This is a genomic window from Citreicoccus inhibens, assembly GCF_019039035.1.
GTDB lineage: Bacteria > Myxococcota > Myxococcia > Myxococcales > Myxococcaceae > Citreicoccus > Citreicoccus inhibens.
Genome location: NZ_JAHNZT010000001.1, coordinates 566839 through 658649, shown reverse-complemented (window position 1 = coordinate 658649; position 91811 = coordinate 566839). Strand labels below are relative to the sequence as shown.

The window sequence follows — 91811 nt, the reverse complement described above, 5'->3', positions numbered from 1 at the left end:
TTTATTTTTAGGTGGGTTGTGGGGTGGTGTAGGTGGTGGATTTTGTTATGTTGTGTGATTGGGACCTCGCGGTGCGGCGCACGCAGTGGCGCACCAATGGCGGCGCCAGCGGCCCGGGGTTCGGGGGCGCGCGGGTGGCGGACGCGGCGGAGGTCTCGGCGGTGCAGCGTGCGCCCACCGTGGGCTACGTGCAGGACGTGGTGGTGACGTCGCCGGGGCCCACGGGGGACACGTCTCCGGGCAACGCGGTGTTGGGGGACTGGTACGACTACGACGTGAATACGCATGCGGTGTCGCCCAAGGCGCGCGTGTTCCTGGTGCGCACGGCTTCGGGCGGCTACGCGCGGCTGCTCATCACCGCGTATGCCTCGGGCCGTTACGCGGTGCAGCTCGCGGCGGTGCCCGTGGAGGTGGCGGTGACGAAGCTCACCGTGGACGCCTCCGATGCGCAGCGGGTGGTGGGCGTGCGGTTCGGGCTGGGGGCGGTGGCCGCGTTGACGGCGGACGCGCCGGGCTCGGATTGGGACATCTCCTTCAGCCGCACGTGGGTGCGCACCAACAGCGGCACGAGCGGCACGGGGAGCGCGGGCGCGGTCGTCACCGAGGTCACCTCCCTGGGTGAAGTGACGGTGGCTCCCGAGGGGCCCTACACGCAGGACAGCATGATGCCCGTGGCGGGGCCTCCGGGCAGCGGCGAGGCCTCGGGCAATGCCGTGTTGGGCGCCTGGTACGACTACGACATGACGACGCACGTGGTGACTCCCAAGTCCCAGGTGTTCGTGGTGCGCACCGTCGACGGCGGCTTCGCGAAGCTGCGCTTCCTCACCTACGCGTCGGGCGCGTTCACGCTCGAGTACGCGTGGACCGGTCCTGGCTCGACCCACTTCTGATTCTTCCTTTTCGACGAGGTGACACCATGCAGTCCGTTTCCCTTTCGGGAGAGCACCGAGACCCTGTCCAGTTGCGCCAGCGCTGGCGCGCCCTGCGCGAGGAGCAGCCCCGCCTGCGCGTGCGCGACGCCGCCGAGCATCTGGGCGTCAGCGAGGCCGAGCTCATCGCCACCGGCATCGGAGAAGACGTCATCGTCCTCCAGCCGCGCCTGGATGTGATTCTGCCGCGCCTCGAATCGCTGGGGCCGGTCATGGCCCTCACGCGCAACGCGCACGCGGTCCATGAGAAGCGTGGCGTGTATCGCAACGTGGAGCTGAGCGGCGCGCGCGCGCTGGTGTTGGACCCCGACATTGACCTGCGCCTGTTCCTGTCGCATTGGCGCTTCGCCTTCGCGGTGCGCGAGAGCGGTGCGGGCGCGGTGAAGCGGAGCCTCCAGTTCTTCGACGCGGCTGGGACGGCCGTGCACAAGGTGCACCTCCAGGAGGGCAGCGACGTGGGGGCCTTCGAGGCGCTCGTGTCGGAGCTGGCCGCGGGCTCGGGATACACGCTGCCGCCCGTGGAGGCTCGGAAGGCCGCGCCAACGCCGCGCCCCGACGCGGAGGTGGATGCGGAGGGGCTGCGCGCCGCGTGGCGAGCGCTCCAGGACACGCATGAGTTCTTCGGCATGCTCCAGCGGTTCAACGCGGGCCGCGTGCAAGCGCTGCGGCTGGCGGGGCCGGAGCTGGCGCAGCCCGTGAGCACCGAGGCCCTGGGGTGGACGCTGACGCGGGCCGCCACGTCGGGACAGTCCATCATGGTGTTCGTGGGCAACCCGGGGGCCATCCAGATTCACACCGGGCCGGTGCACACGGTGCGACCGCTGGGGCCCTGGATGAACGTCATGGACCCGGGCTTCAACCTGCACGTGCGTGCCGACCACGTCCACAGCGCTTGGGTGGTGCGCAAGCCCACGCGCGACGGCGTGGTGACGTCCGTGGAGCTGTTCGACGCGGAGGGCGAGAACATCGCGCTGCTCTTCGGCGCGCGGAAGCCGGGCATTCCCGAGGATGCGTCGTGGCGCGCGCTCGCGGAGGAACTGGCGCGGACGCAGCCCATCGCGGGAGGGGTGTCGTGAGCCGCGCGACGTTGGGGCGGGGGTTGGCGCTGTGTCTCGTCGCAATGGCTCCGCTGGCGCTGGGCGCGGAGCCTGCCGAACAGCGTTGGGTGGCGGTGGGGCCCGCCATCACGGAGACCGTCATCGCGTTGGGGCAGGGGGCGCGGCTCGTGGGCGTGGATGACACGAGCATGGCGGTCCCGGGCGCCGCGAGCGCTCGGCGCGTGGGCTATCAGCGCGCGCTGTCGGCCGAGGGGCTGCTGTCGCTGCGTCCGACGAAGGTGGTGGCCACCGAGGAGGCGGGGCCTCCGGCGGTGCTCGAACAACTGCGCGGTGCGGGCGTGGACGTGGTCATCGTGCCCAACACGCCGACCGTGGAGGCGGCGCGTCGGCGCATCCGCGAGGTGGCTCGGCTGTTGGGGCGCGTCGAGCAGGGCGAGGCGCTCGTCACCGCGATGAACCGTGAGCTGGAGCAGGCCGCGACGCGGAGCAAGAGCGCGGCTCCGCGTCCGCGCGTGCTGGCGCTCTATGCACGCGGTGCCGGCAACTGGATGGTCGCCGGTGCTGGAACCGCGGCGGATCAGCTCATCCAACTGGCGGGCGGCGTGAACACTGTCGCCGCGTGGACGGGGACTCGGCCGCTGACGCAAGAGGCGGTGATCGAGGCCGCGCCCGACTTCATCCTGTTGCCCGAAGGTTCGTTGCCTCTCGCGGGTGGAGTCGAAGGTCTGTCGCGCGTGCCGGGCCTGGCGCTGGTGAAGGGCTGGCGCGTGGTGACGGTGGAGGACGTTCACTTCATGGGCCTGGGGCCTCGGCTGGGCACGGCGGTGAACCAGTTGGGTGAGCGGCTGCACGCTCCGGCTCCCGCTCGGCGCGCGCCATGAGTGTTCCGGACGTGGCACCCGCCCCGTCCTGGGGGCGCCGTGCGCGAGGCACCCTCGGGCCAGGTCTCTCATGGGCTGTGCTCGGGGGACTGCTGGTCGGTGTGTTCCTTCTGGCCATCGCGGTGGGCGCGGTGCCCGTGCCCCCTGCGTCGCTGGGAGGCTCGGTGTTGGCGGCGTTGGGCGTGGACACCGCGCATCGCTTGGAGCCCGTGCAGGAGGCGGTGCTGCTCTCCATCCGGCTGCCCCGCGCGCTGCTGGGGATGTTGGTGGGGGCGGTCCTGGCGCTCAGCGGGGCCGCTCTTCAGGCGCTGTTCCGCAACCCGCTGGTCGACGCGGGGCTCTTGGGGACGACGGGTGGCGCGGCGGTCGGCGCGGTGTCCGCCATCCTCCTGGACGTGGCCCTGGCCTCGCGCTTGGGGCCGCTGCGCGCGCTGGCCGTCCCCGGGGTGGCATTCCTGGGGGCGCTGGTCGCCACCCTGCTCGCGTACCGGCTCGGGGTGCGAGGGGGGCGCGCCGAGGGGCCGCGCGTGCTGCTCGCGGGCATCGCCATCTCGGCGGGCGCCAGTGCGTGCGTGGGGTTGCTCATCTCCGTGGCGAGCGACGCGCAGCTGCGCTCCATCACCTTCTGGAACCTGGGCAGTCTGGGCGGGGCCTCGTGGGAGGCGGTGCGCGTGGCGGTGGTTCCCCTCGGCATCGCGCTCGTCCTGCTTCTGCGCGAGGGCTCGCGCCTCAACCTGTTGATGCTGGGCGAGCGCGAAGCGCGTCATCTGGGCGTGGATGTGGAGCGGCTTCAGCGCCGACTCATTCTCGGGACGGCCCTGGGCGTGGGGGCGGCGGTGGCCTTCACGGGCACCATCGGGTTCGTGGGGCTCGTGGTGCCGTCGCTGCTGCGACTCGTGTTGGGACCGGACAACCGACGACTCCTCGGCGCCACGGCCTTGATGGGCGCCGCGCTGCTCGTGGGCGCGGACGTGGTGTCCCGCACGGTGGTGGCGCCGTTGGAGCTGCCCATCGGGGCGCTGACGTCGGCGCTGGGCGCTCCGGCCTTCATCGCGCTGCTCGCGCGGGGCCGAGGTCGCGCATGAGCCTCGTTGCGAAAGACGTGGATGTCCGCCGAGGCGCCCGTGTCACCTTGCGCCGCGTATCGCTGGCGCTGCACCCCGGTGAACTCGTCGCGGTGGTGGGCCCCAACGGCGCGGGCAAGTCCACGCTGTTGTCGGTGCTGGCCGGAGAGCAGGCCACGTCGTTGGGCGAGGTGCTGATGGACGGTCGCCCCCTGGCGTCGTGGCTCCCTCGCGAGCGCGCGCGGCGACTGGCGGTCCTGCCCCAAGAGGCATCGCTGGGCTTCGGCTTCCTCGCGCGCGAGGTCGTGCTGCTCGGCCGCAGTCCGCACCTCGGCGGCGGCACGAGCGGGGAGGACACGCGCGTGGCGCTGGCCGCGCTGGATGCCACGGGCACTCGCCACCTCGCGGAGCGCTCGTACCTCACGCTGTCGGGAGGCGAGCGCCAGCGCGTGCAGTTGGCCCGCGTGCTGGCCCAGCTCTGGGACGCGCCCGCGCGAGGCCCGTGCTACCTCTTGTTGGACGAGCCGACGGCGAGCCTGGACCTGGCGCACCAGCACCTGGTGTTGGAAGAGGCGCTGCGCTTCGCTCAGTCGGGAGGCTCGGTGCTGGCCATCCTCCATGACTTGAACCTCGCCGCTCGCTACGCGCACCGGCTGGCGGTCCTGGCCGGGGGGCGGCTCGTCGCCTCGGGGTCGCCGGCCGAGGTGCTCCAGCCCGCGCTCATCGCCGAGACCTTCGGTGTCCGAGTCGAGGTCCTCGACCGCCCCGGCGCTCCCGGGCCGCTCGTCGTGCCCGCTGCTGCCGCCGTCCGCAGCCCTCGCTGACGGGGGCAACCGCTGTCTTCCCCGGGCCGCTCGGTCCTCCAAGGCGAGAGGCCCGGGGAGGGACGCGGGATTGTCTGCGCCCGAGTCGCTCGCGGGCTACAAAGGCGCATCGTCTCGCGAGGAGTGGCGGTGGAGCCCGTTGCGCTGGTGCTGGTGCTGTCGTCCGCGTTCTTCCATGCCGCGTGGAACGCGATGCTCAAGCGTCATCCGAACCCCGAAGTGGGCGTGGTGAGCGTCATCACCGTGTCCCTGGTGGGCGGCGCGGTGTGGGCGCTCGGGCTGCACGGGCCCGCGTTCGCGTCCTCGCGCGGCGTGGCCTGGACGCTGGCCGCGGGAGTCTTCGAGACCGTCTACCTCGCGTCGCTCGCGCGAGCGCTGCGCCACGCGCCGCTGGGCATCGCGTACACGGTGTCTCGCGGTGGGGCCATGTTGTGGGTGTGGCCCGTGTCCGTGCTGTGGCTGGGGGAAGCCGTCTCGGTGTGGACGGTGTCGGGCGCCGTCACCATTGGCCTGGGGTTGTTGCTCATGCACCTCGCCCGGCCCACGGGGCCCGTGGGCCGGGGCGTGGCGTGGGCCGCGGTGGCCGCGGTGTGCATCGCCAGCTATCACCTGTCCTACAAGCTGGCGTTGGGCGAAGGCACGCAGCCGCCCGCGCTCTTCACCCTCTCCATGTGCGTGGCCCTACCGATGCTCGTGGCCGAGCGCGTCCACCGGCTGGGCTGGCGTGTCTTCCGTCAAGAAGCGCTGGAGCGCCCCGTGCGCGTGGTGAGCGCCGGGCTCGTGTGCACGCTGTCCTTCGCCTTCATGTTGATGGCGCTCGCGCGCACGGGGGCGGGCGCGGTGATGACCCTGCGCAACACCTCCATCGCCTTCGCGTTGGGGCTCGCGGCGTTGCAGGGCGAGCGCCTCGGGCGCCGGCAGCTGGCCGGCGCGGGGCTCGTCGCGGCGGGCACGGTGCTGCTCGGCTGGCCCGGGTGAGGCGTGGTCTCAGGGCGGCGTGGCCGCGCCCAGCTTCTTGAGCGCCAGCTTCGCGTCGGCGTGGTTCGCTTGGATGAGCAGGGTGGCCTCGTACTCCTTGCGCGCCTCGTCCGTCTTGCCAGTGGCCTCCAGGAGCTGGCCCAGCGCGAAGTGCGCCTCGCCCAGTCCCGGGTCCACCTGCACGGCGCCCCGGAAGGACTTCTCCGCGTCCTTGGCTTTGCCCTGCCGGTACAGCGCGTGGCCCAGGTACAAGAGGCCCAGCGCGTTGCGAGGCTCCACGGCCAGCACGTCGCTCAGCACGCGCACGGCCTTCTGCTCATCGCCGCCGCGGAAGTAGAGGAAGCCCAGCTCCGCGCGCGCCTCCAACTGCGCGGGGTCCTTGGCCACCACGGCCTCCAGCTCGGGCAGCGCGAGGTCGGGACGCTGGCGCCGAGAGTGCAAGATGCCCAGCCGCGAGAGCGCCGCGGTGTCCGGCTCCTCGCCGTCCTTGACCTTCAGCAGCGTCTCGACGGCGTTGTAGTCGCCCATGGCCAGCAGCAGGTCCGCCAGCCCCAGCTTCGCCGCGCGCTGGTTTGGATCTTCCGCGAGCAGCGCCTCGTAGAGCGGCCGTGCCTTGGCCGCCACGTGCTTGCGCGAGTACGCCTCCGCCAGCGCCAGCCGATTCTCCGGGGTGGGGGACAGCTTCACGCCCGCCTCGTACTGCGCGATGGCGCCGTCCAGGTCGCCCTTGGCCTTCAGCGCGTCGCCGTAGGCGGAGTGCGCCCCGGCCTCGTTCGGGAAGGCATCCACGGCCGTCTTGAGCGTGGCCACCGCGTCATCCACCTTGCCCAGCGACAAGTAGGAGCGCGCCAGGCCCTGGTACGCCTCGGGCGTCTTCTTCCCGTCCTCGGTGCTCTTCTCGATGGCCTTCTTGAAGGCCTCCACGGCCTGCGTCTTCTTGCCCTGCGCGAGATAGAGCTGGCCGAGCTGCGTGTACGGGCCGCTGGAGCGCCGGGGCTCCAAGAGCAGCGCCTTCTCGAACGCCTTGGTGGCGCGCGCGTTCTCTCCCAACTGGAAGTACGCGAGCCCCAGGTTGAAGTGCGCCTCGGCGTACTTGGGGTCCAGCGCGATGGCGCGCGAGAACGACTCGGTGGCCTTGCGGTGGTTGCCTTGCTCGTCCAGCACCACGCCCAGGTTGTTGTGGGCGCGCGCGTGCTTGGGGTCGGCCGCGAGCGCGGCCTGGTACTCGGCCACCGCGCCCGCGAGGTCGTTGTCCCGCATGAGCAGCGTGCCCAGGTTGTAGTGGGCCTCGGCGTCCGTGGCCTTCTGGCGCAGGGCCTCGCGCAGCACCTCCTTGGCCTCCCCTGTCAGGCCCTTGTCGGCCAGGGCCTTGCCCAGGTTGATGCGCGCCACGTTGAGCGCGCCGTCCAGCTTGAGGGCCTCGCGGTACGCCTCGATGGCGTCGTCGGTGCGGCCCGCGCTCTCCAGGGACTCGCCCAGGTTGAATCTCAGCTCGGCGTCCTTGGGGGACAGCTCGGTGGCCACCGCGTACTGCGCGATGGCCACGTCCTTCTCGTCCAGCAGTCGGGCCAAGAGGCCGCGCTCGGCGCGCAGCGTGGCTTCCTCGGGGAAGGTCGCGATGGCCGAGTCCAGCACCGCGCGAGACCTCTCCGCGTCGCCCGACAAGCGCAGCGCGCGCGCGAGCGCCACGCGCGCGGGCACGCCGTCCGGCGTCAGTCCCACCAGCTTGGTGAAGGGCGCCACCGCGCGGCGCGGCTGGTTCTGCGCCAGGAACGCCGTGCCCAGCTTGTAGAGCGCGTCCGGGTCATCCGGCAGCTTGTCCGGACGAGCGGGCTCCGCCGCGGGACGCTCCGGCGGAGGAGCCTCGGGGGCAGGGGCCTGGGCGGTGAGCAGCTGGAGGACTAGGACGCCGGCTCTCGTCATCACAGGTTCTCCACGTAGGGACTTGCTCGTGCGTCGAAGGTCTTCTTCGCCAGTGCGGCCTTCTTCGTCTCCCACGCCCCCCGCGCCGTCTGCTCTTCCTTGGTGTCCTCGGCGAGGTCGGCGCGCTTGGACTTCACGGCGCCGTCGCACTCGGTCACCTGCTGCTCGAACTCCTTCGGGTCCAGCTTCTCGCTGCCCGGCACCTTCGCCTTGCGCGCGGCGGTGAGGCGCGCCAGCTCGAACTTCGCGAAGGCGCACTGCCGCGCCAGCTTCTCCACGTCGCGCAGGCCCACGTTGAGGCGCTGGTGCGCGCGCAGGAACGTCACGCGGGCCTCGGCCTCCTCGATGGCGAGCTTCGCCACCTCGCGAGACACCTCGTCCGTGGCGCGGTCGACCTCGTCCTCGGCGGCGGCCTGGCGGGACTTGGCGCGGCGGATGTTGTCCCGCGCGCGGCTGATTTCGTTGTCTGCCTCGTCCACGCGGTCGATGGCCAGGGCCAGGTCGTTCTCCGCCTCCAGCAGCTCGATGCGGGACTCGTACGGCAGCTTCTTCACCAGCCCGTCCGGCACGCGCATGCCGTAGCGGGGGCCGCACGCGACGGCCAGGAGGGACAGGGTGAGCAGGAAGGAGAACTTCATGGAACGGTCGCCTCGAAGCGGCCGAAGATGGTGCGGCCGGAGTAGACGTCGGTGCCGTTGACGAAGGTGACGTTGAACTCGCCGGACACGCGACTGCCCGGCTGGGGAATGGTGCGCACGAAGAGGTTGCCGCGCGCGAGCTTCGGGAAGGCGCGCACCGGCTCGTCCAGCACGCTGCGGCCCACCGTGCCTCGCTGGGCGCCGTTGTCCAACACCTGCGCCAGGTCGATGTCGAGCGAGTCGGTGTAGCCCTCGGGGAGCATGTCGTCCACGCGGGCGCTCACCTTGAGCACGGTGTCGGCGCCCGCGCCCTGGTCCTGGAGGAAGCTGACGGACAGCTCGCCCTCGCCCACCCGCGCCTCGCTGCGCTGGTAGCGCAGGTCGAGCAGCGGGGTGACGCTGCCCTCCAGCGCGCCGCTGTCCTTGTCGCCGCACGCGGTGAGGCCCAGGAGCGCTCCCAGGGCCGCCGCGATGTGAGAGGGGCTCACTTGCACGCCTTCCACCCCGCGTCCACGTCCGGACCGTTGAGGTTGGCCACGTCCTTGAGGACGGCCAGCTCGCGGCGCGCGCCGTCCGTGTCGCCGAAGCGGCAGCGCAGGGCCGCCAGGTTGATGCGGGCCTTGTCGTAGGTGGGGTCCGCCTCCAGCGCCTTGGCGTACGCGGCGCGAGCGCCCATGGCGTCGCCCGTGTTGAGCAGCGCCCAGCCCAGCGCGCTGTGCGCCGAGGCCCGCGTGTCCTGCAGCTCCGTCACCCGACCGAGCGTGAGCTGAGCCATGCCGTACTGACGCGCGTCCAGGTAGCCCATGCCCAGGGCCTCCAGCGCCTCGGCGGACAGCACCTTCTCCGCCTTCTTGCGCAGGTCCTCCAGCGCCGCGGGCTGCGTGGGCGTGCCCGGCTGCGGCAGCGGCAGCGAGGCCACGTCCGTGTGGTTGCGGCAGCCCAGCACCGCGGTGCTGTAGACCTCGAGCGACTCCGCGCGAGACAGACACGCCTTGAACGCCTCCTCGGAGCGCGTCTTCAGCGGGCCCACCTGCTGCTTCACTGCGTCCTGGAACTGGCGCGCCTCGGCGGCGGACAAGCCCCCGGGCACCGGCGTCTGCTCGACGACGTCCGCGATGTGGCCGTACGCCAGCGCCAGCTTCCACAACGAGGCCACCGCCCACTCGGGATACCCGAGCGACGCGGCCTGGGTGTACACGCCCTCCATGGCCTGGAGCGCGGAGACCTTCTCCTCCACCTTGTCCGCCGGCAGGTCCTTGAACTGGCGGTAGAGAATCTCGCCCAGGAACCACAGGCCCTTGGCGGCCTCCTCCGTCTGGCCGTTGGGGCCCTGCACCGCGGTGGTGAGGGTGGAGATGAGCGCGTCCGGAGCCGCGCTCGCCGCCGTGGTGGCCTGCACCTCGGCGAGCACCGCCGCCGCGGCCACGTTGCCCTTGTCGAGCTTCAGCGCGGCCTCGGCCGCCGTCTTCGCGCGGCCCATGTCCTTCTGCTTCAGGCGCGTGTCGGCCAAGAGCGCCAGCACCTCGCCCTTGCGCGCGCCGGCCACCTCGGCCGCCATCTCCAGGTTGCGAGCGGCGTCCTTGTAGTCCCCCAGCCCCATGCGCAGCCGCGCCGCGGCCAGCCAGCCATCCACCGCCGCGAAGTCCGCGCCGAGCTTCTGGCCCACCTGCTCGAACCAGCCCGCGGCCTCCGGGAAGGCCGCGGCCTCGGCGGCGTGGCGGCCCAGCGTGAGCAGCACGTCCGAGAGGTACTGGCTCTTGGGGTAGTCCTGCACCAGCTTGGCGCCCAGCTCGCGCTCGCGCGACATGTCGCGCTTCTCGCGCGCCGCGGTGAACGCGCCGTACAGCGCCTTCTCGCCGATGTCCGAGTTCTTGTTCTCGTCCGCCACCTTGACGAGTCCCTCGACCACGTCGCCCGTCTCCTGGGCGCTCTGCAAGGCCAGCTCGTCCAGCGCCTCGGCCTTGCTCTGGTTGAGGATCTTCTGCACCTCGCCGCGGAAGTTGGAGGGCAGGGCGGACGCGAGGAACTTGCGGCCCGTCTCGTCCAGCTTCTTGAAGTCGTTCACCTGCCGCAGGCTGTCCAGGGCCAGGTTGCCGGCCACCGGCGCGTCCTTGTAGGCCGGGTGCGCCAGCGCGAACGCGGTGAACAGCTCCGCCGCCTTCGGGTACTCGCCGTCCTCGTAGTAGGCGCGCGCGATGTTGAACTTCACGTCCAACACGTTGGGGCTCTGCGGGTAGCGCGCCACGTAGTCGGCGCCCAGGAGCTTCAGGGCCTGCCGCGCGTCCGCCACCTCGAAGGCGCTGCGCTTGAGGGCCTCCTCGGGCTTGAGCGTGGAGAAGTGGGCGAGCAGCGCGCCGTACATGGCCGCCTCCACCGCCTTGCCGTCCTTGGCCTTCTCCTCGTAGCGGGCCAGCTCCTCGAACTGGCGGGCCGCCTCGGGGAACTCCTTGGCCGCGAAGAGCGCGTCCGCGCGGTTCTTCATGATGGGCCGCACGTACTGGTCCGGCCGGAACAGGCCCAGGTACTCGCGGTAGGCGGCGGCCGCCTTCACGTAGAGGTCCTTCTCGTCCTTCTTCTGCGCGGCCAGGTGCACCTGGGTGGCGAGGTCGCGGCCCATCTCCTCCAGTTCGGCGAGCTGCTTCTTGCGCTCACCCTCGGCCAGCTCGGGGTCCGTCTTGCTCTGCACCGCGGCGCGCACGAGGAAGCGGATGTCCTCGGGGTCGGGCAGCACCTTGCCCTTGGCGGCCTTGAGCGAGTCATACAGCTTCTGGCTGCGCTCCAGGTCCAGCTCGGGGTCCGGTTGGATCTCCATCAGCTTGCGCAGCGCGGGGATGGCCCACTCGTACTGCTGCTTGATGAAGTAGCGGTTGCTGAGCTTGTCGAGCGCGAGCGAGTACGTGGCGCGGCTCTCGCTGAGCTTCTCGAAGTAGTTGAGCGCGCCCTTGGGCGGACGGGCCTCGGTGTAGCTGTACACGAGGTCCAGCAGCGCCTCGCGCTTCACGTTGAGGGCCTTCTTCACGTCCACGCCGGGCAAAGGCGCGCTGGCGGCGGCGGCCTCGAAGAACGTCACGGCCTCGGCGTGCTTGGCCTGGTTCACGCGGATCCAGCCCATCTTGTAGCGGGCCAGGTCGTGCACCGGCGAGGGCGGCGCCTCCAGGATGGCCTGGTAGTGCTTCTCCGCCTCGACGAGGTCCGCCTTGTCGAAGAAGTGGTCGCCGAGGATCTGCTCGGCCTCCAGGCGCAGCGGGCTGTTGGGGAACTTGTGCGTCAGGTCCCCGAGCGTCTTGAGCATCTCGTCGAACTGACCGAGCTCTCGCTGCTCGTGCGCCAGATAGAACGTCACCTGGTCGCCGTCCTTGAAGTCCGGGTACTCGCGCAGCAGGCGGAAGTAGAGCTGCACCGCCTTCTGCTTGAGCAGGCGCGTCTCCGGAGAGACGAGCGCGCCGCTGGCACCCTCGGGCCGGGACTCGGCCTGGAGGTAATAGACGTAGCGGCTCTTCTCCACGTACAGCTCGGCCAGCCGGAACTGCAGGTCCGGCAGGTACGGCGCGTTGCGGCTCTTGGAGATGAGCTTCTCCGTCTCGCCGAGCGCGCGGTCCACCTTGAAGATGTCGCGCTTGAGCTTGGCGATGAGCTCCTCGCGCTCCTTCGCCTTGGAGACGATGGGGTTGAGGTTGGGGCCGGGGCGGGCAGCGCCGCTGGGGGGCGTGGCGGTCAGCAGCGCGGCGGCGATGAGGCCGGTGAGCGTGCCGGTCATGGGTTTTCCTCGATGCAGCGGCTCTCGATGCGGACCCGGTACGACTTGAGCTCGTCGTTCCAGTACTCCCCGTCGAAGTGGAAGGCGACCTGAGCGGGCGACAGGAGTTCTTCGTCTTGTGGCGACACGACCTTCGCGCCTTTCTTCACGCGCTCGTACAGCTTGAGGCCCACCTCGTACTCCATGAGGCGCACCTGCTCGGACGCACGCAGGAGCGTGTCCGCCTCCTGGCGCACGGCCTCGGCCAGTCGCGCTTCGTACACGCGCACGCCCTCGGCGTGGGCCAGGTCATACAGCTTGGTGAGGTGCGCGAAGAGCCGGTCGCCGAAGCTGCCGGCGTAGCGGCCCAGTCGCTCGCCCTCCAGGTCCAGCACCTCCACGAAGCGCGCGGCGCGGCGCGTGCCGCCGTGGGCGTTGGCGGCGCGGCGCAGGCGCACGTCCTGCGTCAGGTCCTCGCGCCCGCGCACGGACTCCAGCGAGTCCGCGTAGCGCCGCGTCAGCTCCTTGGCGGCGCGCTTGGCGGGCAGGTACTGGCACAGGTCGCGGAAGATGAGCGCGCGCAGGAGGTACTTGTCCGGGAGGAACTCGTCGCGGAAGGACGGCGCGTCCAGCGTGGTGAGGATGCCCAGCGCGGCGCGCACCTCGCCCAGCTTGTAGCGGGTCCACGCCTCTTCCAGGTAGAGGCTGGCGCGGCCGGGATCCAACTCCGGCAGCTTCACCTTGCCGTAGGCCTCCAGCGCGCCGGGGTAGTCCTTGCGCTCATAGCGCAGGCGCGCCACGGCGAGCGCCGCTTCGTTGCGCGCGTCGCGGGTGAGCTTGTCGTCCTCGGACAGTCCGAGGAAGTCCTTCACCATCTCGTCCGAGGGCTCCTTCACCTGCTTGAGCCGGGTCACGAGCAGCGCGAACTTGGCGCGGCTGGCCTCGGACGAGGACTCGGGCAGCTTGGAGAAGTGCGTGTTGGCCCAGCGCTCGTTGCCCACGCGCAGGTCCACCATGCCCTGTTGATAGTGGGCGTAGGCGCCGGTCTCGTCCGGGAGGAAGCCCAGGTCGAGCGCGCCGAACACCTGCTCGTCGATCATCACCTCGTCGTGCGGCCGGTCGGTGAGGTCCTTGAGCGCGTCGAGCGCGCGGGGCAGCACGTTGGGGTTGGTGCGCTCGCGCGCGATGCGCGCCAGATAGGACGCGCCCGCGTGGGTGAGGCCCAGGTCGATGAGGCTCTTGGCGAGGAAGTACTGGCCCCAGGCGTAGTTCTCGTCCGTGCGAGGCGTGGCCTGGAGCCACGCGTACAGCGGGCCCGCGGCGGCGCGCGGCTTGCCGGCGAAGTAGTCCTGCAGCGCCTGGTCAAAGACGCCGGCCTCCACCTTCTTGGGCGGAGGGGGAGGCGGCTCGGCGGCGGCCGCGGTGGTGCCGCCATCGGCGGGCAGGGGCGTGCCTGCGTCCGCGGGGGAGGCGTTGGCGCGCGTGGTGGTGCCCGTCGGGGGCGGGGGCATGGCCAGCCCCCCGTCCGGGACAGCGGCGGAGGCGGCCGGTGGGAACACGAGCAGCGCGGCGCTCGCAAGCGCGGCGGCGATGAAGGGGCGGGGTGTCATTCCGTGGCGCCGAAGTTGAACGCGGTGCCCAGCTGAACAGTGGGGACGTTGATGATGCGGGAGGTGCCCGCGAACACGACGTTGTTGGTCACGTCGAGCCGGAACGAGACCGTCTTGCCGGAGAACATGCGCAGGCCCACGCCCAGGTTGATGGCGGGGCGGAAGCCATCCGAGCGGTGCACCTTCACCACGGTGCCGCCGCCCAGGAGGAACGCCTCGAAGTGCACCACGCTGCTGTTGAGGATGGACGTCTTGCCGTACAGCGGGCTCCACACGAGGTCCGAACCCACCATCCACTGCACCTGGTCCTCGAACGCGGTCGCGGTGGGCGCCACGTCGAAGTCGCGCTCCAACTGGCGGCGCAGCCCCGTCTGCACGTTGTAGCTGTACATGCCACGGCCCACCTGCCACGCGAACGTGTCGCTGAAGTGGTACGTGTAGCCGAGCGCGCCGACGAAGCCCTTGTAGAAGGCGTCAGCGGGCAGCACGCCCACGCCGAGCGTCAGCTCGTGGTGCATGCGGTAGAGCCGGTCCTGCACCGCGGAGACGGTGCCGGGATTCTCGAGCGCCTCGGCCTGCGCGCGCGCGAAGCCGGGCACCAGGCACAGGAGGATGAGCAGAACGGATCGCACGGTGGGGTGTTTCCTGGCGGGTGGCGGGCCGTGGCGAGGGGAGGGGGACCCCGCGTCAGTAGCCAACCGAGTTGAAGAGGAAGGGATACGTGATGATGACAATGCCGCCCTTCGGGGCGGGGAAGGTCCACGTCTTCAAGCTGCTGAGGATGCAGGCCTCGACGGAGGCATTGCGGAGGGTGGAGGACTTGGTCTTCGCGGACGTCACGCTGCCGTTGAGGCCAATGCTCCACTCCAGGACGACCTTGCCGGCCAGCCCCGGGTCCTTGAGCAGCGCGCGCTCGTAGCAGGAGTGCACGTCCTGCAGGTGGCTGTTGATGACCTTGGCCACGGCCTCGCGATCCACGGTGCCCTGGGTGGACGAGATGCTGCGCGCGGTGGCGCGCGTGACGGTGCCGCCCACCGCGCCCTTGCCCACGCTGCCCGCGCCGAGCGCGCCGATTCCGCCGCCACCCTTGCCGCGCAGCAGCTCCGCGCCGAGCGTGGCGCCGCCGCCCTTGCCGCCACCGCCGAGCCCGAAGATGCCGGTGCCGGCGTTGGCGATGGGCGCCTTCCCGATGAGTCCGGACAGCTTGTAGTTGGAGGTCTTGACGTTCTTGCTGCCCGGGCCGCTGCCCAGCTTGTCCACCGCGGCGAGCAGGTCATTGGCGGGAGGTCCCGCGGCGGACAGCTTCGCCAGCGCCTTGAGGGCCTTGTTCTCCACCTGCGGGGGAGGCTTCACCGGCGGAGCCACTTCCTTGACCGGCTTGGGCGGCGCCTTCTCGACGACCTTCTCCTTGACGGGCTCGGCCTTCTTCTTGATGGCCTCCAGCTTCTTCTTCGCCTCTTCCTTCTTCTTGGGCTCGGGAGCGATGAGGCGCAGCGCCACGGGCGGCAGGTTCTTCTGCGTGAAGTCCGCGGTGTCCGAGCGCTTGGGGCGCGTGACGATGAATGCGCCGAGCCCTCCGCCGAAGAGGGCGAGGAGCGCGAGCGTCAGCCACGGCAGGCCCTTGAGCGGGTTGACGAAGACGCGCTCGGGCACGAGGGCGGAGTAGGCCACCAGCGACATCTGGCCCTGGGTGAGTCGCGCGGCGGCGCCCTGGCGCAGGGTGATGAAGCGTCGGCTGCCATCGGACTCGAGGGCCGCGGTGGTGATGGGCGCGAAGCGACCATCCGAGCTGGCCTTCTCGATGTCCGTTCCGGGCGGGACGTAGAGGCGGAAGGCGCCGTTGCGCGACTCGGCGAGGACGAAGGCGGCGTCCTGCTGGGGCAGGGTGAAGCCCCACAGCGGCATGGGCGCGGTCTCGTCCTGCGAGGCCAGCACGGGCTTCTTCGCGTCCGGCGCGAAGCGGCGCGCGTCGCGACGCACGGCGCCCCAGTACAGATCCAGGTAGAGCTGCGGCGCGCCCTTGCCGCCCTCGATGCGAGGCGCATGCGTGGGCCGAGTGGGGAGCGCGGTCTCGCGCAGCAGCGGCCCGTCATCCTGGGCCACCGGCATGGGCGGCATGTCCGCCAGCAGATCGTCCGCGAGGAGCAGCCCCGACTCGGTGGCCTCGGGCTCCGGCGACGAGCGCCGGCGCACGGACGGCACGGTGTTGGGAGGAACCGGAGCGATGGGCTGCTGCGCGTGCATCGGCTGCGCATGCGCGGGCTGCTGCGCGTGCATCGCCTGCTGCTGTGCGTGCATCGCCTGCTGCGGATGCATGGGCTGCTGTGCATGCATCGCCTGCTGCTGCGCGTGCATGGGCTGCTGCGGATGCATGGGCTGCTGCGCGTGCATCGGCTGCTGCGGGGGGACTGGCTGCGGCGCGGCGCGCACGGGCGCCATGGCGGGCGGTGCGGCGACGGGCGCTTGGGGCGCCTCCGTGGGCGGGCGAATCGAAAGGGGCACGCGCGCGGCGGGAACGGTGGCGGCCAGCGGCTGCGAAGTGGGCGGCACCGGGCTTGGCGTGGGGCGAATCTGCCGCGCAGCAGCGGGCGGCTGGGGTGCACCGGGCGCGGGCGCGGGACTGCCGAGGAGCGCGGCGACCTCGGGCGGCGGCTGGGGCTTCGCTTCGGGCGGGCGCTGCGCGAGCACGCGCGTCTTCAGCACGAAGGGGCCGCACAGCACCTCGTCCACGGAGCGGATCTCACACGCGGACACCCGGTGGCCGTTGACGAAGACGCCCGTGGCGGAGCCCGCGTCCTGGATGGCGGTGCGCCCGTTCTGGAAATAGAGCACCGCGTGGCGCGGCCCCACCGTGGGGTCGTCCAATCGCAAATCAGACGACGGGTCGGAGCCCAGCGCGTACGTGCCGGGGATGAACACCTCCGTGCCCACGAGGAGGCCGTCGCGGAGGATAACGACTTGCAGGACAGTGGGCTGACCGCTCAACGGTGACGCTCCCTTCGAGGGCTGGTGGGCGCCGCCGCCCTACTGGTCGTACACCGTGGCGAGCGTCTCCGAGCGGAAGCTCTCGCGCTCGCGGATCATCGACCGGGTCTTCAGCTCCTTGCGGTCATACAGATACACGGCACCGGACTTGTTTGTCTGGCCTTGGATGAGCCGGTCATCGAAGTCGATGCGAGCCGGTCCGCGCTGCGGAGGCGCCGCCGAGGCGGTGGCCGCGTCGCCCGTCACCGGGTCATTCACAGCGGCACCCGCGCGCGGCTCGATGCGCGGCGGCGTCTTGCTGCCACCCTTCTTGGGGGCCTTGCCGGACACGGGCTTGGCGGCCTTCGCGGTTCGAGGTGAGCGAGTCCGTCCCTGGGCCCAAGATTCGCTGGCGGTGGGGAGCGGTCCGAGGCCGAGCGCAACGGCGACGGCGGAGAAGAGAAGGAAGCGTCGCATCATCGGCAGGTTAAGCGATGCTCGCCCCAAGCTGTCAACGCACAGTCCCGTGCCGCGTGACGTGTGCGTGGGATCAAGTGTGGGGGGCACTCCACCCCAGTGTGGCGGACGCTCCACGCCGAGCGGTCGGGATTGCCAGCCGACTGGAAAGGTGGCGTGAGAATCCTCATGCGCCGCTTGCAATTCATGTGAGCAGATGCAACCGAAGTCATCGCGGCGGCACGAGGGATGTTGGATGCTGTCGCGCGGAGGCTCCGAGTCATCTTGATGGGTGGGATTCGCAACGGAGTGGTGCTCTGCGCGCTCGCGCTGGTGCTCTGCGCCACGGGCTTCTTCATGCTGCGCGGCGGCACGCCCGCGTCGGGGGTGTCTTCCGCGCCCCCCGTGGTGGGGCCTCGGCCGCGGCTCGTGTCGGTGGGCCCCAAGCTCACCAGCAATCAGACCTCCCAGCCGTTGGCGGTGTACGGCGAGAACCTGGTGCCGGGGTTGAAGCTGGCCCTGGGGGCTCCGCTTTCGCGCCAGCTTCCGCTCTCGGTCGTCGATGCGCGTCATGCCTATGCGCGCCTGCCGGCGGATGTCGCGCTGGATGCCGATCTGCCCCAGGCCGTGGTGGACGTGACGCTCGCGGTGGATGCGGGCCTCACGCCGGAAGGCTCGGCACGGCTCACCGTGGTGAACGACGCGGCGTTCGCGGACCTCGCGGCGATGGTGTCCTCGCCGGATGGGCGCACGCTGTTCATCGCCTCGCCACCCACCGATACCGTGTACGCGCTGGATGTGGCGCAGGGGGGCGTGGTGTCGCTCGCGACAGGGGATGGTCCCAGCGCGCTCGCGACCTGGAAGGACGCTGCGGGCCGCGCGTGGCTGGGGGTGGCGCATCGCTTCGCCCCGGAGCTGCGGCTGTATGCGTTGGACGCGCTGGACCAGCCGCCCCGCCTCCTCCCCGCGCCCGAGGGCGCCGAGGGCCTGGAGGTGGACGGCGCGCGCGGCGTGGCCTTCGTGGCCGAGCACATCCGCGACACGGTGCGCGCCCTGGGCCTGGACGACGGTCGCGAGCGCTGGGCGACGCCGGTGGACCCCAACCCTCGCGCGCTCGCGCGGCTTCAGGGGCTGTTGTCGGTGGGCAGTCTCCAGACCGGGCAAGTGCTGTTGCTGCGTGAGGAGGACGGCGCGGAGGTGGGCACGGTGGTGCCGCGGCCCGGCGTGTCCATCGTGGGCGGTAACACGGAGCCGTTTCGCGCGCAGGTGATGGGCGGCAAGGCACCGCGCGCGCTCGTGGCCAGCGCGAGGTGGGCGCGCATCTTCATGGCGAGCCTGGGGCCGAACGTGGGGCCCAACGCCCAGCGCATGGAGGTGAGCGCGAACAGCGGCGTGGCGGTGCTGGACCCCGCGCGGCGCCAGCTGGTGCGGCACCGAGGCTTCGGCGCGGGCATCACGGAGGGGCTCGCGCTGGACGACGCGGCGGGGCTCCTCTACGCGGCGGACGTGGCCCTGGGGCGCGTGCGCGTGCTCGACGTGAAGGCCCTGGTGACGGGCGACGAGGCGGCGCGTGGCGCGGTGCTCCAGGAGCTGGCCATCGCCCCTCCGGACGGCACGCCGCGGATCCGTCCCGCGAGCGACCTGGCGACGAAGGGCCGAGCAGGAGACGAGCTGCACTCCGGCCCGCGCTCGCTCGCGCTGTCTCCGGATGGGCGCACGCTCTATGTGCTCAACCGCTTCACGCACACGGTGGCGGTCGTGGATGTGAGCGAGGCCCGCAAGGGTGGGGCGCGCGTGCTGCGCCAGCTCCCCGTGGGAACGTCGCGCGCGCAGGCCCGGCGTCGGTTGGGGCAGGTGCTCTACTACGCGGACCTGGGGCGCACGGGCATGAGCTGTGACGCGTGCCATCTGGAGGGGCACACCGGAGGCGTCTTCTACGAGAAGACGCGGCCCATGCGCGTCTACCGCTCCACCACGGCGCTGGGCAGCCGCGACACCCCGCCGTACTTCACGCCCGCGAGCACGCACAGCATCGCGGAGACGGTGCGCACGGTGGGCGGACGCAACCGCTTCCACAACCCCAACCCCACCGAGGAGGAGGTGGAGGCGCTCACGCTCTTCACCTCGCTCATGAGCACGCCGCCCAATCCCTACCGGGACGCGGCCGGCGCTCCGCGCACCGAGGTGGCGCTGCCGGATGGTCACCTGGGTCATCCCGCGCGCGGGCGCGAGCTGTTCGAGGGCAAGGGCGGGTGTGTCGCCTGTCACCCTGCACCGCTCTACACTCTGGACGAGTCACCCGAGACGCGGGGCCAGTACCTGGACGTGGGCACGCCCGTGGCGCTGCCCCTGCGCCTGGAGATGCAGGACCTGGTGGCCGGCGCGGCGCCGCCCTCGTTGGTGGGCGCGTGGGACATCTGGCCCATGCTCACCAGCGGCGCCGCGGGGTACGCGGTGGAGGGGGACCATTTGACGGTGGGCTCGCGCTTCGCGCTGCGCGCCGTGCTCGACATGTCGGGGCCGCGTCACGGAAACGCCTCGGCACTGACTCCGGAGGAGCGGGATGATCTGCTCGGATTCCTGCTCACGCTGTAACCCCGAGCATGTGTCGCGGTCCGCCCGCGCCACCTTGTTCCACGACCGGCCGAATTCCCGGGCCCCGCTGCGTGCCGGTCATGGGTTTCCACGGCGTGACTTGCGTCACCTCGGGGGCCTGAGGTCTACAATCCTTGTGATGCGCGCACTCTTGCGGGCGGCTCCGCTCTTCGTTCCAGTCCTGTGCCTGTTGTCCTGCTCCGACGCGGGGCTGTACGCGCTCGAGGGCCGCGCGGGCGGCGCCAAGGACCGCGCCGCGTTCGAGGGCGACATCTGCGTCCCGGTGGCCGGAGGCGATGCGTTCCCCGTCAAGGCGCTCTTCGCGTTGCAGGGCGGCGCGGGCGTGGAGACGGAGATGGTGGGCTACGCGACGGATGGGCTCGCCTCGCTCACCAGCCGCTTCGCCGGCCCGTACATCACCTTCGGGCTCGTCGCGTACCACACGTTCGCCACGGGCATTCAAGGCAGCTTCACGGATGCCTCCAGCTTCCAGGAGGTGCTGCCGCGCTACTCCAGCTATCAGGAGTCGGGCCCCAACAGCATCCGCTCCGCGCTGAAGCTCTCCAAGAGCCTGATGTCCGGCGACATGCAGACCGCGTGTCGCGGCGCGGTGGCGCGCACGCGTTACGTCGTGGGGCTGGTCGTGCGCAGCGAGGACCTGAGCTGCGCCAACCCTGGCTTCAACGAGGGCATCGACTCGCGCTGCAAGGCCCTGCGCAGCGGCGCCACCTGCAGTGAGAGCGCCGCCGCGCAGCGCTTGTGTGATGCCGAGTGCAGCAAGTGCGAACTCACCGCGGCCACGGGCGAGCTCAAGGCGCTCGCCGAGCAGTACAGCGCGGGCGAGGTCTCCGTGCAGCCCATCTACGTGCGCGGCGCCACGGCGGATCCGGTGACGCGCGCGGAGGTGGCGGCCATCGCCAAGGCCAGCGGCAGCGAGCCCATCGAGACGGACATCGCGGGCCTGCCCTCCGCGCTGAGCTCGCTCAACTACGCGCCGCTCAACAACGCGCTGAAGCTCAAGCGCTTCTTCGCCTTCAACCGCAACGTGCAGGTGCGCGACGGCAAGCTGATGCCGGACAGCGACGGCGACGGCGTGTCGGACGACGACGAGCGCGCCATGGGGTTGGACCCCACGCAGCCGGACACGGACCAGGACGGCCTCATGGACGGCATCGAGCTGCGCATGGGGTTGGATCCGTTGAAGGCGGATGTCATCAGCGGCTGCAACGTGAACCTGGACGAGGACGGCGACCGGCTCAACAGCTGCGAGGAGCGCGTGCTGGGCACCAACCCCTGCATGGGCGACACGGACGGTGACGGCCTGCCGGACCTGGTGGAGGCGCTGTCTCACACGAACCCGCTCGTCCCCGAGGACCTCCAGGACAGCGATCGCGACGGCCTCACCAACGTGCAGGAGGTGGAGTCGCACTCGGATCCGCTCAGCGCCGACCTCGACTTCCACCGCGACCGCGGCTACGGCTACTCGCTGAAGGAGGCCCCGCCCTCGGTGGATAATCGCCCGTGCTACCGGGCCCGCGTGGAGAACGTCTCGCTGGTCCCCACGCTGGAGCGCCCCAACCCCGTCATCCCCGGGGTGCGCATCCCCGCGGGCACGAACGAGGTCTACCTGTACCTGCAAGTCGGCCGGGACAATGATCCGCGCGGCGCGGGCATCGGCTCGCTCTTCATCCAGGACTTCCACTACAGCCCCCAGGACGGCCGCACGCCGGCGGGCACCGTTCGCTTCGTTCCCGAGGACTTCGTGCTCGGAATCTGATGCCGCGAAGGTGTGGGGTCTCCCCCTCGCTCTCACTGGGGAGCGCCCCCCACACACCGGCCTTGCAACGCCCTTGGCGTCATCCAAGGGCCTGAAACTGCTGAACTCGATGCATCACCGGGCGACGGATCGCCTCTTGCTAAGAGTCCCGCGCTGAAAGGAGTCAACATGACACTCGCACGCATCGCTCCCGCGCTGGCGCTTGGCGCATTCCTGGTCCTCACCCCCAATGTTTCTCAGGCGCAGGATGCGCCTGACAATCCGGAGTGCTTGGGCGACGAGTGCGGCCGTCCGAAGGAGGAGGGTGGCGGGTGTGGTTGCGGCTGCGGCTGCTCCGTCTGGGTGGCCTACACCGACGACGGCAAGACGCTCTCGTACACCGACGACGCGGACGGCGATGGCAAGGCCGACGACAAGGACAACTGCCCGTTCGCCAGCAACCGCGATCAGCTCGACAGCGACGGCGACGGCGTGGGCGATGCCTGCGACAACTGCGCGGCGCAGTCCAACGTCCGCCAACTCGACACGGACGGCGACGGCATCGGCGATGACTGCGATCCGGACGACGACAACGACGGCATCGTGGACGGCAAGGACAACTGCCCCCTTGTCTACAACACGAACCAGACGGACACGGACGGCGACGGCATGGGCGACGTCTGCGATCCGGACGACGACAACGACGGCGTGCCGGACGGCCAGGACAACTGCCCGCTCATCGCCAACCCGCTGCAGGGCCCGCCGGAGAACCCGGCGCTGTGCCGCACGGACGATGACAAGGACGGCATCGCGGACAGCTTCGACAACTGCCCGGGCGTGGCCAACACGGACCAGAAGGACACGGACGACGACGGCCAGGGCGACGCCTGCGACATGGACGACGACAACGACGGCGTGCTCGACAGGGCCGACAACTGCCCGCTCGTCCCCAACCGCGACCAGTCGGACGATGACGGCGACGGCAAGGGCGACGCCTGCGACGACTACTACTGCCTCGTGCTGGACAAGAACAACGTCGAGGCCTGCCTGGATCCGAAGGCGCCGTTCACCGTGGGCACCGGCGGCACCCTGACGCTGGACAAGACGGGCGACGCCATCCGCCCGCCGCTCTTCGCCAACCGCAACGGCGCGGCCATCGAGTACACCTGGACCGTGGTGAAGCGTCCGTCCGGCTCCAACTCCGTGGTGGAGAACCCCAAGGGCGCCGTCACCTACAGCCGTCACTGGGAATACGCCTACGTGGACGGCAGCGTGCCCAACTTCAAGCCGGACAAGGAGGGTGAGTACGAGTTGCAGCTCACCGCCAACCTGGCGTTCGCCGACCGCGTGTTCCCCGCGCAGCGCAGCTCCATCGCCAGCCTGAAGCTGAAGGTGGGCAAGGACGACGCGGGCTCGGGCTGCACGTCGTTGCCGGCGGGCACCAGCGCCGCCGCGCTCGGCGCCGCGCTGCTCGGCCTGCTGCTGCGCCGCCGCCGGACGGAGTAATCTCATCGCCATGACAGGAGGCTCGTTTCGCATGCGCCGTATCACCGCTTCACCGCTCTGGGTGACGGGCCTCCTGGCCGCAACCCTCCTGTCCTGCTCCGACACGCTGCTGGAGCCCAAGGCTCAGGAGAAGACGAACCTCGATGACCGCCTGACCCTCACCGGCCGGGTGTGCACCCGCCCACCCAACCCCTCGGGGTTCCCGGTGAAGGTCGTGGTGGTCGTCGACGAGTCCGGCAGCATGTGCGTGTCGGATCCGCCGGGCTCGCAGGAGGGCAGCGGCTTCTGCGAGCGCGCCGAGGTGCAGGCCATCATCCCGCCCGGCGTCACCGAGCCCGCGCGCGTGCGCGCCCTCAAGAAGTTGGTGAAGCAGTTCCGCGACATCAACGACAACCGCGGCGGCAACATCACGGTGTCCGTCGCGCCGTTCGAGACCAACGTGAAGAACGTCTGGCCCGCGAACGTGACAGGGGACCGGTTCGCCAAGCCGGACGCGAACATCGACAGCTACATCAGCGGCCTGCAGTCCCAGCTCGGCAAGGGCACGGACTACCAGGGGGCGCTCAGCTACGCGTATGGCGTCATCGCGAGCGACATCGAGAAGACCTCCGTGAGCAACCCGGAGCTGCTGCCTCGCACGCGCTACGTGGTGGTGTTCCTCACGGACGGCACGCCGTACCCGCGCTGCTCGGCCAACGACAACCTCACGGCCTACGCGAGCCCGGACTCCCCGGACCTCACGTGGCGCGACTCGTTGACCAGCTTCTGCAACGCCACCAGCACCACGGACGCCATCACCGGCTTCGAGGTGGGGACGGACCGCAACCAGAACTACCAGCTCTTCAGCTACGTGCGCCGGCTGATGGAGTTGAAGGACCAGTACAACGTGGGCGACGTGCGCATGCACACCGTGCTGCTCTTCAACGAAGAGGCCGTGCGCGCGTGTGGCCCCATCTGTCAGGACATCTATGGCACGTATCCCGGCGTGCCCGAGGCGCAGTACCCGCAGGCGGCGAAGAAGATCGCCTCGTGGCTGCTCAAGCGGTTCGCGGACATGGGCAACGGCGTCTACCAGGAGTTCAACGACACGGCGGAGATCTCCAACCTGGGCCTGGGCGCGCTGGACTACTCGTCCTTCGCCTCGCCCAACGTGATGAAGACGCTCTTCGTGGAGTCGCTCAGCTCCGCGCCCGGCGTGGACAAGCGGGTGCTGGACAGCGATGGCGACGGCGTCCCGGACGACCTGGACAACAGCGTCGAGCTGAAGACGAACCCCTTCAACACCGACAGCGACGGCGACTGCCTGGATGACGGCTTCGAGTGGCGGCGGTGGGACCAGGGCTTCCGGCCGGCCAACGACCTGGACGCGCGCGGCTGCAACCCCGCGTCCCCGCTGACGCCCAAGTGCTCGTGCAGCGACACGGACGGCGATTCGCTGTCGCAGTTCGCCGAGCAGTACCTCAAGACGCGCGAGGGCATCGTGGACAGCGATGGCGACGGCGCGCCGGATGGGCTCGAGGCCAAGTGGGGCCTCAATCCGTTGCAGCCCACCGTGGCCGGGCTGGACACGGATGGAGACGGCATCCCGGATGACGCGGAGCTGCGCGCCGGGAGCGACCCCACGCGCCGCGACCGCGCCTTCTACGAGCGCTTCGGCTACCAGTACGAGACGAAGATCGCCGAGGTGCGGCCCGACCAGAGCATCTGCTACGACTTCACGGTGACGAACCTCCAGCTCGTCACCACGCAGGACAGCACGGACGAGTCCAAGAAGCCGAAGCCCTCGCGGCCCGGCGTGAAGCAGGGCTTCAACCTCTTCAAGGTCTGGTTCGCGGAGGCCCCGGAGAGTGGCGTGGCCACCGACTACGGCGTGTGGCACACGGCCTGTGCCTGGGCGCAGTACGCTCCCCCCAGCATCCGTGTTCCGCTGGGGCCCGAGCTGGCCTTCGAGAGCAGTGACTTCCGTGAGCCCCGGCAGATGACGGACCCGTGGAAGGACCAGGGACAGTGTGTCGGCGTGACGCCGACGCAGGGGAGCAAATAGACGTGAGTCGCACCGGACGTCTGCTCGTGGCCAGCCTGGCGGCGCTCGCCGTGGTGGTGGCCTGTACCGACAGCTACCTCTACGACCCGCGCCGCGAGACGGAGGTGCCCGCGGATCGCGCCGTCGCGTTCGAGGGGCGCTTCTGCACCCTCGGCGCCAACGAGGTCCGCCGGCCCATCAAGATTGTCATCGCCATGGACGCCAGCCAGTCCATGCGCGTGAGCGATCCCGATGGCACGCGCGCCACCGCGCTCGTGGACCTCATCGAGAACCTGCCGCAGGACGACGAGGTGGCCATCGCGGTGATGCTGTTCGCCGGCAGCACCACGGCGTTCCTCACCCAGAACCCCGGCCCGCCGCCCGAGGATGGCTTCGTGCAGGTGTCCAAGCTGGACGCCGCCGCGCGCAACAAGCTCACCGAGCAGCTGCTCACCTTCCGCAATCAGGACACCTCGCCGAACCGGGACTCGACGGACTTCGTCAAGCCGCTGGCGGACATCTACTCGCTCATCAACACGGACATCTCGCGCGCGCGCCAGAACCCGGATGGCGCGCAGGCGCTGGCCCTCGCGCGCTACTCGGTCATCTTCCTGTCGGACGGTCACCCGACGAATGACCAGCGCGACGAGCTGGTGGGCGGCGACGCGGTGGTGCGCATCCGCCAGCTTCGCGACCTGGTGGAGGACGTGAAGGTCAACACCGTGCACGTCTTCAATCCCACGCAGCCGGTCACCACGCGCTGCGATGTCACGGACACGGGAGAGGTGGGTGACGGGGGCTGCCCCTTGCGCATCATCAACCAGGACGCGCAGCTCCTGGAGGACATGGCGGGGCGGGGCGGCGGCAACTTCCGAGACTTCCGCAACAACGAGCCCATCAACTTCCTCAACTTCCAGTTCGGTCAGGTGCGCCGCGCCTTCACGCTGAAGGAGCTGGTGGCCTCCAACTTCTCCGCGCCGCCGGGCAGCCCGCTGGGCGAGGCGGACACGGATGGAGACGGCCTCAGCGACGCGCGCGAGGCGGAGCTGGGCACGAACCCCAACCTCAAGGACACGGACGGGGACGGCTTCAGCGACGGCGTGGAGGTCTACTACCGAGAGCGCGGCGTGGACTTCAACCCCACGCAGGTGGCGCTGCCGGACGGCGGTGGCCTGGACAAGGGCTGCCCGCCCGCGCTGCGCGCGCAGGACACTGACTGCGACGGCTTGCTGGACTGCGATGAGCAGTTCATTGGCACCAACGCCTCGTTGGTGGACAGCGACCGCGATGGCGTCCCGGATGGCGTCGAGTGGCGGGGCGGCACGCAGGGCTCCAGCGATGACCTGGACGAGGACCCGGACAACGACGGGCTGACGAGCCGCGCGGAGCTGCGCATGCACATGCGCCCGCTCACGGCGGACACCGCGCACCTGGCGTCGGACGGCTACCGTTACAACGTGGTCGCGGATGGCCCGCCGGACGTCAACGGGCGGCAGTGCTACCGCTTCCGCGTGGACAACGTGCTCCTGGCGCCCACGCAGGACTTCGTGTCCGACGGCGGCGTGGCCGGTGGCCCGGACGCGGGCGTGGTGCTGCGCGGCGCGGGCTACAACGACCTGTACCTGTCCATCGCCATGGTGCCCGCGGATGAACCTTCCTCGCGCACGCTGGTGCGCACCTTCCGCGTGGACAACGTGCGCTACCCGGTGGCCGGCATCAAGTCCCCGCCGGACGGTGTCATCCGCGTCAACCCCGAGGACTTCGTGGACGGCTGCTTCGGCCGGCCCACCCCCTAGAGCGAGAGCCCCATGCGCACCCACGCCCGACTCCTGCCCGTCGCCCTGCTCCTCGCCGCCGCCTGCTCCTCGGAGGGCGAGAAGCCGCCCCCTACCGACAACCCCACGGTGGTGGACCTGTGCAACACCCGCGAGGAGGCGCTGACGCTGCCCGACTGCGAGCTGAAGCCCGGCCAGCCCCTGGACCGCTTCCTGGCGCTGGAAGGGGACGTGAAGGGGGGAGATCAGGACTGGTACAGCATCTCCATCCCGGCCAACGCCAACGCGCGGACGCTGGTGCACGTCACCGGCGCGTACCTCGCGTCGAGCACCGCGGTGAACCTGACGCTGAACCTGTTGGAGACGGGCGCGGACGGCAAGGACCGCAGCCTGGTGATGAAGAAGGACGTGCCGGGCCAGGGCCAGCCCCAGCCGGTGGACATCATCCTGCCGTACTCCAAGGGCGGCACGCGCCTCCTGCTGCTCGTGCAGGACTCCCCGAGCAACCCCTCGCGGCCCAACTTCGACGCGCGCAATCCGTACCGCCTCACGGTGGAGGTGGTGGAAGACCCCGACGTGAACGAGCCCAATGACACCACGCCCACGGCCATCCCGCTGGCGGCGCAGGGCGCGGTGATGGTGGGCACGCAGCACGGCTACCTGTCCACCCAGGGGGACGTGGACCAGTACTCCTTCCCGCTGACCGCGGGGAAGATTGCCTACGTGCGCGTCACCGCGCCGGACCAGGGCTTCATGCCCAACTACCGCCTGTCCTATGAGCTGCGCCGTCCAGGCACCGCGGGCAAGGAGTCCGAGGACCAGGTGGCGCCCAAGGTTCATCCGGGCGTGCTCGCCACGGCGCGCAAGGTGAAGGACACGGGCACGTGGACGCTGGTGGTGAAGGGGTATCAGGCGGGGACGGACAAGGAGGCGCCGTCAGGTGACCTGCGCCAACCCTATGACGTGGAGGTGCGCGTCATGGACGAGGAGGACAAGCAGGACCAGAACAGCGACAACGACGTGGCGGAGCGCGCCACGCTGCTCACCATGGACGGCACGACGCCGGGGAGCGTGGGCGCGACGCTGACGTTCACCGGGCGCCTGGGCTACACGGCGGACTCGGACTGGTATGCGGTGCGACTGCCGGCGGCGTCCGCGCCCTCGGTGCTGCGCTACCGCGTGGTGCCGCAGTCGGGCGGAGCCAACAGCGGCCGGTTTGAGCCGCTGCCCCTGCCGCTGGGCGTGTTCCCGGACCGCGAGGTGCTGGTCCTGTCCCAGGTGGTCACGGGCACGGGCCTGCCGGCGCAGCGCACGGCCTGCGTCACGGACCCCGTGGCGTGCCCCAAGGGCTACTCGGAGAACCCGGGTGCCCGCTCGCTGGTGGAGAGCTACTGCAACGCGTCCACCCAGGCGATGTGCGTGCACTCCTCGCGCTCGGAGGCGGACCCCGCGCGCTTCCCGAACCTGAGCAACTTCCAGGGCGCCCTTCCGGTGCCCGGCCACGGTGGCTCCATCACGTATGTCTTCGTGGTGCGCGAGACGAAGCGGTGGGCCGAGGATCGCGATTACAAGCTGGAGGTGGTCTGGGACGCGGAGGACGCCGACGAGGTGGCGGCCTACAGCGGCGGCGTCGAGCAGCCGCACTCCCTCACCCTCGCGAGCGTGGGCGCGGGCAGCCTGCCGCCGCCGGGCAGTGACAGCGCCTTCGCCGTGTCGGGCGAGCTGTCGCATGGCTACGGCCGGCTGCGCCCCAATGACCGCGCCACCGGCCTGGGCGTGCGCGGACCGAACGACTACGACGCCGTGCCGTCCGACGTGGACACGTACATCTACCAGCTCCCCGCGCTGCCCGAGCCCGAGGACTCCGCGTGGCTGGTGCAGTGGCAGGTGCAGAACCTGGCGGATGGTGGCACGCCGCACGGGCTGGCCTTGGACGTGACGTTCTGCGACGGCGACATGAAGGGCGGCGCGCCGGACGGTGGCACCGTGCCCGACGCGGGCATGGGCCCCAATTGCTACCCCGTCTCCACGGTGAGCACGGGAGACCCGCTGACGCTGGCCTTCCGCGGGGACGCGATGCGCGCGTGGCACACCACCAACTCCGCGCCGCTCAGCAGCTACCAGCCGCTCTACAAGATGGACAAGACGCCGACGACCACCACCGTCACGCTGGCGCCCTACGCCTGCGCCTGTCTGGAGCGGCGCTTCATCCGGGGCGGGCAGATGAAGCTGGCGGTGTCCGCCACGGAGCGCACGGATTACGCGCACGTGAACTACACGCTGCGCACCGGCTACGGGACGTATCCGCGCTCGTATGTGACGGCGGATGGGAAGAATGAGTACCAGTGCCCGGTGGTGACCCAGGACGGTGGCACGGCGCTGCCGGATGGCGGCGCGGGTTCGAAGTGGGCGGGAGGCTGCCAGTTCACCCGCCAGTGAGCGCGGTGGCGGCAATGCCAGACATTCCGCCCGGCGATGCGCGCGGGCGGGAGCCATCGCTCCCGCCCGGGTGTTCCGTGTTACGGATTGATGCCCTTGGCCGTCAGCGGAATCTCCAGCGACGGTGTATTGGCGGCGTTGGACTGCACGGTGAGCTTGCCCGTGAAGTCACCCGCCTTCTTGGGCGAGAACGTCACCTGGATGAACGTCTTCGCGTTCGTCTCCAGCTTCAGCGGCTGTCCGGCCACCCAGCCCTCGGGCGGCGTGAGCTTGAACTCGCTCGGTCCCGAGACGGCGATGTCGGTGATTTCCAGCGTCTGGAGGCCCCCGTTGCGGATGTAGAGGGTGTTGTAGGTGGAGCGCCCGACGTAGGTGCCGCTGTTGTACTCGGTGTCGAACTGCATGGCATTGCGGTCGATGACCAACTGGGGCGAGTTGGGCAGGTTCTCGTCATCGTTTCCACAGCCCGCAGCGGCAATGAGGATGATGGGCAGCCACAAGGTCTTCAGGCGCATGGACATCCACTCCTTGGATGAGGTTGAGAAGATGGTTTCACTTGTAACAGTGTTTGGCCGACGGGCCCAGATGGTGATGAGTGTTTTGTCGTTGGCGCTGCTGTCTGCCTGTGGCGGCTCGCGTGAGCAGTTCATCGGGCCGCGCGTGTTGGATGCCTGCAACGCTTCGTGGCCCGTGTGCAGTCAGATTGCGGGCTGCATCCTCGGGCCGGAGAGCTACGCGGAGGGCCGCTTCCCGGGCTCCACGCAGCTCATCGTCCAGGTGCCCGAGGCCTCCACCATCACGGTGCACTTCTATCTGGAGGAGGTGACGGCGGCCGGAGAGGAGACCGCCATCGTCTTCCAGGAGGAGGGCTGCCGCTCGCGCAAGCGCGTGGCCATCACCGGCAAGCTCGCCATCGACAGCATGGAGAAGTTCGGCGAGTTCACCCGCGAGGCGGACGTGACGGGCGTGGGCGACCACCTCATCCAGATTCAGTCCGACATGCAGGCGCGCTACGTGGTGAAGGTGGACGTGACGCCGCTGCGCAACCGGTAGCGCGAGCGCGGTGGGGCGCTCGCGCCGTCGCGGCTTCAGCCCTTGAGCGTGCGCACCAGGTGGTCCGCCACGCGGAAGCTGTTGGCGGCGATGGTCAGCGTGGAGGGCACGCTGCCGCCGGTGGGCATGAAGCTGCCGTCCACGACGTAGAGGTTGGGCACCTCGTGCGCGCGGCAGTTCTTGTCCAGCACCGACGTGGCCGGGTCATCGCCGAAGCGACACGTGCCGTGCTGGAGGATGGTGGTCTCGCCCGCGATGCCCACGCGCTGCACGTCGTCTGGGTCCAACCGCATGAGGACCTCCTCGCCGCGGTCCACGAGGAAGCGCGTGGCGGCGAAGTCCATGGGGTGGCGGTCCAGCGTGATGGCGGCCACGGGGATGCCGTACTTGTCCTTCACCCCGGACTCGACGGTGACCGACGTCCCCGGCGTGGGGAGGAACTCCGCGTAGACCTCGAACTGGAGGATGCGCGAGTCGCGGTAGGCGCGCATGCGGTCCTTCAGCTCCTTGCCGAAGACGCCGCTCTTGCCCGAGCCCGCCATCCCCACCGCCGCGAAGATGGGGTTGGGGTGCGTCCACATGAAGCCGAGCGTGCCTCCCTTGCGGAAGCCGAAGCGCGTGTCCGGCATCAGGTAGAAGTCCTGGAGGCTGCGGTTCACGAAGGGCGAGGGGTCCGCCAGCCAGGGCCGCGCGGCCTTCTGCTTGGACACGCGGAAGGTGGCGCGCGACTCACCAAAGGAGCTGAACAGGAGGTTCTTGCCCACCAGCCCGCTGCCGTTGGCGAGCCCCTTGGGGAAGCGGTTGGACGTGGAGTTGAGCAGCAGTCGCGCGCTCTCCACCGCGGTGCACGACGACACGATGATGCGCGCGGGTTGCTCCTGCGCGACGCCGTCGGGGTCCAGGTAGACGACGCTGCGGGCTCGGCCCCGCGTGTCCACCTCGATGGAGCGCGCCATGCAGCCGGGCCGCAGCTCCACGTTGCCGGTGGCGAGCGCGGCGGGGATGAGGCTCGCGTTGGTGCCGCTCTTGGCGCCCATCTCGCAGCCGTAGCTGCCGCACAGCGCGCAGTACGCGCAGGCGGAGCGGCCTTTGTACGGACGGCTGATGATGCCGCGCGCGGTGGGCAGCGAGTGCCAGCCGAGCGCCGAGCACACCTTGTCGATTTCCCCCGAGATGGGGTGCGTGTCGAGCGGCGGGAGGGGATAGGGACCGGAGCGCGGCTCGAGGAAGGGGTGGGCCACGGCCTGCCCGGATACGCCCATCTCGGCCTCGGCCTTGTCGTAGAAGGGCGCCAGGTCCTCGTAGGCGATGGGCCAGTCCGCCAGCGTGCTGCCGGGGATGGGGCCGAGCGTGGAGCGCAGGCGGAAGTCCACCGGCTTGAGCCGGTAGAAGTAGCCGCTCATGTGCACGGTGCCGCCGCCCACGCAGTTGGCGGTCCACGCGGAGTTGCTGCGCTCGTAGCGCTCCTTGGGGCCGCGGCGCACCAGGTGCGGCTCCTCCCACGGGAGCGGCATGAAGAAGTTGCGGCGGCTGTTGAGAATCTCGTCGTGGACGAAGTCGCGCGGCTGGTAGTGCGCGCCCTTCTCCAGCACCACGACCTTGAAGCCCGCGCGGCCCAACTCCAGCGCCAGGGGCGCGCCGCCCGCGCCGCTGCCGACGATGCAGACATCCACCTCGGGCTTGCTCACCGGTGGCTCCCGCACTCGCGCAGGCACTTCGGTCCGTCGTAGCCCTCGGGCGGCGCCATGGCCACGGTGCCCACCATGTCGAAGCCCATGAGGCGCCAGCCCACCTTGCCTTGGTTGCCGCCGTAGGACGGGTCTCCGAGGAAGCCCTCCAGCGAGAGCACCATCAAGAGCTCGTAGAAGTGCGCCTCGCCGCTGCCCTGTGGGCTGTCCTTGAAGATGGCGAGCAGCTCGTCCTGCTGCGCGGGCGTGGCCTGCGCGAAGCCCGTCTGGAACATGCGCTGGGCGCGGCGCTCCAGCGCGGCGAGGCCCGTGACGAAGTCCTGGTGCATCTGCTTCAGCTCGGGCGTCTGGAGCATGCGGTCGATGTAGAGCGGCACGTCCGCGTCCAGCGCGCCGGGGTCCTCGTCGCGCGGGAGCAGGCGCTCGGTGGCGGCGGCCACGGCGGCGTACTCGAAGCGCGAGAAGGTGTGCAGCGCCTGCCCCTTCGCCGTGGTGCCGGTGGTCGCGGGAGCGGCGGGGGCGGGCGGCGCCTCCGAGCCGCGCTTGCACGCGATGCCTCCCAGCAGCACCACGCCGCCTCCGAGGAATGTCAGGCGTTGGATGAAAGAGCGCCGGGACAGCCGCTTCGAGGACGAACGCGCGCGAGCCATAGGGCGCGGAGCCTAGCGCGTGCGCGGCGCGCTGTATTGCATCGCCACGCGAGCACGAAGTGGGGGTGGGAGTCCACGTCATGTGGGGTGCAGCCACCACTCCCTCCCGCGACATGTCAGTGACGAGCAGGCATGCAATCGCGCGAGGTGCACGCATGGGGCGCTGGAATAGGATGGCGTCCCGATGCGGCAGACAACCAAGGAGACGATGCACATGAGACGGCACGCCTATGCGCTGTGCCTGGCGCTCGCGCTGGGGTGTGGCAACGACAAGCCGGCCAACCCGGATGGGGGGCCGAAGCCCGGGGAGGACCCGAACGCGGGCTCTCCCTTCGTGCGGCTCACCGTCGACTCCGACCCCAGCGAGCTGCACCGCATCTCGTCCATCGCGCTGGCGGTGGGGCCCGAGAACCGCATCGGCGTGGCGTACTTCGCCAAGCTGAACGACAAGGACTTCCAGCTGCGCTACCGCGAGGTGCGTGACGGCCAGGTGCAGAGCACCTTCGAGCCCATCGCCACGGTGCAGCGCGTGTTCGGCGTGTCGCTGTCGTTCGGGCCGGATGGTCAGCCCGTCGTGGCGTACCTGGGCGGCGGGAGCGACGGGTCCGTGCTCTGGCTGCAGAGCGACATGGCGCTGTCGTACCGCGGCGCCCAGGGCACGTGGACGGAGCGCATCGCGGTGCGCCGGGGCGACGAAGCCAAGGTGAACAGCCCCGTCAGCGACACGGGCCTGCTGGTGGGGCTCAACCCCGCGCTCGTGTTCTCGGGCTCGGAGGCCATCGTGGCGTACCGCGATGGACACGACGGCCAGTTCCCGCAGCAGGACTGGGCGGGCAGTGACCTGGAGGTGGCCACCGGTGGCCCCACCACGTGGCAGCACCGCGTGGTCGCCGCGGGCGGTGACACCAAGAAGGCCTACGGTGGCCACATCAACATGGTCATGGCGGGCGGCCAGCCGGCGCTCGTGAGCGACCAGGCCTATGGTGGACCGGACGCCACGGGCCAGAACGTGTTGTTCCAGCGGCGCAACGCGGATGGCGCCACGTGGTCCGCGCCGCTGCAGGTCCAGACGGTGGGCAACACGCAGCTCGGCGCCTCGCTGGCGTATGACGCGCAGGAGGGCTTTGGCATCGCGGTGGTGGACCGCAACTCGGACCGCCTCACGTATACGGAGTGCGCCGGCACCACGGCGACGAAGTGCACGGTGCCGGGAGACTGGTCGCTGCCGTTCCCCGTGTACCAGGCGGGCTCGGGCGGCTGGTACCCGTCGCTCGCGTTCGACCCCACCACGCACGAGCCGGCCATCGCGTTCCACGTCTGCTCGCAGGAGGCGGGCCGCAACGAGACGAGCTGCACGCCCGCGGATGATCAGCTCCTCATCTCCACGCGCATCTCGGGCACGTGGCGCGAGGTGCTGGTGGACAGCGCGGGCGGCTGGTCTCCCAAGCTGGCGTTCCTGTCGTCGGGCAAGCGCGTGGTGCTCTATCGCGTGCCGTCCTCGGGCACCCTCACGCTCGCGGTGGAGCGATGACGCGCGGAGGCCGGGGGCTTTTGTCCCTGGGGCTCGCGGGCCTGGCGTGCGCGGCGGGCATCCTCGCGTGTGGACGCGGGGACAACTCCTTGTCGGGCAGCGTGTCGGAGCTGTTCCCCACGGGCGACGTGTCGCGCGTGGAGGTGCGCCGCAACGCCGAGGCCTTCCAGGTCAGCTACTTCCGCAACAACGGCATGGATGTGGACCTGGTGGCGCGCCTCACGGTGGACACCGAGGGCCTGGACCTCAAGCCGGGCGCCAAGCTCCCACTGGGCGGGATGACGCCCTCGGGCAAGGACCGCGCGTCGGTGGTGCACGTGGCGGCGGGCGAGCCCGCGCGCGCGTTCGGCCCCGTGGAGCGCGGCGACCTGGTGCTGGACAGGGGCGGCAACCCGGGCGAGGCCACCTCGGGTGACTTCTCCCTGTCGTTCCGCAAGGGAGATGCCTACGGCGCGGGACGCAGCCTGGAGGGCACCTTCTCCGCCACCGCGCTCGACGCGGGCTTCGGCCCCGAGACGGGCGAGGTGAAGACGCCTCCCGCACAACCCTGAGCCGCGGGGCGACGCGCGGAGCCCCTCTCACGGGGCTCCGCGGTCGGTCTGCGCGGCGGGGCTTTCAGCGCGCCGTGCAGGTGTTGAGCGCCACGGCCTGCGAGGCCAGCGGGGCCTGGTGCGTGGCGTACTGGGCCAGGGCCTCGGCGCCGCCCTGGAGGAAGAGCTGTCGCGCGGTGTCCACGGCGTCGCGCGCGTGCACGGTGAGCGCGGTGCCCTCGGCGTTGGTCACCACCACCGCGCCATCCTGCTGCTCCTGTGCGCGGATGAGCAGGGCGCCACTGTCGTCGCGCGCGACCATGCCGTCCTCGAGCGGCTCGAAGTAGCGCACCACCGGCGCTTGTCCCTCGCGGCGCAGCTCCATGCGCATCACGCCCGTGTCCACGTCGCGCGACATCTCCAGCGTGTCCGTGTCGTTGAGCCGCACGATGCGCGTGTTGCCGTCCGGGCTGTCCGCGCTGCCCACGACCTTGTCACCGGACCAGAACTCGATGCTGTTGACGACGAGCGCGTCCGCGAGCGTGCCCAGCTCGTAGACCGGGACGATGACGAAGACGAGGAAGATGAGCCACTGGACGAACTTGTTCCCGGACACGTCCTTGTTGAACTGCCAGATCTTCCGGGTCAGGCCGAACGACCCAAAGCATCCCGTGGCCTGCAGCGCCAGGAAGCCCGCAACCGTCACTCCGAGCCAGCGAGATCGACGCATCTTCATCCTCCTTGGATGGGGGGCTGACAGCGAATCCCGTCTCACCATGCCACGAGGGTTCAGCCGACTGGGCGGGTTTTGAAGAGATGTCCGATGCCTGCCATTGGGTCCCCCTCCGCGCCTGGGGGTGAGAAGATGCCGCCCGTGCCCATCCCCCTTCGGCTTCCGCGTCTCGCGCTGCTCGTCCTCGCCGCCTCCTCGTCCGCTGCCTGGGCCTCCGAGCCCGACGCGGGGAGCGCCGCCCCGCCGCCTGGGCTCGCGTGCCTGGCGAAGTGGTACCCGGGGGTGCGGCCCGTTCAAGAGGAAGGCGGGCGCTGGGGCTTCCAGCTCGCGGCGGGGGGGCCCACGTATGCGTTCGACGACGGGCGGGTGAAGTCGTTCGACGAGCGCCTGGAGTCACCGGACCTGGAGGACGCGCTGTCGCTGCCGTACCGCGCCGGGCCGGTGGTGCCGGTGACGGGCGTGAATGAGGACCCGGGCCGCATCCGGTTCGATCCGCTGTTCCATGCCACCTACGGCGCCTCGGCCGAGCAGGTGCGCGCGGCGCTGGTGCCGGTGGTCTTCGCGGGCACGACGCTCAAGGTCCACGCGAAGGTGGCGCCCGCGTTCCGCCGCGTGGCCGAGCGCGTGGAGGCGCTGCTCGCGGCCGACGCGTCGCTGCGCCCGTTCGTGAGCAAGGTGGGCGGCACGTTCAACTGGCGGACCATCGCCAACACGAAGCGCCAGAGCGCGCATTCCTACGGCGTGTCGCTCGACCTGAACGTGGCGCGCTCGCACTACTGGGAATGGCAGAAGCCCAAGGAGCCGGTGCGCTGGGCCAACGCCATTCCCCAGGTGCTCGTGGACGCCTTCGAGGCGGAGGGCTTCATCTGGGGTGGGCGCTGGTACCACTACGACACGATGCACTTCGAGTACCGGCCGGAGCTGTTGGATCCGGCGTGCCGCGCGCCCTGAGGCCTGCGTCAGTCGCTCTCGCTCTGCACCAGCCCGTACTTGTGCAGGAGCGAGTACAGGTGCTTGCGATCCAACTCGGCCTCGCGCGCGGCGCGGGCGATGTTGCCCCGGGCGCGGCCCAGCAGGCGCGTGAGGTACTCGCGCTCGAAGGCGCGCACCAGGTCGTCCTTGCAGACCTTGAAGGGGCCGGTGAACTCCACCGCGAGCGAGTCGCCCTCCGCGGCCGGCACGTCGCGGGTGAACTCGCGCAGCAGGCTGTCTCCCGCCAGCTCCGGGATGTCCACCATGTGACGGGCGCGCTCCAGGGCGTTGCGCAGCTCGCGCACGTTGCCCGGCCACGTGTGCCCGAGGAACTGCTCGCGAATCTTCTCCGGCAGCCGCGCCCAGAGGCCCTCGCCGGCGAAGGCCTCCACCAGCAGCGGGATGTCCTCCTTGCGGTCGCGCAGGGATGGCAGCACGACGGTGAAGACGGACAGGCGGAAGTAGAGGTCCTCGCGGAAGCGGCCGGCCTGCGTCTCCGCCCACAGGTCCTTCTTGCTGGCCACGACGATGCGCGCGTTGAAGGAGATGGGAGACGAGGCGCCCAGGCGGCGGAACTCGCGGTCCTCGATGGCGCGCAGCAGCTTGGGCTGCAGGTCCAGCGCGAGGTCGTCGATTTCATCCAGGAACAGCGTGCCGCCGTTGGCGCGCTCCAGGCATCCGATGCGCTGGCTCACCGCGCCGGTGAACGCGCCCTTCTCGTGGCCGAACAGCTCGCTCTCGATGAGCGAGTCGGAGACGCTGGCGCAGTCGAAGACGACGAGCGGCCCGGAGGCGCGCGGGCTCAACTTGTGGATGGCCTTGGCGCCCGCGCCCTTGCCCGAGCCCGTCTCGCCCACCAGCAGCACGGTGGAGTCCGTGGGCGCGATGCGCTGGAGCAGCGCGAAAATCTGCCGCATGGGAACGCTGCGGCCCACCAGGTCGCCCAGCCGGTCCTCCACCGTGGGCTCCACCTGCACGGGCGCCATCTGCGGGCTGAAGCGCAGGCGCACGTCACCCACCTCCAACAGCGCGCCGGGGCGCAGGTACGCCTCGCGCACCTGGGCGCCGTCGAGGAACGTGCCGTTGGTGGACCCGAGGTCCTGCACGAGGAAGCGGTCTCCCTGGCGCTGCACGACGAGGTGATTGCGGCTCACCGTGGGGTGGTCGATGACGACGTCGTTGTCGGACGACTTGCCCACGCGCAGCGCTTCATTCGCGAGCGGATAGACAGTGCCGGCGCGCTCGGTGTCGAGGAGCACGAGGTGGAACTGCTGTGCGGACAGCCGCTCCCCCTGTGCCCGTGTGCCGACGACCGTGTGCGTGGGGATGGGGGACGGAGGAAGGGGGGGCATGAACGGGTTCGCATTCTAGACGGCTTCGCGCCGCGTGGTGATTTCCTGCGCCCCTGCGTCGTGGTCGCCCCGTTGCCAGGCAGGCGCGGGCCGTGGCCTGGGTGCTCGTGCTACGACCGACCGCCATGATGAAGCGCTCCTGCCTGCTGCTCCTCGTGACGGCCTGCGCGACCGTCCCGCCCACGCTCCCGGACTCCAAGGAACTGCGCGAACCCGCCGCGCCCCTCCGGACGTGGACGCAACCTCGGGCCGTGGTGGTGCGTCACGCCACGGTGATGCCGGCCTCGGGGCCAGCCATCGCGGATGGCGCGGTGGCGTTCGTGGCGGGGAGGCTCGTCGCGGTGGGCCCGAACGCCGAGGTGCGCTCGCCGCCCGGCGCCGAGGAGGTGGATGGCACGGGGATGTACGTCACCCCGGGCATCATCGACGCGCACAGCCACCTGGGCGTCTACTCCATGCCGACCACCTTCGGCACCGATGACGGCAACGAGGCCACCGCCCCCGTCACCGCCGAGGTCTCCGCCGAGCACTCCTTCTGGCCGCAGGATCCAGGCCTGCGCCGGGCCGCGGCGGGCGGAATCACCTCCCTGCTGGTGCTGCCCGGCAGCGCCAACCTGATTGGCGGGCGCGGCTTCCCGGTGAAGTTGCACTTCGGGCGCTCCGCCGCCGAGATGCGCTTCCCGGGCGCGCGCGACGCGCTGAAGATGGCGTGCGGCGAGAATCCTCGGAACACATACGGTCTGGAGCGGAAGGTGGCGCCCTCGACCCGGATGGGGAACGTGGCGGGCTACCGGCAGGCCTTCGCGCAGGCGCGCGAGTACCTGGACAAGTGGGACGACTGGCGCCGCAAGCATGAGAAGCAGGGCGAGGACGCGGGGCCCGCGCCGCTGCGAGACCTCAAGTTGGAGACGCTGGCGGAGGTCTTGCGCGGCCACATCCTGGTGCAGAACCACTGCTACCGCGCGGACGAGATGGCCGTGATGCTCCAGGTGGCGAAGGAGGCGGGCTTCCAGATTCGCGCCTTCCACCACGGCTTGGAGGCCTACAAGCTGCGAGACACGCTGGCGCGCGAGCAGGTGGCGGTGGCCACCTGGGCGGACTGGTGGGGCTACAAGATGGAGGCGTGGGACGGCATCCCGGAGAACGCGGGGCTGGTGTCCCAGGCGGGGGGCCGGGCCGTCATCCACTCGGACTCGGGCCTGGGCATCCAGCGGCTCAATCAAGAGGCCGCCAAGGCCCTGTGGCGCGCGCGCGAGTCGGGCATCCCCGTCTCCGAGGAAGAGGCGCTGCGCTGGGTGACGCTCCACCCCGCGTGGGTGATGGGCGTGGATGACGTCACCGGCTCGCTGGAGCCCGGGAAGATGGCGGACGTGGTGCTGTGGCGAGGACACCCGCTGAGTGTCTACGCGCGGGCGGAGCGCGTCTGGGCGGACGGCGTCGTCACGTTTGACGCCGCCACGGGCCCGGTGGACGACAGCGACTTCGAGGTGGGCGCGCTGTCCGAGGCCATCGGTCACCTGGTGGCGCGGCCCGCGTCCGCGCCCACGCTCGCGGCGCTGGGGCTGACGGCGCGCTGCGAGGCGGGCCAGGACGCCCCGTGCTCGCGGCCGCTGGCGGTGGAGTCGGGGGCCTGCACGGTGTTCCGCGGCGTGACGGCCTTCACGGGCGCGGAGTGGCTGCGCGACACCACGGTGGTGGTGGACGGCGGCAAGGTGGCGCGCGTGGGCGCGGGCGTCTCGGTGCCGGCGGGATGCCGCGAGGTGGAGGGGAAGGGCCGGGTGCTGACACCGGGCTTCGTGGAGCCGTTCACCGGGCTGGGCCTGGTGGAGGTGCTGAACGAGGAGTCGACGCAGGACGTGAGCCCGCGCGGCGACGCGGCGAAGAAGGACCTGCGCGCGGCGCTCCAGGTGAGCGACAGCCTCAACCCCGCCTCGGCGGCGTTCCCGGTGGCGCGCCTGGGAGGCGTGACGAGCGTGGTGTCGGTGCCCGCGGGCGGACTGGTGGCGGGGCAGAGCGCCGCGGTGGACACGGACGGGCGGCTGCGCCGCGCGTCGCTGGCCCTGCACGTGAACCTGGGCCTGTCGGGGCGCAACGCGGTCTCGGGCTCGCGCGCCATGGTCCTGGAGCGGCTGCGCGAAGTCTTGTTCGACGCGCGCGAGTACGGTCGGCGCAAGGCGGAGTTCGACGCGCGCCGACTGCGCGAGCTGGCGGCGAGCCGGTTGGACCTGGAGGCGTTGCAGCCGGTGCTCGCGGGCTCGATGCCGGTGGTGGTGCGCGCCGACCGTGAGTCGGACATCCGCGCGGCGCTGTCACTCGCGCGCGAGTACAACCTGAAGCTCGTGCTGGCCGGAGGCGGCGAGGCGTGGCGGGTGGCGCCGGAGCTGGCCGCGGCCAGGGTCTCCGTCATCCTCCATCCCACGCAGAACCTGCCCGAGGACTTCGATCGGCTGAGCAGCCGGCAGGACGCGGCGGCGCTGCTGACCCAGGCCGGGGTGAAGGTCCTCGTCTCGGGGATGGGCGAGCCCGGCATGGTGCGCACGCTGGCGCAGGAGGCGGGCAACGCGGTGGCCTGGGGCCTGCCGCACACCGAGGCCCTGCGCGCGATGACGGCCAACGTGGCCGACGCGTTCAACCTGGACGTCGGCCGGATTGCGCCGGGCACCACGGCGGACGTGGTGCTCTGGAACGGAGATCCGCTGGAGGTGTCCAGCCGCCCGCTGGGCATGTGGCTCGCGGGGCGGCAGGTGTCGCTGGTGAGCCGGCAGCAGGCCTTGCTGGAGAAGTACCGGACCTTGCCCCGGTAGCGCTCACTCGCCGGTGTAGATGCCGAGGGCGCCGGGGACCACGCGCCCATCGGTGCCCACGTAGCCCGCGAAGCCCACGAGCACCTTCCGGTTGGAACTGGAGCGGTCCATCTGGATGTCCGCCACGCTGCCGAAGACGAACTGCCGCCCCAGCGTGGCGTCTCCATACGGAATCGCCGAGCCGCCCTTCAGGCGGGTGATGCCGCCCCACCAGTTGCCACCGGCCCACACGCTGCCGTCCCAGGGGTCCACCGCGACGGCGGACGTGGGGGCCATGGAGGGTTTGCCTCGGGCCGCGGGCGTGTAGTTGATGAGCTGGCTCGTCACGGTGCCTTGGAGCTGGCCGCTCGGGCTGAGCCGCGCGAGGCCGTGGACGAACGAGGCCACCCAGACGTCGCCGTTGTCGGCCATGGACATCGCGGAGACGTGGTCGTCCACGCGGTCCGCCTCGGTGGGGTAGGGCCAGCTCTCGCCCTGGACGTGGTCCTGCCAGATGTCGATGCGGTTGGACACGTAGGGCGCGTTCTCGGTCTGCTTCTGCGCCTCCCAGTAATTGTTCGCGTTGGAGCCGTAATAGAAGCGCGTCGAGCGGATCTGCCCGCCGAAGAACACGTCGCTGTTCGCGGTGATGGCCACGCCGAAGTAGCGGTCCGTCAAGAGCACGTCGCCGCCGTTGGCGGTGCTGCCGTTGATGGCCGGGTGCACGTGCTCCAGCACGCCCGTGCAGACGTAGTCCCAGCGGAAGCCCGGCTGGGTGTACGGGCGCGGATCGAAGCACCACGAAGGCACATGCCCGTCGAACTCGGCGTCGCCCCGCGCGAAGCCGTGGTTGCCGCCGAACCACACGCTGCTCGTCTTGGGGTCATACGCGATGCGGTAGATGGTGCAGAGCTTCTCGCGCCCGCGCATCTCCACCGCGATTCGATTGGGCCCCGTGTGGATGTCGTAGTGCACCACGCGCAGCGTGCCGTCCTGCTGGAGCGAGACCTTGTCCGCGTCGCCGCTCTTGTAGACGCTCGCGTCGGGTGGGCGGCCCTCGTTGTCCGCCTGGTCCCATTCGTCCTCGCACGTGGGCTTGCCCTTCGCCACGGGCTTGCCCTCGTAGCCCACGAACACCGTGCCCGACTTGCCGCCCGCCACGGAGATGACCTTGAGGTACTTGTCCCCTGGCGGCGGTCCGCCCTTGCCGTCGCGCATGAGGCCGTAGGGGTGCAGTCCGTCCGCCATCGTGAAGTGGCGGAGGGTGGTCTCGCCCCTCTTCAGCAGGAAGAGCCCCTCCTCGCCGCCCGCCACCCAGATGTTGCCGCCCTGGTCGGAGGACACCGCGAAGACGAAGCGCGGCCCGCCTTGCTGCGGCCCGTAGAACTGCCAGCCCGGCGTCGTGGGGAGGGTGAGCACCACGTCGGGAGGCCCCGCGTCTGGAGTGCCCGCATCCGTCCCCGCGTCGGGAGGGCCGGCATCTGGAGTGCCCGCGTCGTCCCCCGCGTCCGGAATCGAGTCGCCGCCGTCCCCAAGGTCGGTCCCCGAGTCCGGAGGCCCGGGTTCTCCCGTGGGGTCCGTGGAAGCGTCATCCGCTCCCTGCGCCGGATGGCCTCCGCTCGAACCGCACCCCGCCAGCCACATCGCGCTCGCCATGACGAGCGCATGGGTCGCTCTCCATCCCCGCTTCATAGGCCGCCCATCCCCCAGGAGGAAAAGTCGGGCACTCGTAGGGAGGCCCGCTTCCGCATCCGTGGCCTCGCAAGCCCGATGCCAGGGAATCCGGGAGTCCGGGCCGCGCGGGGCGTCCGCTCCCGGACAGGGCGTGGGCAGCCACCTTCCCATGGTGGGTACGGGAGGTCCCGGCCCGAGCCCGAACCGTGCTAGTGCCTGAGCAAATGTCTGGGAACGATGCGCGCGGGCGGACCCCGCTGTCCCTGGTGGGACAGGAGCCGGACCTTCTCTTCTATACGCGACAGGCCGCCGAGCATGGCGGGCCGGTGTTGGTGCTGGGCTCGGCCAACGGCCGGGTGCCATGGGCGCTCGCGGGGCACGGCTTCACGGTGGTGGGCGTGGACCCTTCCGAGGTGATGGTCCGCCTGTCCGAGGAGCGCCGCGGCGTCGAGTCCGACGACGTCTCCGCGCGCGCGCGCTTCCTCTCGGTGGACCCACGCGCGCTGCGCCTGGAGGAGCGCTTCCCGCTGGTGCTCGCGCCGCAGCATGCGCTCGGCCTGATGTCCACGCGCGACGACCTGGATGGCTTCCTCGCGACGGTGCGCCACCACCTGTCGCCCGGCGGGACGTTCGTCTTCGACGTGCTCAACGCGCCCCGGGAGCCGGTGCTCGCGCGCGACGAAGATGCGCCGGGCGGCGCGGTGGAACCGAAGCGTCCATTGTTCGCGCGGCATCTGCGCGAGCGGCGCGTGCCCGGCGGCGCCAGCCCCATCCGAAGGCTCAAGCTGCGCCACTTCACGCCGGACGAACTGGAGGCCGCGCTCACCGCCATCGGGCTCATCCCGCGCGAGCGCTACGGCCGCTTCGACGGCAAACCGTTCGATCTGGAAGACAGCCGCTACCTCGGTGTCGCGGGGCTGTGAGCCCCACGGCCCTTCGATGCCTCGCGGCTGCGCCCATCCCCAGACACTGCGGCTCCTTGCTGCCTTCGAGGAGGCAACCTCCTCGGAGTCCGTCTGGGCTCCCTGTGCAGTGTTTGGGAATTGACGAATGCTGGCTCCTCCCTGCCAAGTCCTCTCAGCGTCGGTCGCGCAAGCCTTCCTGAGCAGTCTTTGACAGTGGCGGTGGCGCTCCCTAACGTCACCTTCATGTGGGGGGTAAAGAATCGCACGGCCCTCGCGGTCGAGCGCAATTGGACTCGTGACAAGCACGGAGTCCACTGGTGGCTTGTCGCGGTCCGGGCCACGTTTGCCATTTCGCCGGAGGGAAGGCTACTGCTCGCAGATGCGCAGCGGCCGCCGGTCTTGGCGCCCGAGTACTTTGGCGAGCCAGGTCAATCGAGCTTGCGCTACGACTCCGAGCTGCTCGCGGCAAAGCCAGGAACGGACATCCTGGTCAACGCGCATGCGCATGCCCCGCGCGGGGCTCCTGCCCGAATGGTGCCGGTCTCGCTTCGTGTGGGGCGGCTCTGCAAGGAACTGCTTGTTCATGGCGAGCGCCGGTATGAGGCGGGCTGGCGTGGCGTGAGCATGACACCGCCGCGGCCCTTCACCACGCAGCCGATTCGTTATGAATTCGCCTTCGGGGGAAGGGATGGCGCCGCGCGTGATCCGCGAGAGCATCGGCTTGATGAGCGGAACCCGATCGGTCGTGGCTTCTGTGTCCGGGTGGCGCATGTGGACGGAAAGCCTGCCCACTCCATTGAGTATCCCCGTGGCGCGCCCTCGGAAATGGGACCGGCTGGATTTGGCCCCATCGACGCGGCCTGGCTGCCGCGACGCAAGCTCGCGGGGACGTATGACGCGCGGTGGGCGCAATCGAAGAAACCGTTGCTACCGGATGACTTCGATGCGGCGTTCGCGCTGAGTGCCCCCACGGACCAGCGACTCGGGACCTCCCTGGTGGGGGCTGAGCGTGTCGAGCTCCTGAACATGACGCCCGATGGCGCCCTGTGCTTCGAGCTTCCGCGCATCTCGCTCGGATTCGAGACCCGCATCGGGACGAGACGCGAGCAGCACGGCGCTCGCCTGGTCACGGTCCTGGTGGAGCCTGAAGACAGACGCCTCTCGTTGGTATGGCAGAGCGCTCTGCGCGTCCGTGCGTCGGAGGCGGACTATCTCGACGAGACGGTGGTCGTTGAGGAGGGGAGTCCATGATGAGCGCCCCTGTCGACATTGTGGCCGTTGCCGCACGGACACCCGTGGAGCTCTCGACGGAGAGCAGTGCGGCGGCCGTGCGGGCTGGCATCTCTCGCTACGCTGAGTATCTGGGCGGAAGGCTGGATGTGTTGTTTTCGCTCCCGGAGACCCGTCCGGGGTTCTCGGAGGCGGACGCGGTCTGGCTCGCGGCCTCCGTGGCCGCGCGAATTCAGCGAAAGGCGCCCCACGCGCGTGTCGAGAGCACGGGGCGAGGGAATGCTGGCGTCATTCGCGCCGTCGAGCGAGTCCTGCGGGTGCTCGCTGAGCGCGGGGACGGCCTGGTGAGCGCTCGGGAGCATCCTGGCGATTCGTGCGTTCGCGCGCGGGTATGCGCGAGGGCCGCGTGCGCTGGTGATGGGAGGTTCTGATTCCGGGCTGCGGGGCGCCATGCTCCTGCAAGCGCCGCAGGTGTCATGAGGAGTCACTTCGATGCCGAAGGTCTCAGTGAATGCGCCCAAGACTCCGGTGACAGAAGGGTCCGACGGGCTCGCCGCGGCCACGTTGCCGAACATGTGCAAGATGCCAGGACCGCCGGCTCCGTTCGTGCCGACGCCACTGCCCAATATTGGCAAGAGCGGGACGGAGCCGAAGAACTACTCAAAGAGCGTCACGATTGAAGGCAAGAAGGTCGCGATTCGTGGCGCCACCTTCGGCTCCGTGGGGGACGTGGCCAGCAAGGGGACTGGAGGAGGAGTGGTCTCCGCGAACGTGGAAGGCCCCACGCGCTTCGCGGGCCCTGGGTCCATGGATGTGAAGATTGAGGGGAAGAACGTCCAGTTGCTAGGCGACCCGATGTTGAACAACTGTGGACCGAGCGGGAGTCCGGCGAACTCGGCGACGATGATGGGAGTGCTCCAGACGAGCGGTCGGGTCACGGTGGTCGACGGGAAAGAGCCGTGCCCGCTGTGTGAGGGGCAGCACGGCGCATTGGAGGAGACGCAGGAAACGAAGGTGGATGCCTCGGCCCTGGCCGCGAAGCTCGAGGCGATGGTCAACGCCAGGAAGGGGCGCCGCCTGGTCACGATGCTGGGCGTGGTCCAGTGCAAGTGTGGAAAGAAATACGCGGACCAATCCGCCGTGACACTGCGGGAGTTCAGCGAAGCCGTGACGCAGCTGGGGTGGCATGCGCCCGAGGGTTCTCTCTCAATCGATGTCCCGGATGTAGAGGGCGCGGTCTACGCCGCGACGCGTGCTCAGGTGCTGTCCTTCCTGGTGACCCATTGGGGGGAAACGCAGGTGGGCCCCATTTGGGACCTGGCGGAGGCCCGTGCGAAGAAGAGCGACAACGATCGCTCGAGGCCTGCTGCCTACCCACCGGGGACCTGTGCTGCCCAGAAGACCCTCGCGCTCGTTCTTGAGGCGGGTGCCTACCCAGGTGGACTCACGGAACGGTGGTTTCATAGCAAGAGAAAGCCAACAGCCGCCCCTATAGAGTTCTTTGATGAGGGAAAAGGGAAGGTGGACGAGAAACGCTTCGAGCATGACTCGACGGTTCCTCCGTGTCGGTCCTGCGAGCTCATCATTCCGTTGATGCTTTGTCCTGGCGACAAGAAGGAGGAGACGTGCTCGCACAAGATTTAGAGCCTGAAATGGAGGCGTTGCTCCTGCGAGTCGTACCTGGGCTCTCGGAGCAGTGGCATGGAGCCTCATCCGACGAGGTTGACCGAATCGAGCGGATTGCAGGCCGGCCACTCCCCGCCTTCTATCGCTGGTTCCTGTCTCGGATGGGGCAAAGCATGGGGCCACTGACCTACCCGAGGCTCGACTTCTCCGCGCGGCGCGTATTGGCCTGTTACTCGGATCGGTTGATTGCAGCGCATCCTCGGTTCCTGTTTATCGCGGAGTCGTCTGATGAGTTGATGCCGCTCCACCTCTTCTTCGACCTCGACGCGCCAGCCCGAGCAGATGCGCGGGTCACGAAGCGACATGCCCGAGGCGGTGAGCTTCACGACCAGTTCGAGACATTGCGAGAGATGTTGGCGTGGGGGGCCCTCTCACGCTTCAGGGTTGAGAGGATGCCGCAACAGTGCGAGGGCACCTTCGTTAGCAACGAGCCCGATGTGCTGTCTCAGCTCGCGCCCCTCTTGAGTGATCTGGGATTCGCGGAACCGGTTCCCGTAGGGCCGTTCTGCGGGCTGTACGAGCGGTCCGATGCGGTCATGATCTGCAGCAGCGCTTTGCGGGACAGCCCCGGTGGTTCTCAGTCCTTCATGATTGGAGGTAGCGACGCAGGGGCTCTCAGGAAGCTCCTCGGAGCCATTGCTACGGAGGCGTCACTGAAGGTCAAAGTCTATGAATGGACTCCGGCCCTTCGGTGAGTGCCAGATGCCTGGCCCTCACCTGGAGGGTGAGCCCCGCGGCTCAGCGCTCGAAGCGGTAGCCCAGGCCGCGCACGGTGAGGAAGTAGCGGGGTGCCTCGGGGTCTGGCTCGAACTTGAGGCGCAGCTGGCGCATGAAGTTGTCCACCGTGCGCGCGCTGCCCTCGTAGTTGTAGCCCCACGCGCCGGACAGCAGCTCCTCGCGAGTGAAGGTGCGGCCCGGGTGCGCCAGGAAGTGGGCCAGCAGCTCGAACTCCCGCGCGGTGAGCTCCACGGGCTGGCCATCACGCGCCACCGTGCGCAGGCCGAGGTCCACCTTCACGTCTCCGAACGTCACGCTCTGCGCGTTCGTGCGTCGGAGGCGGACTACCTCGACGAGACAGTGGTCGTTGAGGAGGGGAGTCCATGATGAGCGCCCCTGTCGACATCGTGGCCGTTGCCGCACGGACACCCGTGGGACTCTCGGCGGAGAGCAGTGCGGCGGCCGTGCGGGCTGGCATCTCTCGCTACGCTGAGTATCCCTTCGTGGATGTGCGCGGAACCCCTGTCATCGTTGCCGCCGACTCACTTCTCGGGCGCGGACTTGAAGGACGCGAGCGCCTGTTGCCCATGGTCGAGGGCGTCCTGGAGGAACTCGAGGCCAAGCTCGAGCCGAAGGTCTTCTTGGGGGGCAGGCTCGAGGTATTGCTCTCGCTTCCGGAAACCCGCCCGGGTTTTTCGGAGGAGGACGCCGTCTGGCTCGCTGACGCTGTGGCTGCGCGCTTCCGGGAAAAGACGCGCCATGCGCGTGTCGAGATCGCGGGGCGTGGACACGCTGGCGCCATTCGCGCCGTCGAGCGAGTGCTGCAAGTGGGCTCCGAGCGCGGAAATGGTCTGTTTCTGGTGCTGGGTGCCGATAGCTATCTCCACGCGGAGACGTTTGCGTGGTTGGAGCGCAACCGCCGCTTCGCACAGCCCGGAGTCCGCAGTGGATTCACGCCCGGCGAGGGCGTGGGGGCCCTGGAGCTGATGAGCCCAGGGCTGCGCCGTCGCCTGCATCTCCCGCGGTTGGCCGCAGTGCGAGGAGCGAGCACGGCGCAGGAGCAGCTCCTGCGCGACAGTGACACGGGCTCGCTGGGCGTGGGGATGACCCGCGCTGTTCAAGGCGCGGTCTCGGGGCTCGAGCTTCCTCGCGAGGGCGCCGACGTCGTGTATGCGGACCTCAATGGCGAGCGCTACCGGAGTGAGGAGTGGGGGTTCGTCGCGCTGCGTGCCCCGTCGGCGTGGAAGTCAGCGGGGTACAAGGCCCCCAGTGATTGCTGGGGGGATGTGGGCGCCGCGTTCGGAGCGCTCGGGAGCATCCTGGCGATTCGTGCGTTCGCGCGCGGGTATGCGCGAGGGCCGCGTGCGCTGGTGATGGCAGGTTCTGATTCCGGGCTGCGGGGCGCCATGGTGCTGCAAGCGCCGCAGGTGTCATGAGGAGACATTCCGATGCCGAAGGTCTCAGTGAATGCGCCCAAGACTCCGGTGACAGAAGAGTCCGACGGGCTCGCCGCGGCCACGTTGCCGAACATGTGCAAGATGCCAGGACCGCCGGCTCCGTTCGTGCCGACGCCACTGCCCAATATTGGCAAGAGCGGGACGGAGCCGAAGAACTACTCAAAGAGCGTCACGATTGAAGGCAAGAAGGTCGCGATTCGTGGCGCCACCTTCGGCTCCGTGGGGGACGTGGCCAGCAAGGGGACTGGAGGAGGAGTGGTCTCCGCGAACGTGGAAGGCCCCACGCGCTTCGCGGGCCCTGGGTCCATGGATGTGAAGATTGAGGGGAAGAACGTCCAGTTGCTAGGCGACCCGATGTTGAACAACTGTGGACCGAGCGGGAGTCCGGCGAACTCGGCGACGATGATGGGAGTGCTCCAGACGAGCGGTCGGGTCACGGTGGTCGACGGGAAAGAGCCGTGCCCGCTGTGTGAGGGGCAGCACGGCGCATTGGAGGAGACGCAGGAAACGAAGGTGGATGCCTCGGCCCTGGCCGCGAAGCTCGAGGTCATGGTCAACGCCAGGAAGGGGCGCCGCCTGGTAACGATGCTGGGCGTGGTCCAGTGCAAGTGTGGAAAGAAGAGAAAATATGCGGATCAGTCGGGTGTGACACTTCTGGAGTTCAGCGAAGCCGTTGCCGACCTGGAATGGGTCGCGCCTGATGGTGCCCTCTCAATCGATGTCCGGGACGTGGGGGACGAGGTCTACACCGCGACGCGTGCACGGTTGCTGGCCTTCCTTCGCGCGCGTTGCGGGGAGTCCCCGGTGAAGTCAATTTGGGACTTGGCGGATGCCCGTGCTGAAAAGAGCGACCGCAATCGCTCTGGACCTGCTGCCTATCCGCCGGGAACCTGTGCTGCCCAGAAGGCCCTCATGCTCGCTCTGGTTGATGGTGCCTACCCAGGTGGACTCACGGAGCGGTGGTTTCATAGCGCGAGAAAACCCACGGCCGCCCCGATACGGTTCTTCGATGAGAGCCTGGGGAAGGTGGCTGTGAGGCCCTTTGACGAGGGCAAGACGGTTCCTCCGTGTCAGTCTTGCGAACTCATCGTCCCATTGATGCTGTGCCCCGGTGACAAGGAGGAGAAATGCCAGCACAAGATTTAGAGCCTGAGATGGAGGCGTTTCTCCTTCGAGTCGTACCAGGCCTCGCGGAACAGTGGTTTGGGGCCGAACCCGAAGCGATTGACCAGATTGAGCGGATTGCGGGCCGGCCCTTGCCTCCCTTCTATCGCTGGTTCCTGTCTCGAATGGGGCAAAGCATGGGGCAGTTGGCCTATCCGCGGCTCGACTTCTCCTCGCGGCGCGTGCTGGCCTGTTACTCGGATCGACTCATTGCAGTGCATCCCCGGTTCTTGTTTGTCGCGGAGTCGTCCGATGAGTTGATGCCGTTGCATCTCTTCTACGACCTCGATGCACCAGCCCGAGAAGATGCGCGAGTCACGATGCGATATGCGCACGGCGGTGAACCGCATGACCGGTTCGAGACGCTGCGAGAAATGTTGGCGTGGGGGGCTCTCTTGAGCTTCGGGGTTGAGAAGATGCCTCAACAGTGTGAGGGCACCTTCTCTTGCAACACTCCGGATGTGCCGTCTCAGCTTGCACCTCTCTTACGCCGCCTTGGGTTCACGGAACCGGTTCCCGTAGGGCCGTTCTGCGGGCTGTACGAGCGACCCGATGCGGTCATGGTCTGCAAGAGCGCATTGCGAGACGGGCCCGTCGACACTCAAGCCTTCATGTTCGGAGGCAGCGACGCAGGGGCTCTCAGGAAGCTCCTCGGGGCCATCGCAATGGAGACCTCAGTGGAGGTCAAAGTCTATGAATGGACTCCGGCCCTTCGGTGAGTGCCAGATGCCTGGCCCTCACCTGGAGGGTGAGCCCCGCGGTTCAACTCAGCGCTCGAAGCGGTAGCCCAGGCCGCGCACGGTGAGGAAGTAGCGGGGTGCCTCGGGGTCTGGCTCGAACTTGAGGCGCAGCTGGCGCATGAAGTTGTCCACCGTGCGCGCGCTGCCTTCGTAGTTGTAGCCCCACGCGCCGGACAGCAGCTCCTCGCGAGTGAAGGTGCGGCCCGGGTGCGCCAGGAAGTGGGCCAGCAGTTTGAACTCCTGCGCGGTGAGCTCCACGGGCTGGCCATCACGGGCCACCGTGCGCAGGCCGAGGTCCACCTTCACGTCTCCGAACGTCACGCTCGGAGCGGCGGGCGTACCTCCATAGCGGCGGCGCAGCACGGCCTTGATGCGCGCCAGCAGCTCCTGCAACCCGAACGGCTTCACCACGTAGTCGTCCGCGCCCAGGTTGAGCCCGAGAATCTTGTCCGTCTCCATGCTCCGAGCGGACAGCACCACCACGGGCGTGTCCCGGCCGCGCTGGCGCAGCTCGCGGATGACCTCGTAGCCGTTCAACTCCGGCAACATCAGGTCCAACACCATCAGGTCCGGCGCCTCGTCCAGCGCGCGAGCCAGGCCCGTGCGCCCGTCCTGGGCCTGGAGGACCTCGTAGCCCTCGAAGCGCAGGTTCATGGACAGGCCGGTGAGGATGGACAGGTCGTCCTCCACCACCAGGATGCGCTGTGTCTTCTCCTCGCTCATGCCTTGCTCACCGGCAGGTGAATGGTGAAGCGGCTGCCCTTGCCCACCTCGCTGCGCACGGTGATGCGGCCGCCGTGCGCCTCCACGATGCGCTTGGAGATGGCGAGTCCCAGGCCACTGCCCTCGGTCTTTCGCGTCAGCAGGTTATCCACCCGGTAGAAGCGCTCGAAGATGCGGCGGCGCTCCTTGGAAGCGATTCCCACGCCATTGTCCTCCACGGACAGCTCCACCCACTTGCGGCTCTGGTGCACCGTGAGCCGGATGCGCCGGTCCGAGGGGCCACTGTACTTGTAGGCGTTCTGAAGCAGGTTGAGCAGCGCGCCCGCCACCGCGTCGCGGTCCATCTCCACGCGGGGCAGCGACACCGGCGCATCCACGCGCAGGTCCATGCCGCCCTCCAGCCGCTGCGCGCGAAACGCTTGCAGCGCCATGTCCATCGCCTCGGACACGGGCCGAGGCTCGCGCTGGTACACCTTGCGCCCGCTCTCGATGCGCGCCCAGTCGAGCACCCGCTCGATGAGGTTGGACAGGCGCTCGGTCTCTTGCGTGAGCAGGTTCAACACCTCCTGCGTCTGCTTCGGGTCCTTCACTCGACCTTGGGCGAGCGTCTCGATGAACATCCGGATGGACGTGAGCGGCGTGCGCAGCTCGTGGCTCACCAGCGACACGAAGTCCGTCTTCATGCGCGACAGCCGGGCCTCGCGGTACAACACGCGCGCCGTGTAGACGACGCCGAAGGTGAGCGTCAGATAGAACAGGCCCAGGAGCACGCCGTACACCGCTCGGTTGCGCGTGGAGGCGCGCGCCACGGGGTCCTCGCCGGTGGGCAGCACCACCAGGCGGAAGTCCTGCAGCGGCGAGGGCAGCACCCGCTCGGCGAGCACCGGCGGCCCCAGCGCGTTCTGCCGCGCCTGCGCCACCTCGGACATGAGCCGGTTCACCAGCCCGCCTTCGCCCGCGTCACGCGGCACCGGCAACAGCGCGAAGCGCACTGGCTCCGAGTTGCTCACCCGCCGGTCCGCCTTGTCCGACAGCAGCTCCTCCACGGCTCGCCCGGACAGCCGCACGCCGCGCGCCCCGTTGCCCTCGCGCTCGGCGGCCAGCAGCACCGCCCGGCCTCCGGCCGACAGCGAGAAGACCGTGGGGCGAGTGGGCAGCGCGCCCACCTCGGGCACCAGGGTGATCAGGGACTCGGCGAGCTGAGGGTCCAGCGTGCTCACCTTGCCATCCACCACGTGGAAGGTGCTGTCCGGGTCGGAGAGGACTTCTCCGTTGGGGAGCGCGAAGCGCAAGAGGCCGCCGCCCAGCTCCTCCAAGCGCCCGGACTCCATGGCGAGCGGTAACTCCTGGGAGAGCGTCTCGAGGGTGCCCCGCCACGCGGCCTCCAGACGCTTCTCCACCGCGGCGCGCTCGTTGATGATGGCCACCACGCCGAAGCCGGACAGGCCGGCGGACGGCAGGACGACCAGCAGGAGCAGCAGCGCGAAGGTGCGCCGGAAGCTGAGGATGACGGGCGCTTGGCGGGACACGACTCCCCTCCTTTACACGGCCCGGCCGTCCCATGCTCGCGACGTTTCACCCAGCGGACGCGTGGCACTGTCCGCCACCCGGACGCTCGGTGTGGAAGAAATCGACTTTCGGAGCCGGGATGAGCGAGCATGGGGGGCCTCGGGAGGGTGAGCGATCAGGGCCGGCCGCCTCTCCTCGGCAGGACAGCAGCCATGCGTCGGGCAGGGAGGCACCCCCCGCGCCGCGCGAGGCCGCGAAGGAGCGTCACATGAAGCGTCACCTGCGGACCGCGGCGATGGTGGCGGTGCTGGGCCTGGCGGGATGTGGAGAGCGGCGGGTGGAGGCCACGTGGAGCAATGCCTCTGGCTCCGTGGCGCTCAGCCGGGATGACTCGCTCGTCTACGTGGTGGACGCGGACAACGGCATCCTCGCCGTGGTGGACGCCGCGCGCCGCGAGAAGGTGGGCGAGGTGAAGGTCGGCCTTCGCCCCGAGCGCGTGGTGGTGGGGCCGGATGACACGGTCTACGTCTCCAACCGCGCCGAGCGCAGCGTCTCCGTCGTCCGCCGAGGCGAGTGGACGGAGGCCGCGCGCATCCCGGTGTCCGTGGAGCCCACGGGCCTCTCGGTGTCTCCCGACGGCGACACGCTCTACGTGGTGAACAGCACCGCGCTGGACTCCACCGCGCACGGCACGCTCACCGCCATCGACACGCGCTCGCTGGCGACGCGCTGGGAGCTTCCCGTGGGTGAGGAGCCGCGGGGCATCGCGCTCCTGGACGAGGGCCGGCGCGCGGTCCTCTCGCTGTTCCGCCAGGGCGACGTGGTGTCCGTGGACCTGTCGGACGCGGAGCGCCCCCGCCTGACGCGCGAGGGGACGGACCTGCTGGCGCGCGCCAATCGGGTTCGCGCGAACGCCTCTGACCCGGGCTCGGACACGACCATGCCGGGAGGGGTGGGCTCCGTGCCGCACTCCTTCCGCGCGCGTGGCATGGCGGACGTGGTCTCCACGCCGGACGGGCGGCGCCTCTTTGCTCCGATGATGTGGGCGCGCGCGGACCCCCTGGTGTCGGCCACGCCCACGCCCAATCAGGGCGGTGGCTCGCTGTATGGCGGCGGCACTCCGTGCAATGCCACGGGCGGCGGCGTCGTCACCCCGGGCCTCATCACCTTCGAGTCGGATGACGCGCGGCCGGTGGTGGATGAGCTGAACCACTGCGGCCCGCCGCCGGGCGAGACCCCGGACTTCCCGCCGACGATGGTGACCTCCCCGCAGTTCGGCAATCCCATCCAGGGCCCGGCGGCCGCGGTGGTGGACCCCTCGGGCTCGTGGCTGTTCCTGGTGAACCGCGAGACGGACAACGTCGCCATCCTCCCCACGAACCGGCGGACGGGCGACGACCTGTCGACGAACTCGAACAGCTCGGTGCGGCAGCTGCTCCCGGTAGGCTCGGGGCCCACGGGCATCGCCATCACCCGGGACGGCAAGCGGGCCTACGTCTACAACGCGTTTGACCACACGCTCAGCACGCTGGTGAGCGGCGGCACGGAGAGCGACGCCAACGTGCGCGAGGAGGGGCCTCGGCTGGCGCTCGCGGGCGAGCTGCTGGCGCCGGAGGTGGTCGCGGGTCGTCGCCTGTTCTTCTCCGCGCTGGACTCGCGGATGACCAGCCCCACGGTGAGCGTGTCGTGCGGCTCGTGTCACCTGGAGGGGCGCGAGGACGGCCACGTGTGGGGCTTCCCGGATGGGCCGCGGCAGACGCCCAGCCTCGCGGGCCGCATGACCACGTCCACCAGCCCGTTCCACTGGAGCGGCGAGTTCCCCACGCTGCGCGAGTTCATGAACGCCACCGTGCGCCAGCGCATGGGCGGCAGCTCGCTGGACGCCACGCTGGTGGCGCAGCTCGGTGGATTCATCGACACGATTCCCGCGGCGGACAACCCCTACAAGCACGCGGCGCCCAGCGCGGCGCAGGCGCGAGGGGCCCAAGTGTTCCTCAAGGCGGGCTGCGGCACGTGCCACGAGGGCGCCGCGTTGACCAACAACAAGAACGCCAACGTGGGCACGTTCGTGACGGTGGGGCTCGTCCGTGACGACGCGAAGGTCATCAGCGCCGGACTCAACACGCCCTCGCTGTTGGGCCTGGCACGCACGGCGCCGTACCTGCACGACGGCAGCGCGGCGACGCTCCGCGAGCGTCTGGAGCAGGGCCGCACGACCAACGCGCACGGACAGACGGCGGACCTCAACTCCGCCGAGCTGGACGACCTCGTGGAGTACTTGCAGACGCTTTAGGCTGGGGCGGCGCGGAGCGCTTCTCCGCGCCGAACCGCACGTCCTGAGCCGGAGCGTCCCCGGCGAGGAACGCGAGCAGCTTCGCGCCCTCGTCCGCGAGGGCCGTTCGGTCCGAAGCCGTCAAGGGACGGAACGGCAGGATGTGCAGCGTGGCGGCGGTGCGTTGGCGCTCCAGCTTCCAGGTCCCCTCGACGAAGCCGTCCACCAGGATGAGTCCGGGCACGATGCCGTTGAGGGTCGCGATGCGCGAGCGGTCCTCCGCGGAGATGACCCGCGAGCGGTCCTCGTGCGAGAGCGTCAGGTTGTCGAACTCGGCGATGAATCGCACCGGAGCAGGGGTGTCCTCATCGGGGCGGGGCGCATCGGGGAGGTCGAGCAGCTCGTCGCCGTGCTCGTCGTGAAAGACACGGAGCTGGGGTTTGAGCCGCTCGGTGACCTCGCGCAGTCGCGTCAACCCGGACCAGAGCTGGACGTCCTTGACGGTCGCGGGCCCGAAGGCGGCCAGATAGCGCAGCACCAGGGCGTCCGGCGCGGTGTCCGTGCCCAGGGGCTGTCCGAGCCACGCCTCGACGGACGTGACCTGGGCCTGTCCGCTGCCGCCCCAGAGTCCTCGGGGGGGCACCTGCACGGAGGGGACCCAGGTGCGGATGGCCTGGGCGAGCGCCGTGGGCTCCGCGTTCGGCCAGCGCTCCGCCAGCTTCGCGCCCTGCTCGGCGAGGGTGAGCGGGCGCTCCTCGATGAGCGCGCGTCCGGCCGCCATGAGCTCGGCGGCGTCGATGCCCGCGATGCCCTTGCCGTGGCGGCTCCCAAGCATGGCCCGCTCCAGGAAGCCCTGGAGCACGGGGCGCAGCGCCAGGCAGTCCCGCGAGGAGACCAGGTGGATGGTGCTGCGCATCATCACGATGCGCACCACCTGCCGCGCGAGGACGAGCTGTGACAGCTCGTCCTGCGTGAAGCGCTCCAGCCGTGTCCACAGCCCCACGTAGGGAGGATTGGGTACCTGGGCCTGCATGCCCACGAGGTGCTCGATGGTCTCCAGCGCGGAGCGCCGCGCACGCCGCAACAGCAACTGCCGAGCGAGCAGCGCGCGATTGAGCGCGCGGGGGCCCATCACTCCGGAGTTCCGCTTCACCATTCCCGTTCCCAGTCCCCGTCACTGACGCACACCGCCGCCAGCGACGGAGACATATCCGTATCGCCCTCTTCCTGACAGCAGGCTGTCAGCATTCCGTCGGGACGTGGGCGGGAAGGGCGCTTCAGCAGTCGAAGCGGGCGTCGGTGCAGTTCTCGCAGGTGTTCAAGGCGCACTGGCGCGCGTCGTAGTCACTGAACGCGCGGATGTTGCGCCGCTGCACTCCCATGGTCGTGGTGGACAAGCACATCGAGAACGTCTGGAGCACGGCCGGGGCGGGGATGAGCGTGCCGCCCGGTGGCAGGGGCATGGTGCGCGCGCACTCCAACGCCTGCTCGGGCGTATCGGCGTTGATGTCCAGGGTGCTCTGGCCGCAGAGCTGACTGTCCCTCACGCCAATCACGTAGTGGTTGGCACCACCGGTGCAGTGGACCGAGGCCGCGCTGATGCAGCGATTCGTGTCCGTGTTGCACGTGAAGGTGTTCTCGCAGCGGTTGCCCTGGCAGCAGCGCTCGTTGAGTCCGCCGCAGTCGTTGCAGGTGTGCAGGCCGCTCGACTGGAGTTCACAGCTCAGGCCCGCCGCGCACGTCTCCGTCACGCCGGTGTTGCAGCACTGCTGCCCCGCGGCGCCGCAGGGCGTGCACGCGCCATTGTTGCAGGTGAGCGAGCCATCGCAGGGCGTGGCGCTGTCGGTGCGGCAGCATCCACCCTGCTGCGCGATGCGGGAGTTGTCACAGGTGGAGCCGCCACCGCAGCCGTTGCAGCCCGATGCAATCACCGCGCTGGCCGCCACCAAGAGAATGCAGTTCAGAAGAGAGTTCTTCATGGAAGGAGTACCGGGAAGGTGTCAGGGAGCGAGCAGGTAGAAGCCGACTTGGCCATCGCGCTGGGCACGGACGAGCACTTGTCCGGCGTCATCGAGGTCGAGCGCCTCCAGCACGGTCAGCTTCGCGTCGGGCCAGACGCGCGAGGTGAGGTCGATGAGGCCCTCGGCGGGGGTGTAGAGGAACGCGCGGCGCGTGCCGTCGGGCTTGCCGTCGTGCGAGGTGCCCACCACCCAGCCCGCCGAGTTGATGGCGGTCGCCACGCTGAACGGAAGCTTCGACAGCGAGCCCAGGTCCTTGAGGCCCTCCTTGGGCCGCGACAGGAAGGCGGTCCACGTTCCCTTCTCGGTCTTCGCGGTGCCCACCACCACACCCTGCTCATTGAGGGCGCGCGCCTCGCTCTCTCCGCCGCCCAGGTCGCCCAGGTCCTCGGCGGTGTCGAGGTACGCGCGGAACGCGCGGTGCCCCTTGCCGTTGTCATAGCTGCCCGCCACGACGCCGCGGTTGTTCACCGCGACCGCGGTGCTCCACTCGGCCTGGAGCGGCAGCGACCGCACCTCTTGCCCATCGAAGAGGAAGGCTCGCGTCGTCTTGCCCTCCGTCAGCGAACCCACCACGGTGCCCACGTCGTTGAGCCCGAGCGCCGTGCCCGGCTTCAACACGGTGGGCTTCGTCTTGAGGTTCGAGGTGTCGAGGAGGAACGACTGTGCCGTGCCGTTGATGAGGGCAGTGCCCGTCACCTGACCCCAGGCATTGAGCCGCGAGCCATCCACGCGCTCCGCGCCCATGAGCTTGGCGAGGCTGAGGGTCGTCCCCTGCGCGGTCACCACGACGTCCGAGCCGGCCTGCTGGCCCAGCACGTCGCCGCGCGCGTTGACACCGCGCACGAGCAGACACTTCTCGCACAGCACCGCCTTGATGTTCAGCCAGTCGGGGGACTTGAAGCAGAGGGGGCTCTGCTTCATCTCCACCAGTTCGGAGGCCATCGCGCCGCCGGACGAGGCGGTCAGTCGCGCGCTCCCCTCGAAGCCCGGTGCCACGCGCACGTCGAAGCGGCCACGCGTCAGCCCCTGGGCCAGGTACAGGCCCGCCACGGAGACCCCCGCGCCATAGCTGCTGGTGAAGTCCACCCAGGCTCCGCCCGTGGGCGCCGGAGTGCTGAGCGTCACCTCGCCGGAGAAGTACGTGGGCGCGCTGCCCAGGCAATAGCGCGTGGGGCGCAGCAGGGTGAGTCCGGACAGGCGAGGGCGCGGCAGCCCTCCGAACGCGGTGAAGGTGGAGACGGAGACGGCCTCGTCGAAGCTGGGGTGCCAGAACGGCCCGCTCCCCGCCACGCGCAGCCACGTCCCCCCGCCGAGCCGCAGCCGCACGTTGTAGGGGCACAGCGCGGTGCCGCAGGAGGGCGCGTCGGTGCCGTGCACCAGCTCCACGTTCGCCACGAGGTGCCCGTAGACACGCTTCAAGGAGTAGAAGCCGCCCAGGTCATAGGGCGTGGGCAGCCAGTCGTCGAAGTCCCACGTCACGGTGTCGCCGGAGCGCGCGCCCGTCATGTGAACCACGAGGTCGGACGCGAAGCCGAAGTCCTGTGCCTTCAGGACCAAGTTCAGCGTGCCGGCCGGCTTGGCAATCACATAGTCCGTCGCGCTGTACGCGTGGTTGTCAAAGGTCACCGTGGCGTGATTGACGCGCAGGCCGGCGCCACGGATGAGGTCATCGGCTGGGCTCGCGCGCGAGGTGCTGGAGAGCACCAGCGCCGAGAGCAACAGGCCAGGGAGGAGCGAGAGAGGTCTAGGTTTCATGCGAGGTCCGTCATGAGGCGGGAGTGGGACTGCGGACTCAGCGCGAGGCCACCAGGGCCGCCCGCGCGAGGAGCTGGAGCACGCGGGCGCGCAGGACGGGGTCCTGGCGCGCGCGCAGGGACAGGGCCTGGAGGGCCTGGACGACGACGGGGCCGCCGTCGAGCCGGCGCTCCAGCAGCGTCGCCACGAGCGACTCGGAGCCGGGGCGCAGCGCGCCGCCCACCACGACGTCGCGCAGCATCGTGAGCGAGGTCGCATCGAGCGGATGCTCCCGCAGCGAGTCGAGCGCCGCGGCCTGCACGCGCTGCTCGGGCGCGCGCGCCAGTTGCAGGAGCGTGGCGGTGGCGTCGGGGCTGGGCGTCTTGCGCAGGGCCGCGGCGGTGGACTCGCGCACGCCCGGGTCGGCCGCGTCGGCGAAGGGGAGCACGCGCGCGATGTTCTCGGCGAGGCCCGCGTTGCCCAGGGCTCGCAGATACGTGCGCTGCGCGTCGGGCGTCGCCGCGCTGGCGAGCCCCTCCGTCAGCACCTGGTTGTAGCGCGCCACCACGGTTGGATCCGCGTCCACGCTCAGATGCCCCACCACCGCGCCGAGCGAATGAGCGCTGGCGTCGCGCAGGCCCGTGTCGCTCTGCGCGATGGCCGCGGCGAGGTGGTGGGCGATGAAGTCCGCGGTCTCGGGAGTCGGGTGCGCAACGAGCCCCAGGCGCTGGAAGAGCAGCCCATGGGCCTCGGGCGTGCGGCGCGCGGCGGGGTCATCCACGAGGCGGCGCAGCTCGGCCTGGGCCTCGGCGTGGCCCGCGCCCACGAGCAGGTCGAGCACCAGCGCTTGTCCCGAGGGCTCGGTCCCCGGGTCCTGGAAGTAGACCGCCAATTCCTTGCATCGCTCGGGATGGAGCATCAGCAAGCCCGTGGCGCGCCACAGCCAGCGGCCATTCTCGGGCATCTCTCCCGCGTTGCCGTGGGTGAACAGGTCGTTGAGCAGCGTGTCGAAGGTCAACCCGTCCGCGCGCTGGGTCAGCAGCTTCTGCTCGGCGTCCGCGGACGTGTACAGCGCGCCGGGTTGGCGCACCTCGGAGCGCGACGCGAGGTCCAACTTGCCCGTGGGCTCGAAGCGCGTCACCGCGCGCAGGTGGAGCTGGAAGACCTCGCGCGTATCCAGGCCGTCTTCCTCCTCGGCGCGCACCGCCTCGTGATGGATGACGTCGGTCAGGTGCCCTTCGGGCGCGAAGGTGAAGCGGGCCTCGGAGGTCACCGCGTGCGGCGGTACTCCGGCGGGCGCGCTGTGGAACTGGGTGTAGAGGCCTCGCGTGCGGCGCAGCGTCAGCGACGCATCAGGAGCCACCGCGTAATGCGCGGACACATGGCCCAGGGCCGTGGCCTCGGCCGAGTCCCATGCTCCGGCGCGCGCTTGCTCCGGGGTGGTGGGGAGCGAGGGAAACGTCTCGGTGATGAGCCATTGGAGTGATTGCTTGAAGAGCTCCGGTGCGTCCGGGGCGAAGCGAATGGCGCGGAGCGTGCCCTGCGGGCTCAGCTCCACCCACGCCTCGTGCCCGTGGAAGGCCGCGGCGACGGAGGCATCGTCCGGCAAGACCTCCTGGCCCTGGAACTCCAGCGCGTGCTCCGTCAGGTCCTCGAGCGAGGCACCGAGGACGAAGCCGTCGTCATTGCGCTCGAGGGCGCTCAGCACGAGCGTGCCGGAGAGCCGCAGCTGGGCCTCCATCAGCGAGGGATTCCCTTGGCCCTGAGGCAGCAGGCTGGGGACGCGCTGGAGGCTCTGCCAATGCAGCGCATAGGCATAGCGCGTGCCGGGCACCCAGTCTGGTTTCACCGCGAAGCCTGTCGGCGCGCGAGCGGAGTCCAGGCCCAGGCGGGGGAAGAAGACAATCCCCAGGGCGAACAGCACGGTGGCCGCCACGAGGGCGACAAGAGAGGAATTGCGGAGCATGGGAGGTCCTCGGGCGATGCGGTGGGGCAGGGGCCCCGGAGCGCGAGGGAGCGCTCCGGGGCCAGGGACTGCGACTGCGGAGCAGCCGCTAGCGGAGCGAGGCCAGCGGCGTCTCGAACGAGTCGTTGAACAGCGTCGTGTGGTAGGCGAGGCCCGCCCACGAGGCCAGCTCGAGCTCACCGTAGTAGGGGCCGAGCGTGGCGAAGACGACGACCCGGCCCGACAGCGCCTCCAGGTTCAGCCCCATGGACGTGCCCGTGTGCAGCACGAGCATGGACGGGAACGTGGGGTGCGACGGCGAGGTGACGTACAGGCCCAACTGGCCCGTGAGCGGGATGTCCGCGCGCACCAGGTTCAGGGTGCCCATGATGCCCGCGGCGGCGATCCCCGGCAGCCCCACGGTCACGGAGGCGAGCGCATCCAGTCGCGCGAACGGCGTGACGTTTCCATTGAGGTCCACGCCCACGGTGTCATTGACGCAGTCGCGCGCCACGCCACCGTTGAGGCCGAGCTGCAGGCCCACGGCGCCGTTCAGGCCCGCGGTCACCGTGACCGGGATGAAGACGACGACGTAGGTGCCGCTGGCCGAGAAGATGGTGCCAGCGCGGGACGGGCTCGCCGAGACGTTGAAGCGCGCGGGGAAGTGCTGATCGTACGGGAAGGGCGCGATGTCCATGCCCAGCACGCGCAGGTTGGCCTGCAGGTGCACGCTGGCGGTCTCGGTCTCCCCCAGGGCGCTCGCGTTGATGACCTCGGCACGGCCGCCGAAGACGACGGCGTTCGCGGTGAAGCGTCCATACAGGCGCAGGTTCGCGTCACACATCCGCGGACCGGCTGAGTTGATGCCCAGGGGCGCGGCGCCGAAGTCCAGCCCCCAGCCTCCGGCATAGTCATACGCGAGCCCGAAGGTGTCGTTGCCCAGGAGGCTGTTGCCGCTGCGCTCGGCGCCAGCGCGGCGCAGGCCGGTGGAGGGATCGACCGGCGTGAGCATGCCCACGAGCTGGGCGGCATAGCGCGTGAGGTAGTCATCCAGCAGGGCCACGTTGAGGGTGCGGTCACCCTTCAGTCCATCGATGCCCAGCTTGTCCGAGTTGCGAACGAAGCTGTCCGGCCCGAAGTCATTGGCGGTGAGCGTCAGGCAGCGCTGATAGTCCGCCTGCCGGCGCGGGAACATCGCCGCGTCGAGCATCTTCTTGTAGCGGCGCGGAGACCAGTCGCACTTCGTGTTGGCGGCGAGGTTGAGGCAGCCCTGCTTGGCGCCGTCCTCGAGGCCGCGCTCGATGGCGGCGTCCATCTCATACAGGCTCTTGGCGGTGAGCTGGTTGAGCTCCTTGGGGTCCTGGTCCGCGGCCTTCATGCGCGCCAGCTCGGCCTGGTAGAAGCTCCACGCCTGGGCCCGGCGATCGAGCAGCGCGGAGAAGTCCTCCTGCTGCGCCTGGAGTCCGTTCAGCTCGTCCACGTGATAGTTGGCGAGCGCGGTGGCCAGGGTCTGGTGCCACTTGTCCGTGGCGACGAACCACGTGCGGCCCTTCGGGCTGACCTGCTTCACGAGGCTGTCGCTGAAGACATACGCCGTGGTCCCGTCGGGGTAGGGCCCGGGGGCGAACAGGTAGTACGCGTTCTTCTCCAGCCGCTGCGTCGTCCAGATGGGCGCGAGCGTGTTGCCCGAGCGGTCATACAGCTTGCGGTCCGAGATGCCGCCTTCCGCGGCATTGGCCGCGTTGAACACGGCGAGGTAGTCCGTACCGAACTGGCCCACGCGCGCTTCGAAGCGGCTGTAGTCGTTGTATTTCTCGTCGACGTATTCCTGGCACGAGGCGACGGCCTCGCCATTCCCAGCCCACTTGGTGAGCAGCTCCTGCTGGAGCTTGTCTCCCTCGTTGAGGTTCTTGAACTGCTTGCGATAGAGCTGCTGGTTCTTGAGGACGGTGCCCGCGAAGGTGTCCTCCAGGCCGGAGAGCTGATCCTTGGATGGATCGCGCGCCAGGTAGCTGGTGGTCACGACCTGGCCGCCCATGGACGCCGGGAGCTGGGACGAGCGCTTGGGGAAGGTCGAGAGCTTCTTCTTCCATTCCGCGGAGAGGATGTCGCCGCACTTCGTCTGGCTTTGCTGTCCGCAGGTGCTCTGCAGGAAGTCCATCTGCTGGCAGAGGGCCACCGTGGGGGTGGGGCACGTCTGGGCCAGCGCGGTGGCGCTGTGGAGCAGGGCCATCACGGAGGCGCCCGCCCACCAGACGCGGTGCGGTCGTGCCTTCAAGAGAGAGGCGAGGGTCGTATGCATGTGTCGTCCTGTTTGGGTCCGCGGCTCATCGAGCCGTGGCCGGACCCAAAGCAGGGCGCGTGCCGAATCACCGCGTGGTGCCTTCTCCCTCTAGGACCGCCAGCAGGACAGGCATGGCGTGTTGCCGTGAGGGCAACCCCTCGACGAGCCCATGTTGTCTCGCGAGCAACAGGGCCACGAAGGAGGCCCCATGGCGCGAGGTCTCGACGTCGCGACTACTCGTGCGCGCCGATGGACGCAGGCGCTCCCGCGTCGGCAGCCAGATGGGGGGCGACCTGTGCGTGGGGCGGTGTTGCGTCCAGATGCGAGCCCGCGTCGTGAGCACTCACGGCATGAGGTGATGCAGCCAACCCGCCCGCGTCACGCCCCGTCTCCTCTGTCGGGCGCACAGGGTGCGTCACGGGATGCGGTGCCGGCACGCCGCTGGGAACTCCGAGAACCGTCCCCGCATCCAGGCCGAGCGCACGTCCTCCGGTGGGCACGGCCCCTCCGCGCGAAGGCGTCACGGGCGCCGAGGGGACGGCGTTCGAGGGAGCGCCTGCGTCAACGAGACTCGGGCGCACCGCGGGCGCCGAAGTCGCGGGCGTGGTCGGACGGCGTGCGGGCGCGGGCGGCGAGAGGGCGGCGGACGGAGTCGGAACGTCGGGAGGCAGAAGCGTGTCCTCGCGCGAGCCCAGCGCGGTCGGTGCGCCAGGGAGCGGAGTGCCGCCTGTGCCCGTGAGCGCGGTGTCCTCCGCGGCGGACGCGGGGTGCGCGGCGCGCCCGGGATCCGAATGAACTTGCAGGGCGAGCCGCGTCACATCGAGCGCCCGCTCCGTGTCTCCTCCGAGCCACGTGACGACGACGGCGCAGGGCGAGTCATCATCCCAGGCCACCACCTGCGTCATGCCCTGCACTGGATTGCGGCGCGCCGCGGCGCGTCCCAGGGCGGGCACCTCGATGCCTCCCGCGTTCAGCGTGGGCTCGAGCAGCGCATGGAGGTCCGCGGTGGCGTAGTGCTCCTGGCAGTCATAGACGATGGACACCGTGGTCTCGGGCTCCGCCGCCGAGCGGAAGGTGCACACCGGTCCGCACGTCGGACACGCGCGAGACTCCTTCACGGTGAAGCCGTTGAGGGTCAGCTCGCGCACGTCGGCGGGGAACAGGGTCTCGCAGCCGGGCAGCGTCACGGTCCCGGGCCGGCCAGGCACCGAAGCCGCGCCCGCATCCGCCTCCGTGCCAGCGCGCGGCTTGCACGCGCTCAGCGCCAATGCGAACAACAGTGCGCCCCGTCCAACCCTCATCCCGTCGTCTCTCCTCGGTTTCGCACCGAACGCGGGCGCGGATGGTAGACCGGGGAGGGTGCCGCGTGGCCACCCATTGGTGGGGACTCGTGGCGGTTTCCGGAAGGCCGACGCACGGCCGGCTGGCCCACGGGCGAGCCGCCCTCGTTTCCCTGGCGCGCCGTGGACTAAGCTGCCGGCCGCGTTCCCATGCGTGCCTCCCGACTCCTCCTCCTGCCGGCCCTCCTCCTCGGACCGCTCGCCCGCGCGCAGACGCCCGCGTCGCCGAGTGCCTCGGGAAGCCGCGCTCCCGCGGAGTCGTCTCCGTCCAGCGCCGTCGTCGATGACGACTCGTGGCAGGCCTATCCCGGCCCTGTCTCGCCGCTCCCCGAGGCGCAGGTCACTTCGTCGGCCCCGCCCACCCCCCCACCCGAGGGCCCGTCCCCATCGACCTTCGTCCTCCCCGCGCCGCCCCCGTCCGCCTCGGACGAGGTGCTGGCCGCCGGCCCGCCGCTGGAGCCCAATCGGCTCGGACTCCTCGGGGCTCGCTCTTCGGGAACGGGGCGGGTCCTGGTGGGGCTGCTGGTGGGCTTTCCCTTCTTGTCCGCGCGCGCGGTGGTGGGCGTGCTCCCCCAGCTCGACGTGGCGCTGGGCGTCGACAGCGTCTACGGAATGATGAACGAGGGCCGGTTGGGCGCGCGCCTCACGCTGCTGGACGGCGTGGACAACGGTCGCGCGGCGCTGGGGTTCGTGGTGGAGGGCGGCCGTGCGCTGTTCCTCCGCCCGGCCGAGGCCGAGGAGCGGGGCGCGCGCTACTTGAGCGGGCGCCGCAACTGGAACCTCCAGTCCGGCGTGGTGGCGTCATGGCAGGGGCAGTCGCCGCGCGCGAAGCGCCTCTTCCTGGACCTGCGCTACCAACTCGCCTGGGACACCGAGCCCCTTCAGCGCACGCCGCTGGGGGGCCTGCCTCCCGCGTCGACGACGACGGGCGCCTTCCTCGCGCGCGCGGGCTTCGAGTCGCCCATCACCGCGAGAACTTCCTACGTGCTGTCCTTCGGCGGCGACTTCCACCGTCGCGCGGCGGGCAGCGCTTCGTTCATGCCGGCGATATCCGTCGGCGTGGTCTCGGCCCTCTGGTGAGGCCCGCTTTCTCCACGACAAGAGGTCATCCATGCGCGGCAGTGTGATTGGCTCTGGCTCATTCGGTACGGCGCTCGCGAACGTCCTCGCGGTCAACTGCGAGCGCGTCCAGCTCTGGGGGCGCGAGCCAGGCACCGTCGAGGCCATCAACACCCGGCACGAGAACGCCACCTACCTTCCCGGCATCCCCATCTCCGAGCGCGTGCACGCCACGACGAACCTCGAAGAGGCGCTGACCGGCTCGGAGCTGGTCGTGCTGGCCACGCCCAGCCACGCCACGCGCGAGGTGATGGCGCGCGCCAAGGCGTTCCTGCCGCGCCACGTGCCCATCATCACGGTGTCCAAGGGCATCGAGAACGAGTCGCTCCTCACGATGACGGAGCTGCTCGAGGACTGCCTGCCCGAGGAGTTCCACCCGTACCTCGCGGTGCTCTCGGGCCCCAGCTTCGCCAAGGAGCTGGCGCGCCGCATGCCCACGGTGGTGACCATCGCGTCGCACTGGGACAAGGTGGCGCTGCGCTGTCAGAAGGCCCTGCAGACCGAGACGTTCCGTTCGTACACGTCCAACGACGTGGTGGGCGTGCAGTATGGCGGCGCCCTGAAGAACGTGATTGCCATCGCGGCCGGCATGGCGGACGGCCTGGGCATGGGCCACAACGCGCGCGCGGCCATCATCACGCGTGGCCTGGCGGAGATCACCCGGCTCGCGGTGCGCAAGGGCGCCAACCCGCTCACGCTCTCGGGCCTCTCGGGCATGGGCGACCTGGTGCTCACCTGCACGGGTGAACTCAGCCGCAACCGCCACGTGGGCATGGAGCTGGGCAAGGGCCGCAAGCTCCCGGACATCCTCTCGCAGATGAAGGAAGTGGCCGAGGGCGTGAAGACGGCCAAGAGCGCGCGCGACCTGTCGGTGAAGACGGGCGTGGAGCTGCCCATCTGCCATCAGGTGTACTTGATTGCCTACGAGGACAAGAACGCCCGCACGGCCGTGGTGGACCTGATGACGCGCCAGCCGAAGTCGGAGCTGGCGGGCGTCTGAGCGGGGAGGGCGCGGACCTCAGGCCCGGCGCACGTTCGCGTCGGGCGCCGCGCCGCGCACGCGCCACACGGTGAGCCGCTGGGAGTTGGTGTGGCTCAGCACCATGCCCTCCTGCTGCATCTGCTCCAGCAGGCGGTTCGTCTTCAGGCGGTCCAACCCCACGGCCTTGGCCAGCACGTCGCCGGGCAGGCCGCTGATGTTGCGCCGCAGCTCGTTGACGATGGCCTTCTTGAACTGGTTCTTCTGGAGGCCGTCCAGGTCCTGCGTCCTCCACGCCTGGAGGATGCCGGCGGCGATGATGACGAGCGTCAACACCGCGATGGCGGGGTAGATGATGTGGCTGTTCTGCTCCAGGAACTCGAAGTACTTCGGGGACAGGGACGAGACCGGCTTCACGTACTGCGGTCCCGGGTCCTGCCCCGGCAGCCCTTCAATCTGAAGCGTCAGCAGCGGGACGAGCAGGCTGAGCGGATTGGACACGGCTCCCCGACTCTAGGGGAGCCCTCCGCCGCTCGCAACCCGCCCGCCGTCAGACGACGCCAATGGCCTCGGAGGCGCCTTCCGCGAAGAGCGTGGTGTCCGCCTTGGCCAGCAAGGACTCCAACCCTTCGCGTCGAGCCGCGCTGATGGCCACGCCACCGCGTGAGCGCAGCAGCGCCTCCAGGTCCTCGGCGCCCACGAGGTCCGCCTTGTTCCAGACCATGAGGCGCGGCTTGTCCATCAGCCCCAGCGACTCGAGGATGGCCTCGACGGCCTCCACCTGCTCGTCGCGCGCCGGGTCTCCCGCGTCCACCACGTGCAACAGGAGGCTCGCGTCGTACAGCTCCTCCAGCGTGGCGCGGAAGGCGGCGACGAGGTCCTTGGGCAGGTCCCGGATGAAGCCCACCGTGTCGGTGATGATGACCTCGCGCTCCGTGGGGAAGCGCAGGCGGCGGCTGGTGGGGTCCAACGTGGCGAACAGCTTGTTCTCCGCCAGCACCTCGGACTGGGTGATGGCGTTGAGCAGCGTGGACTTGCCCGCGTTGGTGTAGCCGACGATGGAGATGACGGGCAGCTCGCGCCGGTTGCGCTGGGCTCGGCGCACGCTGCGCTCGCGGCTGACCTGGTCGATTCGCTTCTCCAGGTGGGTGATGCGGTCGCGCACGCGGCGGCGATCGATCTCCAGCTTCGTCTCGCCAGGGCCGCGGCCGCCAATACCACCCGCGAGCCGGCTGAGCGAGTCGTCGCTCTGCACCAGTCGAGGCAGGCGGTACTTGAGCTGCGCCAGCTCGACCTGGAGCTTGCCCTCGGCGCTCTGCGCGCGCTGCGCGAAGATGTCGAGGATGAGCTGCGAGCGGTCCAGCACCTTGAGGCTGGTCGCCTCTCCGATGTGGCGGCCCTGCGACGGGGTGAGGTCCTTGTCGAAGATGAGCAGGTCCACCATGGACTGCATCGAGCGCAGGTTGAGGTCCTCCAGCTTGCCGCGCCCGATGAGATAGCGCGGGTCCGCCTCGCGGCGAACCTGGAGCATGCTGTCGATGACCTCCACGCCCGCCGTGCGCGCCAGCTCCTTCAGCTCCGCGAGGCTCGCCTCGGCGCGCGCCCGGTTTCCATCCAGACACACCGCCACGAGGATGGCCTTCTCCCGACCGCTCACCGCGCGCGCGGCGGCCTTGCGGCTGAACTCGTCCTCGAGCGCATTGAGCGTGGCCGCGAGGTCGGGCTGCTCGACGTGCACGCTCGGCAGGGTGGTGACCTGCCAGAACTCGCCGGTGCCGTTCTCCGGCACGAGGTGGGCGTAGTGCAGCACGCCCGGCAGTCCCTCGTCGCCCACGCCGATGGCGGCCACGCAGTCCAGGCGCAAGAGCGCGAGGTCCGTGAGGTCGTCCTTGGTGAGGGGCTCGCTCTTCAGGTGGGTGTGGACCAACCGGAGGCCACGCAGACGCACCTGCCCAGCGCGCGCGCGGCCAATGTCCGGAAGCTCCAACTTGTGGGCGTTGCCCACGACGACGTCCTCGATGTCTCCCTTGCGGTTGATGAGCACGCCAATCTGCCGGTTCGTCTCACGCGACAGCTCGGTGAGGTGGCGGGCGAGCTCGGGCGACACGATTTCATGCGGCGACACGCGGCGCCGGTAGGTGTTGCGCAGCCGGTGCTGCTCGTTCGCCTTGAGACCCAGGGTGTTGCCGAAGATTTCCTTCAAACGTTCGCTCTCCTGGCCGGGGCGAGTGGCCCGAGCCCCTTCCGGAACTTCCGATGGACCGCGGCCCGGCGGGTTTCATGACGGCCCCCCACCGGAATACCCGTGACCGCTGACAACACACGGGGCGCGCGCGTCCTTTCCGTTTCCGTCCTACGCTGCGCGACGTGAGCGTATCCGGACGCAAGGCCCTGCGTGGGGCTCGTCGCGTGGTGGTGAAGATTGGAACCAATGCCCTGACGTCCACGACGGGCCGGTTCAACCGTGAACACTTCGAGGCCCTGGGGCACGACCTCCTCTGGGCCGCGCAGGGCCGTGAGCTGGTGGTGGTGTCCAGCGGCGCCATCGCCTTGGGCGTCGAGCGGCTGGCGCTTCCCTCCCGCCCCAAGGACATCCCCGGCAAGCAGGCGTGCGCGGCGGTGGGGCAGAGCCGCTTGATGCAGGCCTACGAGGAGACGTTCGGTCGCGAGGGACGGGCCGTGGCCCAGGTCCTCCTCACCCACGAGGACGTCCAGGAGCGCCGCCGCTATCTCAACGTGAAGCACACGCTGGCGCGGCTGCTGGATGCTGGCGTGGTGCCCGTCATCAACGAGAACGACACCGTGTCGGTGGACGAGCTGAAGTTCGGCGACAACGACACCCTGGCCGGTCTGGTGGCGGGCGTGGTGGAGGCGGATGCCCTGGTCCTGTTGTCGGACGTGGAGGGCTTGTTCACCGCGGATCCCCGCCGTGATGACACCGCGCGTTTGATGGAATCCGTGGAGTCGGTGACGCCCGAGGTGCTCGCGCTGGCGGGTGGCACTTCCAGCGGCGTGGGGACCGGCGGAATGACGACCAAGGTGCGCGCGGCCGGGCAGGTCTCCGAGTTGGGCATCCCGTGCGTCATCACCTCGGGAGCGGTGCCCGGCCGGCTGAGGGCCGTGTTGGAGGGCGAGCCCGTGGGCACGCTGTTCGAGCCGTCTGGAGGTCGCCGCAGCGCGCGCACCGCCTGGATTGCCCATGCGCTGCGTCCCCGAGGCCGCATCCAGGTGGACGCGGGCGCGCGTGAGGCCATCGTCCAGCACAAGCGCAGCCTCCTGCCGAGCGGCGTGCGCGGCGTGGACGGCGACTTTGGCAGAGGGGACCCCGTGGACCTGGTGGACGGCACGGGGCAGGCGTTCGCGCGGGGCCTCAGCGCCTACGACGCCAACGAGCTTCGCCGCATCGCGGGCCACCACAGCTCGGACATTGAAGGGGTTCTGGGCTACCGCTACTTGGACGAGGCGGTGCACCGCGATGACCTGGCGGTGCTCTAGGCCCGATGGCCGCAGGGGGCCTCCTACATCGAGCAGGAGGCCGAGGTGACCGTGCCGTTGTCCTCGCCCAGGTCCATGAGCGCGCGGAACTCCGGCGAGTCCACCTTCATGAGCAGCAGCGAGACTTCCAACTCGCCCGGCACCCGGCCGAGCTGAAGCTTGCGCTCCTGGCCGTGCAGCAGGGCCAGCTCGGAGTGCCCGTGGGCCTCCGGCAGCGTGAGGTCCAACTCCAGGCGGAAGGAATTTCCCTCGCCCTTGGGTGTCAGTACCAGGCTGTAATCGGGGACGAGCGCACCCGGGATGCGGCGCTCGGCGCGCAGGATGCGGCCGGACTCGCCCAGCAGCTTGGGCTGCGCGATGAGCCGACCGTCTCGCCGGACCTCGAGGGCGAAATAGAGGGGCTCGTTGCGCGCGAGCGCGGGCGTGCCGACGAAGGCCAGCACCACCAGCACCAAGCCGGCGGCCCACTTCAGGAAGAGGGGGGTGTGATTCACGGTGGTCCCTCGGGAAGCAACCGTCCGTCGCGTCGGCCTCGTGACGGGCAGCCAGTGTGCGCCTGCCTCCTGGCGCTTCTCAAATCGAATATCGCTAAGGAATATCCCAGTCGCAGGCCGATCGCGAGCCCCACGTCCAAGGTCGTCCGATGCTTGCCGAACGAACGGCCTCGCACCTTGCGTTACCTGCTTGCTTGTTCAGGTGTTGGGGGCTACGGATCGCCCCGTGCAAACCCGCGCCCCAGGTTTTTCCCCGTCCTCACGCCCGGCTACTCGCGGGTCCCTTGATCTCCCGGGTCCTGTCCGTCATCGTCGCCGGTCTTCTCGAATGGACCGCACGGAACGCATCCTCGACCTCGTGGCCCTGCTGCTCGACGCCCGTGAACCCACCTCGTGGGCCGAGCTTCGGGAGCACTTCCCGTCCGACTATGGCGGCTCGGATGACGCTGCCGAGCGCAAGTTCGAGCGCGACAAGGCGGAACTCGTCGAACTGGGCTTCCCGCTGACCTACGTCCAGGGCGATGACGAGCGCCGCGACGGCTACATCGTCGACCGCGACGCCTACTACCTGCCCGAGGCGGACCTCTCCAAGGAGGAGCTGGCCGTCCTCTATGCGGCGGGTTCTGCCGCGCTGGCCTCTGGCGCGTTCCCGGGCCGGGACGACCTGGCGCACGCGCTGCGCAAGATTGGCTTCTTCGCTGGCGAGTCGCTGCCCACCCCTCGTGTGCGCATGGAGCTGGGCGCGGTCCAGGAGGGCCAGGAGAAGGAAGTCTCGGCCCGCCTGGAGCTGCTCTGGGATGCCTGCGCCACGCACAAGTGGGTGCAGCTCGTCTACGCGAGCCCCAAGCACCCGAGCGTCACCGAGCGCCGCGTGGACCCTTACGGACTCGCGCTGCGCCGTGGCGTCTGGACGCTCGTGGGGCACTGCCACCTGCGCGGCGGTCTGCGCGCCTTCCAGGTCCACCGCATCCGCGAGCTGAAGGTGAACACCGCCAAGCCACGCACGGCGGACTTCGAGGTGCCGGCGGACTTCTCGCTCGACGCGCACGTGGCGTACTTCCCGTGGCAGCACCGCATCCATGCGGTGGAGGAGGTCGTGCTGCGGCTGTCCGGCGCCCTGGCGTCTCGCGCGGCGGGGCTGTTCCCCGGCGCGGTGCTCGAGGCCGCTGAAGGTGGCGTCGTGCGGGCCCGCCTGCCCGTCACCTACCTGGATGGCCTCATCCGCTTCTGCCTGTCCCTCGGCGCGGACTGCCGGGTCGAGTCACCCGAGGGCGCCCGGTCTCGGCTGCACGACATGGCCACGCGGATTGTGGAGAAGCACGCCCCCGAGGTCGGGGACAAGGTGAGCGCATGAGCAACGTCCACGAGCGGCTGCGCCGCCTCTTGTTCCTCGTCCCGTACGTGTCCAAGCACCCCGGCGTGACGGTGGAGGCGCTCGCCCGCGCCCTCAACGTGAGCCGCGAGGACCTCCTGGAGGAGCTGGACCTGCTCACGTGCGTGGGCCGCCCGCCCTTCAACCCGGACGACTACATCGACATCTACGTGGACAATGACCGCGTCTACGTGGACCTCGACCAGCGCCTCTTCGCGCCGCCTCGGCTGACCGCGGGTGAGGCAGCGGCCCTGGCCGCCTCGGCGGAGTTGCTCCGCCCGGCCACGGGGGACGCGCTGCGCAGCGCGCTCCAGAAGTTGGAGGGCATCATCCCGCCCGCCGCGCTGGAGCGCTTCCGCGGCATGTACCGGAAGATTGACGCCTCCGCCGAGGCCCCCGAGGCGCTCGGGCCCCTCACTCGGGCCATCCTGGAGCGACGCGAGGTGATGTTCGACTACGCCAGCCCGGGACGCCCGTCGGAACCGCGCCGGGTGCGGCCGTACGAACTGCTCAGCCACCGAGGCCAGTGGTACCTCCAAGGCTTCTGCCACACGCGCCAGGACGCGCGCCTGTTCCGGCTGGACCGCATGGAGGCCCTCGCCGTCACGGACACGGCGTTCGAGCCGCCCCCCAACGCCCGGGCGGACGTCCCCAACCCCGCCCGCAGCCGGACCGAGGCGTCCGTGCGGGTGCGCTTCTCGCCCATCGCCGCTCCGTACGTGAAGGAGCGCTTTGGCCGTGACGCCCGCCCGCTCTCGGACGGGGGCGTGGAGGTGCTGGTCGCTGGCGACAGCGAGCGCTGGCTCACGCAGTGGGTGTTGTCATTCGGCGGCGAGGCGGAGGTGGTGGAGCCTCAGGCCGCCCGTGCCGCTGTTGCCCGCGCGGCACGTGCCTCTCTTGGATAAATTCGCTAGGCTTATCGAAAGCTCATGGCCTTCCAGCTGACGATCTCCGAAGGAAAAGATGCTGGCAAGGAGTTCGTCTTCGATCAGGACTCCGTGCTCATCGGTCGCACTTCCGAGTGCGATGTCGTGCTCTACGATCCGGGTGTGTCCCGTCGCCACTGTCGCATCTTCCTCGATGGAGATAGCTACATCGTGGAGGACGCGGGCAGCTCGAACGGCACCGTCGTCAACGGTTCGCAGGCGACGAGCCATCCGCTCGCGGACGGCGACACGCTGACGCTCGGTCCGGTGACCTTCGTCTTCGCGCTGGCGCAGGAGTCCACGACCGGCGAGGAAGAGGTCCCTGCCCAGGACGAAGCGAACAGCACGCGCATCGTCTCCGTGGACGCGCTGAAGCAGAAGCGCAACCGGGGCGGCTCGGCGCTCGCGCCCGCGGGGGCCGAGGAGCGGGAGCTGTCGAGCATCCGCGAGCAGTCCACGCGCATGGACCTGGCCGCCGTTCGGCCTTCTCGCGCTGCGCCATCCCAGTCGGGTGGGAGCGGGAGCCGCGCCGCGCTGGCGAAGGCCGCCCCCTCGGGGCCTCCGGCGACGCGTCGGCCCGCGGGTCCGGCGGCGGTGGCTCGGCCGGCGCCCGCGGCCAAGGGGGGCGGGTTGTCCGCGGCGGATCGCGCACGCATCCGTCGTGAGTCTCCGGGCCTCGTGGCCAACCTTCGGCTGTTCTGGGCGGAGGCTAGCTCGACGGTCCGCACGTCCATCATGGGCGGTGGCGTGGCCGTGGTGCTCGCGCTGTTCGGCGTGGCGTACTGGTTGGTGCTCGGCGGCAACGGCGACAAGCAGGCCAAGGGCGAAGAGCCCGTGCGCCTGAGTCAGCAGCCCATCACCGACTCGTTCGGCCTGGGGCCCGACGTGACGTGGAACCGCCCGGACATGAAGGTGTTCGAGTGGGAGTACACCGCCGCGACGCGCGCGGTCGTCATCCTCCACTACCAGGCCCAGAACATCTCCAAGGACGAGGTCGTGGTGAGCGTGAACGGCGTGGACGTGGGCAAGGTGCTCCCGGACACGCTGGGCAGCATGGACCGCTCGCTGGAGCTGATGATTCCGCCGCAGCAGCTCAAGAAGGGCGAGCCCAACCGCATCATCTTCGACAACACGAAGAATCCCCCGGGCGAGGACACCTGGCGCATCTGGAACGTGTGGGTCGAGAAGGCGCTGCTGCCGGAGCTGCCTCCCGCGCAGCTCGTGCAGGCGGCCTCGGACTCGTACAAGCGCGGGCGCAAGAACTTCGACACGCCGGACATCGGCGCGCGCAACCGCTACGAGGCTTGGAAGTCCTTCCGTGAGGCGTGGCTGATGCTGGAGGCCCACCCGGATCCGAAGCCCGACCTCTACTTCGAGGCGCAGGAGCGGATGAAGGCGGCCCAGCAGGAGCTGGACCGCACCTGCTCCAAGCTGCTGCTGGAGGTGGAGGGCTACTACAACCAGGGCAACTACAAGGCCGCCGCCTCCACGCTGGACCACATGAAGGAGTACTTCCCCGAGTACGACCAGCCCTGCGCCACCCGCGCGGAGAACAAGCGCATCGAGTACGGGCTGTAGTCCGGTCCAGGACAGCGCAACGGCCCTGGGGTCGTTGACGCGACGGTCGCGGGGTTGCCGCGCCGTCGCGTCATCCGCACCGTTGCCGCACCATGCGCGAGCTGGAGGTGCGGCACGAGACAGCCCCGGCGGTGGATGCAGACGCACCCCGTCCGGAGTGGAGCCCGGGCGTCTCCAGTCGGTTGCTGGCCCGGCACTACCTGCCTCGCGGCCACGCCATCCTCGGCGGCAACGCGTGCCAGCTCCTGCGCGACGGGGTGGAGGCGTACCCGGCGATGCTCGCGGCCATCCGCCGCGCGCGCCGGTACGTGCGGCTGGAGACGTACATGTTCATGGCCGACGCGGTGGGCGAGTTGTTCGGCCAGGCGCTCATCGAGGCTGCCGAGCGCGGCGTCCATGTGAAGGTGCTCTACGACGCGGTCGGCTCATGGACGAGTCGGCGCGGTTTCTTCGAGTCCCTGCGCCAGCGGGGCGTGGACATCCGCCCGTTCAAACCGTTCAGCCTGTCTCGCGGCCTGCGCCACCTGCTGACGCGAGACCACCGGAAGATTCTCGTGGTGGACGGGGAGTTGGCCTTCACCGGGGGCGTGAACATCGCGGAGCACTGGGCGCCCGAGGGCGAGTGCGCGCCCTGGCGCGACGACGTGCTGCGAATCGAGGGGCCCGCGGTGCACGAGTTGGAGCGCTGCTTCCTGGCCACGTGGCGCATGATGTTCCAGGACCGCTTCCAGCGCTGGGCCGGAGGACGCCGCCGTCGGCGGGCCGCGCCTCGGGCGGGCAACGTGAGCATGGCGGTGCTCTCCAGTCGCCGCAGCATCCACCGCGCCTATCTGCACGCCATCCACCGCGCGCGCCGCAGTGTCCTCATCGCGGCGGCCTACTTCGTGCCGGACCGTCGCATGGTCTCGGCGCTGCGGGACGCGGCGAGGCGCGGCGTGGAGGTGCGCTTGCTGCTCAACGCGCGCAGTGACCATCCCCTGCTGGAGCACGCCACCCGGGCCTTCTACGAGTCGCTCCTGTCCGCGGGCATCCACATCTTCGAGTGGACGCGCGGCGTGCTCCACGCGAAGACGGCCGTGGTGGATGGGGCCTGGGGGACCATCGGGTCGTTCAACCTGGAGCGGCTGAGCCTCGCCTTCAACCACGAGGTCAACGCGGTGTTCGCGGACGCCCGGCTGGGGCAGGAGCTGGAGGGAGCGTTTCGCACCGACTGTGAAGCCTGCCGCGAGGTCCGCCTGAGCGAATTCCGCCGCCGCCCGCTGTGGCGCAAGCTGCTGGAGCGCGTGCTCCAATTCATTCACGGATTGCTGTGAGTCGGCTGGCCTTGGATACGTGTTTTTCGCTATTTTCCTAAGTTGGCAAGAGGGCCATCCTCGGCACGAAATCCCGATGACCGGGCTTTCTGAGTCCCCGAGGTGCAGCCATGTCCGTGAAGCTTGTGAAGGGTCTCGTGGCCGTTGCGGCGCTGGTCCTCCCCGCTGGCAGCGCATTCGCGTACTGCCAGGAGGGGAATGTCTTTACGTGCACCTGTCCGGATGGCTCCGAGGGCATCGCGTATTGCGTGAACGCCCACGTGGGGCCCTGCCATTGTCGCGGCGGCATTGCGCCCGTGACCGAGGCGACGCCCGCGGAGGCCCCGGCCCAGGCGGACGAGGCGCTCGTCTGCGAGGCGCCCACCCCGCAGCCCGCCCCCGCGTCGGCGAGCACCCAGAGCTGATGGCCAGACGGGCCGTGGGCGGGGAAATCCACCCTGCCCGCGGTCCTCGCGCCGCCCTCGCCGGGACGGAGCGTCCGCTCACTGTCGGGGCTCGCAGGAACCCTTTGCAAGAGCGGGAAGAGGGGCCTAGAAGTCGCGGCATCCCGGCACGGAAGGACGGCAAGGAACATGACGGATAGCTTCGGCACGAAGGCCCAGCTCAAGGTGGGCGCGGCCACTTACGACTTCTTCAGCCTGGCCAAGCTGGCCAAGGCGAACCCCTCGGTGAACCGGCTCCCGTTCTCCCTGAAGGTGCTGCTGGAGAACCTGCTGCGCAACGAGGACGGGCGCGTGGTCAAGCGCGAGCACATCGAGAAGATGCTCGCCTGGGACCCCAAGGCCCAGCCCGACGTGGAGATTTCCTTCCACCCCGCGCGCGTGCTCCTCCAGGACTTCACGGGCGTGCCCGCCGTCGTGGACATGGCCGCCATGCGTGAGGCGCTCGCCTCCATGGGCGGTGACCCCGCGAAGATCAACCCGCGCAACCCGGCCGACCTGGTCATCGACCACTCGGTGCAGATCGACTCCTTCGCCACCACCGCGGCCTTCAAGGAGAACGCGGAGCTGGAGTTCGAGCGCAACCGCGAGCGCTACGCGTTCCTGCGCTGGGGCCAGAGCGCGTTCAAGGGCTTTGGCGTCGTTCCTCCGGACATCGGCATCTGCCATCAGGTCAACCTCGAGTACCTGGCCCAGGTGACGTTCCGTCAGGGCACCACAGTGTACCCGGACACGCTGGTGGGCACGGACAGCCACACCACGATGATCAACGGCCTGGGCGTGGTGGGCTGGGGCGTGGGCGGCATCGAGGCCGAGGCCGCGCTGCTCGGTCAGCCCATCACCATGCTGATTCCGCAGGTCGTGGGCTTCAAGCTCACCGGCCAGCTGCCCGCCGGCGCCACCGCCACGGACCTGGTGCTCACCGTCACGCAGATGCTTCGCAAGAAGGGCGTGGTGGGCAAGTTCGTGGAGTTCTACGGCGCGGGGCTCAAGAGCCTGTCGCTGCCGGACCGCGCGACCATCGCGAACATGGCGCCCGAGTACGGCGCCACCATCGGCTTCTTCCCGGTGGACGAGGAGAGCCTCAACTACCTGCGCTTCACGGGGCGCCCGGACGACGTGGTCGCCCTCACCGAGTCCTACGCCAAGGAGCAGGGCCTGTGGCGCAAGGATGACGCGCAGGACCCCGTGTTCAGCGACACGCTGGAGCTGGACCTGGCCTCCATCGTGCCCAGCCTCGCGGGCCCCAAGCGTCCGCAGGACCGCGTGCCCCTGAAGGACATGAAGGCCGGCTACGAGAAGTCGCTCGTGGAGATGCTGGCCGCCGGCAAGAGCAAGGGCGAGGACGACGAGGGCGGCGGCAAGGCCAAGGCGCCCGCGGCCCCCGTGCCCCCGGAGCGGCTGGCCCAGTCGGTCACCGTGAAGAACGGCCGGGAGAGCTACCAGCTCGGCCACGGCGCGGTCGTCATCGCGGCCATCACGTCCTGCACCAACACGTCCAATCCGGCCGTGCTGGTGGCCGCGGGCATCCTGGCGAAGAACGCCGTGGAGCGCGGCCTCAAGCCGAAGCCGTGGGTGAAGACGAGCCTGGCCCCGGGCAGCCGCGTGGTGACCGAGTACCTGCGCGACGCCGGCCTCCTGCCGTACCTGGAGGGCGTGGGCTTCCATGTCGTGGGCTACGGCTGCACCACGTGCATCGGGAACTCGGGCCCGCTGCCCGAGACGGTGTCCAACGCCGTCACCGAGGGCGACCTCGTGGTGGCCGCGGTGCTCTCCGGCAACCGCAACTTCGAGGGCCGCATCAACCCGCACGTGCGCATGAACTACCTGGCCAGCCCGCCGCTGGTGGTGGCCTACGCGCTCGCCGGTGAGGTGGGGCTGGACCTGGACACGCAGCCCTTGGGCATCGACCCGAACGGCCGCCCCGTGTTCCTCAAGGACATCTGGCCGAAGGACGAGGAGATCCGCGCGGCCATCAAGTCCGCCGTGAAGCCCGAGCAGTTCCGCCACCAGTACGCCAACGCGATGGAGGGCGACACGCTCTGGAAGCAGCTCCAGGTGAGCAAGGGCTCCACGTTCCAGTGGGAGCCCAAGTCCACCTACGTGCGCAAGCCGCCCTTCTTCGAGAACCTCCCGAAGGAGCCCAAGGCCACGCAGGACATCAAGGGCGCTCAGGTGCTGGCGCTCCTGGGGGACTCCGTGACGACGGACCACATCTCGCCCGCCGGCAACATCGCCAAGGCGAGCCCCGCGGCCAAGTACCTCATGGCCGAGGGCGTGGAGCCCAAGGACTTCAACTCCTACGGCGCGCGCCGCGGCAACCACGAGGTGATGGTGCGCGGCACCTTCGCCAACATCCGCCTGAAGAACCTGCTCGTCCCGGGCGTGGAGGGTGGCGTCACCGTCCACATCCCCACCGGCGAGCAGATGAGCATCTACGACGCCTCCATGAAGTACCAGGCGGATGGCAAGGCGCTGGTGGTGCTGGCCGGCGCCGAGTACGGCACGGGCTCCAGCCGTGACTGGGCCGCCAAGGGCACGCAGCTGTTGGGCGTCAAGGCGGTCATCGCCAAGAGCTTCGAGCGCATCCACCGCTCGAACCTCGTGGGCATGGGCGTGCTGCCCCTCCAGTTCGAGGCGGGTCAGGACGCGCAGTCGCTCGGCCTCACGGGCCGTGAGACGTTCGAGATCACCGGCATCGCGGACAACCTCGCTCCGCAGAAGAAGCTGACCGTGAAGGCGACGGGCGCGAACGGCACCAAGGAGTTCACCGCCGTGTGCCGCATCGACACGCCGAACGAGCTCGACTACTACCGCCACGGCGGCATCCTGCAGTTCGTGCTGCGCCAGCTCGCCAAGGCGTAACGCACGGACGCCTCGAGGCGTCTCATCCGCGGCCCGGTGTGCCTTCGTGGCGCGCCGGGCCGTGGTGTTTCAGGGCCCGACTTCCGCGTCCATGCGCCGCGAAGATGTCGCCGGACGCGGCGTGAGGAGTGGTTCGTCAGGTCTCCAGCAGTCGCGACCACGCGGCGCGGTAGCGTGCGAGCCGCTCCAGGTCTCGCTCGGTGACGGCGCTCAAGCGGCGCACGTCCATGTTGTCCTCCAGGTCCGCCAGCTTCACGCGACGCGCGAGCGGGTGGGGCCGCAGCCGTTCGATGAAGGCCTCGTAGGTTTCGCCCTTGCGGCGCGTGAGGCAGTCCAGCGCGCTGAGCACCTCCTCGCCATAGCCCAGCTGGCGGAGCTTCTCGGGCGTGTAGGGCGTGTCCTCGACGACGTCGTGCAGCACCGCGACGGTGCGCTCCAGGTCGGAGTGCACGCGGAACATCACCCGCAGCGGGTGGAGGATGTAGGGCTGGCCCGCCTTGTCGCGCTGGCCTTGGTGCGCCGCCGTGGCGAGCGCGATGGCATCTTCGAGTGAGGGCATGGGCGAAGTATGCCGCGCCCCGCGCACGAAGGGGGGCGGCGAAACGACACGGCCCGGCGCGCCGCGAGGGCGCACCGGGCCGCGAGACATCCTGTTCAATCAGCGCCGCGGACTCAGGGCGCCGCCGCGCAGCGAGACGGATCCACGTGACGGCACTCGTGTTGATCTCGCGTCAGCGGCAGCTCGTAGATGTTCTGGAGCACGTCGCTGCTCTGGCTCACATCCACCGTGGTGGCCTGCTTCTTCCCGGGCTCCTGGAGGACCGTGCTGTACTTCACCTTGCCGCCCGGAGAGACCATGACCGCCGTGGCGGGCTCCGGAGGCGGCGCGAGCACCGTGCGCTCCTGGTAGCGGGTGTAGCCGCCCGCCTGCTTGAAGGACGCGGCGCAGTTGGGCGCGCCCGTGATGAAGTCCGCCTGGAAGAAGCGGCTCTTGGCCGCGGAGCTGCTGCACACCGCGGTGTCGTTGGACGGGAACAGCGAGTTCCACAGCGTGCAGCTCGCCACGGTGGACGCGCCGCCCGCTGTCTTGTGCGCCAGGCCATCCGTGTACTCGACGAACCAGCCCGCCCCCGAGCGCGTGGCCATGGCACCCGTACACGCGCCAGACGTGCCGCAGGTGGTGTTCGTCACGTCCACCAGGTCTCCCTCGGTGGGCTTTGAACTGTTGCGGTCCGTGAGGCGCCGGTCATCGAAGACGCTGGCCGTCAGCGGGCCGCCCGGCGAGTAGGTGCCGAGCCCCTCATCGAACGTCTGGTTGGGGCCGCCGTAGACGCGCACACCGTAGAAGCGGTTCTTGCCCAGGCCCGTCAGCGCGGCTCCGGGGATGGTGAGGTCCAGGTCCGAGTACATGGTGTCGGACGTCGAGGTGACCTCGCAGCGGAAGTACCCCTCGGGCGTGCGGCCGCAGGCCGCGGACTTCGGGCGCAGGTTCACGTAGCCGCCCGCGGGTCCGCCCGGGCAGCCCAGCACCTGCTCCTTGGTGAAGGAGGCCGTCACCACCGTGTCGCCTGGGTTGCCGCAGTCCGGCTGCGAGGACGTGTTCGTCGAGAGGTCGACCGTGTTGAGCTCGCCCGACTGCCAGAGGTGCCGCGAGTGGAGGACGTTGAGTCCCTTGCGGTTGATGGCGTAGTCCGTCTCCACCTGCGTGCACTGGTACTTCGCGCAGGCCTGCGGATTGTCGAAGCGGCAGCCGCCCGCGTTCGCGTCGAGCAGCGAGTAGCGGTCACCCGTGCCCACGAGGGCGCGCATCACGCCCTCGTCCGCCTGGATGCCAATGGAGGGCACGTAGAAGAAGGGCGACACGTTGCGGATGCTGGTGCTGCCTGCACCGCTCGATGCATCGCGGTCCTGTTGGAAGGCTCGGGCCGCGCTCCAGTTGCCGATGAGCTTCGTGGACGAGTCCACCGTGCCCACGGTGGACATGCGCGCTACCCAGAGTTGGCCGCGCATGTCTCCGAAGACGGCGGTGTCGAAGAAGCCGTCCGCCTCCACGCGGCCATTCGCTCCGAAGTCCACCAGCGCGACAGGGGCCACCACGCCATCGGTGAGCGCTCGGCTCGGGCTCTTCTGCTGACCGGAGGCGGTCGGGTTGAACTCGAACTTCCACCAGAGGTTGTCGTCTCGGCCGTTCACCTGCGGCTCCCACGCGTCCACCATGTACACGCCGCGGCCCTTCTCCTGCGAAGGAGACCAGCCGCCAGACAGCGCCACCATCCAGCGCTCCTGGGCGGGGCTGCCATAGCGGGTTGGATCCGATGAGGTGCCCTGCACCAGCAGCGGCCCCACGGGCGGCGGCTTGGGGCTGAGGGCGAACAGCGTCTTGCCGAACAGCGCGGCCTCGGCCGAGTCCGGCTGCGGATACATCCACCGCAGCTTCGGGGCCTGGAACTGGTTGGACGCGTCCGCCGTCAGCTCCAGCGCGAGGTAGTGAACGCCGCCGCGCCCCTCGGACAAGATGGCCAGCGTGTGGAACTCGTTCGACTGCTTCTTGCTGTCGCTCGGCGTGCCGCCCGAGCCGTCCGCCCAGATGTCGCGGACCATGATGTCGCCGTCCACGTAGTAGTTGTGGCCGGACGCCAGCTCGTGCAGTCGCGACAAGAGGTCGGGAGGAATGAAGGCCCAGACCTCATCGCCGTTGCTGGGGGCATAGGACACCATGGGGAGGCCGCCCACGCAGGTCTCCGAGGCCGTGCTGTCCCGGAAGGCATGCAGCATGCCGTCGTTGGCGCCCACCAGCACCAGCTTGTCTCGCAGACGGTTGCGGCTCAGGTACGCATCGTAGGCATCCACCATGAGCGTGTTGCCGCAGCGGGTGATGGTCTCGTTCACGAGCGGCGTGGCGACCACGCCCAGCTGCTGGCTGTAGAGCGTGCGCGCGCACTGGTTGTGCAGACCCATGTCGCAAATGAACTTGTCCACCGGCGGATCCACCACGACGGGAGACGAGTGGAAGATGTCGCCCAGCACGGAGATGCGGGGCTCGGTGCGGTTGCCGTCCTCGTCCTCATCGGCCAGGTCCTTGCCGCGCACGTACTCGATGAGCGTGCGAACACAGAGCGAGTCGAGCCAGGCCTGGTTCATCACCGGGGGCGCGGTGAGGCCCACGGCGGTCGCCGCATCCGTGAGGCTGATCTTGAGGCTGCCGAGCAGGCTGCCGTCATCGATGTCCAACGGCGACAGCGTCAGGAGCTTCGGGCAGACGCCCGTGCCCAGCACGCCCAGGTAGTCCTGGAGGGTGGCCGCGTTGGCCTTGGAGAACTCGATGACGGAGTCGTCGGAGGTGATGCGACCGTCGTGGTTCGAGTCCGTCACCGTGTAGATTTTTCGCCAGTCCGTGGGGTGCGCCAGCAAGCCGCGACGGGCCTCCCAGTACTGACGCGCGGGCGTGCTGGTTCCGTCCTTCACGAACGCGCCGTTGTTGTCCTCCACGACGACGTCCTGGTCCTGGTCCACGACGAAGATGTCCGCCTTGTCGCCGTCGCCGTTCTTGTCCACGTCCTGCACGAACTCGTTGAACTGGTTGAAGCGCCAGAGGTCGCCCTTCCACGCGGCGTTGGACTGGCCCGGGGCCAGGCGCGGCATCAGCGCGCTGAGCGTGGAGTTTCCCGTCTGGAACGAGGAGATGGCGGCCGAGGCGAACGAGATGTTGCGGCTCTGCACGTCATCGACGATGGACTGGAGCGCCGTCTTGAGCTGGCTGGAGTTGGTGGCCGCGTAGAACTTGCCGGTGCCGGCCTGCGCTGTCGTCCGCAGCAGGTTGAGGGCCTGCGTGTTCGTCAGCGCGAAGCCGACGGTGTACGTGGCGACGGGCTGCGAGCCGGGCAGCTCGGGGCGCATGTCGTGGGTGGCCATCCACTTGGCAATGCGGTGGATGTGGCTGGCGCTGCCGCCGCTGTTGGCGCCTTGGGCCGCCGCGGAGCAGTTCACGCACGGCACATCCAGGTTGCGGATGGCCGCGGGGGGCTGCGCGCTGTCGTCGCCCGGCTCGTTGGGCTCGCCGTCCGTGAGGAGGATGATGGAGTTGAAGCCGCAGGTGAAGCAGATGGAGGACTGTCCCGCGGGGTTCGAGTCATTGAAGCCGCTGTCCGAGGGATAGGAGCCGAACCATCCGGGGAACGGATCCGTCCCGCTGGAGCGCATGTAGTAGCTGGCGCCCCAGAGCACCTGCGTGAGGGGCGTGTTGGTGTTGAACCGCAGGCCCGCGTTCATCTTGGTCAGCAGGTTGCCCCGATAGGTGGTGCGTGCCACCAGGCTGGTGGAGTCCGTGCACGACGGCCCGAAGGGCGCGAAGCGCACCACATCCCAGCCGGCCCACTGCACCGTGCCAGTGGCGCCGCTGCCCGCGGAGAAGGTCATGATGCCGAAGCGCGCGTTGGGCGAATCGTTGATGACCTGGGAGATGACGTTGACGGCCGAGTGGCCGCGCGGCGAGTAGAAGTTGAGGAAGTTGCCCGTGGCCAGCCGGCGATCCGTCCGGTACTGGAAGTAGCCGCGTGTCTGGAGGCACGCGCGGCACGCGGACAGCGCGCTGGCGGAGTTGCCCGTGACATCGTTGCACGCGGTGGTGATGTTGGTGTTGATGGTCGTGCCGGTGGGCGGCTGGTCGAAGCGCATGGGATTGTTGTTCATCCCAAAGCTGACCTGTCCCGCGCTGCCCGTGCCGTCGAAGCGATAGAAGGTCGAGGGCTCGAACCAGTTCGAGGTCTTCGTGTTCAGCGACGTCCACATGCGTGGGTACGTGACGCTGGGGTCGTAGTTGAGCGCGTTGATGTTTTCCTGGCGGCAGCCCGGGTCGGTGCCGGTGGACGACTTGTTGTACGTGTACGTGTCGTCGTTCTTCCAGGCGATGGGCCACTGCGCCATCGAGCCGGACGTGTCCAGGATGATGAGGATGTTGGGCGGGCCGCTGGGCGCGGTGAAGAAGCGCTCATCGCTTCCACGCGCGGGGTTGAGCAGGCCGTCCAGGCGAGAGGTGGACTGGAGGGTGCACGCCGCCGGGTCGAGCGCGTGCGCGGGGGACGCGAGCAGGATGACCGCCAGCGCCGAGAGGGCAGACAGGAGAACCTTCATGGTGGCTCCGGTGGAAGGCGAAGGGGGTTACAGCCCGAATCGGAAGAGGAACTCGGTCTCGGCCTGGCGACCGCCGGGCTCGTCACACATGACGACCACGCGGTAGTAGGCGCCGCCGAGCGGACCGGCGCGCAGCGTGTTGGCCGCGTCGCTCACCTGGTTGGAAGAGCTGCTGACCGTGCTGGAGGGGATGTCCGTGGCCGTGGCGATGCTGCCCACGGCGCCCAGGTGGCCCGTGCGCAGCGTGCTGCGGTCCGAGGCCGTCGCATCATCCGGGAGCACCTGCTCCAGCTTGAGGTCCGTGATGCGGACGGCCGAGCCGAAGACGCGCAGCCGTGACAGCAGGTAGCGCCTCGCCGTCTCCGAGCAGGCGCTCGTGCGGTCGCCGCGGGCCTTGGCCATGGCGGCGGACTGGTTGCGGCCCGTGAAGGCGATGGCGCCCACCACGAGCAGCAGCAGCACGGCGATGGCGATGAGCGTGAATGCCAGGGCGCTGCCCCGGCGGGAGGGAAGTCGTCGGTGCATGGCCATCATCCTCCCCAGAGGTTCTTCTGGTCCTGGGGATTGTCGGGGTTGCGGAGCGCGGGGATGAAGAAGGCGCGAGACGTCATGTTGGGCACGCGCACGGACGACTCGAGCGTGGTGCGGAAGTACGCGTCCGGCGCGCCCGGCGCGGGGGAGTTGCCCAGCAGTCGTGCCGCGCTCAGCGCCCGGGTGGGCATCAGCCGCGACGAGCGCACGGTGATGCCCACGCGCACGGCGCGGATGTTGGCGGGATTCCCGTTGAAGCGCGTCGCGCTGTCATACGGCGTGTCATAGGTGGGGGCCGCGTCTCCGGGGCGAGGCAGCGCGTCAGCGCCCGTCGTGTCGCCGAACACCCAGTTGCCGTTGCCATCCGATGGCGCCTGCGCGGCGCAGCACGTCGAGTCCGAGGGCGGGCGGTTCATGATGTAGCTGACCTGGAAGTTCTCCACGTCCACGGCGAGCGGATCCGAGTCCGCGTCGGCCTGCCAGCCGTGCTGCACGACGAGGTAGGGCCTGCCGCCGAAGGGAAGGACGCGCAGCCGTCGCTCGTGCACGAGCATGACGAAGGGCGCGTCACCGCCGGCGGCGCCCAGGCACGCCGGCGGCGCCTGGCCCGCGATGGCCGCGGTCAGCGTGGCGGTGTTGGCGGTCGCGGCGACGTCCGCGTCCAGGCGGCCCAGGAAGTTCATCGCGCCGCCCGGGCAGGCCAGCATCAAGGCCTGGCCCGCGCGCAGCGACTCGTCGAAGTGCGTGGCCGCATCGAGCGTGAGCGTGAAGGGCGGACCCCCGCCGCCGAGGCGCCCTCGCCGGAGGTACGCCGGGTCCCGGTAGCGGAAGGCCAGGTCGTCCGTGATGAAGGTGCCCCAAGCGGAAGGGCCCGCCAGCGTCTCGGAGTAGTTGTCCTTGGTGGAGCCAGGGATGGTCGCGGTGGTGAAGTCGAACGCGAGCGACGGATCCAATCCGTAGCCCGCGAGCCGCACCGTGCGCTCGACGTAGTCCATGGCCACGCGCCCGTTCTCCACCGCCTGCTTGGAGACGCTGTGGCCATTGAAGGTGTTGTTGACCGCGATGACGGTGGCGGCCACCGCGAGCAACACCAGCGAGCTGACGGTGATGCCCACGAGGATTTCGACGAGCGTGAAGCCCGTGCGACGCGAAGCCCGCCTCACAGCTCCACCCCCGCGCCGTTCACCGCTGGGTTGTAGAGGGCCACGAACTGCTTCACGAAGCGCCGCGAGCCACCGCTGCGGAACGACACCACCACGGCCACCGTGTCGATGTCTGTCAGGGTGGTCCACACGAGCACGCGTCGGTAGAGCTCGCGCTCCTCCGGGGCATAGCCGGGGACGAGGTCGCTCACGTCGGGCGCGGCGTCCTCGAAGGCATCCAGGTCGATGACGCAAGCGCCTGGGAGCGTTTCAAGCCCGTCCGCGAGCTCCCGCACGGTGGCGACCGAACTGCACCGCGAGGCGTGCATCGGCCCGGTGGTGGCGAGGAGCCGGGCCCGGCCCTGCATCTGCAGTCCCGCGCGGACCTGCTGCGCGATGGCGCTGGCCTGCGAGAGACGGCCCGCGCTCGTGTTCTGCTGGCTGGCGAGGACGAGCCCGCCGAACGCGCCGGAGATACCAAGAGCGAGGATGGCGGAGGCCGCCAGGCCCTCGATGAGCGTGACGCCACGGCGCGCCGCCGAGCGTCGGAGGAGGGAGGAGGACGCGGGCTTCATCAGCGGAACCTCGTTTCGATGAATCCAACCGGGCCGGAGATGGCGAAGAGGAACTCGCTCGAGCTGTCCGCGGCGACGATTCCCAGCGCGGCGGCTCGGCCCGCGGCGCCCGCGCCGATGGGCACGACGGCGGCGCCCATTCCGTCCACGAAGCGCGCCGAGCCATCGGGCCGGAAGATGATGGCGCCGCGGCGAGGCGTGCCGCTGCAGAAGCTGCACGGCGAGGCGGGGAGCGCGGCGAAGATGCCGTCGAACGCGATGCCGCCCGCGACACCGAAGCGCACGCTGCGACGCGTGTACTTGTCCAGGTAGTTGGCTTCGATCAGCCGGCCCTGACTCGCGGCGGGCTGGATGGCGTTGGGCGGAAGGAAGGAAGAGAAGCGCAGCTCGCCCGGAACCGCGGCGGCGGAGCCGAAGTTCATCTGCCGGTCCTCCAGCATGAACCAGGCACCCGAGCCCGTGCCGCTCGTGCCCTCGGGATCAATGTCCGGATAGATGATGACCCAGACATCCTCGGTGCGCGCCACCGCGCGGGCGCGAGCCTCGGAGAGCGCGCTGGTCAGGTCGTTGGAGGCGCGCGTGGGGCCGCTGCGTGCGCCCATGCCCTCGACCGTGGCGTAGGAGCCCGCGGCCAGCAGCGCGATGATGGCGACGACGATGACCAGCTCCAGCAGCGTCATGCCGCGAGCGCCGGCACCCCTCACCGCGTCACCTCGACGGTCATGCGCAGGGGCCGTGTGCCCTTGCGCCACACGAGCAGCGTCGTCGTGCCCGGGCTCAGGCCATTGATGCCAATCTGGTCCGGCTCGGTGATGCCGGCCTGCGCGGTCTCAGGGGCGCTGACCTGCACGCGCTCGGCGCCGCGCACCGTGAGGGCCACGTCGTGGTCCTTCTGCACGTGGACCGTTTCGGAGGCGACCTCTGCCGTCGCGGCGGCCTGGGTGAACTCAGCGGGTTCTGCCCACGCGACAGGCGCCAGCAAGGCCAGGCAGAGCGGAGCCCAGCGCCACGCTCGCGACGACACCGACCGTGCGTGCGCGTGACAGGGCGTGCAGGGAGAGGAGACGGAATGGAGGGGGGCCATGGGTGGCGCCCTGGTTTGCACGCACCGTGCCCATCGCGCCGGGCTGACAACCCCCCGTCATTCTTTGCAGGAGCAACAGCTCGCGTGGTGGGCGCGCAAGCGGTTGCGGTACGCAATCTCTGCGGGGTCGCAAAGTTTACAAACCCTTGATGTGCAGAAGTGAGACTCGGAGTGAAATCTGGTGCCCGCGTCTCACCATCCGTCTTTTCCGCCACGCGCGGACTTCTTCTCCGAGGTGCGACGCTTGGCATCCAGCCGGCGTCGCTTGGAGCCCGCGGTGGGCCGTGTGGCCTTGCGGACCTTGGGCACGAAGGTGAGCGCCTGGAGGCCCTCGCGCAGGCGTCGCACGGCGGTGTCCTTGTTCTGCGATTGGCTGCGCCGCTCGGTGGCGGTGACGGAGAGTTCCGTGGGGGCGTGCGTGAGCCGCACGCCACTGGCCGTGGTGTTGCGATGCTGCCCGCCCGGGCCCGAGGCGATGAAGTAGTCCACCTCGCAGGCCTTCAGCAGCGCCTCGTCGTCGAGCGTGAGCGCCGCGCGCGCGGCCTGCCGTCTGGTTGGGTCGATGTTCATGGCTGTCCTCAACGTAGCGCCGCGCCGACGCCTCCGGTACCGCCCGGCTGACGCCCCGGGGCGAGCGGCGGGCCTGCCGCCCGACCTCTCTCCAAACGACAGTTGAATGCTATCGAAATGAGACGGCTTCGGTGGGGTTTCGCGGGCCTGCGACGTGATTCCAGGGGGTTGTACATGGCCCGACGGTTGCTTTGGAGCCCAGCGGACAGGAACACGAAATCCGAGGAGGGGCCCATGGCCATCCAGACCTGGCAGCTCGATACGACTCACACGACGGTGGGCTTCACGGTGCGGCACATGGTGGTGGCCAAGGTGCACGGCCGCTTCACGCGCTTCGCCGGGAAGCTGGTGCTGAACGGAGACGACCTCACGCGCGCGTCGGTGGAAGTGAAGCTGGAGGCCGCGAGCATTGATACGGGCGTGGAGGCGCGGGACAACCACCTGCGCTCGCAAGACTTCTTCGATGTGGCCGCGTTCCCCAAACTCATCTTCCGCAGCACGCGCGTCGAGGCCGCGGGCGGCGCGCGCTACCGCATCGTGGGCGAGCTCACCGTGCGGGATGTCACGCGCGAGGTGGTGCTGGACGCGGAGCTGCTCGGACGCGTGAAGGACCCGTTCGGCACCGAGCGCCTCGCCTTCCAGGCGAGCACGCACCTGGACCGCAAGGCGTTTGGCCTGACCTGGAACCAGGCCATGGAGACCGGCGGCGTGCTCGTGGGGGAGCGCGTGGACATCTCCCTGGATGTGCAGGCGGTGCCCGCACAGCCCGCCGCCTCCGACAAGGCGGCCTGAGCGCTCGGCGGGTCGCCGCCCGCACGAATCGCCCGGCGGCTTCATGCATCTGAGTTGCAACAAGAAAGAAGGAGTCCGAGATGCTCTACCTGCGAACCGCTGAGTCCCGAGGCCACGCTGACCATGGCTGGCTGGACACGCACCACACCTTCTCCTTCGCGGACTACTACGATCCGAGCTTCATGGGCTTCCGCTCGTTGCGCGTCATCAACGACGACTGGGTGGCGCCGCGCCGGGGCTTCGGGACGCATCCGCACCGCGACATGGAGATCATCACCTACGTGCTCGATGGCCAGGTGGAGCACCGCGACAGCATGGGCACGCACGGCGTCATCGGCCCGGGCGAGGTGCAGCGCATGACGGCGGGGACGGGCGTGCGGCACAGCGAGCAGAACACGTCTGATGAGCCGCTGCGTTTGTTGCAGATCTGGATCCTCCCGGAGCGTCCCGGCCTGGAGCCCAGCTACGAGCAGAAGCGCTTTGCTCCCGAAGAGCGTCAGGGGCGCTTCCGCCTGTTGGCTTCGCCTGACGGGCGCGAGGGCGCGGTGACGGTGCACCAGGACGTGGCGCTGTACGGCACGTTGCTCGGGACGGGGGACGAGGCGCGCTTCACGCTCGCGCCGGGCCGCCATGCCTGGCTTCAGGTGGCGCGCGGCTCGGGAACGTTCAACGGCGTCCGCGTGAAGGAAGGGGACGGCGTGGCGGTGTCCGAGGAGCAGGCGCTGACGCTCATCGCGGAGACGCCCCTGGAGGCGCTGCTGTTCGACCTCGCGTGAGGTCTCGCGACGGGGCCCGTGAGAGGAGTGCTCACGGGCCTCGTGTCGTCAGTTCACCTGTCGGACGTTGAACGTCATTCCGGTGCTGGCCTTCGCGCCGGCCTCGGAGGTGACGACGAGGCGGGCGGGCACCGGGATGGGGCTGACGCCGGCCTCCACGCGCACGGACACGGTGGCGGTCGTCTGGTCCGGCGAGAAGGTGAGCGGATCCACGGTGATGCGCTTGACCGGCGTGTCGAGCGACACGGTGAGCGGCCCGGTGAAGCCCTCCGCGCGCGTGACGGTGAGGGTCACCTCCTTGCGCTGGCCGGGGCTGAAGTCCACCTGACGGGGCTCCACCGAGACGGAGAACTCCGGCTGCGGCGCGGGCGGCGCCAGCACGGACAGGTAGATGCGGCTGCCTGATGCGAAGTCGTTGGCGGGGTCCTCGGCCACGAGCAGCATCTGGCTGACGCTCTGGAGGCTCACGCCCGTGCCGGTGGCGACCGAGAGCGTGGGCGTCGCGGAGACCGAGTCCTGTCCCTCGGGGATGGTGACGTCGGGGGCGAGTGTCACGCCGTCGGGGGCGTTCTGGAGCGTGATGTGCGTCTCGCCCTGCACGCTGGCCACGCGCCGCACGGTCACGGGAATCGTCGCGGACTCTCCGGGTACGAGCGTCACCGTGTCGGGGAGACTCCAGTCGAGTCGATAATAGGGTCCGCCACCGCATCCCATCCCCGTGACGAGCATGGCGGTGAGGACGACGAGGCGCCGGAAGGGGTTCGACATGGCTGAGCCTCCTGGGGGGTTGGAGCGCTGCCAGCATGGGCCGCGCGTCGCGGTGCGGCAAGCCCTCGTTGCAGGGGGCCGTGCGCCCCGAGACACCCAGGCTCGCTCGGAAAGTATCTCTCACGCGGCGTAGACCTTTCGGCAGGCCCGGCCGTTCCAGGGGGAGGCGCCCGAGCAGGGCCGTTTCCGGGCGCCCGCCTGCTGGAGATCGCCCCATGAACCTGAAGTCCTTCTCGCGCGCCGCGTGGACGGCCGCGCTCGCCACCGCCCTGTCCGCTGTTCCCCTCCTCGCGCAGTCCACGCCTCCGCCTCTGGAAGCGCGCGGGTTCATCGCGGACCCGAAGCCGAAGCCCCAGGTCTCGCAGACGGATTCTCGGCAGACCCAGGCGCCTCGGCCTGAAATCGAGGTCGCGTTCGTGCTCGACACGACGGGCTCCATGGGCGGGCTGCTGGAGGGCGCCAAGCAGAAGATTTTCTCCATCGCGTCGCGCATCTCCGAGGGCAAGCCGACGCCGCACCTCAAGGTGGCGCTGGTGGCGTACCGCGACGTGGGCGACGCCTATGTGACGAAGCGGTTCGACCTGACCGATGACCTCGACTCGGTGTTCGCGCAGCTGCGCAAGCTGGACGCGGACGGCGGAGGTGACACGCCCGAGCACGTGGGCCGCGGGTTGGGCGAGGCGGTGTCGCTCCTGCAATGGAGCCAGCAGCGCGAGGTGATGAAGGTCATCTTCCTCGTGGGCGACGCGCCCCCGGCTGACCGTCACGACGCGTGGAACTTCAAGAAGTGGGCGGGAGCGGCCCGCGAGCGACACATCGTGGTGAACACCGTTCGCTGTGGTGAGGACCCTTCCACCGAGGAGTCCTGGCGCTACGTGGCCAAGCTGACCGACGGCACGTTCGACACCATCGCGCAGTCCGGCGGCATGGTGGCCGTGGCGACCCCGTATGACGCCGAGCTGTCCAAGGTGAGCGCCGCGCTGGCCACCAAGACGCTGTACGCCGGCAAGCACGAGGCCCAGGTCGCGAACCGCGCCCGCGCGGACGCCATGAAGGAGATGGCCCCCGAGGCGGCGGCGGAGCGCATCAGCTTCATGAAGAAGTCGCGGGGTGCGAGCTCCGGCGCCGCGCCCGCTGCCGTGAGCAGCGCCCCCATCGCCGTGGGCGGCGCGGTGGACCTGGTGGACAAGCCCACGGCGCTGGCGACGCTGCGCGATGACGAACTGCCCATGGAGCTTCAGGGCATGCCGAAGGAGGCCCAGGCCGCGAAGGTGAAGCAGCTCGGTGTCGAGCGGAAGGTCCTGGAGGAGAAGGCCGCGAAGCTGTCCGCGGACCGCGACGCGTGGCTGGTTCGCAACGCGTCATCCAAGAAGGACGCCTTCGATACCAACGTCATGGACAGCGTGAAGAAGCAGGCCAGCAAGTTCGGCGTGGCCTACTGAGTACCCGCCGCGCGCGGTGCCTACTCTCGGGTCACCGCGCGCAGGACAATCTCCTTCCGCGCGTCGAGTAGTCGCATGGCCCAGGGCAGCACCGCGCGGTACAGCAGCCCGTAGAGGCCGGCGCACAGGGCAATCATCACCCAGGACTGCCACGTGGGGCCCGACTTGCCGGCCAGCCGCAGCGCCCAGCCAAAGGGCATGCAGCCGAGGCTCGCCGCGAAGATGCCGAGCAGCGACGCGGTGAGCGGCACCTTGTCGCGCCGCTTGAGGTTCGCGTGGAACTTCACCGGGAAGTACAGCGACAGGAAGTTGCCCGCGGCCAGCAGCACGGGCACCACCGCCACCACCGCGCCCATGGCGCACAGGAAGTCCACCGGCGTGCCGAACCCGAAGTACAGCCGGTAGAACACGCCCACCAGTACCGCCATCAGCACGGCGGTCAGTCCCTGCACGCGGTTCTTCGCGCGCAGCACGTCCGCGAGGTCGAGCGGCGCGGCCAGGAAGGCGGCGAAGCCCTGCCCGTCATACGCGAAGGTGTTCTGCGAGAACGTGGAGGCGATGACCACCGCGCC

72 protein-coding genes and 1 pseudogene (1 of these 73 running past the window's edge) are annotated in these 91811 nt (G+C 69.8%); 36 read left to right on the top strand and 37 right to left on the bottom strand.

Features of this window, described 5'->3' with window-relative positions; translation table 11 throughout:
- Window positions 1–32: 32 nt before the first annotated feature.
- From KRR26_RS02575 to KRR26_RS02550, 6 genes are all read left to right on the top strand, one after another.
- Entirely contained in the window at window positions 33–890 is an 858-nt protein-coding gene (locus tag KRR26_RS02575) for an HmuY family protein (protein ID WP_328707048.1), read from the top strand.
- 26 nt (window positions 891–916) lie between these two features.
- Window positions 917–2005 carry a hemin-degrading factor gene (locus KRR26_RS02570; protein WP_120210119.1) on the top strand — a complete coding sequence of 363 codons (1089 nt, stop codon included), beginning with the start codon at window positions 917–919 and terminating at the stop codon, window positions 2003–2005.
- Window positions 2002–2868, top strand: a complete 867-nt coding sequence (locus KRR26_RS02565) for a heme/hemin ABC transporter substrate-binding protein (RefSeq protein WP_217079020.1) — start codon at window positions 2002–2004, stop codon at window positions 2866–2868. Before KRR26_RS02570 ends, KRR26_RS02565 begins: the two co-directional genes overlap by 4 nt.
- Before the next feature lie 101 nt (window positions 2869–2969).
- Window positions 2970–3953: a FecCD family ABC transporter permease gene (locus KRR26_RS02560; protein ID WP_233577453.1), complete on the top strand. Its 984-nt coding sequence runs from the start codon at window positions 2970–2972 to the stop codon at window positions 3951–3953.
- Window positions 3950–4756 carry a heme ABC transporter ATP-binding protein gene (locus KRR26_RS02555; RefSeq protein ID WP_120210122.1) on the top strand — a complete coding sequence of 269 codons (807 nt, stop codon included), beginning with the start codon at window positions 3950–3952 and terminating at the stop codon, window positions 4754–4756. The genes KRR26_RS02560 and KRR26_RS02555 overlap by 4 nt, the downstream gene beginning before the upstream one ends.
- Window positions 4757–4885: 129 nt before the next feature.
- Window positions 4886–5734, top strand: coding sequence for an EamA family transporter (locus tag KRR26_RS02550; RefSeq protein ID WP_328707047.1), 849 nt, complete (start codon window positions 4886–4888; stop codon window positions 5732–5734).
- Between the two features lie 9 nt (window positions 5735–5743).
- On the opposite strand, the gene KRR26_RS02545 is transcribed toward KRR26_RS02550, so the two are convergent.
- From KRR26_RS02545 to KRR26_RS02510, 8 genes are read right to left on the bottom strand one after another with little or no spacing between them, the layout of a single operon-like run.
- Window positions 5744–7657: a tetratricopeptide repeat protein gene (locus KRR26_RS02545; protein ID WP_217079018.1), complete on the bottom strand. Its 1914-nt coding sequence runs from the start codon at window positions 7655–7657 to the stop codon at window positions 5744–5746.
- A complete protein-coding gene (locus KRR26_RS02540) occupies window positions 7657–8295 on the bottom strand; it encodes a hypothetical protein (RefSeq protein ID WP_120210124.1) in 639 nt (212 codons plus the stop codon). The genes KRR26_RS02545 and KRR26_RS02540 overlap by 1 nt, the downstream gene beginning before the upstream one ends.
- A complete protein-coding gene (locus KRR26_RS02535; RefSeq protein WP_233577455.1) occupies window positions 8292–8783 on the bottom strand; it encodes a hypothetical protein in 492 nt (163 codons plus the stop codon). Before KRR26_RS02535 ends, KRR26_RS02540 begins: the two co-directional genes overlap by 4 nt.
- Entirely contained in the window at window positions 8780–12052 is a 3273-nt protein-coding gene (locus KRR26_RS02530) for a tetratricopeptide repeat protein (protein ID WP_120210126.1), read from the bottom strand. The genes KRR26_RS02535 and KRR26_RS02530 overlap by 4 nt, the downstream gene beginning before the upstream one ends.
- Entirely contained in the window at window positions 12049–13641 is a 1593-nt protein-coding gene (locus KRR26_RS02525; protein WP_120210127.1) for a hypothetical protein, read from the bottom strand. The genes KRR26_RS02530 and KRR26_RS02525 overlap by 4 nt, the downstream gene beginning before the upstream one ends.
- Window positions 13638–14273, bottom strand: a complete 636-nt coding sequence (locus KRR26_RS02520; RefSeq protein ID WP_120210128.1) for an outer membrane beta-barrel domain-containing protein — start codon at window positions 14271–14273, stop codon at window positions 13638–13640. Before KRR26_RS02520 ends, KRR26_RS02525 begins: the two co-directional genes overlap by 4 nt.
- Window positions 14274–14328: 55 nt before the next feature.
- Window positions 14329–16626, bottom strand: coding sequence for an AgmX/PglI C-terminal domain-containing protein (locus KRR26_RS02515; protein WP_217079017.1), 2298 nt, complete (start codon window positions 16624–16626; stop codon window positions 14329–14331).
- 39 nt (window positions 16627–16665) lie between these two features.
- Window positions 16666–16956: a hypothetical protein gene (locus tag KRR26_RS02510; protein ID WP_233577456.1), complete on the bottom strand. Its 291-nt coding sequence runs from the start codon at window positions 16954–16956 to the stop codon at window positions 16666–16668.
- Window positions 16957–17349: 393 nt separating this feature from the next.
- Here KRR26_RS02510 and KRR26_RS02505 point away from each other — a divergent pair, with 393 nt between their 5' ends.
- The 6 genes from KRR26_RS02505 (at window position 17350) to KRR26_RS02480 (ending at window position 29155) form a co-directional block, all read left to right on the top strand.
- On the top strand, window positions 17350–19656 hold the full coding sequence (locus KRR26_RS02505) for an MtsA protein (protein WP_328707046.1): 2307 nt from the start codon (window positions 17350–17352) through the stop codon (window positions 19654–19656).
- 139 nt (window positions 19657–19795) lie between these two features.
- Window positions 19796–21433: a thrombospondin type 3 repeat-containing protein gene (locus KRR26_RS02500; RefSeq protein ID WP_120210130.1), complete on the top strand. Its 1638-nt coding sequence runs from the start codon at window positions 19796–19798 to the stop codon at window positions 21431–21433.
- Between the two features lie 168 nt (window positions 21434–21601).
- Window positions 21602–22918: a cell-cell cohesion MYXO-CTERM protein MtsC gene (mtsC, locus tag KRR26_RS02495; protein WP_120210131.1), complete on the top strand. Its 1317-nt coding sequence runs from the start codon at window positions 21602–21604 to the stop codon at window positions 22916–22918.
- A gap of 31 nt (window positions 22919–22949) precedes the next feature.
- Window positions 22950–24962, top strand: coding sequence for a cell-cell cohesion protein MtsD (mtsD, locus tag KRR26_RS02490; RefSeq protein WP_120210132.1), 2013 nt, complete (start codon window positions 22950–22952; stop codon window positions 24960–24962).
- A gap of 2 nt (window positions 24963–24964) precedes the next feature.
- Complete coding sequence (locus KRR26_RS02485) at window positions 24965–26737, top strand: vWA domain-containing protein (RefSeq protein ID WP_120210133.1); 1773 nt, start codon at window positions 24965–24967, stop codon at window positions 26735–26737.
- 12 nt (window positions 26738–26749) lie between these two features.
- Window positions 26750–29155 carry a hypothetical protein gene (locus KRR26_RS02480; protein WP_120210134.1) on the top strand — a complete coding sequence of 802 codons (2406 nt, stop codon included), beginning with the start codon at window positions 26750–26752 and terminating at the stop codon, window positions 29153–29155.
- Between the two features lie 80 nt (window positions 29156–29235).
- On the opposite strand, the gene KRR26_RS02475 is transcribed toward KRR26_RS02480, so the two are convergent.
- A complete protein-coding gene (locus KRR26_RS02475) occupies window positions 29236–29670 on the bottom strand; it encodes an Ig-like domain-containing protein (protein ID WP_233577458.1) in 435 nt (144 codons plus the stop codon).
- 91 nt (window positions 29671–29761) lie between these two features.
- On the opposite strand from KRR26_RS02475, the gene KRR26_RS02470 reads away from it, so the two are divergent.
- A complete protein-coding gene (locus KRR26_RS02470; RefSeq protein ID WP_233577459.1) occupies window positions 29762–30208 on the top strand; it encodes a hypothetical protein in 447 nt (148 codons plus the stop codon).
- 35 nt (window positions 30209–30243) lie between these two features.
- Here the strand turns inward: KRR26_RS02470 and KRR26_RS02465 are convergent, their stop codons facing one another.
- Together KRR26_RS02465 and KRR26_RS02460 are read right to left on the bottom strand one after the other, a co-directional pair.
- Window positions 30244–31896, bottom strand: a complete 1653-nt coding sequence (locus KRR26_RS02465) for a GMC family oxidoreductase (protein ID WP_120210136.1) — start codon at window positions 31894–31896, stop codon at window positions 30244–30246.
- The gene (locus KRR26_RS02460; RefSeq protein WP_120210137.1) at window positions 31893–32546 is read right to left on the bottom strand and encodes a gluconate 2-dehydrogenase subunit 3 family protein; all 654 of its coding nucleotides are present in this window, start codon (window positions 32544–32546) and stop codon (window positions 31893–31895) included. The genes KRR26_RS02465 and KRR26_RS02460 overlap by 4 nt, the downstream gene beginning before the upstream one ends.
- Window positions 32547–32760: 214 nt before the next feature.
- Between KRR26_RS02460 and KRR26_RS02455 the strand changes: the two genes are divergently transcribed.
- Both KRR26_RS02455 and KRR26_RS02450 read left to right on the top strand, forming a co-directional pair.
- Window positions 32761–34077, top strand: a complete 1317-nt coding sequence (locus KRR26_RS02455) for a hypothetical protein (RefSeq protein WP_217079016.1) — start codon at window positions 32761–32763, stop codon at window positions 34075–34077.
- A complete protein-coding gene (locus KRR26_RS02450) occupies window positions 34074–34628 on the top strand; it encodes a hypothetical protein (protein ID WP_217079015.1) in 555 nt (184 codons plus the stop codon). The genes KRR26_RS02455 and KRR26_RS02450 overlap by 4 nt, the downstream gene beginning before the upstream one ends.
- A gap of 64 nt (window positions 34629–34692) precedes the next feature.
- Here the strand turns inward: KRR26_RS02450 and KRR26_RS02445 are convergent, their stop codons facing one another.
- Window positions 34693–35337 (bottom strand): DUF3332 domain-containing protein, encoded by a 645-nt coding sequence (locus KRR26_RS02445; protein ID WP_321202802.1) that lies wholly within the window; start codon window positions 35335–35337, stop codon window positions 34693–34695.
- 144 nt (window positions 35338–35481) lie between these two features.
- On the opposite strand from KRR26_RS02445, the gene KRR26_RS02440 reads away from it, so the two are divergent.
- On the top strand, window positions 35482–36291 hold the full coding sequence (locus KRR26_RS02440) for a M15 family metallopeptidase (protein WP_233577460.1): 810 nt from the start codon (window positions 35482–35484) through the stop codon (window positions 36289–36291).
- 8 nt (window positions 36292–36299) lie between these two features.
- Here the strand turns inward: KRR26_RS02440 and KRR26_RS02435 are convergent, their stop codons facing one another.
- Window positions 36300–37664: a sigma 54-interacting transcriptional regulator gene (locus KRR26_RS02435; RefSeq protein ID WP_120210140.1), complete on the bottom strand. Its 1365-nt coding sequence runs from the start codon at window positions 37662–37664 to the stop codon at window positions 36300–36302.
- A gap of 125 nt (window positions 37665–37789) precedes the next feature.
- On the opposite strand from KRR26_RS02435, the gene KRR26_RS02430 reads away from it, so the two are divergent.
- Window positions 37790–40468, top strand: a complete 2679-nt coding sequence (locus tag KRR26_RS02430; RefSeq protein WP_120210141.1) for an amidohydrolase family protein — start codon at window positions 37790–37792, stop codon at window positions 40466–40468.
- Between the two features lie 3 nt (window positions 40469–40471).
- On the opposite strand, the gene KRR26_RS02425 is transcribed toward KRR26_RS02430, so the two are convergent.
- The gene (locus tag KRR26_RS02425) at window positions 40472–42139 is read right to left on the bottom strand and encodes a hypothetical protein (protein WP_217079014.1); all 1668 of its coding nucleotides are present in this window, start codon (window positions 42137–42139) and stop codon (window positions 40472–40474) included.
- 206 nt (window positions 42140–42345) lie between these two features.
- Between KRR26_RS02425 and KRR26_RS02420 the strand changes: the two genes are divergently transcribed.
- From KRR26_RS02420 to KRR26_RS02410, 3 genes are all read left to right on the top strand, one after another.
- Entirely contained in the window at window positions 42346–43044 is a 699-nt protein-coding gene (locus tag KRR26_RS02420; protein WP_120210143.1) for a class I SAM-dependent methyltransferase, read from the top strand.
- Window positions 43045–43239: 195 nt separating this feature from the next.
- Window positions 43240–44277, top strand: coding sequence for a DUF2169 family type VI secretion system accessory protein (locus KRR26_RS02415; RefSeq protein ID WP_328707045.1), 1038 nt, complete (start codon window positions 43240–43242; stop codon window positions 44275–44277).
- Between the two features lie 471 nt (window positions 44278–44748).
- Entirely contained in the window at window positions 44749–45900 is a 1152-nt protein-coding gene (locus KRR26_RS02410) for a PAAR-like domain-containing protein (protein ID WP_217079013.1), read from the top strand.
- A 780-nt stretch (window positions 45901–46680) separates the two neighbouring features.
- Here KRR26_RS02410 and KRR26_RS36615 read toward each other — a convergent pair.
- Together KRR26_RS36615 and KRR26_RS36610 are read right to left on the bottom strand one after the other, a co-directional pair.
- Window positions 46681–46974 (bottom strand): annotated as a pseudogene (locus tag KRR26_RS36615) (winged helix-turn-helix domain-containing protein); the annotation flags it as partial.
- 227 nt (window positions 46975–47201) lie between these two features.
- Window positions 47202–47486, bottom strand: coding sequence for a hypothetical protein (locus KRR26_RS36610; RefSeq protein ID WP_236068179.1), 285 nt, complete (start codon window positions 47484–47486; stop codon window positions 47202–47204).
- A 33-nt stretch (window positions 47487–47519) separates the two neighbouring features.
- Here KRR26_RS36610 and KRR26_RS36605 point away from each other — a divergent pair, with 33 nt between their 5' ends.
- Genes KRR26_RS36605 through KRR26_RS36600 form a run of 3 tightly spaced genes read left to right on the top strand, consistent with a single transcriptional unit; the run spans window position 47520 to window position 49999 of the window.
- A complete protein-coding gene (locus KRR26_RS36605; RefSeq protein WP_236068178.1) occupies window positions 47520–48095 on the top strand; it encodes a hypothetical protein in 576 nt (191 codons plus the stop codon).
- 12 nt (window positions 48096–48107) lie between these two features.
- On the top strand, window positions 48108–49262 hold the full coding sequence (locus KRR26_RS02395; RefSeq protein ID WP_217079012.1) for a PAAR-like domain-containing protein: 1155 nt from the start codon (window positions 48108–48110) through the stop codon (window positions 49260–49262).
- The gene (locus KRR26_RS36600) at window positions 49244–49999 is read left to right on the top strand and encodes an SMI1/KNR4 family protein (RefSeq protein WP_236068177.1); all 756 of its coding nucleotides are present in this window, start codon (window positions 49244–49246) and stop codon (window positions 49997–49999) included. The genes KRR26_RS02395 and KRR26_RS36600 overlap by 19 nt, the downstream gene beginning before the upstream one ends.
- A gap of 48 nt (window positions 50000–50047) precedes the next feature.
- Here the strand turns inward: KRR26_RS36600 and KRR26_RS02385 are convergent, their stop codons facing one another.
- Both KRR26_RS02385 and KRR26_RS02380 read right to left on the bottom strand, forming a co-directional pair.
- Window positions 50048–50743 carry a response regulator transcription factor gene (locus KRR26_RS02385; protein WP_120210285.1) on the bottom strand — a complete coding sequence of 232 codons (696 nt, stop codon included), beginning with the start codon at window positions 50741–50743 and terminating at the stop codon, window positions 50048–50050.
- Complete coding sequence (locus tag KRR26_RS02380; RefSeq protein WP_120210286.1) at window positions 50740–52272, bottom strand: sensor histidine kinase; 1533 nt, start codon at window positions 52270–52272, stop codon at window positions 50740–50742. Before KRR26_RS02380 ends, KRR26_RS02385 begins: the two co-directional genes overlap by 4 nt.
- A 248-nt stretch (window positions 52273–52520) precedes the next feature.
- Here KRR26_RS02380 and KRR26_RS02375 point away from each other — a divergent pair, with 248 nt between their 5' ends.
- Complete coding sequence (locus tag KRR26_RS02375) at window positions 52521–54545, top strand: c-type cytochrome (RefSeq protein WP_217079011.1); 2025 nt, start codon at window positions 52521–52523, stop codon at window positions 54543–54545.
- Here the strand turns inward: KRR26_RS02375 and KRR26_RS02370 are convergent.
- From KRR26_RS02370 to KRR26_RS02345, 6 genes are all read right to left on the bottom strand, one after another.
- Window positions 54496–55680, bottom strand: coding sequence for a winged helix DNA-binding domain-containing protein (locus tag KRR26_RS02370; protein WP_120210288.1), 1185 nt, complete (start codon window positions 55678–55680; stop codon window positions 54496–54498). The genes KRR26_RS02375 and KRR26_RS02370 overlap by 50 nt on opposite strands.
- Window positions 55681–55801: 121 nt before the next feature.
- A complete protein-coding gene (locus KRR26_RS02365) occupies window positions 55802–56503 on the bottom strand; it encodes a hypothetical protein (protein ID WP_217079010.1) in 702 nt (233 codons plus the stop codon).
- A 21-nt stretch (window positions 56504–56524) separates the two neighbouring features.
- Window positions 56525–58300, bottom strand: a complete 1776-nt coding sequence (locus KRR26_RS02360) for a hypothetical protein (protein ID WP_217079009.1) — start codon at window positions 58298–58300, stop codon at window positions 56525–56527.
- 37 nt (window positions 58301–58337) lie between these two features.
- A complete protein-coding gene (locus KRR26_RS02355) occupies window positions 58338–60245 on the bottom strand; it encodes a HEAT repeat domain-containing protein (protein WP_120210291.1) in 1908 nt (635 codons plus the stop codon).
- 88 nt (window positions 60246–60333) lie between these two features.
- Entirely contained in the window at window positions 60334–62526 is a 2193-nt protein-coding gene (locus tag KRR26_RS02350) for a hypothetical protein (protein ID WP_217079008.1), read from the bottom strand.
- A 215-nt stretch (window positions 62527–62741) separates the two neighbouring features.
- Complete coding sequence (locus tag KRR26_RS02345) at window positions 62742–63809, bottom strand: hypothetical protein (RefSeq protein ID WP_217079007.1); 1068 nt, start codon at window positions 63807–63809, stop codon at window positions 62742–62744.
- A gap of 189 nt (window positions 63810–63998) precedes the next feature.
- On the opposite strand from KRR26_RS02345, the gene KRR26_RS02340 reads away from it, so the two are divergent.
- Both KRR26_RS02340 and KRR26_RS02335 read left to right on the top strand, forming a co-directional pair.
- Window positions 63999–64928, top strand: a complete 930-nt coding sequence (locus tag KRR26_RS02340) for a hypothetical protein (protein WP_236068176.1) — start codon at window positions 63999–64001, stop codon at window positions 64926–64928.
- A 31-nt stretch (window positions 64929–64959) separates the two neighbouring features.
- Window positions 64960–65967, top strand: a complete 1008-nt coding sequence (locus KRR26_RS02335; RefSeq protein WP_120210293.1) for an NAD(P)H-dependent glycerol-3-phosphate dehydrogenase — start codon at window positions 64960–64962, stop codon at window positions 65965–65967.
- Between the two features lie 18 nt (window positions 65968–65985).
- Here KRR26_RS02335 and KRR26_RS02330 read toward each other — a convergent pair whose 3' ends face one another.
- Together KRR26_RS02330 and hflX are read right to left on the bottom strand one after the other, a co-directional pair.
- Window positions 65986–66402, bottom strand: a complete 417-nt coding sequence (locus KRR26_RS02330; protein WP_120210377.1) for a hypothetical protein — start codon at window positions 66400–66402, stop codon at window positions 65986–65988.
- Between the two features lie 94 nt (window positions 66403–66496).
- Window positions 66497–68149 (bottom strand): GTPase HflX, encoded by a 1653-nt coding sequence (hflX, locus tag KRR26_RS02325; RefSeq protein WP_120210294.1) that lies wholly within the window; start codon window positions 68147–68149, stop codon window positions 66497–66499.
- 164 nt (window positions 68150–68313) lie between these two features.
- Between hflX and proB the strand changes: the two genes are divergently transcribed.
- The gene (gene proB, locus KRR26_RS02320; protein WP_407931703.1) at window positions 68314–69441 is read left to right on the top strand and encodes a glutamate 5-kinase; all 1128 of its coding nucleotides are present in this window, start codon (window positions 68314–68316) and stop codon (window positions 69439–69441) included.
- Window positions 69442–69464: 23 nt separating this feature from the next.
- On the opposite strand, the gene KRR26_RS02315 is transcribed toward proB, so the two are convergent.
- Window positions 69465–69935: a hypothetical protein gene (locus KRR26_RS02315; RefSeq protein ID WP_120210296.1), complete on the bottom strand. Its 471-nt coding sequence runs from the start codon at window positions 69933–69935 to the stop codon at window positions 69465–69467.
- 328 nt (window positions 69936–70263) lie between these two features.
- Here KRR26_RS02315 and KRR26_RS02310 point away from each other — a divergent pair, with 328 nt between their 5' ends.
- The 6 genes from KRR26_RS02310 (at window position 70264) to acnA (ending at window position 78429) form a co-directional block, all read left to right on the top strand.
- Window positions 70264–71289 (top strand): helix-turn-helix transcriptional regulator, encoded by a 1026-nt coding sequence (locus KRR26_RS02310; RefSeq protein ID WP_120210297.1) that lies wholly within the window; start codon window positions 70264–70266, stop codon window positions 71287–71289.
- Window positions 71286–72212 carry a WYL domain-containing transcriptional regulator gene (locus KRR26_RS02305; RefSeq protein WP_217079006.1) on the top strand — a complete coding sequence of 309 codons (927 nt, stop codon included), beginning with the start codon at window positions 71286–71288 and terminating at the stop codon, window positions 72210–72212. The genes KRR26_RS02310 and KRR26_RS02305 overlap by 4 nt, the downstream gene beginning before the upstream one ends.
- Before the next feature lie 24 nt (window positions 72213–72236).
- Window positions 72237–73811 (top strand): FHA domain-containing protein, encoded by a 1575-nt coding sequence (locus KRR26_RS02300; RefSeq protein WP_120210299.1) that lies wholly within the window; start codon window positions 72237–72239, stop codon window positions 73809–73811.
- A 92-nt stretch (window positions 73812–73903) separates the two neighbouring features.
- Window positions 73904–75124, top strand: a complete 1221-nt coding sequence (locus tag KRR26_RS02295; RefSeq protein ID WP_217079005.1) for a phospholipase D-like domain-containing protein — start codon at window positions 73904–73906, stop codon at window positions 75122–75124.
- A gap of 110 nt (window positions 75125–75234) precedes the next feature.
- The gene (locus KRR26_RS02290; RefSeq protein WP_120210301.1) at window positions 75235–75528 is read left to right on the top strand and encodes a hypothetical protein; all 294 of its coding nucleotides are present in this window, start codon (window positions 75235–75237) and stop codon (window positions 75526–75528) included.
- Window positions 75529–75696: 168 nt separating this feature from the next.
- Complete coding sequence (gene acnA / locus KRR26_RS02285) at window positions 75697–78429, top strand: aconitate hydratase AcnA (protein WP_120210302.1); 2733 nt, start codon at window positions 75697–75699, stop codon at window positions 78427–78429.
- A 136-nt stretch (window positions 78430–78565) separates the two neighbouring features.
- On the opposite strand, the gene KRR26_RS02280 is transcribed toward acnA, so the two are convergent.
- The 8 genes from KRR26_RS02280 to KRR26_RS02245 all read right to left on the bottom strand — a co-directional run bounded on the left by KRR26_RS02280 (window position 78566) and on the right by KRR26_RS02245 (window position 87461).
- Window positions 78566–78988: an HD domain-containing protein gene (locus tag KRR26_RS02280; RefSeq protein WP_120210303.1), complete on the bottom strand. Its 423-nt coding sequence runs from the start codon at window positions 78986–78988 to the stop codon at window positions 78566–78568.
- Window positions 78989–79101: 113 nt separating this feature from the next.
- On the bottom strand, window positions 79102–83559 hold the full coding sequence (locus KRR26_RS02275; RefSeq protein WP_217079004.1) for a pilus assembly protein: 4458 nt from the start codon (window positions 83557–83559) through the stop codon (window positions 79102–79104).
- A gap of 27 nt (window positions 83560–83586) precedes the next feature.
- A complete protein-coding gene (locus tag KRR26_RS02270; RefSeq protein ID WP_120210378.1) occupies window positions 83587–84084 on the bottom strand; it encodes a hypothetical protein in 498 nt (165 codons plus the stop codon).
- Window positions 84085–84089: 5 nt separating this feature from the next.
- Window positions 84090–85253, bottom strand: a complete 1164-nt coding sequence (locus KRR26_RS37570) for a prepilin-type N-terminal cleavage/methylation domain-containing protein (RefSeq protein ID WP_217079003.1) — start codon at window positions 85251–85253, stop codon at window positions 84090–84092.
- The gene (locus KRR26_RS02260) at window positions 85250–85807 is read right to left on the bottom strand and encodes a type IV pilus modification PilV family protein (RefSeq protein ID WP_120210306.1); all 558 of its coding nucleotides are present in this window, start codon (window positions 85805–85807) and stop codon (window positions 85250–85252) included. The genes KRR26_RS37570 and KRR26_RS02260 overlap by 4 nt, the downstream gene beginning before the upstream one ends.
- Entirely contained in the window at window positions 85807–86511 is a 705-nt protein-coding gene (locus KRR26_RS02255; RefSeq protein ID WP_233577478.1) for a pilus assembly FimT family protein, read from the bottom strand. Before KRR26_RS02255 ends, KRR26_RS02260 begins: the two co-directional genes overlap by 1 nt.
- Complete coding sequence (locus KRR26_RS02250) at window positions 86508–86831, bottom strand: pilus assembly protein N-terminal domain-containing protein (protein WP_158611578.1); 324 nt, start codon at window positions 86829–86831, stop codon at window positions 86508–86510. Before KRR26_RS02250 ends, KRR26_RS02255 begins: the two co-directional genes overlap by 4 nt.
- A 252-nt stretch (window positions 86832–87083) precedes the next feature.
- Window positions 87084–87461, bottom strand: coding sequence for a peptide chain release factor family protein (locus tag KRR26_RS02245; protein WP_217079002.1), 378 nt, complete (start codon window positions 87459–87461; stop codon window positions 87084–87086).
- A gap of 234 nt (window positions 87462–87695) precedes the next feature.
- Here KRR26_RS02245 and KRR26_RS02240 point away from each other — a divergent pair, with 234 nt between their 5' ends.
- On the top strand, window positions 87696–88253 hold the full coding sequence (locus KRR26_RS02240) for a YceI family protein (protein ID WP_120210310.1): 558 nt from the start codon (window positions 87696–87698) through the stop codon (window positions 88251–88253).
- 80 nt (window positions 88254–88333) lie between these two features.
- Complete coding sequence (locus KRR26_RS02235; protein WP_217079001.1) at window positions 88334–89029, top strand: pirin family protein; 696 nt, start codon at window positions 88334–88336, stop codon at window positions 89027–89029.
- A gap of 48 nt (window positions 89030–89077) precedes the next feature.
- Here KRR26_RS02235 and KRR26_RS02230 read toward each other — a convergent pair whose 3' ends face one another.
- Window positions 89078–89797, bottom strand: coding sequence for a hypothetical protein (locus KRR26_RS02230; RefSeq protein ID WP_217079000.1), 720 nt, complete (start codon window positions 89795–89797; stop codon window positions 89078–89080).
- Window positions 89798–90012: 215 nt separating this feature from the next.
- On the opposite strand from KRR26_RS02230, the gene KRR26_RS02225 reads away from it, so the two are divergent.
- Window positions 90013–91239, top strand: coding sequence for a vWA domain-containing protein (locus tag KRR26_RS02225; protein ID WP_217078999.1), 1227 nt, complete (start codon window positions 90013–90015; stop codon window positions 91237–91239).
- A gap of 20 nt (window positions 91240–91259) precedes the next feature.
- Here KRR26_RS02225 and KRR26_RS02220 read toward each other — a convergent pair whose 3' ends face one another.
- On the bottom strand, window positions 91260–91811 hold the final stretch of the coding sequence (locus KRR26_RS02220) for a hypothetical protein (RefSeq protein ID WP_217078998.1). The gene runs 1104 nt beyond the window's last position; the window shows 552 of its 1656 coding nt (coding positions 1105–1656); its start codon lies off the right edge, out of view; the stop codon is at window positions 91260–91262.

Bases quoted from the DNA above. Each gene is read 5' to 3' on its own strand.
- KRR26_RS02545 (WP_217079018.1), bottom strand. From the start codon at position 7,657: ATGACGAGAGCCGGCGTCCTAGTCCTCCAGCTGCTCACCGCCCAGGCC.
- KRR26_RS02530 (WP_120210126.1), bottom strand. From the start codon at position 12,052: ATGACCGGCACGCTCACCGGCCTCATCGCCGCCGCGCTGCTGACCGCC.
- KRR26_RS02360 (WP_217079009.1), bottom strand. From the start codon at position 58,300: ATGAAACCTAGACCTCTCTCGCTCCTCCCTGGCCTGTTGCTCTCGGCG.
- KRR26_RS02240 (WP_120210310.1), top strand. From the start codon at position 87,696: ATGGCCATCCAGACCTGGCAGCTCGATACGACTCACACGACGGTGGGC.
- KRR26_RS02340 (WP_236068176.1), top strand. From the start codon at position 63,999: ATGCGTGCCTCCCGACTCCTCCTCCTGCCGGCCCTCCTCCTCGGACCG.
- KRR26_RS02345 (WP_217079007.1), bottom strand. From the start codon at position 63,809: ATGAGGGTTGGACGGGGCGCACTGTTGTTCGCATTGGCGCTGAGCGCG.
- KRR26_RS02420 (WP_120210143.1), top strand. From the start codon at position 42,346: ATGTCTGGGAACGATGCGCGCGGGCGGACCCCGCTGTCCCTGGTGGGA.
- KRR26_RS02445 (WP_321202802.1), bottom strand. From the start codon at position 35,337: ATGCGTCGATCTCGCTGGCTCGGAGTGACGGTTGCGGGCTTCCTGGCG.
- KRR26_RS02280 (WP_120210303.1), bottom strand. From the start codon at position 78,988: ATGCCCTCACTCGAAGATGCCATCGCGCTCGCCACGGCGGCGCACCAA.
- KRR26_RS02480 (WP_120210134.1), top strand. From the start codon at position 26,750: ATGCGCACCCACGCCCGACTCCTGCCCGTCGCCCTGCTCCTCGCCGCC.
- KRR26_RS36600 (WP_236068177.1), top strand. From the start codon at position 49,244: ATGCCAGCACAAGATTTAGAGCCTGAGATGGAGGCGTTTCTCCTTCGA.
- KRR26_RS02540 (WP_120210124.1), bottom strand. From the start codon at position 8,295: ATGAAGTTCTCCTTCCTGCTCACCCTGTCCCTCCTGGCCGTCGCGTGC.
- mtsD (WP_120210132.1), top strand. From the start codon at position 22,950: ATGCGCCGTATCACCGCTTCACCGCTCTGGGTGACGGGCCTCCTGGCC.
- KRR26_RS02245 (WP_217079002.1), bottom strand. From the start codon at position 87,461: ATGAACATCGACCCAACCAGACGGCAGGCCGCGCGCGCGGCGCTCACG.
- KRR26_RS02555 (WP_120210122.1), top strand. From the start codon at position 3,950: ATGAGCCTCGTTGCGAAAGACGTGGATGTCCGCCGAGGCGCCCGTGTC.
- KRR26_RS02500 (WP_120210130.1), top strand. From the start codon at position 19,796: ATGCGCGCACTCTTGCGGGCGGCTCCGCTCTTCGTTCCAGTCCTGTGC.
- KRR26_RS02375 (WP_217079011.1), top strand. From the start codon at position 52,521: ATGAAGCGTCACCTGCGGACCGCGGCGATGGTGGCGGTGCTGGGCCTG.
- KRR26_RS02235 (WP_217079001.1), top strand. From the start codon at position 88,334: ATGCTCTACCTGCGAACCGCTGAGTCCCGAGGCCACGCTGACCATGGC.
- KRR26_RS02460 (WP_120210137.1), bottom strand. From the start codon at position 32,546: ATGGCTCGCGCGCGTTCGTCCTCGAAGCGGCTGTCCCGGCGCTCTTTC.
- KRR26_RS02475 (WP_233577458.1), bottom strand. From the start codon at position 29,670: ATGCGCCTGAAGACCTTGTGGCTGCCCATCATCCTCATTGCCGCTGCG.
- acnA (WP_120210302.1), top strand. From the start codon at position 75,697: ATGACGGATAGCTTCGGCACGAAGGCCCAGCTCAAGGTGGGCGCGGCC.
- KRR26_RS02570 (WP_120210119.1), top strand. From the start codon at position 917: ATGCAGTCCGTTTCCCTTTCGGGAGAGCACCGAGACCCTGTCCAGTTG.
- KRR26_RS02385 (WP_120210285.1), bottom strand. From the start codon at position 50,743: ATGAGCGAGGAGAAGACACAGCGCATCCTGGTGGTGGAGGACGACCTG.
- KRR26_RS02295 (WP_217079005.1), top strand. From the start codon at position 73,904: ATGCGCGAGCTGGAGGTGCGGCACGAGACAGCCCCGGCGGTGGATGCA.
- KRR26_RS02300 (WP_120210299.1), top strand. From the start codon at position 72,237: ATGGCCTTCCAGCTGACGATCTCCGAAGGAAAAGATGCTGGCAAGGAG.
- KRR26_RS02505 (WP_328707046.1), top strand. From the start codon at position 17,350: ATGGGTGGGATTCGCAACGGAGTGGTGCTCTGCGCGCTCGCGCTGGTG.
- KRR26_RS02335 (WP_120210293.1), top strand. From the start codon at position 64,960: ATGCGCGGCAGTGTGATTGGCTCTGGCTCATTCGGTACGGCGCTCGCG.
- KRR26_RS02435 (WP_120210140.1), bottom strand. From the start codon at position 37,664: ATGCCCCCCCTTCCTCCGTCCCCCATCCCCACGCACACGGTCGTCGGC.
- KRR26_RS02270 (WP_120210378.1), bottom strand. From the start codon at position 84,084: ATGCACCGACGACTTCCCTCCCGCCGGGGCAGCGCCCTGGCATTCACG.
- KRR26_RS02395 (WP_217079012.1), top strand. From the start codon at position 48,108: ATGCCGAAGGTCTCAGTGAATGCGCCCAAGACTCCGGTGACAGAAGAG.
- KRR26_RS02305 (WP_217079006.1), top strand. From the start codon at position 71,286: ATGAGCAACGTCCACGAGCGGCTGCGCCGCCTCTTGTTCCTCGTCCCG.
- KRR26_RS02430 (WP_120210141.1), top strand. From the start codon at position 37,790: ATGATGAAGCGCTCCTGCCTGCTGCTCCTCGTGACGGCCTGCGCGACC.
- KRR26_RS02455 (WP_217079016.1), top strand. From the start codon at position 32,761: ATGAGACGGCACGCCTATGCGCTGTGCCTGGCGCTCGCGCTGGGGTGT.
- mtsC (WP_120210131.1), top strand. From the start codon at position 21,602: ATGACACTCGCACGCATCGCTCCCGCGCTGGCGCTTGGCGCATTCCTG.
- KRR26_RS02230 (WP_217079000.1), bottom strand. From the start codon at position 89,797: ATGTCGAACCCCTTCCGGCGCCTCGTCGTCCTCACCGCCATGCTCGTC.
- KRR26_RS02225 (WP_217078999.1), top strand. From the start codon at position 90,013: ATGAACCTGAAGTCCTTCTCGCGCGCCGCGTGGACGGCCGCGCTCGCC.
- KRR26_RS02425 (WP_217079014.1), bottom strand. From the start codon at position 42,139: ATGAAGCGGGGATGGAGAGCGACCCATGCGCTCGTCATGGCGAGCGCG.
- KRR26_RS02355 (WP_120210291.1), bottom strand. From the start codon at position 60,245: ATGCTCCGCAATTCCTCTCTTGTCGCCCTCGTGGCGGCCACCGTGCTG.
- KRR26_RS02410 (WP_217079013.1), top strand. From the start codon at position 44,749: ATGCCGAAGGTCTCAGTGAATGCGCCCAAGACTCCGGTGACAGAAGGG.
- KRR26_RS02310 (WP_120210297.1), top strand. From the start codon at position 70,264: ATGGACCGCACGGAACGCATCCTCGACCTCGTGGCCCTGCTGCTCGAC.
- KRR26_RS02290 (WP_120210301.1), top strand. From the start codon at position 75,235: ATGTCCGTGAAGCTTGTGAAGGGTCTCGTGGCCGTTGCGGCGCTGGTC.
- KRR26_RS02350 (WP_217079008.1), bottom strand. From the start codon at position 62,526: ATGCATACGACCCTCGCCTCTCTCTTGAAGGCACGACCGCACCGCGTC.
- KRR26_RS02365 (WP_217079010.1), bottom strand. From the start codon at position 56,503: ATGAAGAACTCTCTTCTGAACTGCATTCTCTTGGTGGCGGCCAGCGCG.
- KRR26_RS02525 (WP_120210127.1), bottom strand. From the start codon at position 13,641: ATGACACCCCGCCCCTTCATCGCCGCCGCGCTTGCGAGCGCCGCGCTG.
- KRR26_RS02275 (WP_217079004.1), bottom strand. From the start codon at position 83,559: ATGAAGGTTCTCCTGTCTGCCCTCTCGGCGCTGGCGGTCATCCTGCTC.
- KRR26_RS02260 (WP_120210306.1), bottom strand. From the start codon at position 85,807: ATGAAGCCCGCGTCCTCCTCCCTCCTCCGACGCTCGGCGGCGCGCCGT.
- KRR26_RS02370 (WP_120210288.1), bottom strand. From the start codon at position 55,680: ATGGTGAAGCGGAACTCCGGAGTGATGGGCCCCCGCGCGCTCAATCGC.
- KRR26_RS02450 (WP_217079015.1), top strand. From the start codon at position 34,074: ATGACGCGCGGAGGCCGGGGGCTTTTGTCCCTGGGGCTCGCGGGCCTG.